Annotated in this window: 106 protein-coding genes and 2 tRNA genes (1 of these 108 only partly in view); 61 read left to right on the top strand and 47 right to left on the bottom strand. The window is 64.8% G+C overall.

What is annotated here, in order from left to right:
* Together ileS and RR42_RS17065 are read right to left on the bottom strand one after the other, a co-directional pair.
* A protein-coding gene (ileS, locus tag RR42_RS17070; RefSeq protein WP_043349308.1) for an isoleucine--tRNA ligase crosses the window boundary here: on the bottom strand, positions 1–179 show its beginning. It extends 2713 nt beyond the left edge of the window; only the first 179 of its 2892 coding nucleotides appear in the window; its start codon is at positions 177–179; its stop codon lies beyond the left edge, outside the window.
* 148 nt (positions 180–327) lie between these two features.
* Positions 328–1335: a bifunctional riboflavin kinase/FAD synthetase gene (locus RR42_RS17065; RefSeq protein ID WP_043352294.1), complete on the bottom strand. Its 1008-nt coding sequence runs from the start codon at positions 1333–1335 to the stop codon at positions 328–330.
* A 188-nt stretch (positions 1336–1523) separates the two neighbouring features.
* Here RR42_RS17065 and RR42_RS17060 point away from each other — a divergent pair, with 188 nt between their 5' ends.
* Positions 1524–3314 carry a hybrid sensor histidine kinase/response regulator gene (locus RR42_RS17060; protein WP_043349305.1) on the top strand — a complete coding sequence of 597 codons (1791 nt, stop codon included), beginning with the start codon at positions 1524–1526 and terminating at the stop codon, positions 3312–3314.
* 97 nt (positions 3315–3411) lie between these two features.
* Here the strand turns inward: RR42_RS17060 and RR42_RS17055 are convergent, their stop codons facing one another.
* Positions 3412–4071: a response regulator gene (locus tag RR42_RS17055; RefSeq protein ID WP_043349302.1), complete on the bottom strand. Its 660-nt coding sequence runs from the start codon at positions 4069–4071 to the stop codon at positions 3412–3414.
* A 241-nt stretch (positions 4072–4312) separates the two neighbouring features.
* Between RR42_RS17055 and purN the strand changes: the two genes are divergently transcribed.
* From purN to nadC, 8 genes are all read left to right on the top strand, one after another.
* On the top strand, positions 4313–4969 hold the full coding sequence (gene purN / locus RR42_RS17050; protein WP_043349299.1) for a phosphoribosylglycinamide formyltransferase: 657 nt from the start codon (positions 4313–4315) through the stop codon (positions 4967–4969).
* The gene (locus RR42_RS17045; protein WP_043349297.1) at positions 4966–6372 is read left to right on the top strand and encodes an RsmB/NOP family class I SAM-dependent RNA methyltransferase; all 1407 of its coding nucleotides are present in this window, start codon (positions 4966–4968) and stop codon (positions 6370–6372) included. Before purN ends, RR42_RS17045 begins: the two co-directional genes overlap by 4 nt.
* A gap of 610 nt (positions 6373–6982) precedes the next feature.
* Entirely contained in the window at positions 6983–8638 is a 1656-nt protein-coding gene (locus tag RR42_RS17040; protein ID WP_043349294.1) for an amino acid adenylation domain-containing protein, read from the top strand.
* Entirely contained in the window at positions 8635–10380 is a 1746-nt protein-coding gene (locus tag RR42_RS17035) for a serine aminopeptidase domain-containing protein (RefSeq protein ID WP_052494681.1), read from the top strand. Before RR42_RS17040 ends, RR42_RS17035 begins: the two co-directional genes overlap by 4 nt.
* Positions 10381–10567: 187 nt before the next feature.
* Positions 10568–11971, top strand: coding sequence for a mechanosensitive ion channel family protein (locus RR42_RS17030; RefSeq protein ID WP_043349291.1), 1404 nt, complete (start codon positions 10568–10570; stop codon positions 11969–11971).
* Positions 11972–12370: 399 nt separating this feature from the next.
* Positions 12371–13561, top strand: a complete 1191-nt coding sequence (locus RR42_RS17025; protein WP_043349288.1) for an acyl-CoA desaturase — start codon at positions 12371–12373, stop codon at positions 13559–13561.
* A 168-nt stretch (positions 13562–13729) separates the two neighbouring features.
* Positions 13730–14881, top strand: a complete 1152-nt coding sequence (gene nadA / locus RR42_RS17020) for a quinolinate synthase NadA (RefSeq protein WP_043349284.1) — start codon at positions 13730–13732, stop codon at positions 14879–14881.
* The gene (nadC, locus tag RR42_RS17015; protein ID WP_052494680.1) at positions 14878–15783 is read left to right on the top strand and encodes a carboxylating nicotinate-nucleotide diphosphorylase; all 906 of its coding nucleotides are present in this window, start codon (positions 14878–14880) and stop codon (positions 15781–15783) included. The genes nadA and nadC overlap by 4 nt, the downstream gene beginning before the upstream one ends.
* 71 nt (positions 15784–15854) lie before the next feature.
* On the opposite strand, the gene nadB is transcribed toward nadC, so the two are convergent.
* From nadB to radC, 4 genes are all read right to left on the bottom strand, one after another.
* A complete protein-coding gene (nadB, locus tag RR42_RS17010) occupies positions 15855–17453 on the bottom strand; it encodes an L-aspartate oxidase (protein WP_043349281.1) in 1599 nt (532 codons plus the stop codon).
* Between the two features lie 218 nt (positions 17454–17671).
* On the bottom strand, positions 17672–17842 hold the full coding sequence (gene rpmG / locus RR42_RS17005) for a 50S ribosomal protein L33 (protein WP_006157508.1): 171 nt from the start codon (positions 17840–17842) through the stop codon (positions 17672–17674).
* Between the two features lie 13 nt (positions 17843–17855).
* Positions 17856–18089 (bottom strand): 50S ribosomal protein L28, encoded by a 234-nt coding sequence (rpmB, locus tag RR42_RS17000; RefSeq protein ID WP_006157507.1) that lies wholly within the window; start codon positions 18087–18089, stop codon positions 17856–17858.
* A gap of 200 nt (positions 18090–18289) precedes the next feature.
* Complete coding sequence (gene radC, locus RR42_RS16995; RefSeq protein ID WP_043349278.1) at positions 18290–18964, bottom strand: RadC family protein; 675 nt, start codon at positions 18962–18964, stop codon at positions 18290–18292.
* Between the two features lie 90 nt (positions 18965–19054).
* Between radC and RR42_RS16990 the strand changes: the two genes are divergently transcribed.
* The 7 genes from RR42_RS16990 (at position 19055) to RR42_RS16960 (ending at position 26250) form a co-directional block, all read left to right on the top strand.
* The gene (locus RR42_RS16990) at positions 19055–19552 is read left to right on the top strand and encodes an FKBP-type peptidyl-prolyl cis-trans isomerase (RefSeq protein WP_043349275.1); all 498 of its coding nucleotides are present in this window, start codon (positions 19055–19057) and stop codon (positions 19550–19552) included.
* Positions 19553–19602: 50 nt separating this feature from the next.
* Positions 19603–20565, top strand: a complete 963-nt coding sequence (gene ispH / locus RR42_RS16985; protein WP_043349272.1) for a 4-hydroxy-3-methylbut-2-enyl diphosphate reductase — start codon at positions 19603–19605, stop codon at positions 20563–20565.
* Between the two features lie 639 nt (positions 20566–21204).
* Entirely contained in the window at positions 21205–22410 is a 1206-nt protein-coding gene (locus tag RR42_RS16980; RefSeq protein WP_043349269.1) for a branched-chain amino acid ABC transporter substrate-binding protein, read from the top strand.
* Positions 22411–22618: 208 nt separating this feature from the next.
* Complete coding sequence (locus RR42_RS16975) at positions 22619–23554, top strand: branched-chain amino acid ABC transporter permease (RefSeq protein WP_043349266.1); 936 nt, start codon at positions 22619–22621, stop codon at positions 23552–23554.
* A 13-nt stretch (positions 23555–23567) separates the two neighbouring features.
* Complete coding sequence (locus RR42_RS16970) at positions 23568–24728, top strand: ABC transporter permease subunit (protein ID WP_043349262.1); 1161 nt, start codon at positions 23568–23570, stop codon at positions 24726–24728.
* Between the two features lie 13 nt (positions 24729–24741).
* On the top strand, positions 24742–25518 hold the full coding sequence (locus RR42_RS16965) for an ABC transporter ATP-binding protein (protein ID WP_043349258.1): 777 nt from the start codon (positions 24742–24744) through the stop codon (positions 25516–25518).
* A gap of 15 nt (positions 25519–25533) precedes the next feature.
* Positions 25534–26250, top strand: a complete 717-nt coding sequence (locus tag RR42_RS16960; protein ID WP_043349255.1) for an ABC transporter ATP-binding protein — start codon at positions 25534–25536, stop codon at positions 26248–26250.
* 108 nt (positions 26251–26358) lie between these two features.
* On the opposite strand, the gene RR42_RS16955 is transcribed toward RR42_RS16960, so the two are convergent.
* Together RR42_RS16955 and RR42_RS16950 are read right to left on the bottom strand one after the other, a co-directional pair.
* Complete coding sequence (locus tag RR42_RS16955) at positions 26359–27546, bottom strand: acetylornithine transaminase (protein WP_043349251.1); 1188 nt, start codon at positions 27544–27546, stop codon at positions 26359–26361.
* Between the two features lie 266 nt (positions 27547–27812).
* Positions 27813–28877 carry a CDP-6-deoxy-delta-3,4-glucoseen reductase gene (locus RR42_RS16950; protein WP_043349249.1) on the bottom strand — a complete coding sequence of 355 codons (1065 nt, stop codon included), beginning with the start codon at positions 28875–28877 and terminating at the stop codon, positions 27813–27815.
* A 9-nt stretch (positions 28878–28886) separates the two neighbouring features.
* Between RR42_RS16950 and RR42_RS16945 the strand changes: the two genes are divergently transcribed.
* The 12 genes from RR42_RS16945 (at position 28887) to RR42_RS40455 (ending at position 41869) form a co-directional block, all read left to right on the top strand.
* On the top strand, positions 28887–29867 hold the full coding sequence (locus RR42_RS16945) for an NAD-dependent epimerase/dehydratase family protein (protein ID WP_043349246.1): 981 nt from the start codon (positions 28887–28889) through the stop codon (positions 29865–29867).
* Positions 29868–30333: 466 nt separating this feature from the next.
* Positions 30334–31305, top strand: a complete 972-nt coding sequence (locus RR42_RS16940) for an ABC transporter substrate-binding protein (protein WP_043349244.1) — start codon at positions 30334–30336, stop codon at positions 31303–31305.
* Between the two features lie 13 nt (positions 31306–31318).
* Complete coding sequence (locus tag RR42_RS16935; RefSeq protein WP_043349242.1) at positions 31319–32191, top strand: ABC transporter permease; 873 nt, start codon at positions 31319–31321, stop codon at positions 32189–32191.
* Positions 32188–32967 (top strand): ABC transporter ATP-binding protein, encoded by a 780-nt coding sequence (locus RR42_RS16930; RefSeq protein ID WP_043349239.1) that lies wholly within the window; start codon positions 32188–32190, stop codon positions 32965–32967. The genes RR42_RS16935 and RR42_RS16930 overlap by 4 nt, the downstream gene beginning before the upstream one ends.
* 15 nt (positions 32968–32982) lie before the next feature.
* Positions 32983–33756, top strand: a complete 774-nt coding sequence (gene hutC, locus RR42_RS16925) for a histidine utilization repressor (RefSeq protein ID WP_043349236.1) — start codon at positions 32983–32985, stop codon at positions 33754–33756.
* A gap of 76 nt (positions 33757–33832) precedes the next feature.
* Positions 33833–35413, top strand: a complete 1581-nt coding sequence (gene hutH, locus RR42_RS16920) for a histidine ammonia-lyase (protein WP_043349232.1) — start codon at positions 33833–33835, stop codon at positions 35411–35413.
* 61 nt (positions 35414–35474) lie between these two features.
* Entirely contained in the window at positions 35475–37196 is a 1722-nt protein-coding gene (gene hutU / locus RR42_RS16915; protein WP_052494679.1) for a urocanate hydratase, read from the top strand.
* The gene (locus tag RR42_RS16910) at positions 37193–37804 is read left to right on the top strand and encodes a HutD family protein (protein WP_043349229.1); all 612 of its coding nucleotides are present in this window, start codon (positions 37193–37195) and stop codon (positions 37802–37804) included. The genes hutU and RR42_RS16910 overlap by 4 nt, the downstream gene beginning before the upstream one ends.
* On the top strand, positions 37801–39093 hold the full coding sequence (hutI, locus tag RR42_RS16905; RefSeq protein WP_052494678.1) for an imidazolonepropionase: 1293 nt from the start codon (positions 37801–37803) through the stop codon (positions 39091–39093). Before RR42_RS16910 ends, hutI begins: the two co-directional genes overlap by 4 nt.
* On the top strand, positions 39090–40490 hold the full coding sequence (locus RR42_RS16900) for a formimidoylglutamate deiminase (RefSeq protein WP_043349227.1): 1401 nt from the start codon (positions 39090–39092) through the stop codon (positions 40488–40490). Before hutI ends, RR42_RS16900 begins: the two co-directional genes overlap by 4 nt.
* A 114-nt stretch (positions 40491–40604) precedes the next feature.
* Positions 40605–41420, top strand: coding sequence for an N-formylglutamate deformylase (gene hutG / locus RR42_RS16895; RefSeq protein ID WP_043349223.1), 816 nt, complete (start codon positions 40605–40607; stop codon positions 41418–41420).
* Between the two features lie 296 nt (positions 41421–41716).
* The gene (locus RR42_RS40455; protein WP_158408290.1) at positions 41717–41869 is read left to right on the top strand and encodes a hypothetical protein; all 153 of its coding nucleotides are present in this window, start codon (positions 41717–41719) and stop codon (positions 41867–41869) included.
* Between the two features lie 216 nt (positions 41870–42085).
* On the opposite strand, the gene RR42_RS16890 is transcribed toward RR42_RS40455, so the two are convergent.
* The 7 genes from RR42_RS16890 to RR42_RS16860 all read right to left on the bottom strand — a co-directional run bounded on the left by RR42_RS16890 (position 42086) and on the right by RR42_RS16860 (position 49883).
* Positions 42086–43261, bottom strand: a complete 1176-nt coding sequence (locus RR42_RS16890) for a DUF4382 domain-containing protein (protein ID WP_052494677.1) — start codon at positions 43259–43261, stop codon at positions 42086–42088.
* A 183-nt stretch (positions 43262–43444) separates the two neighbouring features.
* A complete protein-coding gene (locus RR42_RS16885; protein ID WP_043349221.1) occupies positions 43445–46660 on the bottom strand; it encodes a pilus assembly protein in 3216 nt (1071 codons plus the stop codon).
* A 60-nt stretch (positions 46661–46720) separates the two neighbouring features.
* Complete coding sequence (locus tag RR42_RS16880) at positions 46721–47263, bottom strand: pilus assembly PilX N-terminal domain-containing protein (RefSeq protein WP_043349217.1); 543 nt, start codon at positions 47261–47263, stop codon at positions 46721–46723.
* Between the two features lie 3 nt (positions 47264–47266).
* Complete coding sequence (locus RR42_RS16875; RefSeq protein WP_043352281.1) at positions 47267–48280, bottom strand: PilW family protein; 1014 nt, start codon at positions 48278–48280, stop codon at positions 47267–47269.
* Between the two features lie 17 nt (positions 48281–48297).
* Positions 48298–48888, bottom strand: coding sequence for a type IV pilus modification PilV family protein (locus RR42_RS16870; protein ID WP_043349214.1), 591 nt, complete (start codon positions 48886–48888; stop codon positions 48298–48300).
* Positions 48885–49373, bottom strand: coding sequence for a GspH/FimT family pseudopilin (locus RR42_RS16865; RefSeq protein ID WP_043349213.1), 489 nt, complete (start codon positions 49371–49373; stop codon positions 48885–48887). Before RR42_RS16865 ends, RR42_RS16870 begins: the two co-directional genes overlap by 4 nt.
* A gap of 3 nt (positions 49374–49376) precedes the next feature.
* A complete protein-coding gene (locus RR42_RS16860; protein ID WP_082054927.1) occupies positions 49377–49883 on the bottom strand; it encodes a type IV pilin protein in 507 nt (168 codons plus the stop codon).
* 811 nt (positions 49884–50694) lie between these two features.
* On the opposite strand from RR42_RS16860, the gene RR42_RS16855 reads away from it, so the two are divergent.
* The gene (locus RR42_RS16855; protein ID WP_043349211.1) at positions 50695–51729 is read left to right on the top strand and encodes a patatin-like phospholipase family protein; all 1035 of its coding nucleotides are present in this window, start codon (positions 50695–50697) and stop codon (positions 51727–51729) included.
* A gap of 86 nt (positions 51730–51815) precedes the next feature.
* Positions 51816–52721, top strand: a complete 906-nt coding sequence (locus RR42_RS16850; RefSeq protein WP_043349207.1) for an adenylate/guanylate cyclase domain-containing protein — start codon at positions 51816–51818, stop codon at positions 52719–52721.
* Positions 52722–52830: 109 nt separating this feature from the next.
* Here RR42_RS16850 and RR42_RS16845 read toward each other — a convergent pair.
* Positions 52831–52915 (bottom strand) — tRNA-Leu (locus RR42_RS16845).
* Between the two features lie 332 nt (positions 52916–53247).
* On the opposite strand from RR42_RS16845, the gene RR42_RS16840 reads away from it, so the two are divergent.
* Positions 53248–54177 carry an alpha/beta hydrolase gene (locus RR42_RS16840; protein ID WP_043349205.1) on the top strand — a complete coding sequence of 310 codons (930 nt, stop codon included), beginning with the start codon at positions 53248–53250 and terminating at the stop codon, positions 54175–54177.
* Between the two features lie 73 nt (positions 54178–54250).
* On the opposite strand, the gene RR42_RS16835 is transcribed toward RR42_RS16840, so the two are convergent.
* The 3 genes from RR42_RS16835 to RR42_RS16825 form a co-directional block, all read right to left on the bottom strand.
* A complete protein-coding gene (locus RR42_RS16835; protein ID WP_043349203.1) occupies positions 54251–55120 on the bottom strand; it encodes an NAD(P)-dependent oxidoreductase in 870 nt (289 codons plus the stop codon).
* A 21-nt stretch (positions 55121–55141) separates the two neighbouring features.
* Entirely contained in the window at positions 55142–56317 is a 1176-nt protein-coding gene (locus RR42_RS16830) for an ABC transporter substrate-binding protein (protein ID WP_052494675.1), read from the bottom strand.
* Between the two features lie 122 nt (positions 56318–56439).
* Positions 56440–57453, bottom strand: a complete 1014-nt coding sequence (locus RR42_RS16825; RefSeq protein ID WP_043349200.1) for an AraC family transcriptional regulator — start codon at positions 57451–57453, stop codon at positions 56440–56442.
* A gap of 144 nt (positions 57454–57597) precedes the next feature.
* Between RR42_RS16825 and RR42_RS16820 the strand changes: the two genes are divergently transcribed.
* The 7 genes from RR42_RS16820 to RR42_RS16790 are packed head-to-tail and all read left to right on the top strand — an operon-like array spanning position 57598 to position 64157.
* Entirely contained in the window at positions 57598–59157 is a 1560-nt protein-coding gene (locus RR42_RS16820) for a long-chain-fatty-acid--CoA ligase (RefSeq protein WP_043349197.1), read from the top strand.
* Between the two features lie 32 nt (positions 59158–59189).
* Positions 59190–60371: a lipid-transfer protein gene (locus RR42_RS16815; RefSeq protein ID WP_043349194.1), complete on the top strand. Its 1182-nt coding sequence runs from the start codon at positions 59190–59192 to the stop codon at positions 60369–60371.
* Positions 60372–60373: 2 nt separating this feature from the next.
* On the top strand, positions 60374–60814 hold the full coding sequence (locus RR42_RS16810; protein WP_043349193.1) for a MaoC family dehydratase N-terminal domain-containing protein: 441 nt from the start codon (positions 60374–60376) through the stop codon (positions 60812–60814).
* A gap of 28 nt (positions 60815–60842) precedes the next feature.
* Complete coding sequence (locus tag RR42_RS16805; protein WP_043352275.1) at positions 60843–61262, top strand: MaoC family dehydratase; 420 nt, start codon at positions 60843–60845, stop codon at positions 61260–61262.
* A gap of 53 nt (positions 61263–61315) precedes the next feature.
* Positions 61316–62146 carry an SDR family NAD(P)-dependent oxidoreductase gene (locus RR42_RS16800; RefSeq protein ID WP_043349190.1) on the top strand — a complete coding sequence of 277 codons (831 nt, stop codon included), beginning with the start codon at positions 61316–61318 and terminating at the stop codon, positions 62144–62146.
* 3 nt (positions 62147–62149) lie between these two features.
* The gene (locus RR42_RS16795; protein WP_043349187.1) at positions 62150–63301 is read left to right on the top strand and encodes an acyl-CoA dehydrogenase family protein; all 1152 of its coding nucleotides are present in this window, start codon (positions 62150–62152) and stop codon (positions 63299–63301) included.
* Positions 63302–63356: 55 nt separating this feature from the next.
* Positions 63357–64157 carry an enoyl-CoA hydratase/isomerase family protein gene (locus RR42_RS16790; protein WP_043352272.1) on the top strand — a complete coding sequence of 267 codons (801 nt, stop codon included), beginning with the start codon at positions 63357–63359 and terminating at the stop codon, positions 64155–64157.
* 42 nt (positions 64158–64199) lie between these two features.
* Here RR42_RS16790 and RR42_RS16785 read toward each other — a convergent pair whose 3' ends face one another.
* A complete protein-coding gene (locus RR42_RS16785) occupies positions 64200–65516 on the bottom strand; it encodes an Nramp family divalent metal transporter (protein WP_043349184.1) in 1317 nt (438 codons plus the stop codon).
* Positions 65517–65605: 89 nt separating this feature from the next.
* Between RR42_RS16785 and RR42_RS39725 the strand changes: the two genes are divergently transcribed.
* Together RR42_RS39725 and RR42_RS16780 are read left to right on the top strand one after the other, a co-directional pair.
* Positions 65606–65800 (top strand): hypothetical protein, encoded by a 195-nt coding sequence (locus RR42_RS39725; RefSeq protein ID WP_144409842.1) that lies wholly within the window; start codon positions 65606–65608, stop codon positions 65798–65800.
* Positions 65801–65824: 24 nt separating this feature from the next.
* Positions 65825–66214, top strand: coding sequence for a DUF302 domain-containing protein (locus RR42_RS16780; protein ID WP_043349181.1), 390 nt, complete (start codon positions 65825–65827; stop codon positions 66212–66214).
* Between the two features lies 1 nt (position 66215).
* On the opposite strand, the gene RR42_RS16775 is transcribed toward RR42_RS16780, so the two are convergent.
* Entirely contained in the window at positions 66216–67352 is a 1137-nt protein-coding gene (locus RR42_RS16775) for a zinc-binding dehydrogenase (RefSeq protein WP_043349179.1), read from the bottom strand.
* Between the two features lie 325 nt (positions 67353–67677).
* On the opposite strand from RR42_RS16775, the gene RR42_RS16770 reads away from it, so the two are divergent.
* Genes RR42_RS16770 through RR42_RS16750 form a run of 5 tightly spaced genes read left to right on the top strand, consistent with a single transcriptional unit; the run spans position 67678 to position 74500 of the window.
* Complete coding sequence (locus RR42_RS16770; RefSeq protein ID WP_043349176.1) at positions 67678–69138, top strand: MFS transporter; 1461 nt, start codon at positions 67678–67680, stop codon at positions 69136–69138.
* Positions 69135–70658, top strand: coding sequence for an FGGY family carbohydrate kinase (locus RR42_RS16765; protein ID WP_043349173.1), 1524 nt, complete (start codon positions 69135–69137; stop codon positions 70656–70658). Before RR42_RS16770 ends, RR42_RS16765 begins: the two co-directional genes overlap by 4 nt.
* A 22-nt stretch (positions 70659–70680) precedes the next feature.
* On the top strand, positions 70681–72360 hold the full coding sequence (locus RR42_RS16760; RefSeq protein ID WP_043349170.1) for a glycerol-3-phosphate dehydrogenase/oxidase: 1680 nt from the start codon (positions 70681–70683) through the stop codon (positions 72358–72360).
* Complete coding sequence (locus tag RR42_RS16755; RefSeq protein WP_043349167.1) at positions 72357–73910, top strand: FAD-binding oxidoreductase; 1554 nt, start codon at positions 72357–72359, stop codon at positions 73908–73910. Before RR42_RS16760 ends, RR42_RS16755 begins: the two co-directional genes overlap by 4 nt.
* 5 nt (positions 73911–73915) lie before the next feature.
* Positions 73916–74500 carry a glycerol-3-phosphate responsive antiterminator gene (locus RR42_RS16750; RefSeq protein ID WP_043349163.1) on the top strand — a complete coding sequence of 195 codons (585 nt, stop codon included), beginning with the start codon at positions 73916–73918 and terminating at the stop codon, positions 74498–74500.
* Between the two features lie 53 nt (positions 74501–74553).
* On the opposite strand, the gene RR42_RS16745 is transcribed toward RR42_RS16750, so the two are convergent.
* The 6 genes from RR42_RS16745 to RR42_RS16720 form a co-directional block, all read right to left on the bottom strand.
* Positions 74554–74793, bottom strand: coding sequence for a hypothetical protein (locus RR42_RS16745; protein ID WP_043352270.1), 240 nt, complete (start codon positions 74791–74793; stop codon positions 74554–74556).
* 79 nt (positions 74794–74872) lie between these two features.
* Positions 74873–75139, bottom strand: a complete 267-nt coding sequence (locus tag RR42_RS16740) for a hypothetical protein (protein ID WP_043349159.1) — start codon at positions 75137–75139, stop codon at positions 74873–74875.
* A gap of 219 nt (positions 75140–75358) precedes the next feature.
* Positions 75359–76177 (bottom strand): LytR/AlgR family response regulator transcription factor, encoded by an 819-nt coding sequence (locus RR42_RS16735; RefSeq protein ID WP_043349157.1) that lies wholly within the window; start codon positions 76175–76177, stop codon positions 75359–75361.
* A gap of 34 nt (positions 76178–76211) precedes the next feature.
* Positions 76212–77327, bottom strand: a complete 1116-nt coding sequence (locus RR42_RS16730; protein ID WP_236701927.1) for a sensor histidine kinase — start codon at positions 77325–77327, stop codon at positions 76212–76214.
* Positions 77320–78219: a sterol desaturase family protein gene (locus RR42_RS16725; protein ID WP_043349153.1), complete on the bottom strand. Its 900-nt coding sequence runs from the start codon at positions 78217–78219 to the stop codon at positions 77320–77322. The genes RR42_RS16730 and RR42_RS16725 overlap by 8 nt, the downstream gene beginning before the upstream one ends.
* 74 nt (positions 78220–78293) lie before the next feature.
* Positions 78294–78815, bottom strand: a complete 522-nt coding sequence (locus RR42_RS16720; RefSeq protein WP_043349149.1) for a DUF6622 family protein — start codon at positions 78813–78815, stop codon at positions 78294–78296.
* Positions 78816–79326: 511 nt separating this feature from the next.
* Here RR42_RS16720 and RR42_RS16715 point away from each other — a divergent pair.
* Positions 79327–79695 (top strand): DUF1484 family protein, encoded by a 369-nt coding sequence (locus RR42_RS16715; protein ID WP_052494674.1) that lies wholly within the window; start codon positions 79327–79329, stop codon positions 79693–79695.
* Positions 79696–79803: 108 nt separating this feature from the next.
* On the opposite strand, the gene RR42_RS16710 is transcribed toward RR42_RS16715, so the two are convergent.
* The 3 genes from RR42_RS16710 to RR42_RS16700 all read right to left on the bottom strand — a co-directional run bounded on the left by RR42_RS16710 (position 79804) and on the right by RR42_RS16700 (position 82179).
* Positions 79804–80184: a RidA family protein gene (locus RR42_RS16710; protein ID WP_043349146.1), complete on the bottom strand. Its 381-nt coding sequence runs from the start codon at positions 80182–80184 to the stop codon at positions 79804–79806.
* Positions 80185–80379: 195 nt separating this feature from the next.
* Positions 80380–81336: a prolyl aminopeptidase gene (gene pip / locus RR42_RS16705; protein ID WP_043349143.1), complete on the bottom strand. Its 957-nt coding sequence runs from the start codon at positions 81334–81336 to the stop codon at positions 80380–80382.
* Positions 81337–81480: 144 nt separating this feature from the next.
* A complete protein-coding gene (locus tag RR42_RS16700; RefSeq protein ID WP_043349141.1) occupies positions 81481–82179 on the bottom strand; it encodes a DUF2076 domain-containing protein in 699 nt (232 codons plus the stop codon).
* Positions 82180–82470: 291 nt separating this feature from the next.
* Here RR42_RS16700 and RR42_RS16695 point away from each other — a divergent pair, with 291 nt between their 5' ends.
* Positions 82471–82908, top strand: a complete 438-nt coding sequence (locus RR42_RS16695; RefSeq protein ID WP_043349138.1) for a YciI family protein — start codon at positions 82471–82473, stop codon at positions 82906–82908.
* Positions 82909–82995: 87 nt separating this feature from the next.
* Here RR42_RS16695 and RR42_RS16690 read toward each other — a convergent pair whose 3' ends face one another.
* A complete protein-coding gene (locus RR42_RS16690; protein WP_043349134.1) occupies positions 82996–83346 on the bottom strand; it encodes a DUF1428 domain-containing protein in 351 nt (116 codons plus the stop codon).
* Between the two features lie 335 nt (positions 83347–83681).
* Between RR42_RS16690 and RR42_RS16685 the strand changes: the two genes are divergently transcribed.
* Both RR42_RS16685 and RR42_RS16680 read left to right on the top strand, forming a co-directional pair.
* Positions 83682–83768 (top strand) — tRNA-Leu (locus RR42_RS16685).
* 154 nt (positions 83769–83922) lie between these two features.
* Positions 83923–84330, top strand: a complete 408-nt coding sequence (locus tag RR42_RS16680) for a hypothetical protein (RefSeq protein WP_052494673.1) — start codon at positions 83923–83925, stop codon at positions 84328–84330.
* Between the two features lie 86 nt (positions 84331–84416).
* Here RR42_RS16680 and RR42_RS16675 read toward each other — a convergent pair whose 3' ends face one another.
* The 3 genes from RR42_RS16675 to RR42_RS16665 form a co-directional block, all read right to left on the bottom strand.
* Positions 84417–84791: a hypothetical protein gene (locus RR42_RS16675; protein WP_043349131.1), complete on the bottom strand. Its 375-nt coding sequence runs from the start codon at positions 84789–84791 to the stop codon at positions 84417–84419.
* Between the two features lie 164 nt (positions 84792–84955).
* A complete protein-coding gene (locus RR42_RS16670; protein ID WP_043349128.1) occupies positions 84956–85324 on the bottom strand; it encodes a c-type cytochrome in 369 nt (122 codons plus the stop codon).
* Positions 85325–85482: 158 nt separating this feature from the next.
* The gene (locus tag RR42_RS16665) at positions 85483–86247 is read right to left on the bottom strand and encodes a DUF899 domain-containing protein (RefSeq protein WP_419188887.1); all 765 of its coding nucleotides are present in this window, start codon (positions 86245–86247) and stop codon (positions 85483–85485) included.
* Between the two features lie 133 nt (positions 86248–86380).
* Between RR42_RS16665 and RR42_RS16660 the strand changes: the two genes are divergently transcribed.
* From RR42_RS16660 to RR42_RS16650, 3 genes are all read left to right on the top strand, one after another.
* The gene (locus RR42_RS16660; RefSeq protein ID WP_043349124.1) at positions 86381–87601 is read left to right on the top strand and encodes a hypothetical protein; all 1221 of its coding nucleotides are present in this window, start codon (positions 86381–86383) and stop codon (positions 87599–87601) included.
* Between the two features lie 63 nt (positions 87602–87664).
* The gene (locus RR42_RS16655) at positions 87665–88351 is read left to right on the top strand and encodes a DUF5074 domain-containing protein (RefSeq protein WP_043349122.1); all 687 of its coding nucleotides are present in this window, start codon (positions 87665–87667) and stop codon (positions 88349–88351) included.
* Positions 88352–88585: 234 nt separating this feature from the next.
* A complete protein-coding gene (locus RR42_RS16650; protein ID WP_330218486.1) occupies positions 88586–88960 on the top strand; it encodes a hypothetical protein in 375 nt (124 codons plus the stop codon).
* Positions 88961–89014: 54 nt separating this feature from the next.
* On the opposite strand, the gene argC is transcribed toward RR42_RS16650, so the two are convergent.
* Complete coding sequence (gene argC / locus RR42_RS16645; protein ID WP_043349116.1) at positions 89015–89944, bottom strand: N-acetyl-gamma-glutamyl-phosphate reductase; 930 nt, start codon at positions 89942–89944, stop codon at positions 89015–89017.
* Positions 89945–90073: 129 nt separating this feature from the next.
* On the opposite strand from argC, the gene RR42_RS16640 reads away from it, so the two are divergent.
* The 3 genes from RR42_RS16640 to RR42_RS16630 all read left to right on the top strand — a co-directional run bounded on the left by RR42_RS16640 (position 90074) and on the right by RR42_RS16630 (position 93308).
* The gene (locus RR42_RS16640; protein ID WP_043349113.1) at positions 90074–90958 is read left to right on the top strand and encodes a LysR family transcriptional regulator; all 885 of its coding nucleotides are present in this window, start codon (positions 90074–90076) and stop codon (positions 90956–90958) included.
* Positions 90959–91819: 861 nt separating this feature from the next.
* Positions 91820–92335 carry a hypothetical protein gene (locus RR42_RS39720; RefSeq protein WP_144409840.1) on the top strand — a complete coding sequence of 172 codons (516 nt, stop codon included), beginning with the start codon at positions 91820–91822 and terminating at the stop codon, positions 92333–92335.
* A gap of 70 nt (positions 92336–92405) precedes the next feature.
* Positions 92406–93308: a hypothetical protein gene (locus RR42_RS16630; RefSeq protein ID WP_043349107.1), complete on the top strand. Its 903-nt coding sequence runs from the start codon at positions 92406–92408 to the stop codon at positions 93306–93308.
* 276 nt (positions 93309–93584) lie between these two features.
* Here the strand turns inward: RR42_RS16630 and RR42_RS40450 are convergent, their stop codons facing one another.
* The gene (locus tag RR42_RS40450) at positions 93585–93728 is read right to left on the bottom strand and encodes a hypothetical protein (RefSeq protein ID WP_158408289.1); all 144 of its coding nucleotides are present in this window, start codon (positions 93726–93728) and stop codon (positions 93585–93587) included.
* 62 nt (positions 93729–93790) lie between these two features.
* On the opposite strand from RR42_RS40450, the gene RR42_RS16625 reads away from it, so the two are divergent.
* Positions 93791–94699 (top strand): hypothetical protein, encoded by a 909-nt coding sequence (locus RR42_RS16625; RefSeq protein ID WP_043349104.1) that lies wholly within the window; start codon positions 93791–93793, stop codon positions 94697–94699.
* Positions 94700–95298: 599 nt separating this feature from the next.
* On the opposite strand, the gene RR42_RS16615 is transcribed toward RR42_RS16625, so the two are convergent.
* From RR42_RS16615 to RR42_RS16580, 8 genes are all read right to left on the bottom strand, one after another.
* Positions 95299–96294: a fumarylacetoacetate hydrolase family protein gene (locus RR42_RS16615; RefSeq protein WP_043349096.1), complete on the bottom strand. Its 996-nt coding sequence runs from the start codon at positions 96292–96294 to the stop codon at positions 95299–95301.
* A 54-nt stretch (positions 96295–96348) separates the two neighbouring features.
* Entirely contained in the window at positions 96349–97311 is a 963-nt protein-coding gene (locus tag RR42_RS38130) for a Bug family tripartite tricarboxylate transporter substrate binding protein (protein ID WP_082054926.1), read from the bottom strand.
* A 34-nt stretch (positions 97312–97345) separates the two neighbouring features.
* Positions 97346–98374, bottom strand: a complete 1029-nt coding sequence (locus RR42_RS16605; RefSeq protein WP_052494671.1) for a porin — start codon at positions 98372–98374, stop codon at positions 97346–97348.
* A gap of 78 nt (positions 98375–98452) precedes the next feature.
* The gene (locus RR42_RS16600; protein WP_043349092.1) at positions 98453–100057 is read right to left on the bottom strand and encodes an AMP-binding protein; all 1605 of its coding nucleotides are present in this window, start codon (positions 100055–100057) and stop codon (positions 98453–98455) included.
* Positions 100054–101292, bottom strand: coding sequence for a thiolase family protein (locus RR42_RS16595; RefSeq protein ID WP_043349089.1), 1239 nt, complete (start codon positions 101290–101292; stop codon positions 100054–100056). Before RR42_RS16595 ends, RR42_RS16600 begins: the two co-directional genes overlap by 4 nt.
* 74 nt (positions 101293–101366) lie before the next feature.
* Positions 101367–102047, bottom strand: a complete 681-nt coding sequence (locus RR42_RS16590; RefSeq protein WP_043349086.1) for a TetR/AcrR family transcriptional regulator — start codon at positions 102045–102047, stop codon at positions 101367–101369.
* Positions 102048–102117: 70 nt separating this feature from the next.
* Complete coding sequence (locus RR42_RS16585) at positions 102118–102921, bottom strand: cyclase family protein (RefSeq protein ID WP_052494670.1); 804 nt, start codon at positions 102919–102921, stop codon at positions 102118–102120.
* Positions 102922–103309: 388 nt separating this feature from the next.
* Positions 103310–104284, bottom strand: a complete 975-nt coding sequence (locus RR42_RS16580) for a LysR family transcriptional regulator (RefSeq protein ID WP_043349083.1) — start codon at positions 104282–104284, stop codon at positions 103310–103312.
* Between the two features lie 120 nt (positions 104285–104404).
* Between RR42_RS16580 and RR42_RS16575 the strand changes: the two genes are divergently transcribed.
* Genes RR42_RS16575 through RR42_RS16560 form a run of 4 tightly spaced genes read left to right on the top strand, consistent with a single transcriptional unit; the run spans position 104405 to position 109045 of the window.
* Positions 104405–105634, top strand: coding sequence for an acyl-CoA dehydrogenase family protein (locus tag RR42_RS16575; protein WP_043349080.1), 1230 nt, complete (start codon positions 104405–104407; stop codon positions 105632–105634).
* Complete coding sequence (locus RR42_RS16570) at positions 105631–106785, top strand: NAD(P)H-dependent flavin oxidoreductase (RefSeq protein ID WP_236701925.1); 1155 nt, start codon at positions 105631–105633, stop codon at positions 106783–106785. The genes RR42_RS16575 and RR42_RS16570 overlap by 4 nt, the downstream gene beginning before the upstream one ends.
* Positions 106786–106832: 47 nt before the next feature.
* Entirely contained in the window at positions 106833–107837 is a 1005-nt protein-coding gene (locus RR42_RS16565; RefSeq protein WP_043349078.1) for a Bug family tripartite tricarboxylate transporter substrate binding protein, read from the top strand.
* The gene (locus tag RR42_RS16560; RefSeq protein WP_043349075.1) at positions 107834–109045 is read left to right on the top strand and encodes a CaiB/BaiF CoA transferase family protein; all 1212 of its coding nucleotides are present in this window, start codon (positions 107834–107836) and stop codon (positions 109043–109045) included. Before RR42_RS16565 ends, RR42_RS16560 begins: the two co-directional genes overlap by 4 nt.
* A 211-nt stretch (positions 109046–109256) precedes the next feature.
* On the opposite strand, the gene RR42_RS16555 is transcribed toward RR42_RS16560, so the two are convergent.
* Positions 109257–109871, bottom strand: a complete 615-nt coding sequence (locus RR42_RS16555) for an isochorismatase family cysteine hydrolase (RefSeq protein WP_043349072.1) — start codon at positions 109869–109871, stop codon at positions 109257–109259.
* A 166-nt stretch (positions 109872–110037) separates the two neighbouring features.
* Positions 110038–112239 carry a catalase/peroxidase HPI gene (gene katG, locus RR42_RS16550; RefSeq protein WP_043349068.1) on the bottom strand — a complete coding sequence of 734 codons (2202 nt, stop codon included), beginning with the start codon at positions 112237–112239 and terminating at the stop codon, positions 110038–110040.
* A gap of 283 nt (positions 112240–112522) precedes the next feature.
* Here katG and RR42_RS16545 point away from each other — a divergent pair, with 283 nt between their 5' ends.
* Entirely contained in the window at positions 112523–112987 is a 465-nt protein-coding gene (locus tag RR42_RS16545) for an aminoacyl-tRNA deacylase (RefSeq protein WP_043349065.1), read from the top strand.
* Positions 112988–113005: the final 18 nt, after the last annotated feature.

Below are 113005 nucleotides of genomic sequence, written 5' to 3'. Positions count from 1 at the left end.
ATGAACTTCTTGGCGCCCTTGCGAGCGGCCCGGATCTTCTTGTAGAGCTGCTTGTCCTGCCATTGCTTGACCCACAACGGCTCGCGCTTGGGCAGGTCGCCGCGCATCGGGAAGGGGGTCTCGAGCAGGTTGACCGGGTACTTGCTTTTTTCGGGCTTGGCGCGTTTGTCGTTGGACATGTCGATTCTCGGGGCAATTCGGTTGGCGCGCGGCACCAGCTCTGCTGGGTGCGGGCGCGCGGTACGGCGTGGACCGGCTGCGGAGGGTGCCGCGGGCTGGCTTCGGGTTGGGGTAGCGACCCGGGTCCCGCCGCGCGGGAACGGGGCGCTAGCTAATTCGGTCGGTGGCGGAGGTGGCGAAGTCGCGGCTGCCCGCGGCCGGGAGCGTGCCCTCGGCCGAGACCGGCACAGTCAGGCCGAAGAAGGCGCGCGCGTCCGCGCTGTCCTTGGCAATGGCGGCGGTCAGCGCCTCCAGGCCATCGAACCGGGCTTCGTCGCGCAGTTTCTTCATGAACTCGACCCGCACCAGCTTGCCGTAGACGTTCTGCTTGAAGTCGAACAGGTGCACTTCCAGCAGCACCCGGCCGGCATCTTCGATGGTCGGGCGCACGCCGATGCTGGCCACGCCCGGTATGGCGTGCTCTGCCAGTCCATGCACCTGCACGACGAAGATGCCGCTGACTGCCGGCCGCTTGTGGGAAATACGCAGGTTGATGGTGGGAAAGCCCAGGTCGCGACCGAGCTTGCGGCCGTGGACCACATGCCCGCTGATGGCATAGCCATGGCCAAGCAGGCGGCGCGCGTGTTCGAGATCACCATCGCCCAGCGCCTGCCGCACGGCGGAACTGGAGATGCGCACGCCGCCTTCGGAGACCGAGCCCATCTGCTCCACGTCGAAGCCGAACTGTGCGCCGGCCTGTTGCAGATAGGCAAAATCGCCGGCGCGCCTGGCACCGAAGCGGAAGTCGTCGCCGACCAGCAGCCAGCGCGTGTGCAGGCCGTGCCAGAGCACGTTCTCGACGAATGCTTGCGGGGACTGCGCGGCAAAGTGTGCGTTGAAGTGCTCAACGACAACACGATCGACACCGTTGCGGCGCAGGCTTTCCAGCTTGTCGCGCAGCAGCGCAATGCGCGTTGGCGCCTTGTCCGGCGTGAAGAATTCGCGCGGATGCGGCTCGAATGTCATCACGCATAGCGGTAGCCCGCGTGCATCCGCCGCAGCGCGCGCGCGCGCGAGCAGCGACTGGTGGCCGCGGTGCACACCGTCAAAATTGCCGATGGTGAGGGCGCAAGGCGCCCGGCTTTCGGCGTTGGGCAGGCCACGGAAGACTTTCACGAGGACGGCAACAAGCGTTTGGATAAAGCGAGCATTATAAGGCGAATGGTGGACAAGTTTGGCCCGGCGGCGGTGGCCGTCATGCCCGGACTGGCGTTTTTGTGCACGGATCGACTCATCGCCGTGGCGTTGCGCCCCAAAAGGCGGCATGATATGGCGGATTGCACTCGCTGCCCCCCAGCCCTCCTTTGAACGCGCTGCTAAACCGAATCCTGCCGCCGCCAGGGCCTCCGCTCGATACCGAAACGCGGGCCAAGCTGCTGGCGACCATCCATCGCGTCTCCCCCACCGCCATCGTCGCCTCGGTGGTGCTTCCGGCTTTGACCGCGATCGCCTTCTGGTCGGCCGCAGACCATAGTGCCCTGGTGGGCTGGTGCGGCGTCATGCTGGTGCTGACCGCGGCCACCTGCTGGTTCTACTTCGGCTACCTGCGTGATTGCGCCACCATGAGCCGCTCGGCGCACACGCGCAAGTGGTGGGCCAATATGCGGGCGATGGCCTTCCTGACCGGGCTGACCTGGGGCAGCTCCGCGCTGCTGCATCTCTATACCGGCTCCACCGTCTTTTCCAGCGTGCTGTACCTGCTGGCGCTTGGCGTGCTGGCGGGCGGCGTTACCGCGCAGTCGCCGGTGCCCTCCAATCTGGTCTACGCCGGTATCCCGATCCTGGTACCCAACATCCTGCTGGCCGAGTACGCCTTCCCGGGCCATGGCACCTATGTGCAATTGCTGCTGGTGGTCTACGCCATCATGCTCACGCGCCATGCCCTGAACCTGCAGCGCACGCTGGTGCGGGCCATCCAGCTGGAAAGCGACAGCCGCAGGCTGGCCAAGCAATTCCAGGAGGAGAAGGAGAGGGCACTGCATGCCAGCGAGGAAAAGTCGCGCTTCCTGGCCGCCGCGAGCCATGACCTTCGCCAGCCGGTGCACGCGCTGGTGATGCTGGTGGAGGCGCTGCGTGCCCGCAACAAGTCATCCTCGCTCCATCCGCTGGTGGAGCAGGTAGCCGCCGGCACCCAGACCATCGACCTGTTGTTCCGCTCGCTGCTGGACCTGTCCAAGCTCGAGGGCCGCAAGGTGCTGCCCACGCTGGAGCCGTGCGAGCTCAGCCACCTGATCAGCGAGGTCATGAGCCAGTTTGCCGCCGACGCGCGGGAAAGCGGCCTGACCCTGACCCCGCGCGTGCCCGAAGAGCTGTACGCCATGGCCGAGCCGGTGCTGCTGCGCCGCGCGCTGTTCAATCTTGTGCAGAACGCCCTGCGCTATACCCGGCGCGGCGGCGTGCTGGTGACCGCGCGCGAGCGCCGCAAGCATATCCGCGTGGAGGTGTGGGACACCGGAGCCGGGATTACGCCCGAGCATCTGCCGGACATCTTCTCGCCGTATTACCAGGTGCACAACCCGCAGCGCGACCCGTCCCAGGGCCTGGGACTCGGGCTGGCGATCTTCAAGGAATGCGTGCGGCTGATGCGCGGCACCTACGGCGTGCGCTCCGTGCCGGGCCGGGGGTCGGTGTTCTGGTTCTCGCTGGCGCCGGTGGCGGCCGAGACCGTGGCAACCATCCGTGCCGTGCGGGCCAACGCGCTGGCCGAGGACGCCAAGCCCGACCACCTGCGCGGCACCGTGCTGGTGGTCGACGACGATACTCAGATCCGCAAGGCATGGATTGCGCTGATGGAGGCATGGGGCATCCAGGTTGCCTGCGCCGCGCACGGCGCCGATGCCGACCGCCTGTTCCTCCAGGGGCTCAAGCCGGACATCATCTTCTGCGACCTGCGCCTACCCGGCAGCGAAAACGGACTGGACCTGCTGGAACGCTGGCAGAACACGCAGCCGCAGGCGCGCAGCGCGCTCTTGTCGGGCGACCTGAAGTCCGACGCGCTGGCGGCGGCCGAGGAGGCAGGCTACTTCGTGCTGCCCAAGCCGGTCGACCCCGCTGCACTGAGGCTGTTGCTGCGGCGCTGGCTGCGGCCCGCCTGAGCGGCGAAGGCATAAAAAATGGGCCGGCGCATGACACGCTGGCCCATCTTTTTTGTTCGCCGTCTGCCCAGGGAGCAGCTGGCGTTGCCGGTGCGCGTTACTGGCGCAGGCGGAATCGCTCCATGCGCGACATGACCTGCATGCGGGTGCGCACGCCTAGCCGCTGGAGGATGGCCGAGACATGTTCCTTGACGGTGTTTTCCGTCAGGCCGAGCCGCCGCGCGATGACCTTGTTGGGCAGGCCTTCGAGCACCAGCGCCAGCACCGAGCCCTGGCGCGGGGTCAGGCCGAGTTCCGCCGGCGTGACCGGAATGCCGTGCGCCGGCCCGAAGGATTGAGCACGGCCATTGAGCGCTTCGTCCGACGGGAAGGAGGTGTCGCCTGCCAGCACCTTGCGCACGGCGGCGGTGAATGCGTTGGCGTCCAGGTGCTTGCCGACGAAGCCACAGGCGGCAAGCGCGCGCGCGCGGCCCACGATTTCCGGCGTGGCCTCGGCCGACATGAAAATAAAGCGAGCGGAAGGTACCAGTGTCTTGAGCGCCTGCATGGCGTCGAAGCCGGTACCATCGGTCAGCCAGATATCCAGCAGCACGATGTCAGGCCTGAGTCCTTGCTGCAAGGTATTCAACGCTTCTTTGGCGCTTCCGGCAGCATGGACGGCAACGTCGGGCATCACTTCCGCCAAAAACGCGGTAGTGCCGGACAAGGCCATAGGATGATCATCGACCACCAACAAGGTCGGTGCAGCGTTCGACATGCGATTTCCCGTCTAATTTCCCAGTTCGTCCTTGTTGTCACTTGAAGCCGAGTTAACGGACTGCGCGTGGACGATAGCAGCCACTCTAGCAGAGCGGGCGAGGCGTCACAATCCACCGGACGCGGGTTCACGTTGCGTATAGGCCATGCGAAATGGCGCCGCGGCGAGGGTTTCGCGTGTTTTAAGTGCCTAATGCGCTCGCTTTGGTCGTGTACTGGCCCCGGCTTGGTAGAATTGCGCGATGAAAAATATCGTTATCCTGATTTCCGGGCGAGGCTCCAACATGGAAGCCATCGTCAGCGCCTGCGCCGCCGAAGGCTGGCCGGCGCGCGTAGCGGCGGTCTTGTCCAACCGGCCAGACGCCGAAGGTCTGAAGTTCGCCGCCGGCCACGGCGTGGCTACCGGCGTGGTGGACCACACGCTATATGATGATCGCGCCACTTTTGACGCTGCGCTCGCCGCTGCCATCGACGCTTTCGCGCCGGACCTGGTGGTGCTGGCCGGGTTCATGCGCATCCTGACGCCGGGCTTCGTCGACAAGTACGCCGGGCGCATGCTGAATATCCATCCGTCGCTGCTGCCGTGCTTTCCGGGGCTGCATACGCACCGGCAAGCCATCGAGGCCGGCGTCAAGGTCCACGGCGCCAGCGTGCATTTCGTCACGCCCGAGCTCGATCACGGCCCCGTTATCGTCCAGGCCGCGCTTGACGTGCTGCCCGACGACACGCCCGAGAGCCTGGCCACACGCCTGTTGCCGTGCGAACACGTTATCTACCCGCGCGCTGTGCGCTGGTTTATCGAGGACCGGCTGCAAGTGCATGCCGGCGTAGTCCGGGTCGAACCACCCGAATCCCAGCTGTTTACGGCCTTTGCTGCCGCTACGGAGGTGCAGTCATGAGCCGCAATACCGCAGGGGCCCGCCAGCCCGTCCGCAACAAGAACAAAGACCACAAGGGCACGCCCATCCGCCTGTCGCGCTCGCGCGATGCGAACGACGGCCAGGCCCCGCAGCAAGGCCGCGGGCCGCATGGCGGGCTGCATGCCGTCCATATCCAGCATATTGACCGCCTGCTGGGCAAGGTGCTGATGTTCACGCGCCCGTCCGATGTGGTGGTGAGCTACTACTTCCGCGAAAACCCCAAGCTGGGGCATCGCGAACGCGGCATCATCGCCGAGGCCGTGTTTGCCGTGCTGCGCCGGCGCGTGGAGTTTGCACAGTTCGCCGCCAGCGGCACGGGTGCTTCGCAGCGCCGCCTGGCCTTGCTGGGCCTGGCCGCCACACTGGGCCGCGACGTACTGACGCCGTTCTTGCTGCCGGAAGAGGGCGAGTGGCTCGATCGCCTGACCACGATCGAGCGTTCCAGCCTGGCGCCGCGCGTGCGCGCCAACCTGCCCGAATGGCTGTTCGACCAGCTGGCCGCGCGCCACGACGAAGCCTTTGTCGAAGCGCTGGGCGATGCCTGGCTGCGCCCGGCGCCGCTGGACCTGCGCGCCAACCTGGTCAAGACCACGCAGGAGGCCGCGCTGGCCGAACTGACCGCTGCGGGGCTGAAGGCCGAGTTGACGCCGATGGCGCCGTCCGGCATCCGCCTGGCCGGCAAGCCGGCGCTTAACCAGTTGCCGCTGTTCGTCAACGGCCTGGTCGAAGTGCAGGACGAAGGCAGCCAGCTGCTGTGCAACCTGGTCGCGCCCAAGCGCGGCGAGATGGTGGTCGATTTCTGCGCAGGCGCGGGCGGCAAGACGCTCGCCCTGGGTGCGCTGATGCGCTCCACCGGCCGCCTCTATGCGTTCGACGTGTCCGAGAAGCGCCTGTCCAACCTCAAGCCGCGCCTGGCGCGCAGTGGGTTGTCCAACGTGCACCCCGTGCTGATCGACTCCGAGCACGACGCCAAGATCAAGCGCCTGGCCGGCAAGATCGACCGCGTACTGGTGGATGCGCCCTGCAGCGGCCTGGGCACGCTGCGGCGCAATCCGGACCTGAAATGGCGCCAGTCGCCACAATCGGTGCTGGAGCTGACCGTCAAGCAGGCGGCCATTCTCGAATCCGCCGCGCGCCTGGTGAAGGTGGGCGGGCGCGTGGTCTACGCGACCTGCAGCGTGCTGGAGGCCGAGAACGAAGGCATCGTGCGCGGTTTCCTGGCCTCGCACCCGGCCTTCCGCCTGGTGCCCGCCGCACAGGTGCTGGCCGAGCAAAAGATCACGGTGCCCGGCTTGCCGGAGGATGCCGAGATGCTGGCGCTTTACCCGCACCTGCACCAGACCGACGGCTTCTTCGCCGCCGTACTGGAGCGCGTCAGCTAAAGCCGTATCCGCCAGGCGGCCGCGCCGGGGAAGCATCCCCGTGGTGCCCGGCCGGCTGGCGCCTGTTTCGCGCCGGGGCCATTCGGCCCCGGCCGCCTCTCCCGTTCTCTCTTTCTTTTTCCATCCACGATTCCCTGCCGGCACGCAATGCGCCTGCGTCGCTCTGCCCGCGCGCACGCCGCCGGTGTGTCTGGTGTGTGTCCGGTGTGTGTCGATACGCAGATCCTGATGGACTAAGCCTTCTGGGCGGCTCCTCATCCTTTGTGGCGCGCGTTGGCGCGGGGAAGCCGGCCATGCATGTTGCCAGCGCGAGGCTGGCCGGCGCATACCCGCTCCGGGCTACGTGAAGGTCGCCATCGTCGTGCGCGGTCCGCGTCCATTTGCCCCCCCATTCGCACGAATGCAAAAGATCTTAAGTTCAATACATTTAAGGTGGCGCAACTTGTCTTCTCGGGCAATGCAGCCTAAGTTGGCAAGACAACGCGCGTCAGGCAAGTACAACGGCGCGCGACCGTGCAGGGCGGATCGGCGCCGGCACAATTTTCGGACGGGGTTTCAGAACGCGCCGGTCCCGCAACGGGGGTGGCGCGCTCGGTTCGTGGGGGGCGGGATGTTGCATTCATTCTTCTTCGATACGGCTGCGCGGCGGCCCGGCGACCACGCCTTGTGGGTCGACGGACGTTTTTACGCTTACGAGGAACTGCGCGCACGCGCAGGCCGCGTGAGTGCCGCGCTGGCGGCGTATGCAGGGGGCGGGAGCCGCAATTGCGTCCTGTTCGCGCACCGCAGCGTCTCGGCGTACGCCGGCCTGCTCGGCGTGCTCGCGGCGGGCATGGCCTATGTGCCGTTGCATCCGAGGTTCCCATCGGCACGCAACGCCGCCATCGTCGCGCGCTCGGGCGCACGGGTGATGCTGGTCGATCGTGCATGCGCACCGCAGCTTGATGCGTTGTTGCCCTTGCTACCCCCGGATTTGCACATCGTCCTGCTGGATCCGGAGGCGCTGCCGGCAACCGGATGTCCGGGCGGCAGCGCGCGCTTCGCCCCGCTGCCGCCGGCGCCTTTCGTGCATGACCCGCCCGGCCAGCTTGCCGTTGTCTCGGGAGACGACCTTGCCTACCTGATCTTCACCTCCGGCACCAGCGGGCCGCCCAAGGGCGTGATGATTCCGCATGCCAGTGCCGTGGCTTATGTCAGCGCGCAGATGCGGCGCTTTCCAAGCGAGCCTGGCGCCCGCTTCAGCCAGTTCGCCGATCTCACCTTCGATTTCTCGGTGCATGACATGCACGTCTGCTGGGCGAACGGGAGTTGCCTCTACGTGCCCGCGCTCCAAGACCCGCTTTACCTGGCCGGTTTTATCCAGGAGCACAGGATTACCCATTGGGCCAGTGTGCCCTCCGTGCTGGCGCTGATGCAGCAGTTTCGCAAGCTCACGCCCTGCGCGTTTCCCAGCGTGCGGATGACCTTGATGGGGGGCGAGGCCTTGCCCAAGACGCTGGCGCGGGCGTGGTCGCGGGCGGCGCCGAACACGCGCATCGTCAATGGCTACGGACCCACCGAAGCGACGGTGATCATGCTCACCTTCGAGCTGACCGAGGCGTTTCTTGCCGATGCGTCGCGCCCTGCGGTGCCGCTCGGCAAGCCATATCCCGGCGTCGAGCTGATGGTTGTCGACGATGCGCTTGCGCCGGTGCCGCCCGGCGCGCAGGGTGAACTGCTGATTGGCGGCGCGCAGCTTGCCAAGGGCTATCTCGGTGCCAACCCGCTGGACGCGCAGCGCTTCTTTACCCGCGGCTATCCCGAACGGGCGTGCAGACGCTGGTACCGCACCGGCGATGCCGTGGCCGAATCCCCCGACGGCCTGCTTTATCACGGCCGCATTGACATGCAGGTGAAGATTCGCGGCAACCGCGTGGAACTGCAGGAGATTGAGCAGGTGGTGCAGGCTGCCAGCGGTAGCGCGCAGTGTGCCGTGCTGGCGTGGCCACTGGATAGCGCCGGCAAGCCGACGGGGCTGGTCGCCTTTGTGCAGGCATCGGGCGATGCCTCGCCGGGCGAACTCGGTGCGCGCATGGTGCGGATCCGGCAAGCGTGTCGGCAGAGCCTGCCGCTCTACGCGCAGCCGGATCGCATCGTCTGCCTCGACGGCCTTCCCGTGAACGTGAACGGCAAGATCGACCGCGGCCAGTTGCAGGCGCGCTGCGAGCGTCTGGCCGTTGGCGCGGGGGACGCACGGCAGGCGAGCCGCAAGGCGTTTGCGCCATGACGCCACTGCATTTCGACGGATGCTTTGGCTGGTACCACCCGGCCCAGGGTCAGCGCGCGGTGCTGCTGTGCAATGCGATCGGGCATGAAGCCCTGTGGACGCATGCCGGCCTGGCGCGGCTGGCGGAGCGGCTCGCGGCCCAGGGCGTGCCCGTGCTCAGGTTCGACTATCCCGGCACCGGTGACTCCGCCGACCTCGAACATGCCGGCGCGCCGGGTGCGTCCTGTGTCGATGCGTGGCTTGCCGGGATCGATGCCGCCGGCAAGTTGCTCAGGCGCTTGTCCGGTGCCCGGGAACTCGTGTTGTTGGGCGTGCGCGGGGGCGCCTCGCTGGCGGCACTGGCCGCCGGGTGCGGCGTGGCCGGGCGGCGCGTCGATGCGCTGGCGTTGCTTGCGCCCGTGGCCAGCGGCAGGATGCTGGTGCGGGAGATGAAGATGATTGCGCAGACCTGGCGCTCGCTTGCTTGCCGCGCTGTGGAGCCGGGTCCGGCGCCTGGCGCTGGCCGGCAATCCGGCATGGACATCCTGGGCATCCATTTCACCGATGCCGCGATCGACGGCCTTGGCGGCATCGACCTGCTCAATGCGTCTTGTGCCCCCGCCCCGCAAATCCTGATCGCGGGCGGCGAGCCTCAGATGGCCCCGCTGGCGCGCCACTACGGCACGCTGGGCGCGCAGGTGCGGATGGTGCCTTTCCCTGACCTGATCGACTGGCTGCAGGACCCGTTGCATGGCACGCCACCGGATGCGACGTTCGCGGAGGTGGCCGGCTGGATTGCCGATCTGGGGCCGGCGGCGCCAGTTGGCGAGCCAGCCCCGGATGGCCGCGCGATGGCGGCAGGGACGGCTTCGTGCCTGCGCGCTGGCGAGTGGGTGGAAACGCCGGTGCGCTTCGGCCAGGGCCTGTTCGGCATGTTGTGCGAGCCGCTCGGGCCGCGCATCGAGCGGCCGGCAGTGCTGATCAACAATTCCGGCGGCACGCATCACGTCGGTGCTGGGCGTTGCGGGGTCATGCTGGCGAGGCGGCTGGCGGCACGCGGTGTCGCCTCGTTTCGCATCGATGTGCGGGGTATCGGGGACGCATCCGTTGGCGCGCAGGCCATCGCGGGGGTGCCGGCCGATCCGGAGGGGTACCGCGATGCCGTCGCCGCCTGCGACTGGCTGCTTGCCCACGGTCATCGCGAGGTGGTGGCCTTCGGCGTGAGCTACGGCGCCAATGTCAGCCTGCACGCCGCGGGCGCGCACCCCGGCCTGGTGGGCGCCGTGCTGGTCAACCTGCAGCGCTTGTTGCGCCGGGAGGCCTTCACCCGGCCCCGGTGGCTGATCCATGGCCGCAGCGCACCCACGGCGCAAGAGGGCGCGCCCGGCATCAATGCGGCATCGGTCCTGCCCAAGCCTGCCGCGCACGAGCAGCGCGAGATCGAAGGCTTGCTCCAGTCGCTCGACGCACGCGGCACGGCGCTGCGCATGCTGTTCGGCCCGGACGATCCCGGACCCTTCGAACTGGCGCGGTTCTTCGGGCCGACGCTGGCCGGCCTCGCCGGCTTCTCGCAGTTGCAGATCGAGATCGTCGATGGCCTGGACCACGGCATGCTGAACCCGCCAGGGCGGGCGCGGGTGATCGACTACTGCATCGACCTGCTATGTGGCCCCTTGCATCCTGGGGCAGACTTGCGGGATCGGCTGCAGCGCATCGCCGAGCCGTGGCGTCGCCCGCCGGATTGCCGGCGAAGGTGCAACTGACAGTGCTCGGCATATTGACCTGTTTGCCCGGCGGGCCCGGCGCCAATCCTGCGTCGCGCGGGGGCAGGGCGGCTAGAATGGCTGACTTTTTGGCCGCGGGGCATGCAGTCACGTCATGCAGTGTCCCGCTTACCTTGCCAGGGACCACCGATCCTGACCGGATGGACCCTGCCAGCCACGGCAGAGCATGAACCCCATTTCCCTGAACGAACTCCATGTCGAGCATCCGGCCTTTGGCAAGATGCTCGATGACCTGATCCGCGACGCGGGTGGCCCTGGCTTCATCTGGCAGTTGGCGGTGCTCGCCGCTTGCCTGGCGGTGGCCTGGCCATTGGCCAGATTGATCGTCAAGCGCCTCGAAGCCCGCTACGCCGGATCCAGCTTCTCCCTGCGTTTCGCCGCTGCCAGCCTGGAACGCGCCATGTTCCCGTTGTTCGGCTGGCTGCTGGTGATGGGTGCGCGCTTCGGGCTGGAGCCGATGATGTCCATCAGCGTGCTACGGCTCGCATTGGTACCCCTTTCCGGCATTACCTTCCTTTATTTTGCCTTTTACATCCTGCGTCGCGTGATGTCGGGCAATGACCAGTTGCGCGGCATGCTGCTACTGGTCGAAAAAGTGCTGACGACCCTGGTTTGGGCGGCGATGGCGCTTTATGTGCTGGGTTTGCTGTGGGATGTGGTGAATTGGATGGACGATATCCGCTTTTCGCTGGGCGGCAAGCAGAAGATCAGCTTGGCGGACACGCTGGTGGCCGTCGTCTGGATCCTGGTCACCGTGCTGGTGGCCATGTGGTTCGGCTCGTGGCTGGAAGAGCGCTTGATGCGCTCGACCGGGCTGGACAGCAACCTGAAAGTGGTCTTGACCCGGATCTCAAAGGCGCTGCTGCTGCTCGTTTCCCTGTTGCTGAGCCTGTCGCTGGTCGGCATCGACCTCACCGTGCTGTCCGTGTTCGGCGGCGCGCTCGGCGTTGGCCTGGGGCTGGGCTTGCAAAAGATCGCCAGCAACTACATCTCCGGATTCATCATCTTGCTGGACCGCTCGGTCAAGCTGGGTGACCAGATCACCGTCGACAAGTACACGGGGATCGTTTCGCAGATCCGGACGCGGTACACCGTGGTGCGCAACGGCGATGGCGAAACCCTGGTGCCGAACGAGCAATTGGTGGCGCAGGCGGTGCAGAACCATTCGTTCTCCAATACCCATGTGCGCGTGGCGACACGTGTGCAGGCAGATTACGCGGCGGATCCCGAAATGGTGCTCGCTCTGCTCGTGGAGGCAGCGCAGGATATCCCGCGCTTGATGCCACAGCCGGGGCCGTCAGCATTTCTGGTGTTGTTCGGCGACAATGGCATCGAATACGAGCTTGCTGGCTATATCGCCGATCCCCAGAATGGAAAGCTGGGCGTGCAATCGGCGATGAACAGGGCGATATGGCGGAAGTTCAGGGAGCATGGCATCTCGATCCCGTATCCGCAGCGCGAGGTGCGGGTGTTGGGGAAAGTGGAAGCCGATGGCAATGGTGGTCCGATAAAAGATGCGCAAGAGGCACGTATCGATCTGCCGGGTGCCCTCGGTGGATCGGCATCCTGAGCGTTCACGGGGCGTTTAGGCCACCTTATGGAACAATCCGTGTTGCTTAGCGTCAAACTGAGGGAAAAAGCGGATGTCCGCGCGATGCGCTTCCGGTAGAATCCAAGGTAGTTGCGGGTTCATTCGAAAAGCACGTTTCGTTCGGGTGAGTTTGTTCGACCTCCCGCCCCACACCAGACAGCCGCCAGATTGCAGCGGCTCGTGTCCAGTCCGCCGGCAGGCAGCAGTTTTGCCCATGGCGCCAGGCGCGCGTGCCTTGGGGGCTCCGGCGTCTGCCGGGGTTTCCGGCAGGCGCCGTATGACGCAATCATTGAATTTGCAGTCCTTTTTCTGCACCTTGTTTGCGGCTCGCCCTGTCGCGCCGCACTGAATGCCCCTGTTTAATCGACGGAGAACAGTTTGTTCGACACTATTCTTGACTGGGCCGCTAACGGCCTCGCCAACTGGTCCTGGTGGGAGATTGTGATCTACACCCTCGTGGTGACGCACATCACCATCGCGGGCGTAACCATCTACCTGCACCGCTGCATGGCGCACCGGTCGCTGGACCTGCATCCTATCGTTTCGCATTTCTTCCGTGGCTGGCTATGGCTGACCACCGGCATGGTCACCAAAGAGTGGACCGCCATCCACCGCAAGCACCACGCCAAGTGCGAGACCGAAGACGATCCTCACAGCCCGCAGACCCGTGGCATCCGCAAGGTGCTGCTGGAAGGCGCGGAACTGTATCGCGCCGAGTCCAAGAACAAGGAAACCATTACCAAGTTCGGTCATGGCACGCCTGACGACTGGGTCGAGCGCAATGTCTACTCGCGCTTTGGCTGGCAAGGCGTTGGCCTGATGCTGATCATCGACGTCGCCCTGTTCGGCGTGATCGGCCTGAGCGTGTGGGCCGTGCAGATGCTGTGGATCCCGATCCACGCCGCCGGCATCATCAATGGCCTGGGCCACTGGTGGGGCTATCGCAATTACGATTGCGAGGACGCTTCGACCAATGTCTCGCCGTGGGGCATCATCATCGGTGGCGAAGAACTGCACAACAACCACCACACCTACCCGACGTCGGCCAAGTTCTCGATCAAGTGGTACGAGTTCGATATCGGCTGGGGCTACATCCGCGCCATGCAGGCGGTTGGCCTGGCCAAGGTCAAGAAGACCCCGCCGAAGGCGCGCCTGGTGGATGCCCGCCCGGTTGACCACAACACGCTGGAAGCCATCATTGCCAATCGCTATGACGTGATGGCGCGCTATGCCAAGGCGGTCAAGAGCGCCTACAAGCAGGAACTGGAGAAGCTGAAGGAAGCCCGCGTGGCCGAGTACAGCAGCTTCAAGCCGGCTCGCAAGTGGTTCCACCGCGAAGAAGCCAAGCTGGCCGATCCGCAGCGCCAGCAACTGGCCAGCATCGTGGAGCAGAACAAGTCGCTGCATACCTTCGTGGAAATGCGCCGCGAGCTGGCCGCGATCTGGGGCCGCTCCAACCTGACGCGCGAACAGTTGCTGGCGCAGCTGCAGGCCTGGTGCCACCGCGCCGAGGCCAGCGGCATCCAGGCACTGCACGATTTCTCGCTGCGCCTGCGTCGTTACGCCTGATGCGGGCTGATGCCCGAGCTGGCGTGGCCTGATACAATTTAGATCGCCCAAAAGCCCCGCCTCTGGCGGGGCTTTTGTTTTCGCTAGACTCCCCCAATATCAGGGCCAGCAGCGATAGCGGATTCCAGGCGGAATTCCGAGGCACGCTGTCCAAGAGGAGTATCGGAGATGACCCCCCAAACGATCAAAGCCGTCGAGTTCGAAAAGCCGAACCTCTCGACGGAGTCCCCCGAGGGCGGCAGCTGTGTCGCCCACGCCTGGGCCAAAGTGCCTCCTGTGCTGTCGGCGCAGGAGCGCACGGCGCTCAAAGCGCGTATCAAGACCCTGCTGAAGCAACGCAATGCGGTGCTTGTCGCGCACTATTACGTCGATGCCGACCTGCAGGACCTGGCCGAGGAAACCGGCGGCTGCGTGTCGGACTCGCTGGAGATGGCGCGCTTTGGCCGCGATCATCCGGCCAAGACGTTGGTGGTGGCGGGGGTTCGCTTCATGGGCGAGACCGCAAAGATCCTCAGCCCGGAAAAGACCGTGCTGATGCCCGACCTGGACGCGACCTGCTCGCTTGACCTGGGTTGCCCGTCCGACGAATTCGCCGCGTTCTGCGACGCGCATCCCGATCGCACGGTGGTGGTCTATGCCAACACCAGCGCCGCCGTGAAGGCGCGTGCCGACTGGATGGTGACCTCGAGCATTGGCCTGAAGATTGTCGAGCACCTGCACGCGCGCGGCGAAAAGATCCTGTGGGCCCCGGACAAGCACCTGGGCGGCTATATCCAGAAGCAGACCGGCGCCGACATGCTCTTGTGGCAAGGTTCCTGCCTGGTGCATGACGAGTTCAAGGGCATCGAACTTGACCTGCTGCGCCGGGAGTTTCCCAATGCCAAGATCCTGGTGCATCCGGAGTCGCCGGCCAATGTGGTCGAGCAGGCCGATGTGGTGGGCTCGACTTCGCAACTGATCGCGGCGGTAAAGGAGCTGGACGCGCGCGAGTTCATCGTCGCGACCGACAATGGCATCCTGCACAAGATGCGCCTGGCCGCGCCCGACAAGCATTTCATCGAAGCCCCCACTGCCGGCAACAGCGCGACCTGCAAGAGTTGCGCGCACTGCCCCTGGATGGCGATGAACGCACTGACCAATCTGGCCGAAGTGCTGGAGAACGGTCATAACGAAATCCATGTCGACGCGGACATCGGCCGCCAGGCCGTGACCTGCATCGATCGCATGCTCGACTTCGCCGCGCAGCAAAAGGCCAATGTGCGGCCCAAGGCCGACCTGGCGAGCGAACAGGCCTTGTTCAAGGGAATCGGCCCGGCATGAGCAGCAATCCAAATGTGAATACCGTGAATACCGTGAATTCGAGCCGCAACGCTCTCTTCGACAGCTACGGCCCGGCGCTTGCCGCGGCGCTCCAGGCCAATGTCAGCGCAGCGATTGCCGAAGATGTCGGCAGCGGCGACCTGACCGGCATGCTGGTGCCCGCCGGCAAGCCGGCTCGCGCACGCGTGATCGTGCGCGAGCAAGCCGTGCTGTGCGGCCAGCCGTGGTTCGACGCATCCATGCGCGCGGTCGATCCCGCGCTGCAGGTCGTCTGGAAGCAGGCCGAGGGTGCCCGCATGGCGCCGGACTCGGTGGTCTGCGAGATCACCGGCCCGGCCCGTTCGCTGCTGACCGCGGAGCGGCCGTCGCTGAATTTCCTGCAGTTGCTGTCCGGCGTGGCGACCGCCACGCGCCGCTATGCTGACCTTGTCGAAGGCACCCGGGCGCGCGTGCTCGATACCCGCAAGACGTTGCCGGGCCTGCGCCTGGCGCAGAAGTACGCGGTCAGGGTCGGTGGTGGCGACAACCAGCGCCTGGCGTTGTACGACGGCATCCTGATCAAGGAAAACCACATTGCCGCGGCCGGCAGCATCACCGCCGCCATGCAGGCCGCGACCGCGCTGGAAGCCGGTGTGTCGGTCCAGGTCGAGGTGGAAAGCCTGGCCGAGTTGGAAGAGGCATTGGCAGCCGGCGCGAAGTCGATCCTGATCGATAATTTTACCGAGGCGATGATGCGCGATGCGGTGCGTATCAATGCCGGGCGTGCCTTGCTGGAGGTCTCGGGCGGGGTCAGCGCGGATACGATCCGTGCTTTTGCGGAAACCGGGGTGGACCGGATCTCCGTGGGGGCACTGACCAAGGATGTGCGCGCGACCGATTATTCGTTGCGGATCATCGAGTAAGCGGGATTGCTCGGGCCATGAAAATAGCGCGCCTTGGCGCGCTTTTTTCATGGCGAGACCCAGGCGCGGGCTTACTTCGCCCGTTCCCGCTTGAATGCCGGCTGCATCACCGTGGGCAGCGCTTTCGGCAACGTCTCGGGATAGTCGCGGCTGAAGTGCAAGCCACGGCTTTCATGGCGTGAATACGCGCTATCCACGATCAACGAGGCGACTTCCACCAGGTTACGCAGCTCCAGCAGGTCGCGGGTGACGCGGAAGTTGGCGTAGTACTCCGCGATCTCCTCGCGCAGCAGGGTGATGCGGTGCTGGGCGCGCTCGAGCCGCTTGCTGGTGCGCACGATGCCCACGTAATTCCACATCATGCGGCGCAGTTCGTCCCAATTGTGCGACACCACGACTTCCTCGTCGGCATCCGCAACCCGGCTCTCATCCCATTGGGGCAGGGCAATGTCCGGTTGGCCGGCCTTGTCCTGTCCCGCAATGTCGAGGGCTGCCGCGCGCCCGATCACCATGCATTCGAGCAGCGAATTGGAGGCCAGGCGGTTGGCGCCATGCAGGCCCGTGCAGCCGGTCTCGCCCACGGCGTAGAGGTTGGCCAGATCGGTGCGGCCCGCGGTATCGGTGACCACGCCGCCGCAGGTATAGTGCGCCGCCGGTACCACCGGGATGGGCTCGCGGGCGATGTCGATGCCTAGTTCCAGGCACCGCGCGTGAATGGTCGGGAAGTGCTCGCGCAGGAAGGATTCGGGTTGGTGGCTGATGTCCAGGTGCACGCAATCCAGGCCGCGCTTCTTCATCTCGAAGTCGATCGCGCGCGCCACCACGTCGCGCGGAGCCAGTTCGGCGCGTTCGTCGTGCTCCGGCATGAAGCGAGTGCCATCGGGCAGCTTCAGCAGGCCGCCTTCGCCGCGTACCGCTTCCGAAATCAGGAAAGACTTGGCGTAGGGGTGATACAGGCAGGTCGGGTGGAACTGGATGAACTCCATGTTCGACACCCGGCAGCCCGCGCGCCAGGCCATGGCGATGCCGTCGCCGGTAGCTGTGTCGGGGTTGGTGGTGTAGAGATAGACCTTGCCCGCGCCGCCTGTCGCCAGCACGGTGTGGGTGGCGGTAATGGTCTGCACTTCGCCACTGGCGTCTTCCAGCACGTAGAGGCCGTAACAGCGGTTGCCCGGCAGGCCAAGTTTGCGCGAAGTGATCAGGTCCACCGCGAAGTGGTCCTCGATGATCGTGATATTGGGGTGCTGGCGCGCCTGCTCGCTCAACGTGGACACGACGGCATGGCCGGTAGCGTCCGCCGCGTGGATGATGCGCCGACGGCTATGGCCGCCTTCACGCGTGAGGTGGAAGCCGAGTTCTGCCTGGTCATCGCGGGTGAACGGCACGCCGCGGTCGATCAGCCACTGGATCGCTTCGCGCCCTTGCTCGACGATATAGCGCGTGGCGCTGTCATCGCAAAGGCCGGCGCCTGCCACCAGGGTGTCCTGCGTATGCTCATCGTGGCTGTCGCCTGAGTCCAGGACCGCGGCAATACCGCCCTGGGCCCAGTCGCTGGCACCTTGCGTCATGGCACGTTTGCAAATGATGACAACCCGATGGGTGTCGGCCAGTTGCAGCGCGACCGTCAGACCGGCCAGTCCGCTGCCGACAATGGCGACATCGAAGTTCATGGTGCGAGAGACACGCGCGGCGCGCGGTCGGGAGGCAGGAAAGCTGGAAAGTGTACACCGCCAGCGGGCTTGCGTGGGCAGGCAAGCCATGCGTGAGCCGGGGGGTGAGAGGCGTTGGCTGCGCAATGCGGCGTATGCTGCCCGAAAAAGCAAAAACCCCGCGTGAGCGGGGTTTCTGCAGACATGCCGCGCGATCGGCATGCGGAAGACAGGATCAATTACTTGATCTTGGTTTCCTTGTACGACACGTGCTTGCGGGCGACGGGATCGAACTTCATGATCTCCATCTTTTCCGGCATCGTGCGCTTGTTCTTGGTGGTCGTGTAGAAGTGACCCGTACCTGCAGTCGACTCCAACTTGATTTTATCGCGTCCGCCCTTGCTGGCCATGATGTGCTCCTAATTAGACTTCGCCACGTGCGCGCAGATCCACGAGCACGGTGTCGATGCCTTTCTTGTCGATCAGGCGCAGGCCGGCGTTCGAGACGCGCAGGCTCACCCAGCGGTTTTCCGATTCAACAAAGAAACGACGATTCTGCAGATTGGGCAGAAAACGACGCTTGGTCTTGTTGTTTGCGTGGGAAACGTTGTTGCCGACCATCGGCGCTTTCCCGGTCACTTGACAGACGCGTGCCATGAAGCACTCCTAACTCTTCTACGTGGACAATGTTCGCAACAGATCAACAAAAGGCGCGCTGGCCCGGACTGCAGCGGTTGAGACTTCAGCAAACGAGCATTATAGCCTGGAAGGCACTGGTGAATCAATGCTTTCCCTCGTTTACCGTTCAGGGGTGTGCATCCGTGCGGTGCGCATCACAACGCGCATCGCATCTTGCATCACAGCTGGCCGTGTTCGGCGAAGGAGTGGATGTTACTACCTGCGACGATGAAATGGTCAAGAACTTGCACGTCGATCAGGGCCAGGGAGCGCGACAGCGAGCGGGTCATGGTGAGATCGGAGGCGCTGGGCGTGGTGTTTCCCGACGGGTGGTTGTGCGCGACGATGACTGCCGCAGCGTTATAGGCAAGTGCCTTGCGGGCAACTTCGCGCGGATAGACGCTGGTCTGGGTCAGCGTGCCGCGAAACAGCTCCTCGCTGGCGAGCAGGCGGTTGCGCGCGTCCAGGAACAGGCACAGGAACGCCTCGTAAGTCAGTCCCGCCAGTGACAGGCGCAGGTAGTCGCGCACCGCCGTTGGGGAATCCAGCGCCCCGGGCAATTGCAGTTGCTCGCCCAGCGCGCGCCGGGTCAGCTCGCGGGCCGCCTGCAACTGTGTGTACTTGGCGCTGCCAACGCCTTTGACGCGTGCCAGTTGCCCGGCGTCCGCCGCAAACAGGCTGCTGAGCGTGCCGAAATCGTTCAGCAGCTCACGGGCGACGTCAACGGCACTTTTTCCGGCTACGCCCACGCGCAGGAACACGGCGAGCAGTTCGGCGTCCGAGAGCGAAGCGGCCCCGCTGCTCAGCAGTTTTTCGCGTGGCCGCTCGCTGCTGGGCCAATCCGTAATGCGCATGGCACGATCCCCTCGGAACAATGGCACCGAGGACAAGGCGGCGCTCGGTCGAGTCGCTTACAATACGGGTTATTGACTGGTTGAGCACCTATGACTTTGCAAACTTTTGCTTCCGGCCCGAAGGATGGGGACGGCGCCGCGGATCGCCGCAAGACCGTGCAGGCGGACTCCTTCCTGACCCTTCACTACAGCATCTCCATGGAGAATGGCACTGAGATCGTCAGTACCTTCGCGGAGAAGCCGGCCACGCTGCTGCTGGGGCAAGGCCAGTTCGCGCCTACCCTGGAGCAGGCGCTGCTGGGCATGCCGGAGGGCGAGCGCATGACTTACCGGCTGGCGCCGGAGCACGCTTTTGGCCCGCGCAACCCCGATCTGCTGCAACGGGTATCGCTGGCGACGCTGCGCGAGAACTCTTCATTTGAAGAGGACTACGCGCCGGGCGATCTGGTTGAGTTCAATGCGCCCGGCGGCGGTAAGTACGCCGGTGTGCTCAAGGAGATCGGCACGACGTCGGCGCTGTTCGATTTCAACCACCCGCTGGCAGGACAGACCATCCTGTTCGATGTCCAGCTGATCGGCATTCTCTAAGCAGACCACCGGCCGGGCCTCGTGCCGGCACCCTTGAGTCGAATCCTTGCATGTCTGAACCCACCACAGCCCCCGATGCCGAGATCCTGATGGCGCAGCCGCGCGGCTTTTGCGCTGGCGTGGATCGCGCCATCGAGATCGTCGAGCGCGCCCTTGCACGCTACGGCGCGCCGATTTACGTGCGCCACGAAATCGTCCACAACGCCTATGTGGTGGAAGACCTGCGCCGCAAGGGCGCAGTCTTCGTGCAGGAGCTCGAGGAAGTGCCGCCAGGCTCGACCGTGATCTTCAGCGCCCACGGCGTATCCAAGGAAGTGCGCGCGGACGCCACCGTGCGCGGCCTGAACGTTTTCGACGCTACCTGCCCGCTGGTGACCAAGGTGCACGTGGAAGTCGGCAAGATGCGCACCGAGGGTTGCGAGATCATCATGATCGGCCACAAGGGTCACCCTGAAGTCGAGGGCACCATGGGGCAGGCCGAGGGCGGCATGCTGCTGGTCGAGTCTTCCGAGGATGTCGCCAAGCTGTGCGTAGCGGATCCCGAGCGCCTGGCATTCGTGACCCAGACCACGTTGTCGGTGGACGAAACGCTGGAGATCGTCGCCGCGCTCAAGGCGCGCTTCCCGCGGATCCGCGAGCCCAAGAAGCAGGACATCTGCTACGCCACCCAGAACCGCCAGGATGCCGTGAAGTTCATGGCGCCCCAGGTGGAGGTGGTGATCGTGGTGGGCAGCCCCAACAGCTCCAATTCCAACCGCTTGCGCGAGCTCGCGGAGCGCCTGGGCGTGCCGGCCTACATGATCGATTCACCCGATCAGCTCCAGCCGGAATGGATCGCGGGCAAGCGCCGCATCGGCCTGACCGCCGGCGCCTCCGCCCCTGAGGCGCTGGCACAGGCCATCGTCGCGCGCCTGCACCTTCTGGGGGCGCGCAACGTGCGCGCGCTGGAAGGGATCGAGGAGAAGATGTCGTTCCCCTTGCCGCGGGGGCTGCAACAGGCCACATCCGCCTGATCCGCCCGCGTTACCCGACCGTCTGGCAAAACGGCCCGCTCTAGCGGGCCGTTGCTTTTTGCGCCGCCGTGTCTGTGCGGCGGCGCACCTTCCTCGCGCAGGTTGCACGCCGTTGCGCACCATTCTCTCGCCGGGGTTGCACCAATATATGGCGCTCCATATTGCCTGTTATCCCTTGGATAATGCACAAATCCGGCGCGAACCGCCTCGTGCTTGTCTGATTTAAAAGACAAATAAGGGAAATCCCTGTAATTGGGGATTTCCCTATTATGGTGCCGGCGCACTCGCGCGTTGTATTTGAATGAGACTGTCGATATTAAATGAAACACCTATTTAATACGCGACCCCGCAAGTGACTTAAGGGCTGCAAAGCCAACCTGTGGCAAGCGGCAGGCACGAATCTTGTTAGTATCAACGGCTAGCCTTCATGTGGGAGGGAATTGCCCCAATATGTGCATTGGGGAAATTCCCTAGCTCATTTGGTGGGTTAATCCTTCAGGTTGTTGCGTCGCATATTGCATCCGTATAAAAAGGGAATACAATTCGCGCGTTTCAAATTGAAACTAAACTAAGGCGGTTCAGGGAAGCGTCCGGGGGGCGTTGGTTTACCCTGATCATGTGAATCCTAGGAGATCACTCATGCAAATCACGTTTGCCAAGATTCTGCCGATCGCAGCCGCAGTGGCGCTGGTTACTGCTTGTGGCAAGAAAGAAGAAAAGCCCGCTGATGCGGCAGCATCGGCTCCTGCCGCGGCCACCGCGCCGGCAGCAGGCAGTGGCGATGTCGTAGTAAAGATCGGCCATGCGGCACCGCTCACCGGCGGCATCGCTCACCTTGGCAAGGACAACGAGAACGGCGCCCGTCTGGCCGTGGAAGAAGTCAACAAGACCGGCCTGGAGATCAACGGCAAGAAGATCAAGCTCGAGCTGGTTGGCGAAGACGACGCAGGCGACCCGAAGACGGGCACCGCCGTGGCGCAGAAGCTGGTGGACGCCAAGGTCGTGGCCGTGGTTGGCCACCTGAACTCGGGCGTATCGATTCCGGCCTCCAAGATCTATAGCGATGCCGGCATCGTGCAGATCTCGCCGTCGTCGACCAACCCCGACTACACCAAGCAAGGCTTCAAGACCACGTTCCGCGTGGTGGCCACCGACGCCCAGCAGGGCCCGGCACTGGCTAACTACGCCACCAAGAGCCTGCACGCCAAGAGCGTGGCCATCGTCGACGATGCCACTGCCTACGGCAAGGGCCTGGCCGACGAGTTCGAGAAGACCGCCAAGGCTTCGGGCGTGAACGTGGTGGCACGTGAAGCCACCAACGACAAGGCTACCGACTTCAAGGCCATTCTGACCAAGATCAAGGGCAAGAAGCCCGACGTGATCATGTATGGCGGCATGGACGCCACCGGCGGCCCGTTCGCCAAGCAGGCCAAGGAACTCGGCATCAGCTCCAAGATCGTCGGCGGCGATGGTGTCTGTACCGACAAGGTGGCTGAGCTGGCCGGCGATGCCGTGTCCAACATCATCTGCTCGGAAGCCGGTCTGGCGCTGTCCAAGATGGAACAAGGCGCGGATTTCGACAAGCGCTACCAGGCTCGCTTCAATGCGCCGGTGCAGATCTACGCACCGTTCACCTATGACGCCGTCATGGTCATCGTTGACGCCATGAAACGCGCCAACTCGACCGAGCCGGCGGCCATCCTGGCCGAGATGCCCAAGACCAACTACAAGGGCCTGATCGGCAACATCGCCTTCGATGAAAAGGGCGACATGAAGGAAGGCACCATCACGTTGTATGAGTACAAGGACAAGAAAAAGACCGTCCTTGATGTCGTGAAGATGTAAACCGGGCTTACCGGCCCATCCGAACGGCACCGCGAGTATGTTGCGGTGCCGTTTTTTTAGCCTTGCCATACGTGCAGCATCCTTACCATGGGTGGAGTAGGCAGGCCGCTTACCAGCAAATATCGACACTACCAAACCACCCACATATCAACGTCCCCCCGACATCCACACCATGCCGAGGGAATTTGGACGGAAGCAAGGAGTTTTCATGGATATCTTTATCCAGCAGATCGTGAACGGTCTCGTGCTCGGCAGCATCTATGCGCTGATCGCACTCGGCTACACCATGGTCTACGGCATTCTCGGGATCATCAACTTCGCCCACGGCGATGTGCTGATGATCGGCGCGCTGACCGCCCTGTCAGCCATACTTGGCTTGCAGAAATTCTTCCCCGGCTTGCCGGAGTGGCTCACGCTGGTGATTGCCACGCTGATCGCCATGCCGGTTTGCGCCGCGCTGGCCTACACCATCGAGCGGGTCGCCTACCGGCCGTTGCGCAACGCGCCCCGGCTAGCCCCGCTGATTACCGCCATCGGCGTGTCCATCATCCTGCAGACCCTGGCGATGATGATCTGGTCGCGTAACCCGCTGACCTTCCCGCAGCTGCTGCCCTCGTCGCCGATCGATATCGGTTCGACCGGCGCCACCATCACGGGCAAGGAAATCGTCATCATCGGCATGGCGCTGATGGTCATGGCGGGCCTGCTGACCCTCGTCAACCGCACCAAGCTGGGCCGCGCGATGCGCGCCACCGCCGAGAACCAGAAGGTGGCAGGCCTGATGGGCGTGAACCCGAACTTCGTCATCTCGGCCACCTTCATGATCGGTGCCGCGCTGGCCGCGCTGGCCGGCGTGATGATGGCGACCAACTACGGCAATGCGCACTTCTACATGGGCTTCATCCCTGGCCTGAAGGCGTTCACCGCCGCGGTGCTGGGCGGCATCGGCAACCTTGCCGGCGCCATGGTCGGCGGCATGCTGCTGGGCCTGATCGAGGCGTTGGGCGCCGGCTATATCGGCGATCTCACCAACGGGGTGTTTGGCTCCAACTACCAGGATGTGTTCGCCTTCATCGTGCTGATCATCGTCCTTGTATTCCGTCCGTCCGGCATCATGGGCGAGCGGGTTTCCGAACGCGCCTAAGGAGAGAGAATCCATGAATACCCCGATTCCATCCCCGGCGGCGCAGGCTGCGCCGCTGACCAAGACGCCGGCCAAGACCATGGCCGCGCTGCTTGGCTTCCTGATCATCGCACTGTGCGCCCCGTTCCTGGTGCAGACGCTGGGCGGCAACTACTGGGTGCGCGTGCTCGACTTCGCGCTGATCTACATCATGCTGGCGCTAGGCCTGAACATCGTGGTGGGCTTTGCCGGCCTGCTCGACCTCGGGTACATCGCCTTCTATGCGGTTGGCGCCTACATGATGGCCTTGCTGGGCTCGCCCCACCTGGCCAACCAGTTCGAGTGGATCCACCAGCTTTTCCCCAATGGCCTGCACCTCTCCATGTGGTTCGTGCTGCCGCTGGCGGTGCTGGTGGCGGCAACGTTCGGTGTGCTGCTCGGTGCACCAACGCTCAAGCTGCGCGGCGACTACCTGGCCATCGTGACCCTGGGCTTCGGTGAGATCATCCGCATTTTCCTCAACAACCTCGACCGGCCGCTCAACATCACCAATGGCCCGAAGGGGATCACCGCGGTGGACCCGGTCCACATCTTCGGCTTCGATTTCTCCAAGTCACACGAGATCTTCGGGCTGAAGTTCACGCCGGTGTTCATGTACTACTACCTGCTGGTCGTGCTGGTGATCGCCATCGTGTTCATCTGCCTGCGCTTGCAGAACTCGCGCATCGGCCGCGCCTTCGTGGCCATCCGCGAAGACGAGATCGCCGCCAAGGCGATGGGCATCAACACCCGCAACATCAAGCTGCTGGCCTTTGCCATGGGCGCATCGTTCGGCGGCGCGTCGGGCGCGGTGTTCGGTGCCTTCCAGGGCTTCGTGTCGCCTGAGTCGTTTGTGCTGTGGGAGTCCATCTACATCCTGGCCATCGTGGTGCTGGGTGGCATGGGCCACATTCCCGGCGTGATCCTGGGCGGTATCTTGCTGGTGGGTTTCCAGGAACTGCTGCGCGCCGTGGCGGAGCCGGCGCAGAACATGATCTTCGGCCACACCATCGTCGACGCCGAGGTGCTGCGCCAGCTGTTGTTCGGGCTGGCCCTGGTTGGTGTGATGCTGTATCGCCCGGCGGGCCTGTGGCCGTCGCCGCGCAAGGAAGACCGGCCGGTGATCCGCCGCCCGGGCAGCGTTGGCCGTTTCTGACCAGGAGGACATCATGAGTAACGAGAATCTCCTCCTGTCGGTACAGGGGGTCAACAAGCGATTCGGCGGCCTGCAGGCACTGTCCGATGTGGGCCTGCAGATCAAGCCGGGCGAAATCTACGGCCTGATCGGTCCCAACGGGGCCGGCAAGACCACCTTCTTCAACGTGATCACCGGCCTGTACACACCGGACTCCGGCGAGTTCGTGCTGGGCGGCAAGGCCTACCAGCCGACCGCCGTGCACGAAGTCGCCAAGGCCGGCATTGCCCGCACCTTCCAGAACATCCGCCTGTTCGGCGAGATGACCGCGCTGGAAAACGTGATGGTGGGCCGCCACGTGCGTACCAAGGCTGGCCTCTTTGGCGCGGTGTTCCGCCCGCCTTCGGTCCGGCGCGAGGAGCACTCGGTGGAAGACTGGGCGCATGACCTGCTGGAGTACGTCGGCATCGGCAAGTACGCGCACTTCACCTCGCGCAACCTGTCCTACGGCCACCAGCGCCGCCTGGAGATCGCGCGGGCGCTGGCCACCGAGCCCAAGCTGCTGGCGCTCGATGAGCCCGCCGCTGGCATGAACGCCACCGAGAAGGTGGAACTGCGCGGCCTGCTCGACAAGATCCGCAGCGATGGCAAGACCATCCTGCTGATCGAGCACGACGTGAAGCTGGTGATGGGCCTGTGCAACCGCCTGACCGTGCTCGACTACGGCAAGGTCATCGCACAGGGCCTGCCGCACGAAGTCCAGAGCAATCCAGCGGTGATCGAGGCTTACCTCGGTACCCCGGCGCACTGACGGGGGAAAGACACAATGAAAGAAACACTACTGAAGATATCCGGCCTGAAGGTCGCGTACGGCGGCATCCAGGCGGTCAAGGGCATCGACCTCGAGATCAAAGAAGGCGAACTGGTCACGCTGATCGGTGCCAACGGCGCCGGCAAGACCACCACCATGAAGGCCATCACCGGCCTGCAGGGATGGGCCGGCGGCGATGTGGAGTACATGGGCAAGTCCATCAAGGGGGTGCCAAGCTACACGCTGCTCAAGCAAGGGCTGGCGATGGTGCCGGAAGGGCGCGGCGTATTTGCGCGCATGACCATTACCGAGAACCTGCAGATGGGCGCCTACACGCGCACCGACGAGGCCGGCATCAAGGCCGACATCGACCGCATGTTCGGCATCTTCCCGCGCCTGAAGGAGCGCGCCAACCAGCTGGCCGGCACCATGTCCGGCGGCGAACAGCAGATGCTGGCGATGGCGCGCGCGCTGATGAGCCAGCCCAAGCTGCTGCTGCTGGACGAGCCCTCGATGGGCCTGTCGCCGATCATGGTCGCGAAGATCTTCGAGGTGGTGCGCGACGTCTCCGCGCTGGGCGTGACCGTGCTGCTGGTGGAGCAGAACGCGCGGCTGGCGCTGCAGGCCGCCCACCGCGGCTATGTGATGGAGTCGGGCCTGGTCACCATGAGCGGCGACGCCAAGCAGATGCTGGACGATCCGAAGGTCCGCGCGGCGTATCTGGGCGAGTGATGCCGCCTGTGTGACGCCGTGGTTTGCTGCAAGGAAAAAGCCCCGCAAGCGATTTGCGGGGCTTTTTCTTTTTGCCTGGCCGGCGGCGCGCCGGCTTCAGGACGAGGCTCAGGCCAGCTTTTTCAGTAGCGTGCGCAGCATGCTGATCATCTGGTCGATTTCCTCGATGGTCACGTTCAGCGCGGGCATGAAGCGCAGCAGGTTGGGGCGCGGCGAATTCAGCAGCAGGCCTTGCGGCTGCATGTCGCGCGCTTCTTCCACCAGTTGCGGGCCGATGTCCTTGTTCAGCACCAGCGCGCGCAGCAGGCCTTCGCCGCGCTCGCCACCCAGGCCGAACTCGGACGTCAGCGCCAGCAGCTGCTCGCGCAGGTAGGCGCCTTTGTCCTGCACGCTTTGCAGGAAGCCGGGCGCGGTCAGCTGCGAGATCACGGCGCTGCCAACGGCCGTCATCACCGGGTTGCCGTTGTAGGTGCCGCCCTGGTCGCCGGCTTCGAAGCTGGCGACTTCGGCCTTGCACAGCAGGGCTGCCAGCGGCACGCCGCCGCCAATGCCCTTGCCCAGCGTCATGATGTCCGGCTCCACGCCCGACAGTTCATAGGCGAACATGGTGCCGCAACGGCCGCAACCGGTCTGCACTTCGTCGACGATGAACAGCAGCTTGTGCTGGTCGGCCAGCTTGCGCAGGCCTTGCATGAATTCGCGCGAGGCGGGGATCACGCCGCCTTCGCCCTGCACCGGCTCCAGCATGATGGCCACGGTCTTGTCGTTGATCAGCTTTTCGACCGAGGCCAGGTCGTTCAGGTCGGCCTTGGGGAAGCCCGGCACCTGTGGCGCGAAGATGGTGTCCCAGCCGGCCTTGCCCGACGCGCTCATGGTGGCGAGCGTGCGGCCGTGGAAGCTGTGGTCCATGGTGATGATCTCGAACGCGCCGTTCTTGTGCTTGCGGCCCCATTTGCGCGCCAGCTTGATCGCGCCTTCGTTGGCTTCCGCGCCGCTGTTGGCGAAGAACACCTTGTCAAAGCAGCTGGCATCGGTGAGCTGCCTGGCCAGCCTGAGCATGGGTTCGTTGTAGAACGCCGGGCTGGGGTTGAACAGCTTCTTCGACTGGTCGACCAGCGCGTCGATCATGGCCTGGTTGGAGTGTCCCAGGCAGTTGACCGCCCAGCCCTGCACGAAGTCCAGGTATCGCTTGCCGTTATGGTCCGTGAGCCACGAGCCCTTGCCTTCGGTAAAGACGAGCTCGGGCCGGTTGGTGATGTACATCAGGGATTGGACGGGGTACTCAGCAAATGCCATGGCGGACTCCAGGGGTCGGCGTGAAACAGGGGAGAGGAGAGCAGAAAAACAAAAAGCCACGGGGATTGCCCGTGGCTTGTTGACCTGAACAGAAGCTATGGACGGTCAGCCGCGAGGCACCCCGGTAGGGAGCGACGTACGGTAGCTGCGTCGGTTGTCGATAGCGTAGTTCATGGCGGCCAATATAAGGCCCATGCGCCCGGCTGTCAAAACGAATTTTGGCGGAGCCGGGCATTGTTGTCGCTTGGAAACGGGCAGCGGGGCGCTCAGGCCGCCGGTGCCGAACCCGCCGGATGCATGTCCGCTTCCGACGTGAACGAGTCGGCGAAGAAGGCATCCTCGTGCAGGTCGCAGCGCAGGGAAAAGTCCTTGCGCGCGGCATTGATCATCACCGGCGCGCCGCAGGCGTAGACCTCGAAGCCGGACAGGTCGGGATGGTCTTCCATCACGGCCTCGTGGACAAAGCCGGTGCGGCCGTCCCAGTCGTCGCTGTCCTGGGCGTTGGAGATCACCGGCACGTAGCGGAAGTTGGGCAGCTCGCGCGCCCATTGCTCGCACAGCGCATGCATGTAGAGATCGCGCGGGCGGCGGCCGCCCCAATACAGCGTCATCGGGCGGGTGATGCCGGTGTAGACCGCGTGCTCGACGATGGCCTTGATCGGCGCGAAGCCGGTGCCGGAGGCCAGCAGGATGATGGGCTTGTCGGAGTCTTCACGCAGGAAGAAGCTGCCGAGCGGGCCTTCGAAGCGCAGGATGTCGCGCTCCTTCATGGCCGGCTGGCCTTCCCTGGCGCCGAACACGTAGTCGGTGAAGGTGCCGCCGGGCATATGGCGGATGTGCAGCTCGATCGGGCCTTCCTGGTGCGGCGGCGTGGCGATGGAGTAGCTGCGGCGCTTGCCGTCGCGCAGCAGGAACTCGACATACTGGCCGGCCAGGAACTGCATGCGCTCGGTGGCGGGCAGTTGCAGGCGGGTCACGATGACGTCGTCGGCCACGCGCTCCAGCGTGGCGACGCGGCACGGCACCTTCTTGATGGGGATGTCGCCGGCGCCTTGCACCTCGCGGCACTCGATGGTGATGTCCGAGGTGGGCTTGGCGCAGCAGAACAGCGCGCGGCCCTCGGTCTTTTCCTGCGCGGACAGCGCGGAAAGCGCATGGTCGCCCTGCTCGATGCCGCCAGCGGTGACACGGCCCTTGCAGGATCCGCATGCGCCGTTCTTGCAGCCGTAGGGCAGGCCAATGCTGTGGCGCAGGGCCGCAGTAAGGATGGTTTCATCCGCGGCCGCTTCAAATGTGCGGCCGCTGGGCATGACGGTAACTTGATAAGCCATAATAACTCTATGAGCAAAAATCTGTCGCGACGCCGCCTGGGTCGCCCGCGCCTACTCATCGTTGGCTGTGGGGATGTGGGCACACGTTGCCTGCGTATTCTATCGACGCGCTGGCGCGTCTTTTCCATCACTTCGCAGCCGTCCCGCCGCACTGAGCTGCGGGACAACGGCGCCGTGCCGCTGGTAGCCGACCTGGACCGGCCCGCCACGCTGGCGCGCCTGGCCGGGCTGGCCGACAGGGTGCTGCACCTGGCGCCGCCGCCGTCGCGCGGCGAGGGCGATCCCCGCACGCTGGCGCTGCTGCGCGCCTTGCGGCGCGGCGCCTGGCGGCGGTCCGCCGCACGGCCGGGCGGATGGTCTGCCAAGCCCGCCATTCTACCCGACCGACGCTACGGCAGGTCCGGCCGACGCGCTGCGCCGCCAGCGTTTGTCTACGCCAGCACCTCGGGCGTGTATGGCGACCGGGGGGGCGCCAGGCTGGCGGAATCGCAGGCGGTGCGCCCGCAAACCGCGCGCGCCCGGCGCCGCGTGGCGGCAGAGCAGTCCGTGCGGGACTTTGGCCGCCATGCCGGCTGGCGCGCTTCCATCGTGCGCATCCCCGGCATTTATGCCGAAGACCGGCTGCCGCTGGCCCGCCTGGCCAAGGGCACGCCGGCGCTGGTGCCGCAGGACGATGTCTATACCAACCACATCCATGCCCTGGACCTTGCCCGCACCATGGTGGCGTCGCTGTTCCGCGGCCGCGCGCAGCGGGTGGTGCATGCCAGCGACGATTCGGAAATGCGCATGGCCGATTACTTCGACCTGGTGGCCGACCGCCGCGGCCTGCCCCGCCCGCCGCGCCTGGCTCGCGCGCAATTGCGCGAAGCCGTGGAGCCAACCTTGCTCAGCTTCATGAGCGAATCGCGCCGGCTGGAAAACGCCCGTCTCAAACGCGAGCTGCGCCTGCGGCTGCGCTATCCCACCGTGGCCTCCTTTTTCGACGCCTGAATACAGGTGCTCTCGGCGTCGCCCGGGAGCGCCTTCCTTTCGCATCCTGGTGGCGCCCCGGTGGCGCCTGGTGGCACACCGTTTGCGTTGGTGTTGCCGCTCGATCCTGTATAGACAGCAAGTGATGCTTTCAGCGTAACCGTGCGCGGATCTGGTGCGCGCAGGCGAAGGCGGCAAGCGCCGGATGCCCCGTCAGCGGGCATCGGCGGGCACCCGGCCTGATCCCGTAACGCCGCCGTTTTGTGCGCGTTTCGTGCCGTTCCAGGCTCGGCCGCACCTAAGTGCCGGCCACGCCAGTTCTGCCCTTCGCCTCGGGTTAACTACTGCATTGACTTGTATATACAGGGTTGCTAAATTGCCTGGCAAATGACCGGCGCTGCAAGTACGGCGCCGCCCGAGCCGGGCGATCCGGCCGCCGCCAGCGCTGGCGCGGCCCCGTTCGCATCACACCAAAGGAGCCAGGAAGATGGGATTTCGTATCCGTAGCGGTAAGTCGCTAGCCGTCGCCGTAGCAGCAGTCGTCGCCACGCTGGGTGCCGCAGGCACCGCGCAAGCGCAAGCCACACAGGTCACGCTGGGCATGAGCGGCTGGACCGGCTTCGCGCCGCTGACGCTGGCTGACAAGGCCGGCATCTTCAAGAAGCATGGTGTCGACGTCGACATCAAGATGATTCCGCAGAAGGACCGTCACCTGGCACTTGCCGCGGGTGCCATCCAGTGCGCTGCCACCACGGTCGAGACCCATGTGGCCTGGAATGCCAACGGCGTGCCCATCACCCAGATCGTGCAGCTCGATAAGTCCTACGGCGCCGACGGCCTGGCCGTGCGCGGCGACGTGAAAGGCTTTGCCGACCTCAAGGGCAAGACCATCGGCGTGGACGCGCCGGGCACCGCGCCTTACTTCGGCCTGGCCTGGATGCTCAAGAAGAACGGCATGAGCCTGAAGGATGTGAAGACCACCACGCTGTCGCCGCAAGCCGCCGCGCAGGCTTTCGTCGCGGGCCAGAACGATGCTGCCATGACGTATGAACCGTACCTGTCGTCGGTGCGCCAGAACCCGGACAAGGGCAAGATCCTCGCCACCACGCTGGACTACCCGATGGTGATGGACACGCTGGGCTGCGCGCCCAAGTGGCTCAAGGACAATCCCAAGGCCGCGCAAGCGCTGGTGGACAGCTACTTCGAAGCGCTCGACATGATCAGGCAGGACCCGGCCAAGGCGAACGACGTCATGGGCGCGGCGGTCAAGCAAAGCGGCGAGCAGTTCGCCAAGTCGTCCGCCTACCTGCGCTGGCAGGATCGTGACGCCAACCGTAAATTCTTCGGCGGCGAGCTGGCCAGCTTCAGCAAGGAAGCGGCGCAAGTGCTGCTGGAGATCGGCGTGATTCGCCAGGTGCCGGACGTCACCGCCCTGTACGACGCGCGCTTCATCAAGTAACGAGGTCGGTGCCATGACGCAGGTTCACATTGGTTCGCCCGCCGCGGGTGCGGCGACAACGCCCGCTCCCGCCGCGGTGACGCCGGTGGCCGCGCGCCGGCATCCCTGGCTGGCGCCGCTGGCGCCGGTCACCCAGCGCGCGCGCTGGGTGCTGGGCTTGTCGTTCTTCGTGGTGTTCTTTGCCGCGTGGGCGGCGGTGACCCTGGGCGGCATGGTGCCGCGCAACTTCCTGGCCGATCCGGCGACCATGGCCCATGAAGGCTTGCTGCTATTCACCGAGTACAACTTCATCGGTGACATCGGCATGACGGTATGGCGCGTGCTGGGCGGCTTCGTGCTGGCCGCCGCGCTGGCCGTGCCGCTGGGCATCTTCATGGGCGCGTACAAGGCGGCGGAGGCGTTCTTCGAGCCCTTCGTCTCGTTTTGCCGCTACCTGCCGGCATCGGCCTTCATCCCGCTGCTGATCCTGTGGGCCGGCATCGGCGAGGCGCAGAAGGTGCTGGTGATCTTTATCGGCTCGTTCTTCCAGATCGTGCTGATGGTGGCGGTGGCGGTGGGTGGCGCGCGGCGCGACCTGGTGGAGGCGGCCTACACGCTGGGCGCCAACAGCAGCGGCATCGTGCGGCGCGTGCTGATCCCGGGCGCCGCGCCTGAGATCGCCGAGATCCTGCGCCTGGTGCTGGGCTGGGCCTGGACCTATGTCATCGTGGCCGAGCTGATCGGCTCGTCCTCCGGCATCGGCCATATGATCACCGACAGCCAGGCGCTGCTCAACACCGGGCAGATCATCTTCGGCATCATCGTGATCGGTTGCATCGGCCTGGTCTCCGACCTGGCTTTCAAGCTGGCCAACCAGCGCCTGTTCCCGTGGAGTTCGATCAAATGAGCGCGCTGTCCATCCAGCAGGTCTCGCGAACCTTCGTCAATCCGCGCGGCGGCCAGACCCTGGCCCTGCAGCCGACCGATTTCGAAGTGGCGGACAACGACTTCGTCACCATCCTCGGCCCCTCGGGCTGCGGCAAGTCCACGCTGCTGCGCATCGTCGCCGGGCTGGATACGCCCACCACCGGGCGCGTGCTGCTCGACGGGCAGGAAGTCACCGGCCCGGGTGCGGAGCGCGGCATGGTGTTCCAGTCGTACACGCTGTTCCCGTGGCTGACCATCGAGCAGAACGTGCGCTTTGGCCTGCGCGAGCGCGGCATGAGCGCGGCCGGCCAGCGCGAGCGCAGCGACTTCTTTATCCAGCGCGTGGGCCTGCGCGGCTTCGAGCATCATTTCCCCAAGCAGCTCTCGGGCGGCATGCAGCAGCGCACGGCCATTGCCCGGGCGCTGGCCAACGACCCCAAGATCCTGCTGCTGGACGAGCCCTTCGGTGCGCTGGACAACCAGACCCGCGTGCTGATGCAGGAACTGCTGCTGGGCATCTGGGAAGCCTCGCGCAAGACGGTGCTGTTCGTCACGCACGATATCGACGAGGCCATTTTCATGGCCAACCGCGTTGCCGTGTTCTCGGCGCGCCCGGGCCGCATCAAGCGCACCATCGACGTGGACTTTCCTCATCCGCGCCACTACACCATCAAGACGTCGCCGGCGTTCTCGGAACTCAAGGCGGTACTGACCGAGGAAATCCGCGCCGAGGCCATGGCCTGCGCCGAACACTGAGTTGCCAACCAAGCCATGAAAGCTGCCACCGCCAACCGCCGGGGTGTTCCCGATGCCACGCCCGCCGCGCTCTACCAGCAGGTGAAGGACTACATCGCGCGCCATATCCAGAGCCGCGCGTGGCAGCCGGGGGACCGTGTGCCCTCCGAGCAGGAGCTTGTCACCCGCTTTGGCGTGTCGCGCATGACGGTGAACCGCGCGCTGCGCGAGCTGGCCGAGCAGGGCCGGGTGGTGCGCGTGGCCGGCGTGGGCACCTTCGTGGCGCAGCACAAGCCGCAGTCGACGCTGCTCAACGTGGTCAACCTGCAGGACGAGATCCGCATGCGCGGACATGACTACGCTTGCGACGTCATGGTGGTGGAACGCGTGGCTGCCTCCATCGAGGTAGCGGCCGCGCTGGATCTGCGCACCGGCGAATCGGTGTTCCACTCCGTGTGCGTGCACCGCGAGGACGGCGTGCCGGTGCAGCTCGAAGACCGCTATGTGAACCCGCGCGTCGCGCCGGACTTCATCAACCAGGATTTTGCCGCCGCCGACGCGGTGAAGCCTGGCGAGTACCTGCTGCGCCACGTGCCCTACGACCAGATCGAACACGTGGTCGATGCCATTTCCGCCACGGCGGAACAGGCCGCCCAACTGGAAATGCCGGCTACCCAGCCGTGCCTGCTGCTGACCCGCCGCACTTGGACGGGCGGCACTCCCGTGACCTTTGTACGTTGCCTGCACCCAGGCAACCGCTACCGCCTAGGCAGCCGATTCCGCGCCGATGGCAACCCGGCCTTCGGCTGAACCAGCCAAGGGCCGTTAGTTTTTTCAGATCCACCAGCCAACGCACGAACCAGGCTGTATAGACAGGGACATACAAATGAGCGCCACCCAAGCCAACCAAACTTCCCGCCCGCTGCTGACCTTGCAGCCCGGCTCCGTCACGCTGGCCGACCTGCGCCGCATCCATCGCGGCGAAGTGAGCCTGGCGATGGATGCATCCGCGTGGGCTGGCGTACGCGCGTCCCAGGCCACCGTGCAGGACATCATCGACGCAGATGCGGTGGTCTACGGCATCAACACCGGCTTTGGCAAGCTGGCGCAAACACGCATCCCGCATGACAAGCTGGCGGAGTTGCAGCGCAACCTGGTGCTGTCGCACAGCGTGGGCACCGGCGCGGACCTGCACAGCGACACCGTGCGCCTGATCCTGGCGATCAAGGCGGTGAGCCTGGCGCGCGGCCATTCCGGCATCCGTCCCGAAATCATCGAGGCGCTGCTGGCGCTGACCAACGCGGGCGTCACGCCGTGCATTCCGGCCAAGGGCTCGGTGGGCGCGTCGGGCGATCTCGCGCCGCTGGCGCATATGTCGTGCACGCTGATTGGCGTGGGCGAGGTGATGATCGACGGCGTGCGCCGCCCGGCCGCCGAAGGGCTTGCCCACGCGGGCCTGGCGCCCTTCACGCTGGGCCCCAAGGAAGGGTTGGCGCTGCTCAACGGCACGCAGGTTTCCACCGCGCTGGCGCTGGCGGGCCTGTTTGCCGCCGAAGACATCTTCGCTGCCGGGCTGGTGGCGGGCGCGCTGTCGCTCGAAGCCATCAAGGGCTCGGTCAAGCCGTTCGACGCGCGCATCCACGCCGCGCGCGGCCAGGCCGGCCAGATCGCCGTGGCCGGCGCCGTGCGCGCGCTGCTCGATGGCAGCAAGATCGTGGACTCGCACGTGAGCTGCGGCCGCGTGCAGGACCCGTACTCCATCCGCTGCCAGCCGCAGGTGATGGGCGCCTGCCTGGATAACCTGCAACACGCCGCGCGCGTACTGCAGATCGAAGCCAACGCCGCGTCCGACAATCCGCTGGTGTTCCCGGAGCAGGGCGACGTGATCTCGGGCGGCAACTTCCACGCCGAGCCGGTGGCGTTTGCCGCCGACATCATCGCGCTGGCCATCGCGGAGATCGGCGCGATCTCCGAGCGCCGCCTCGCGCTGCTGCTCGATTCCGGCCTGTCCGGCCTGCCGCCGTTCCTGGTGCGCGACGGCGGCCTGCATTCGGGCTTCATGATCGCGCAGGTCACTGCCGCCGCGTTGGCTTCCGAGAACAAGTCGCTGGCGCATCCTGCCAGCGTGGACAGCTTGCCGACGTCGGCCAACCAGGAGGACCATGTGTCGATGGCCACCTACGGCGCGCGCCGCCTGGGCGATATGGCGGAGAACACCGCCGTGGTGGTCGGCATCGAAGCCATGGCCGCCGCGCAGGGCATCGAGTTCCACCGCCCGCTGGAGTCCTCGCCGCTGATCGAGAGCGAGATCGCACGCATTCGCGAGCGCGTGGCCTTTGTGGAAGGCGACCGCTACTTCGCGCCGGATATCGAGGCGATGAAGCAGTGGGTGCAGCAGGGTGACGCGGGTGCGGGCTGGCCCGAGGCGGTGCGGCAGGTGCTGCCGTCGCAGGTGGGCGTGGCTTGATGCGCGCGCCACTCTCGAACGCAGGCTGAACCGCAGAACTGAACAGGCAGGAGAACCCCACATGAACGCCAACGAACACCAATTCACCAAAGCGGCGCCCCTGCGTGGCCAGCGCGAGATCCGCGCGCCGCGCGGCACCGAGCTGCACTGCAAGAACTGGCTGATCGAAGCCGCCTACCGCATGCTCCAGAACAACCTGGACCCCGATGTGGCCGAGCGCCCGCAGGACCTGGTGGTGTACGGCGGCATCGGCAAGGCGGCGCGCAACTGGGAGTGTTTCGACGCCATTCTCGACAGCCTGCGCAACCTGGGCGAGGAAGAGTCGCTGCTGGTGCAATCCGGCAAGCCGGTGGGCGTGTTTCGCACCCATGCCGATGCACCGCGCGTGCTGATTGCCAACTCCAACCTGGTGCCGCACTGGGCCACCTGGGACAAGTTCAACGAGCTGGACCGCGCTGGCCTGATGATGTACGGCCAGATGACAGCCGGCTCGTGGATCTATATCGGCACGCAGGGCATCGTGCAGGGCACTTTCGAGACCTTTGTCGAAGCCGGTCGCCAGCACTACAACAACGATCTCACCGGCAAGTGGATCCTCACGGCAGGTCTGGGCGGCATGGGCGGCGCGCAGACGCTGGCCGGCGTGCTGGCCGGCGCGTGCGTGCTGGCGATCGAGTGCCAGGAGTCGCGCATCGACTTCCGCCTGCGCACGCGCTATGTCGACAAGAAGGCCACCAGCATCGACGAAGCGCTGGCCATGATCGAAGAAGCCACGCGCAACAAGCAGGCCATCTCAGTCGGCCTGCTCGGCAACGCTGCCGAGATCATGCCGGAGCTGGTCAAGCGGGCGCAGGCCGGCGGCATGCGCCCGGACATCGTCACCGACCAGACCTCGGCGCACGACCTGGTCAACGGGTACCTGCCGGCGGGCTGGACCGTCGGGCAATGGGAAGCCGCGCGCACGGCCGATCCCAAATCAGTCGAGGCCGCTGCCAAGACCTCCATCGTCAAGCACGTGCAGGCCATGCTGGCCTTCCAGCAGATGGGCGTGCCCACGTTGGACTACGGCAACAACATCCGTCAGGTCGCCTTTGACGAAGGCGTGGCCAATGCCTTTGATTTCCCGGGGTTCGTGCCGGCGTATATCCGCCCGCTGTTTTGCCGCGGCAAGGGCCCGTTCCGCTGGGTTGCGCTATCGGGCGACCCCGAGGACATCTACAAGACCGATGCCAAGATGAAGGAACTGTTCCCCGAAGACGCGCACCTGCACCGCTGGCTGGACATGGCGCGCGATCGCATCGCCTTCCAGGGCCTGCCCGCGCGCATCTGCTGGGTGGGGCTGGACGAGCGCCACCGCGCGGGCCTGGCGTTCAACGAGATGGTGAAGAACGGCGAGTTGAAAGCGCCGATCGTGATCGGCCGCGACCACCTGGATTGCGGCTCGGTTGCCAGCCCCAACCGCGAGACCGAAGCCATGCGCGACGGCTCCGATGCGGTGTCCGACTGGCCGCTGCTCAACGCGCTGCTCAACACCGCGGGCGGTGCCACGTGGGTCAGCCTGCATCACGGCGGCGGTGTGGGCATGGGCTTCTCGCAGCATTCTGGCGTGGTGATCGTTTGCGATGGCACCGATGCTGCCGCCAAGCGCATCGAACGGGTGCTGTGGAACGACCCGGCCACCGGCGTGATGCGCCACGCCGACGCGGGCTACGAAAGCGCGATCGACTGCGCCCATGAGAAGGGCCTGAACCTGCCGATGGTGCCAAAGGCGGCAGGCGTATGAACGGCGTCGAACGTTTCTCGCTCGGCGCGCTGGCCGCGCACCCCTGGAAGAACGGCGGCGGCGTTACCCGCGAGATCGCCGCGTGGCCGCCGGGCGCTGGCATGGACGCATTCCTGTGGCGCGTGAGCGTGGCCGACATCGCCGCCGATGGGCCGTTCTCCGCCTTTCCCGGCATCGACCGCCAGATCGTGCTGCTGGACGGCGAGGGCGTGCGCCTGCTGGCTGACGATGGCAGCTTCGATCATCGCCTCGATACCGTTGGCGAGCCCTTTGCCTTTGCCGGCGAGCGCGGCGTGCAGGCCACGCTGCTGGATGGCGCCACGCGCGACTTCAATGTGATGACGCGGCGCGGCCAGTGCCGCGCGAGCGTGGTCGCGGCGCACGACGAATTCACGATCGCGCCCGGCGCGCATGCGGTGTTGTTGTTTGTGGTTGAGGGGGCATGGCGCCACGGCATTGCCGGCCAGGGCGGCCAAGCCGTGCTGGCCAGCGACGATGGCATGCTGTTTGCCCAAGGCGTAGCGGTGCCATATCGCCTGCAGGCGATGTCGGAGCCCGCGCTTTGCCTGTGCGTCACCCTGGAGTTGGAGTTGGAGAACCCGCAATGAACCTGAACCCGGCGCATGCCGCCGCTATCTCTTCGTCCACTGAATCCGCCAAGTCCGCCGATGGCGTCTGGCATCGCTGCCACCTGCTGCCCGACGGGGATCCCGCCAAGGCCATCCGTGACGCCGCGCTGGTCGTGCAGCAAGGCCGCATCGTGTGGCTCGGCATGCAGGCCGAGCTGCCGCAGGCGTACGCAGCGCTGCCGCGCCATGACGCGGGCAGCGCCTGGATCACGCCGGGCCTGGTCGACTGCCACACCCACCTGGTGTACGGCGGGCAGCGTGCCGATGAATTCGCCATGCGCCTGGCCGGCGCAGGCTATGAGGAAATCGCGCGCGCCGGCGGCGGCATCGTCTCCACCGTGCGCGCCACCCGCGCCGCCGATGAAGACACGCTGTTCGCGCTGGCCGCCGCGCGTCTTGCGCCGCTGCTGGCCGAAGGTGTGACCACCCTGGAGATCAAGTCTGGCTACGGCCTGGATCTCGCCAGCGAACGCAAGCAGCTGCGCGTGGCGCGCCGCCTGGGCGATGCCTTCGGCGTAACGGTGCATACCACCTTTCTTGGCGCGCACGCGCTGCCGCCGGAATACGCGGGCCGCGCCGACGACTACATCACGCTGGTGTGCGAAACCATGATGCCCGTGCTGGCCGACGAGGGCCTCATCGATGCGGTGGACGCCTTTTGCGAATCCGTGGGCTTCAGCCTGGCGCAGACCGAGCGCGTCTTCCAGGCCGCCGAGCGCCACGGCTTGCGCGTCAAGCTGCACGCCGAGCAACTCAGCAACCTGGGTGGCACCGCGCTGGCGGCGCGTTACCGCGCGCTGTCGGCCGATCACCTGGAACATCTCGATGAGGCCGGCGTCGTTGCCATGGCCGGGTCGGGCACGGTGGCGGTCCTGCTGCCGGGTGCCTACTATTTCCTGCGTGACACCAACCTGCCGCCGATCGACCTGCTGCGCCGGCATGGTGTGCCGATGGCGATCTCCACCGATCACAATCCCGGTACGTCACCCGTCACTTCGCTGCTGCTGATGATGAATATGGCGTGCACCCTGTTCAGGCTGACCGTGCCCGAAGTGCTGGCAGGCGTCACCACGCACGCCGCGCGCGCGCTGGGCGCAGCCGACCGGCACGGTTTGCTGGCCGCCGGGCGCGCCGCCGATTTCGTGCTGTGGAATGTCGATTCGCCGGCCGAGCTGGCCTACTGGTTCGGGCGCAATCCCGCCGCCGCCGTGGTGCGCCAGGGCAAGGTCTATCCTGCGGCCACGTCAGTGCAAGGAGTGCGGCCATGAACGCCGGAAGCCTGTTTGCCACGCAGGCCTTGCTGCCCACGGGCTGGGCCAGCGATGTACTGCTGGCCTGGGACGACGCTGGCGCATTCACGACGGTGCAGGCCGGCGCGCAACCCGCCGTGGACGTGCCGCGCGCCGCCGGGCCGCTGTTGCCGGGCATGCCCAATCTGCATTCGCACGCGTTCCAGCGCGGTTTTGCCGGGTTGACTGAGTTCCGCAGCGAGACGCTGGCTGACGGCCAGCAGAGCGATTCCTTCTGGAGCTGGCGCAAGCTGATGTACCGCTTCGCGCTGCGGCTTTCGCCCGATACGCTGGAAGCCATCGCCACGCAGCTCTATATCGAGATGCTGCGCGCGGGCTACACCAGCGTTTGCGAGTTCCACTACGTGCATCACGACACACACGGCAAGCCTTATGCCGACCCTGCCGAGATGTCGCTGCGCCTGCTGCGCGCCGCCCAGACCGCCGGCATCGGCATCACGCTGCTGCCGGTGCTGTACCAGACGGCCGGCTTTGGCGACAAGCCCGCGGTGCCGGATCAGCGCCGCTTCCTGCATGAGACGCACGCCATGCTCGCCTTGCTTGGCCGGCTGGCCCCGCAATGCCATGGCCAGGCTCGCCTGGGGCTTGCCCCGCACTCGCTGCGCGCGGTGCCGCCGCAGAGCCTTGCCGACGCCGTGGCGGGCCTGCACGCGCTGGATGCAACAGCGCCGGTGCACATCCATATCGCCGAGCAGCAGCGCGAGGTCGACGAGTGCATCACGCTCACGGGCACACGCCCGGTGGCATGGCTGCTCGACCATGCCGAGGTGGATGCGCGCTGGTGCCTGGTGCACGCCACGCACCTGGACTGGGATGAACGCAGGCGGCTGGCGCACAGCGGCGCGGTGGCCGGCATCTGCCCGACCACCGAGGCCAACCTGGGTGATGGGGTATTCGATGCCGCGCCCTACCTGGGGCAAGGCGGTGTCTGGGGCATCGGCTCGGACAGCCACGCCAGCGTCAGCGTCGTGGAAGAGCTGCGGCTGTTCGAGTACGGCCAGCGGCTGGCGCTGCAAAAGCGCAATGTGCTGGCGTCGGACGCGCACAGGCAGGTGGCGGACCGCCTTTACCTCGATGCCGCCTTTGGCGGCGCGCGCGCGTCGGGCCGGGATATCGGCGCGATTGCCGTCGGGCAGCAGGCGGATTTCGTCGTGCTGGACGGGGCGCATCCCGCGCTCTCCGGTTTGTCGGGCAGCCAGGCGCTGGCAGTCCATGTGTTTGCCAACCATGGGCATGAGACACTAGCGGAAGTCCGCACGGCGGGCCGCATGCGCGTGCAGCATGGTCTGCACGCCTTGCAGGCCGATGCTGGCAAGCGCTTTGCCGCTGCGCGCGCAAGCCTGCTGACTGACTAAAACCCGGCGCACCACGCGGCCTGACGCTTGAAGCTTGTCGCTTGACGCGACAAGCTTCAGGCCCGCGTTGATGAGCACTGCGCCTTTACGTTGCAAAGCAGCAAACAAGAAAACATGGCCTTCTCGACCGATACCCCCGCTTTCACCCTGCATCGCGGCACGCGCCCGATGCTGGTGTCGATGCCGCACGTCGGCACCCACCTGCCGGCCTGCGTGTCCGACCGGCTGACCGCCGAGGCACGCACCGTGCCCGATACCGACTGGCACCTGGAGCGCCTGTACGATTTCGCGCGCGAGCTCGGTGCCTCCATCCTGGTGGCCACCCACTCGCGCTACGTGGTGGACCTGAACCGCCCGCCCGACAACGCCAATCTCTACCCCGGCCAGGACACCACCGGCCTGTGCCCGGTCGATACCTTCGACAAGACGCCGATCTACGCCGACGCCAGCGGCCTGCCCGCCGACGATGAAATCGCCGCGCGCCGCGACGCCATCTGGCGCCCGTACCACGGCGCGCTCGCCGAAGAACTGGCCCGCTTGCGCGCCGAGCACGGTACCGTGGCGCTGTGGGACGCGCATTCGATCCGCTCGGTGCTGCCGCGCTTTTTCGAAGGCAAGCTGACCGACTTCAACCTGGGCACCGCCAATGGCGCCAGCTGCGACGCCGCGCTGGCCAACCAGTTGCTGGATATCGCGGGCGCGTTGCCGGGCTATACCTCTGTGCTTAACGGGCGCTTCAAGGGCGGCTATATCACGCGGCAGTACGGGGCGCCGGCGCAGGGCGTGCAGGCAGTGCAGCTCGAGTTGACGCAGTCGGCCTATATGAGCGAGACCTATCCCTTCGCCTATGACGAGGCACGGGCAACGCGCATTCAGCCCACGCTGAAGACGATGCTGGAGACGGTGTTGGGGTACGTGGAAGCGCGTTAAGCCTGCTGGCGCCTGCCGATTCTCGGTGTCCTCGTGCTTTTGCATGACTACCGGCGCGACCCCTAGCCACGGGTCGCGTTGTCACATCTACAGCAACAAATCCGCCAATCGGCAAATATCTTGGCAGGTCCGCGTAGGCAGCGGCCGCCGCTGGCCCGGTCACGCGCGCCACCAGTTCTTCATTGGGCAGTCCAGGCATCGACTCGGCATCGATCACGTTTTGCGAGCCGATGTAGCCAATGCTGCCGTCCACCGCCATGATCTTGCGGTGATTGCGCTGGTCGAGGCGCGCGCTCTTGCTTTTGAGCACCGCCATCAGCGAGCGCATGGGCAGGGCCTGCACCACCTCCACGCCGCCGTCGCGCAGCGTATCGGCAAACATGCGCCAGCCAGCGCGCGCCCAGCGCATCCACCAGCAGGCGGCAGCGCACGCCCCGCGCGCTTGCTAGCAGCGCCCTTTCTTCGCCTGGCCAGGCGGACAGAAACCTGGACCGGGGCCCGGATCCACCACCACGGCAGCGGGCGCCACCACGGCACCGTTTGGCGTATAGACTGCGCAACCCGACAGGGTAGCGGCTGTCGCGCACACTAGCAGAATGATTTTCATACTTTCTCCTTGCATATCGAACGGTCACATTCAAGCGGCTTTCTGCCGCAGTTTTCGGTCAGAACGCGAAATTCTGCGTCACGCTGCCGGCGCCGACGTTTACGGGCTGCGACTGGATGGTGCCACTCGCGCTGGTTGCTTCGATGGTGTACTTTCCGGCCGCGCTGACATCCGGGAAGAGCGCGATCGGCAAGGTTGCCTGGTAAGTGCCAACCGATGGCGATGCCGTGGGCAAATTCAGGCTGTAAGCGCCCGTTGTGCTGTTTGCCGTCGCACTTGCGATTGTGTAGTTGTTGCCCCCCGTCAGTTGCAGCGCGCGCAAGCTGCCAGCCGCGCTGGCCGGCGACATGGAACCCGAGACCGTGTTGACCGTGGAAGCCGGCAAGTCGATGGGGGCGCCTGACGTCGACACCACGGTGCTTGCACCGGCAACAACTGGAACACTACGCACAATGCCAACTGCGCGGCTGGCCGGTACGATGACCACATCGACATTGCCATTGGTGCTGCTCTGCTCGATGGGCGAAAGCGTGAATGCGCCCAGGCTGTCCGCAACGGTTGCCTTCACGACCACGCCATTGCGTTCGGCGTAGACCTGGGCGCCGGCCTCGGCCGCGGTCAACATGCCGGTGACCTTGCCGCTGACGACGACGGGCAGCGCGGTGACCACCGGCTTCAGGTTGTAGCCGCCATTGCCGCGCGTCACCACCGATTTGCACGCATCGAAATCGAGCACGAGATCGGTGAGCGTATCTGGCGCAACGGTAAAAGGCCGGATGATCTTGATCCCGCTCTGGATGGCGCTCGGCGTATCCAGCGCGGTCTCCGTGCCACCGGTAGGAACGACGGAATTGGCAAGCGAATTGCCCGCATTTGGTGTCAGCAGCAATCGGATCTGCTGGTACGTGCCAGCAGGCAGCGCTGTCTTGCCAAGGGTGGCGAGCACGCCGTTGGTGAGTGACAGCAGGTCGATGCGTTGTGCCGGTGACACGGGAATGTCCACCCAGCCCGAGCCGTTCTCGTCAACGTTGGCGTTGCCGTTCACACGCACCTTGTTGACGGTCACAAACACGTGATCGAAGCCGCAGGCGGGTGCGTCAGTCATGGAAACCTGCAAGGTTCCCTGCGACGCCTGGGGCGTGCCGCCATCGCCCCCGCCACCACACGCAGCCAGGCCGAATGTGCCGGCGCAGCCAAGTGCCAGCGCGCTATAAACGGACTTATGGTCTCTCATCACGATCTCCTCTTTAGGACGACATTGGGGATGCCCAGAGATTAAGATTCGTGCGGCCCGTACAGTGTTAGTCCACTGTAACAATGTAAATTTTTCGATACAAATGTGAACCGGCGAGGCGTCGTGCACTGCATCATTGGCGACGCGACCCCGCCCTTGGTGGCAGGACGGGGCCGATTCTGCCTAGTGCTTGTCGCTTTCCGGGTACCAGTAGATGCGCTTGCGTTTGCCGACGCCAGCGATATTGACCTTTTGCGCACCTAGCGCGGAGGTGGCATCGCCGCCGCCAGGACCGGTCTGGTTCCCCCCGCCGAGCAAGACCGGCACCACGGTCGCGCTCGTGCCGCTGCCGATCGATACCATGCCGAACACGGACGATGGCGGGAAGCCGCCGCCGTCCAGGATGATCGAGCGGGCCGGGTTTTGCCCGGCCGACGTCAGGAAGCTGAAGGAGTAGCTACGGGCGATCCCGAGATTCGGATAGCACGTGTTGGCATCCGGCACTCTTGGCGTGTTGGTACCGATCGTGGTGTAGCCACTGACCGTCAGCGGTGCGTTGACCGCCTTCTCGCCGGGATTGGTCAGCGTGATGTAGAAGCCCGAACCCGATCCGTCATAGGTGCCCGTCAGCGTCGTGGCATCGACAAGGCCGGCTTCGGTGATCGGCTTCCAGGTCGACGGCATGCCGAGGATGTTGGTGTCCTTCACCATGTAAAGCCGATTGACCACGTTGTAGGCCGTGCCCGGCGTCGTCGAGGCAGAGTAAAGCGGATGCTCGCGGTCTCCCGTGCCGGCAGTGACGGCATCGTAGCCAGCGGTGGAGACGACATCGGGGGGGTAGAAAAACTTGCGTGCGGCGTTTGTGCCGGACGCGCCACCTAGGGCGGCAAGCTTGTTCAGGGTCCAGTTCGCCGGCGCATTCCCCGCGGTAGTCTCCAGATCCGCGCGCCAAATGTTGCCACCGACGTCGCCGACATAGAAGCGTTCGATGTACCCGTCGCCGTTGCGGTCGAGCACGGTCACATCCGAGGGGATGGCACGAGTCAGGTCCGGCACTGGCAGGCAGGTGCCGCCCATGCCCGCGCAGCTAGGCAGGGCACTCCATACGGGGGAGCCGGTCAAGGCATCGAGCACCAGAACGCCCCGCCCCATGATGTCGGTGCCTGGTGCGGGATCACTGTCCTCCGTCGTGTCGTAGCCAGCACCCATGACGATGAGCGCGGACGCGCTGCCTCGCGCGCGTATCACGCGTGGCTGGGACCAGCTCTGGCCGAGTTCAGGGAAGTCGGCGTTGGTGCGCTTCCACAGGTAGCGAGGATTGGCGGGGTCGGTCACATCCAGGGCATAGATCAGCCGGCCGCCGCGGCGTGCGGTCAGGTAGAGGACGATGCGCGGATGTGCCGGGTCCCGCAGGTCTTGCATGACCGTCGTGCTGCCGTCGAAGAAATAGTCGCGGGGTGTCGGTGCCGGGGTAATGCCACCCGGCGTGGTCGAGAGCTTTACCTCCGGCGAATTGGTATAGATGCGGCTGAGCTTGCCGAGAAACTCCGGAGCAATAAAGCCCCAGAGCTCACCCCCGGGCCTTACGCTGCCGATCCCCTGTGCCTGGTTGCCGTTGATCGCGTGGAACACGCCGTCGTTGGTGCCATAGAACACCACGACCCCCGTGCTTCCACCATAGTTGACGACCGCCGGCCGCGAGTGCAGCACATCGGCATGAATCGAACCGCGCACGGTGACCGGTGAGCCCGGACCCTGCTGCGCCTCCTGGCCGGCGATGCTGCTGGCATCCGCCGCTTTCACATCCGCACCGCGCATCCAGGCGATCAGCTTGGGCAATTCCGTACTGCTGATGGTTGCCGCACCACTGGTTCCGGCGTTGACGGCCGCAAGGCCATTGGCGCCGTTCAGCCATGTATTGGCGGTATCGAACGTTGGCATGGCGGCGTTGGTCGGGCAGTTGCCCGCGCCGTTGCACGTGAACAGTACCCGGCTATCCTGGCTGGTCAGCAATTGGGCGCGCAGCATCTCGCCCGCGCCGCCTTTCTCCACCACCTCTCCATCGGGCGAGTCCAGGTTCCATCCGGTGCTCGATGGGCTGTTCGTCCAGAAGCCCTTGGCGGGCCAGTTTGCCACCCCGCCGGTGCCATAGCCACTTGTGCTGAACGTGAGCGGGGGCTCAGCGGTCCAGTAGCTGACGGCACCCGGGGAAATGAACCCGGTCGCTGCGTTGCTGATCGCGCTGTTGCCGCTGGCATCCTGCAGTACGATATTGCCCTTGCTGTTGTAGCCAATCTGATACTGCTTGAGATTGCCCATCCAGCGTGGCGCGGCCGTGGCGTCCGGGCGGAACATGCCGACATAGACCTGGTTGAGGAACTGGCCTTGCGCGTTCACCGATGCCGGCAAGCTCACCGAGGCAAAGACGCTGTTGACGGCCTGCACTTCGTTGAAGATCTGCAGCAAAGCGGAAGTCAGTCCGTTGACATCCCCGAGCTGGACCACATAGGTCTTGCCGCCGCCATTGGTCCCCATGCTATCTGTGAACTGGACGTAATCCGGGTTCTTGCCATCAGTCACCGCGATCGTGTAGGTCACGATGTTCTGCTGGTTGGCCATGTTGCCCTGTACGTCGGTCTGGTACATGAAGCGAGCCCATTCGTCGCCCCAGTTGCTCTGGTATCCGTTGTAAGGGGCGGGAATCGTGATTTGCTGTTGCTGGGCGGTAGTCGCGCCCGCGGCTACCAGCGCGTTGATGACGTTCTGGCCAGTGTCCTGCGGCTTGCCGTTGTTGACGGCGTTGGCGATATAGATAACGAAATTGCGCTGGCAGGGATTGTCGATGGGCGATGTGTACTTGGTGCCCGACAAGCCGGTCCGCCCGGCGTAGAAGGCCCATGACTCCTGCATGCCTCCGCCAACCTGCGAGTTGTTCGAGTTGTCGGCCTGGCGATCGATGGACTTCACATACGTCAGGAAATTGTCCACGCCGGTGCTGTCCATCAGCGGCAGCTTGTAAGGCGCCACCGACGGAAACCGCATCGAGCCGCCGACATTATTCCCGGTGCCGAACATCATCACCCCGAGATTCAGGTTGCCCAGCAGGGCGGGGCTGTTCTTGATGGACGCCACCGCGTTATAGAGTGCGCACTGCTCGGCGCCGACATCCTTGCCAGCGTTATTGCTGGATACCACGTTCGCCGTGGAGCAGGTGAAGCTGGCCGAAGCATCCCAGGTTGACGCGTTGTCGAACAGGATCAGCACATTGGGCTTGCCAGCCTGTGGCTGCAAACCCGTGTACAAGTCGATGTCCTCCGCCATTGCCGGGCGCACGACGCAGAGTGAGAACAACGCGGCAATGGCAATGCGCGAGGCGATGCATCCGGCGGATTGGCGCATGGTGAGTCCTGGTGTACGAGGTGAAATGATCAGATCAGCCGCCCATGGGCGGGGACAAGCTCACGGACAAGCCGTGCCGGTCGGAACGCGTACTGCAACTCCCTGGTGCAAGGTGGTGCTGGTGCCGGTGGCGCTATCGTTGACGCTGGCGTTCACGTCCCATTGCGTGGCGTTGCATAAAGAATTGCCGCCACCGGCTCCGGAGGCGGTCAGCATGCCGGTGTTCTGGTTGCCGTTGCCGATGAAGCAGGAAACATCGTCGGCGTTGGTGGTATCCAGATCGGTATTCTTGATCGGTTTGCTGGTCTGGCACGCAGGCACGGCAACCTGTGCCGTGTAGTCCGCGTTGCCATCGCCATTGACGTCGACCGGCACACTGGCGGCCGCCGCCGCCGGGCTGGCGGTGAAGTCCTTGCTGATGACCTGTTCGATGGCTTGTTGTGCTGCATTCTGCGCTTCGACGCCATGCTGCTGGTTGGCGGCGACCTTCACATTGACGACACTGGATCCAACCAGCGATATCGTCATCAGCATGAAGATGACGAGGAAGATCAACGTAACGATCAGGGTGGCGCCGGACTCCCCGCGTTTTGCGTGTTGCATGGCTTACTCCCGGCGGCCTGCCACATTGGCCAGCCTTGCCACCCGGGCATAGACATGGCGCTTGAAGCCGTCGTTGAATGGGCCGCTCGCGGTGGGCCGCCCGAGATCATAGGTGCGGCTGTCGGTCCAGCCGAGCGAGGTCCGTTGTGCACGGGCCAGGATGTTGATGCGTACCGATGTCACGTTCTGCCAGTTGGTGAGCGCGGCGACCGTCCAGTCATAGGCCGGCGCTGAGGCGCAGATCGCCTGGTTGTTTGCGCCGGGGTCGCTGACATAGCAGTCGGCGGAGCCGTTGTTGTCGAGGTCCACCCCGTAGGACAAGTGCATATCCTGGATGCCTTGCGCCATCGAGCTGACCTGAAAGGCACCGCCGATCAGTTCGGCCATTTTCAGCGTCGGCACGCCGTCGCCATTGCCGGAGCACACATCGCAGGCGGCAAGATAAAAGATGCGCACGACTGCCTGGCGCAACACCGTGGGCGTGGCCGCGTCACATGCCTTGGTGCGCATCGTGAAGGCCGGCGCGCTGGCGCCGAACACGAACGATGTGGCGTCGTTGGCGCAGAATGAAACCTGCATATAGGCCTGTCCGGTGATGGGTGTCGTGGTTGGCGTCGTCGAGACGCGCCTGATCACCAGCACCTCCGAGGTTGGCGCGAGGCCAGGCAGGCAAGGGAGTGCCGTGCCTGGCGCGTAGCCCTGCACGGCAAGCGGTACTGTGGCGGGCGAGCTGGCAAAGCCGAGTGCATCGGGTGTCGTGGCACATGCGGCGGGGCCTGCCACCGTTGCACCGCTAGTTACGCTGGCAGCGCCAAAAAAGCCCGCAAGCTCGATTTCGCGCCCGAGTGTGTCCAGCACGTAGCGCCCGTTCTCCACCTGCTCTGCGCTATTGGAAAACTCGGAGCGTGACCGCGTGGTGGAGAAGTACAGGCTCCCGAGCGCTGTCAGGAGCAGCAGCCCCAAGGTCAGCCCGACCATCAGCTCGATCAAGGAAAGGCCGCGCTGACGGTGCCGCATTGCAATGTGCAGCCTGGTCACGAGAGCACTCCAATGCGTACCTGGATACTTACCGCGCGGCGGTTCGCATCATTGCCAAACTGCCCACTGCCACAAGGCAGCGCGGGGGCTGCGGTCTTGGCGAGGCCCTGCCACGCTACCGTGATGCGATAGATCTGGTTCGCGGCATCGACGGCTTCGATACAGCCAAGCGCGCCGATCATCGCACCGACCGCCTTGCCGCCACTGATCTCCGCGCTCCCGAGTAACTCGGTACCCCAGGCTGCCAGGTCGGCATTGGCGATGGCCACCTGGGCTGCGGATCCGACCGTGCAAGCCGGCGGGGCAACGGTCGCGCTGCCCGCCGTCGTGATGATTGTGCCGCTGGCATAGCAGGGCGCGGCCTGGCGATTCCCATTCAGCCGTGCCGCCATGTCCTGTAGCAGTGTCAGCGCCTGCACGCGTTGATAGGATTCCATCTCCGACTGGCTGGAGCGCGCGATCAGGCCCGCAGTTCCAAGCAGCGCCACTAGCAAGATCACGACCGATATCAAGACCTCGATCAGTGTGGCGCCGCACTGCGAGGACCGGGCCGCGCACTTGCCATGGCGTGACGAGCGCGAAGTCATGTGCAAGCTCCGGATACCACAGCGATGCGCCCGGTGCCGCTCACTTGCACGCAGATCGTAGAAGCCGGCTGGGGGGAAACGGAAGGCGCGACCTGGAACGTCAGGCTCCCGGTCGCGGGCCTGCCGTCGTTGCCGATCGCAAGGGAGTTGCCCGCGCTGGCAGTGATTGCAATGCCGTCATAGGGGCCGAAGCTGCGCACCTTCTCGGTGCCTGCCGTTACGGACCAGCCACTGGCCCAGGCGCTCGATGCGGCCATGGTGATGGTGCTGTTACGCTTCACCGCTTCGCTGCGGGTCAACGACACGGCGGCAGAGAGGTCGAGCGCAGCATTACGCGCGCGTTGCGTCGCAACCATGCTTGAGAACGAAGGGGCCGCGGCAAACGCAATGATTGCCAATATCGTCAGCGTGGCCAGCAGCTCGATCAATGTGAATCCGCGCTTGGGGAGAAGGCCGGCCGCGCGCCATGCAGTGAAATTTCGCATGGGCTATTTCCAGCAGTTCAAGCTGCCGCCCGACGCGCTCTTGTCCCCGTTGCCTGACAGGGTAAGCGTTCCGCACGCGGTGTCGTTGGTGGCCTGCCCGCCTTGCGGCGTTGCCGACAGCACATAGCCGGGCGGTGGGCCCGCGACCACGGCGACGGTGATCTGGTAATTCGGGGAGACGGTGGCGGGAAGGCTGGCGTAGCCGAGCGTGGCAAGGCTGGACGCATAAGCCCGGTTGTCTACCAGATAGCGCTCCTGCATGCTGGAAACCTCAAGCAGGAAAGATTCCGCTGCCACGCGATTGGATCGCACGACGTACTGGAGATAGGACGGGTAGGCGACTGACGCGAGAATCGCAATGATTGCCACGGTCACCATCAGCTCGATCAGCGTAAAGCCTGCCTCGAGTCGAGCGCGCCGGTCGCAACCGATACACGCCGTGACCGCCCCAAAATCCCGAAATAACCGATGCTTTCGGCTAAATCGCACCGCCGGGCTTCTTTGGCCCATGCTCGCGCTCCTGTTTTTCATTATTCTCCAGACGACCCGGTTCCGGAGGTACTTCGCGGGGAGTGTAGTCGCGATTCACGTGATGGTCAAAGCCTCTGCTGCATGGCTCGGCTAGCGTTGTAACGCGCCCACTATCGGTCAGGCAATGGACTTGCCGCAGCAGGAATTCGCCTGCGGCATGGACGATCTGCAAACAGAAATCGGTAATGTGCCTTGAGGTTATCTTTTTAAAAAATTGACACTTCCGGGCTTGCCGATGAGGGGGGGCGAGGTGCCCGACAACGGGTGCGGTCGCCGCCGGTCAGCTTGTCATCGGCGTATTCGTACGATCTGATGGTGTCGGCGCGGCTCAAGGCCTCGCAGGCGGTGCGGGTGGTGCATGAGTGGATCAAGGCGCTGATAGGGGGAGCAACCGTATCAAGCGGGGCAGGGGTAGCACCCCGGCAACATCTGTTCCCATCGCCATGCAGGTCTGCAGAAGGCAAAAGAAATCTGGGCGCTTTCCATCTCTCCATTTGCGTCCAGGCGCCGCTTCATACCTGATCCGTCTCTTTTGTCCCAAGCGGCCGGATGGATGGCGAAGCCAGGCAATGCGCGGGATTGAGCCGGTTGTCCGCCCGCATGCACTACGCTGCAACCAAAGGGGAGGCGGAAAGGCCAGCGCGGGCCGAGCTGCCAGGGCTGGACGATGCCGGCTACGACACCAGCGCCCGGTGCAACCTGGCGTGGCCGCTCGCCCGGCCGGCGCCGCTCCCACTCCCAGGCACGCAGAGGCAGAAGCATCACTAAGGCACGCAAACAGGAGGCCACCATGCAAGCCAAGCAACCCCCCGCGATCCGCCGCATCAACATCGCGTTGCAAGGGGGCGGCACCCACGGGGCATTCAGCTGGGGCGTGCTGGACCGGCTGCTGGAAGACAAGCGCATCGGCATCGACGGCATCAGTGGCACCAGCGCCGGCGCCGTCAATGCCACCGTACTTGCCTACGGCCTGGCAAGCGGTGGGCCCGAGGGCGCGCGGCAGGCCCTGGAGACGTGCTGGCGCAAGGTGTCCGACTGCGCGAAGCTGAGTCCCCTGCAGCCTACCTGGCTGGACTGGTTGATGGGCGCCGGCGGCAATATGGAGATGTCGCCGGCGTGGATGATGTTCGATCATCTCACGCGCTTTTACTCGCCTTACCAGCTCAATCCTTGCAACCTCAATCCGCTGCATAACATCCTCGACGAGACCATCGATTTCGAGGTGCTGCGCCGCAGCAAGAGCGTCAAGCTGTTCCTGTGCGCAACCAATGTGCTGCGCGGACGCATCCGCGTGTTCAGCACCGGCGAGGTCTGCGCCAAGGCCGTGATGGCTTCGGCCTGCCTGCCGACGCTGTTCCAGGCCGTGGAGATCGACGGCGAGTATTACTGGGATGGCGGCTACATGGGCAACCCGCCGATCTATCCGCTGATCTATGAAACCGACAGCCGCGATGTGCTGATCATCCGCCTCAACCCGATCCACATTCCCCAGGTGCCTGTCACGGCACGCGAAATCCTGGACCGCATCAACACACTCAGCTTCAACTCCTCGCTGATGCGCGAGATGCGCGCCATCGAGTTCATCACCCGGCTGATCGACGAAGGCGCACTCGACCCGGCACGCTACCGCCGCATGCTGATCCACAGCATCGATGCCGAAACCGAGATGGCCCGGCTGGGCGCGCCCAGCAAGTTCAACGCGGACTGGGCCTTCCTGCGCGGCCTGTTCACGCTCGGGCGCGAGCGGGCCGACGCCTGGCTCGCGGCAAACTTCGAGGCACTCGGCCAGCGCTCATCGATCGATATCGCTGAAACATTCCTTTGAGCGTTCGGCCGCGTACTACCATCAGTGCAGGGCGCCGCGCGAGGCGCGCGGCGAGCGAACGGGTTGAGGCGCAGTTTGAGGTGCATATGGACCGGGAATCGATGCCTGCGAAGTCCGACGGTGACGGGTCCGTACTGTTCGCGGATATCAGCAGCAGCACCAAGCTGTATGAAAAGGCCGGCAACGCGGCCGCCTTCGGTGCGATCGGGCAGTGCATCGCCCTGATGAAGTCCTGTTCGTCGGCGCAGCAAGGCCGCGTGGTGAAGACCATCGGCGATGAAGTCATGGCAGTGTTCCCCTCCGCCGAAAATGCCATGCAGGCTGCACTCGACATGCAAATGGCGATTGCCGCGCTGCCGCCCGTATCCGGCATCCCCATGTCCATCCATATCGGCTTTCACCACGGCCCGCTCCTGCATGATGCATCGGGCGACGTGTTCGGCGACACGGTCAACCTTGCCGCGCGCCTCACCAAGCTCGCATCGCAGGGGCAGATCATCACCAGCAAGGACGCCGTGGCGCATCTGCCGGCAAGCCTGCGCCAGGCGATGCGCTACCTCTACCCGATACAGGTGCGCGGCAAGGACGTGCCCGTGGAGTTGTTCGAAGCGATATGGCAGCAGAACGCCGACATGACCATCCTCGCCGACGTAAGCCAGCGCGCGATCCGCCCCGCGCTGCTAACGCTGCGGTATCGGGAGATGGAGGTCCGCATGAACGGCGCATCGCCGCCGGTCACGATAGGGCGCGACGCCGCGATGACGATCGTCGTTGCGGATCCGCAGACATCGCGGTTCCACGCCATGATCGAGTTCCGCGCCGGCAAGTACATGCTGATCGACAGAAGCGCGAACGGTACGCATGTCGCCATCGACGGTGATGACGAAATCATCCTGCGCCGCGATGAGGTCGCGCTGAGAGGGCACGGCTGGATTACGTTCGGGCAGTCGATGGCTGGCGCCGGGGAGCGGGTTGAGTTTTTCCCGGCTTAGCGTCCCGGCGTCGGGCCAGCACGCTGTACGGACTATCGACGTGTGGCGAAGCTGCGCTCGCCCTTGGGCGCACGCATCTATGTATCTGCTTGTTTCTTGGGAAATATTGTGGTGCCCGGGGTCGGACTCGAACCGACACGCCTTGCGGCGGGGGATTTTGAGTCCCCTGCGTCTACCTGTTTCACCACCCGGGCTGAGTGGGTGCTGGCGGATTTGCCGGGAGTCCGGCGTGCCAGCACGGTGCTGAGCCGGGAATTATGCCGCAAATCCTGCCAGGCCACAACTAGCCCCGGTAGATGGCCCCCAGCGCGTCCCATCCGCAGCCCCAGCGCCTGCGCTTGTCTCGCGTCGCCCGGCTGCGATCGCAGGATTCAGGCGGCTTGCGGGCGGTACAGCGGATGAAACTGGCCAAGGGGGGGCGGCGGCCCGATATCCGGGAAGTTGTCGATATCTGGCGCTGTGCGAACTCGCTAGCATGCTGGCAGCCGCGGCGCCGCCCGGTTTCGCTCATCCACCCCGGAGCCATATGTCAGCCCAGCCCTCCCTCGCCAGCCTTGCACGGCTGCCGTCGCAGGATCCCGCCTTCTATGCGCGCGAATACAACAACCGGGCCAACGTGCCCGACAACGCCACCCACATGGCCCACTGGGCGGAGTTGTCGCGGCAGGTGCGCAAGCGCGCCGGCTGGCTGGAGGACCTGAGCTATGCCGGTGCCGAGCCTGGCCCGCACGCAGCGGACGAGCGGCTCGACTACTTCCCGGCCGAGCCAGGCGCCACCGATGGGCCGCCGCCGCTGCTGGTGTTCGTTCACGGCGGCTACTGGCGCGCGCTGGACAAGCGCGACCACAGCCTGGTGGCCAATGCGCTGCCGCGCTGCGGCGTGTCGGTGGCGGTGATCAATTACTCGCTGTGCCCGGCGGTGACGGTGGAGACCATCGTGCTGCAGGCTGTGCGCAGCGTGGCCTGGCTGTACCGGGAGTCCGGCCGGCTTGGCCACGACAAAGCGCGCATCTTCGTGGGCGGGCATTCCGTCGGCGGCCACATGGCCGCGATGATGCTCACCACGCTGTGGCCGCGTGTAGGCCGCGATCTGCCGGCCGACCTGGTCAAGGGCGTGGTCTCGGTCAGCGGCCTGCATGACCTGGAGCCGCTGCGCCGGGCCGACTTCCTGCAGGTCGACCTGAAGCTGTCGGCGCGCGATGTTGACCGGCTCTCGCCGGCCTTCCTGCCGCCGGCCACGGACGCGCCGCTGGTCACCGCGGTAGGCGGGCTGGAGCCGGGCGAATACCATCGGCAGACCGACCTGCTGCGCGCCGCCTGGCTCGCCAACGCGCAGGCACCGGGCGCGGCGCATGTGCCGATGCCAGACAGGCACCATTTCAACGTGATGCATGATTTTGCCGACGGCGACAGCCCGTTGCTGCTGGCTGTGCGGCGGATGATGGGGGTGGCTTAGCGCCTCCTCTTTGGCCAGTCTTCGCCCACTCCTCGCCCACTCCTCGGCCACTCCTCGGCCACTAATCGGCCATTCAGCCCTCCAGCACCCGCAGCAGCGACGACGTATCGTCCTTGCCCCAGCCCTTTTCCATCAGCGTGCCGAGCTGGCGCGAGGTGGCTTGCATGGCCGGCAGCTCCAGCCCGAGCTGGCGCGCGATTTCCGCGGCCAGGCCGAAGTCCTTGTCGTGCAGCCGCGCTTCGATACCGGGGGCAAAGTCGTGAGCGACCATCTTCGGTCCCATCATGTCGAGCATGCGGCTGCCGGCCATGCCGGTGGCCATGGCTTGCAGCACGCGCGCGCTGTCTACCTGCTGCGCCTGCGCGAAGCGCATGGCTTCGGCAATGCCTTCGATATTGACCACCTGCGCGATCTGGTTGCACAGCTTGGCGACTTGTCCCGCGCCGTGATCGCCGATGTGGGTGATGGTCTTGCCGAGCAGCGCGAGCAGCGGCCGCACGCGCTCCAGCATCTCGGCCTTGCCACCCACCATGATGGTGAGGCTGGCGGCCTCGGCGCCGACGGTGCCGCCGGAGACCGGACAATCCAGTGCTTCGATGCCGCGCTCGGCCAGCCTGGCGGCGATCTCGCGGGTGGTGATGGGCGAGATGGTGCTGTGGTCGATGCAGATGGTGCCCGGCGCCGCGCCTTCGATCACGCCGTGCTCGCCCAGCAGCACGGCATGCACGTCTTGCGATGACGTGACGTTGGTAAACACCACCGAGGCGCCGCGCGCGGCTTGCGCAGGCGTGGTGCAGGGCACGGCGCCAAGCGCGCGGGCCGCGTCGGCGGCTTCGGGGCGGCGCACGTACGCGCGCACGGCGTGCCCGCCGGCGAGCAGGTGGCGCACCATCGGCGTGCCCATGGCGCCAAGGCCGATAAAGCCAATCGTCGTCTTGCTCATCTCAAATATCCTTCCCTATCCTTACTTGTCCGACGCGTAGGCAAACTTGCCGTCGCGGATCACACCCATCACGCGCGAGCGCTGGTCAAAGCCCTGATGGTCCTTCGCGCTCAGGTTCATCACGCCGTTGGGAATGGTCAGGTTGGTGGTCGTCTCCAACGCATCGCGCATGGCGTGGCGGAACTCGCGCGTGCCCGGCTGCGCGCCGCTCTTGCCCGCACGGCGCGCGGCATCGTCCAGCAGCATCCATGCGCCCCAGGCATCGCCGGCGAATTGCGTGATGCTGTCCACGCCGTACTTCGCCTCATAGCGCGTCACAAATTCCAGCGCTACCTTCTTTACCGGATGGCCATCCGGCAACTGCCGCGCCACCACCACCGGCCCGGTCGGGAACAGGGTGCCCTCCACATCCTTGCCGCCTACCCGCAGGAAATCCCAGGTGGCGATGCCGTGCGTCTGATACACCTTGCCCTTGTAGCCGCGCTCGGCCAGGGTCTTCTGCGGCAAAACCGACGGCGTGCCCGCGCCGGCAATCAGGATGGCATCCGGGGTGGCCGCCATCAGCTTGAGCACCTGCCCGGTCACCGAAGTATCGGTGCGCGAGAAACGCTCGTTGGCCACCACCTTGAGCTTGCGCACGTCCGCCAGCTTGGAGAACTCGCGCCACCAGCTCTCGCCATAGGCATCGCTGAAGCCGATGAAGCCGACCGTCTTGATGCCATGGTTGCTCATGTACTCGGTCAGGACCGTCGCCATATGCGAATCGTTTTGCGGCATCTTGAATGCCCAGCGCCGCTTGGGGTCCGACTGCGGCTCGATGATGGCGGCCGACGCCGCCAGCGCCACCATCGGCGTTTCGCCCTCCGCCACGGCATCCAGCGCGGCAATGGCGGTGGGCGTGATGTTGGGGCCCACCACCACATCCACCTTTTCCTCGGAGATCAGCTTGCGCACATTGCGCACGGCCGCGGCCGGGTCGGAGCCATCGTCCAGGATCACGTACTGCGCGCGCTGGCCGCCCAGGGTCTGCGGCCACATCATGACGGTGTTCTTGGACGGGATGCCGATGGAGGCGGCGGGGCCGGTGGTGGAGACGTCGATGCCCACGCGGATGTCGGCGCGGGCGGGCAGGGCGGCGAACGATGCGAGCAGAAGGGCAGCGGACAGCAGGGTGGCGCGGTTGAGCGGGTGGGGCACGGGCAGTCTCCTCGGTGTCTTTGCGTTTCTTGTGTTTTTTGTATTTTTTGCATGGTTGGTTTGGCGCATCCCCTCCCGGAATTCGCCGCCACCATGTATCGGCAATTGTAAATCGGCGGCGGCTAGCTACCGCTCTCGCCGCGCCGATACGTCCCCGGCGCACTGCCGGTCCACGCCTTGAACGCGCGCTGGAATGACGCGCTGTCGGTAAATCCCAGTTCTTGTGCCAGCGCGGCCAGGGCCACCGTGGAGGTGTTCAGCCGGACGATCGCGATATCGCGGCGCAGCTCGTCCTTCAGCGCCTGGAACGAGGTGCCTTCCGTGGCCAGGCGGCGTTGCAGCGTGGAGGTCGACATATGCAGCGCATCGGCGGTAGCGGCAAGATCGGGCCAGGCGGGCTGCGTGCGCTGCAGGTGGCCGCGCACGCGCGCGCTGGTCATCTCTTCACGGCGGCGCGGCATGATGACATTGGCCTGCGCCTGGGCCAGGAAGTCCCACAACGCGGCCTCATCCCGGCGTACCGGGCTCTCGAGCCGCACGGCGTCGAACCAGATGGCCGTGCGCGGTTGCCCGAAATTCAGCTGCGCGGGAAAGACCTTGCCATAGCTGCCCACATGCGGCGGGCATTCGAAGGCAAAGTCAAAGCGCGCGGCCGGCAGTTGCCCGCCGGCCAGCCAGGCCAGCAGGCGCCAGAACACGCGTAACAGCATCTCGTCCAGGAAGCCAGGCCGTGCCTGCGCGGCGTGGGTGAAGTGCAGGGCGAGGCCGGCCAGGCCGGCCTCGCGCACCGGCACCAGCTCAATGTCGTCCTGCACCAGCCGGAAGGTGCGCGCAATGCGCCGGATGGCCGTCTCCAGGTCGGGCGCGCCCAGCGCCGAGCGCGCCGTCAGGGCGAAGCTGCCAGGCTTGAGCGGGCGCGACAGCAAGCCCAAGCCCTCGTCGCCGAGGCGGTCGATCAGCGAGCGGAACAGCGCGATGTACTGGGCCCCGGTGACGCGCGCGCCGGCTTCCCGGAGCAGATCCGGCGCGATGCCGGCGTCGGCCAGGTACACGTCGCAGGACTGGCCGCGGGCCCGCACCCCGGCCAGCATGCCGTGCACTAAGGCGATCGAGATGGTGACCGGGGGAGGTGGCATGGAGCGGGCGGGCGTGGTGGGTTGAGGTCTTCTGCCATGCATTCGGGGCGATGCGCAATTGCACGCTCAGCCGCGCGTTTCTACCATGGGCAGCACAAACAATACAAGACGCCAACGCTTTCACGCAACGCGACGGAGACAACCATGTACCTCACCCAGGCCCTGCATCGTGCAGTGCAGCAACACCCCGAACGCATCGCGGTGCGCTACGGCGAGCGCCAGCGCAGCTTCCGCCAGCTGGCCGAGCGCGTGGCACGCCTGGCTGGCGCCTTGCGCAAGCTGGGCATGCAAAGCGGCGACCGCGTTGCCATGCTATCGCTGAATTCCGACCGCTTCCTCGAGTACCAGATGGCGGTGCCCTGGGCCGGCGGCGTGCTCAACCCCTGCAATACCCGCTGGTCGGCGGCGGAGATCCTGTACTCGCTGGACGACTCGGGCTCGACCATCCTGCTGGTCGACGAGACGTTCCGTGCGCTCGCCGTGCAGCTTCGCCGCGACGCCGCGACGCTGCGCGAGCTGATCTACTGCGGCGACGGCGAAGTGCCTGCCGGCATGCATGGCTACGAGGCGCTGCTGGCCAATGCCGCGCCGGTACCCGATGCCGTGCGGCGCGACGAGGACCTCGCCGGCATCTTCTATACGGGTGGCACCACGGGGTTTCCCAAGGGGGTCATGCTGAGCCACGCCAACCTGTGCGCCTCCGGCCTGGCACTGCGCGCGGAAGGACTGGCCACGCCGGGCGGCACCTACCTGCACGCCGCGCCGATGTTCCACCTGGCCGACATGGGGCTGGCGATGCCGCAATGGATGGAGGGCAACACGCACGCGATCATCCCGGCGTTCAACCCGGAGCTGGTGCTCGATACGCTGGAGCGCGACCGTGTGACCCATATGCTGCTGGTGCCGACCATGATCCAGATGATGGTCGATCACCCGGCGATGAAAAAGCCGCGCGACCTGAGCGCACTGCAGGCCATCTTCTATGGTGCCTCGCCGATCTCCGAAGCGGTGCTGGAGCGCGCCATGGCCGCGCTGCCGGGCGTTGGCTTCGTGCAGGCCTACGGCATGACGGAGCTGTCGCCGCTGGCGACCATCAACCCCGCCTGGTATCACACCGCCGAAGGGCGCGCACAAGGCAAGCTGCGCGCCGCCGGCCGCGCCAGCTACACCTCCGAAGTCCGCATTGTCGACGGCGAAGGCCGCGAAGTACCGCGCGGCACCGTGGGCGAGGTGGCGGTGCGCGGGCCCACCGTGATGCAAGGCTACTGGAACAAGCCGGAGCAGACCGCCGCCGCCGTGCGCGACGGGTGGATGCACACCGGCGATGGCGGCTACATGGACGAGGATGGCTTCATCTTTATTGTCGACCGCCTGAAGGACATGATCGTCAGCGGCGGCGAGAACGTGTATTCCGCCGAGGTGGAGAACGCGCTTGCCCTGCATCCCGCCGTGGTCGCCAGTGCCGTGATCGGCGTGCCGAGCGCCGAGTGGGGCGAGGCCGTGCACGCCGTGGTGGTGGGCCGGCCGGGCACGTCCGCCACGGCTGGCGAACTCATCGACCACTGCAAGACGCTGATCGCCGGCTACAAATGCCCGCGCAGCGTGGAGTTCCGCGACGCCCTGCCTTTGTCCGGCGCCGGCAAGATCCTCAAGATCGAACTGCGCAAGCCCTTCTGGGAAGGGCAGCAGCGGCAGGTGGGCTGATTCATCCATACGCAATACAACAAGGAGTCACCATGACCTCATCCGTGATCGTTGCCGGCGCCGGCATGATTCCATTTACCAAGCCAGGAGCGAGCGAGCCGTATCCGCAGATGGTGGCCAAGGCCGTGCGTGCGGCGCTGGCCGATGCCGGCGTCGAGTACGCCAGCGTGCAGCAGGCCTACGCCGGCTACGTCTACGGCGACTCCACCGCAGGCCAGCGTGGGCTGTACGAAGTCGGCATGACCGGCATCCCGGTGGTCAACGTCAACAACAATTGCTCGACCGGCTCTACCGCCCTGTACCTGGCCCGCCAGGCGGTGGCCAGCGGCATGGCCGATTGCGTGCTGGCTTTCGGCTTCGAGCAGATGATGCCGGGCGCGCTGGGCTCGGTGTTCAACGACCGCCCCAGCCCCTTCGAGCGCTTTGACGCGCTGGCGGCCGAGCTGACCGATGTCGAGCTGCCGCTCGCGTTGCGCTACTTTGGCGGCGCGGGCCTCGCGCATATGCAGGAGTTTGGCACCAAGGTCGAGACCTTTGCCAAGATACGCGCCAAGGCCAGCCGCCACGCCGCCAACAATCCGCTGGCGCTGTTTCGCAACGTGGTGACCGAGGCGGAAGTGATGGCCGCGCCGATGCTCTGGCCCGGCGTGATGACCCGGCTGATGGCCTGCCCGCCGACCTGCGGCGCGGCGGCGGCGATCCTGGTTTCCGAGGCGTTCGCGAAGAAGCACGGCCTTGACGCGACGGTACGCATCCGCGCCCAGGCCATGACCACCGATACACCCGACAGCTTCGCCACGCGCGATATGCGAGACGTGGTCGGTTTCGGCATGACGCGCAGCGCCGCCCGGCAGGTGTACGAGGCCGCGGGTGTCGGGCCGGAGGATATCGGCGTCGTGGAACTGCACGACTGCTTTGCCCATAACGAGCTGATCAGCTACGAGGCGCTTGGCCTGTGCCCCATCGGCGGCGCGGAGAAGTTCGTGGTCGATGGCGACAACACCTATGGCGGCAAGGTGGTCACCAATCCCTCCGGCGGCCTGTTGTCGAAGGGCCATCCGCTCGGCGCCACGGGCCTGGCGCAATGCACGGAACTGGTCGGGCAACTGCGCGGGCGCGCCGGTGCGCGGCAGGTGGACGGCGCCCGGCTGGCGCTGCAGCACAACCTGGGCCTGGGCGGCGCCTGCGTCGTCACCCTGTACGAGCGAGTCTGATCGTGGTCGACAAGAAATGGATTGGCTTTGAGATCGGCAGCTCGGTGCTGCCGGTCGAACGCGGCCGGCTGAAGTTCTTCGCCAAGGCCATCGGCGAGACCAGCCCGGTCTACCTCGACGAGTCCGCCGCGCGCGACGCGGGCTATGCCGACCTGCCGGCGCCGCCCACCTTTCTCTTTACCGCCGAGCTCGATTCGGGCGCGATGTTTGGCCTGCTCGACCGGCTTGGCGTGCCGATCCAGAACGTGCTGCATGGCGAGCAGAGCTTCGAGTATCTCGGCCCCATCGTGGCCGGCGATACGGTGACGGTCACCTCCCGGATCAAGGACATCTACGACAAGAAGGGCGGCGTGCTCGAATTCATCGAGACCGAATCGCAGGTGACGAACCAGCGCGGCGAGCCCGTGGCCAGGCTGCGGTCGCTGACCGTGGTGCGCAACTGAAGGAGCGGACATGACCGACATGATGGCGTTGACATCCCCTGGTTTCGATTCGGTGCAGGTCGGCGACACACTGCCCGAACTGACGCTGCCCCCGGTGGACCGCCGCACGCTCGCGCTGTTTGCCGGTGCCTCCGGCGATCACCACCCGATCCACATTGACCTCGACTTCGCGCGCCGCGCCGGCATGCCGGACGTGTTCGCGCACGGCATGCTGGGCATGGCCTGGCTGGGCCGACTGCTGACCGGCTGGGCGCCGCAAGCCCGGCTGCGCCGCTTCGATGTGCGCTTCCAGGGCATCACGCACCTGGGCAACGTGATCCACTGCGGCGGCCGCGTGCTCGAGAAGCTCGACGTCAACGGCGAGCGCTGCGTGCGCATCGAGGTGCACAGCGCCAACCAGTTCGGACAAACCAAGATCGTGGGCGAGGCGCTGGTCGCGCTGCCCTGAACCTGAGCCTGAACCCGAACCCGAACCCGAACCTGACTGCAGGAGACACACCCATGACGCGCAAACTCGAAGGCAAGATTGCCCTCATCACCGGCTCGGGCCGTGGCATTGGCCGCGCGATCGCGCTCAAGCTGGCTAGCGAAGGCGCCCGCATCGTCGTCAACGATCTCGATGCCGAACCGGCCGAGGAAGTGGTACAGGCCATCCGCGCTGCCGGTGGCGAGGCGCTGGCCTGCGTTGGCAGCGTGACCGCGCCGGACTTTGCCGAGCGCTTTATCGGCACCGCCGTCAATGCGTACCAGGGCCTGGACATCATCGTCAACAATGCGGGCTACACCTGGGACAACGTGATCCAGAAGATGACCGACGAGCAGTGGTACGCCATGCTCGACTGCCACCTCACGGCGCCGTTCCGCATCTTGCGCGCCGCGCAGCCGGTGCTGCGCGGGCTGGTCAAGGCCGAAACCGAGGCCGGTCAGCGCGTGGTGCGCAAGGTGATCAACACGTCCTCGGTGGCTGGGCTGTTCGGCAATGCCGGCCAGGCCAACTATGCCACCGCCAAGGCCGGCATCGTTGGCATGACGCAGACGCTGGCCAAGGAATGGGGCCGCATGAATGTCACCGTCAACTGCGTGGCCTATGGCCTGATCAAGACCCGGCTGACAGGCAGCACCGCGGACCAGGCCACCGCCAGTATCGAAGGCCGGGAGATCAAGGTCGGCGTCAACCCGGACCTGATGGCCGCGATGGAGCGAGGCATTCCGCTGGGACGCGGCGGCACCCCGGACGAGGCGGCGGGCGCCGTGTACATGTTCTGCATCCCGGAGTCGGACTATGTAAGCGGCCAGACGCTGATGTGCAGCGGCGGCCTGACGGGGATCTGAGCCATGCTGCCGCAACCGTACCGCCATCAATGGATGGATGCAGACATCGAAGCCTTTCGCGAGCAGGTGCGCCGCTATGTCGCCGGCGAGCTGGCGCCGCACCTGGACGGCTGGCGCCGCCAGGGCTACATCCCGCGCGAGGTCTGGGGCCCCTTCGGGCAGATGGGCTTCCTGCTGCCCGAAATGGATGAGGCCTATGGCGGCGCGGGCGCCAGCCTGGCCTACCAGTGCGTGGTGCAGGACGAGCTGGCCAAGGCCGAGGTGCCCGCCAACACCGCCGTGCACACCATCGCCGCGCACTACATCCTGGACTACGGCACCGAGGCGCAGAAGCAGCGCTGGCTGCCCAGGCTCGCCAGCGGCGACATGCTGGCCGGTATCGCGTTGACCGAACCCGGCTGCGGCTCCGACCTCCAGGCGCTAAACAGCCGTGCCCGGCGCGAGGGTGGCGACTACGTGATCGATGGCGCCAAGACCTTCATCACCAACGGCTTTACCGCCAACCTGCTGGTGGTGGCGGTGCGCACCGGCGAAGCCGGCAGCCGGGGCGTGTCGCTGGTGGTGCTGGAGACGGAGAACCTGGCAGGCTTCCGGGTAGGGCGGCGGCTGGAGAAGCTGGGCCAGCATGCATCGGACACCGCCGAGCTGTCCTTCGACAGCGTGCGGGTGCCGGCGGATTGCCTGCTGGGCGGGGTGGAGGGCAGGGGCTTTGCCCAACTGATGAGCCAGCTCCCGTACGAACGGATGCTGCTTGCCGTGCCCGCCGCCGCCGTGATCGAGCGCGCGGTGGCGCTGACGCTCGACTACACGCAGCAGCGCAAGGCCTTCGGCCAATCGCTGTACGATTTCCAGAACACGCGCTTCAAGCTCGCCGAGTGCGCCACGCTGGCGCACGTGGTGCGCAGCTTCGTCAACGACTGCATCCAACGCCTGCTTGACGGCACGCTGGACGACACGGCGGCCTACATGGCCAAGTGGTGGTGCACCGAGCAGCAGGGCAAGGTCACCGACGAATGCCTGCAACTGTTCGGTGGCTACGGCTACATGATGGAATACCCGATCGCGCGCCTGTATGCCGACGCGCGCGTACAGCGCATCTACGGCGGCGCCAATGAGATCATGAAGGAACTCATCGCGCGCAAGCTCGCGGCATGATGGCGCGGATCGATCTCAGGCATCGCAAGCGTCTCAAGCAAGTATGGAGGAACCCATGCAGCAATCGGAAGGGGTGAGCTGGGGCGTGGCCGGCCATATCGGCCGCATCACGTTGTGCCGGCCTGAGCACGCGAATTCGCTTACGCTCGCGGCAAGCCGGGCGCTGGTGCGCGCCATCGGCGAAGTCCTGGAAAGCCAGCCGCGCGTGGTGCTGCTGGCGGCGCAAGGCCGCATCTTCTGCGCCGGCGGTAATATCGACGAGTTCGCCGCCGCGGGGACGGCGCTGGACACGCTGGTGGACGACATCCTCACCCCGCTGCACCCTGCGTTGTACCGGCTGGCCACGGCGCCGATGCCGGTAGTGGCGGCGCTCGGCGGGCCAGTGGCCGGCGCGGGCATCGGCCTGGCGCTGTGCGCCGATTTCGTGCTCGGCGCAGCGTCGACGGCGCTGCGCACCGGCTACGCCGCGATCGGCCTGTCGCCCGATGCCGGTGCTTCGTATTTCCTGGCCCGGCGCGTCGGCGCGTTGCGGGCGCAGCAGTGGCTGATGCTCGGTGAGACGATCGACGCGCAGCGCTGCCTGCAGCATGGCGTGATCGATGCCTTGCACCCGGACGCCGAACTGGCCGATGCCGCCGAGGCACTGGTGGCGCGGCTGGCTGGCGCGGCCGGCGGGTCGCTGGACGCGATCAAGCGTCTGTGCAGCGGGCTGCCGGCGCGCGGGTTGCAGGAGCACCTGGCGCTGGAGCACCAGTTGCTCGCGGCCTGTGCGAGCAGTGGCGATGCGCGGGAAGGCGTGCGCGCGTTCGTGGAGAAGAGGCCGCCGCGGTTCACGCGGGGCGAGGCGCCCCACTAGCCCACTAGCTCACTAGCTTCTTTGCGGTCCACCCTGGCGGCCTCATGCCGCGATGCTTTGCCACAGCAGCGCGCCGTTCAGGAAGAGGATGGCGCCCGCGCTCAGCCACGCCAGCGCCAGAGGCAGGCCGCGCAAGCGCCACGCGCCCATGAGGTCGGCGCGGGAGGCGAACCCGATCAGCGGCAGCACGGCAAGGGGCAGGCTCACGCTGAGCACTACCTGGCTGGCCACCAGCAGTTCCGCCGAGCCATGCTGGCCGAAGATGCCGACCGCAACCAGGGCCGGCGCGATCACCAGGCCGCGCGTCAGCAGCGCGCGGCGCACGCGCGACATGCGCAGGTTGAGAAAGCCCTCCATCACCGCCTGCCCGGCGAGCGTGCCGGTGAGGGTGGAGTTGAGGCCGCACGCGAGCAGCGCGGCGGCGAACAGCAGGCTGGCCCATTGGGAATGCAGCAGCGGGTCGAGCAAGCGGTGCGCGTCGGCCAGGTCCGATACGTCGGTCATGCCGCCGGCGTGGAACACGGCCGCTGCCACGATCAGCAGCGCGGCATTGATCAGGAAGGCGAAGGTGAGCGAGCCGAAGGTGTCCATGCTGACGCCGCGCAGCGCCTGCACCAGCGCCGGCGCGGCGGCGGGCGAAGGCGGCTGTCCATGCACGGCGCCAGGGCTGTACTTGCGCACCAGTGAAGCGTGCAGGTAAAGGTTGTGCGGCATGACGGTAGCGCCCACGATGCCGGCTGCCAGCCACAGCATGCCCGCATCGCGCACCAGTTCCGGCGTGGGGGCGAAGCCGCCAGCCACCGCCGCCCAGTCGGGCTGCGCCATCGCCAGTTGCGCGACGAAGCACAGCGCCACCAGCAGGATCAGCGTGCCCACCAGCGCTTCCAGCGTGCGCCGTCCTTCGCGGTGCACGGCCAGCATGGCCACGGTGGCTGCCGCCGAGATCAGCACGCCGGCCCACAGGTTCACGTGCAGCAGCAGTTGCAGCGCCACGGCGCAGCCGACCACCTCGGCCACGTCGCAGGCGATGATGGCGATCTCGCTGCCCACCCACAGGGTGAGCACGATGGGCCGGGAGAAACGTTCCCGGCTGAGCTGCGCCAGGTCACGCCCGGTGACCACGCCGACGCGCGCGGCAATCCACTGCAGCAGCATGGCGACGAGACTGGACGCGGCGATGACCGCCAGCAGGTTGTAGCCGTACTTGGCGCCGCCGGAGATGGCAGTGGCCCAGTTGCCGGGATCCATGTAACCGACCGCGACCAGGGTGCCGGCGCCCAGATAGGCCAGGCGCGGCACCGGCGGCGGGGCGAGCCGCAGGCTGGCGGGCAGGGTGAGTGGATCGCGGGTCGGCGGCATGGCTGGCGTGTGCGTGATGTAGACGGGGTTCGGCGTTGGGTGTTCGGTGCTTGATTGTTGTCGCTGCGGTGCGATAGATCAAATTGTAAATGCAAATCACTCGTATTTATAAGGGCTATATGGCTACATGGAAACCCGACGCCGATGGATTATTTGTGGCGAAAAATGCGCGCCGGCTTAATGCGAGATTTAGGCGAGATTTAGGCGAGATGCTGCTCGCGCACTTCATCGAAGGCGTTGCGCCAAGTTGCGCATGGCAGGCGAGCGGCAGGGATATAGAGTGATCCAGGCAAGCAACGAGATCCGTCATGGAAACCTATCCCAGCCGCTACGATTTTCCGAGGACCGTGGAGCGCCTGCTCGCGGCATTCAAAGACAAGGGCATGACGATCTTCGCGCGGATCGACCATGCCGAGGCGGCACGCAACGCCGGGCTGGCGATGCCGCCGACGCAGGTGCTGATCTATGGCAACCCCAAGGGGGGAACGCCGCTGATGCTCGCGGCACCCAGCGTTGCGCTGGATTTGCCCCTGCGCGTACTGGTGCGCGATGACGGCCAGGGCGGCACCTGGGTGAGCTTCCACGCCGCCGCGGAACTGGAAAGCGCTCACCCGTTGCCGGCCGGCAGCGCCGCGCCGCTGGCCGCGGCGCAGCGGCTGATTCTTGACACGGTGGGCGCGCAAGGCGCCCCGGGATGATTTACCCGGCCAGGCCCTTGTTCGGGTTGATCAGGTACTTCTCACCCGTCGCGCGCTTGTTGTAGACGGCGATCACGTCCAGGTCCAGCACCTCGGCCAGCGAGATCTCCTTCGAGTAATGGCTGGCAAAGGTGGTCTTCAGCTCCGCCACCACGCGTTGCTTGAGTTCGCTGGCCCGCTCGCGCCCGATCTTTTGCAGGAACGGGAACAGCAGCCAGCCGCCCATGCCCCACGCCATGCCGAAGTTGCGGTTGAATTCGGTCGGGCTGGTGTCCAGGCCGCCGTAGAGGTAGACCTGCTTGTGGGTGGTCGAGCCATAGCGGCTGTATTCGCGCGCCGTCTTGTTCAAGGCCGCTTCCATGCAGGTGAGGATCTGGCCGCCGAGCTTGCCGCCGCCCGTGGCATCGAACGCGATCGTTGCGCCAGTGGCGACGAGCGCCTCGGTGAGGTCCTGCATGAACGTGGGCGACGCGGCGTTGCAGACGTAGACCGCGCCCTGTGCCTTGAGCAGGTCAGCCTGCTCTTGCTTGCGCACGATGTTCACCAGCTTGATGCCATCCTTGAGGCAGATCTGGTTGAGCATCTGGCCCAGGTTGGAAGCCGCGGCGGTGTGCACCAGGGCGCTATGCCCTTCGCGCCGCATGGTCTCGACCATGCCCAGCGCGGTGAGCGGGTTGACGAACGACGACGCGCCATCGGCGGGCGTGGCGCCTTCGGGCAGGACCAGGCACTGGTCCGCCGGAATGCAGCGGTACTGCGAGTACATCGCGCCGCCGATGGCAGCCACGGTCTTGCCCAGCAACGCTTGCGCCGCCGGGGACGAGCCTGCATCGACAACCACGCCCGCGCCCTCATTGCCAACCGGCATGGACGCATCCATGCGGCCTGCCATGCTGCGCATCGCGCCTTCCGGGACGCGCGCGGTGACCACGGGGCGCTCCGCCGTGCCGCTGGCCTTGGCCGTGCTCATGTCGGCCGCACCGAACAGCAGGCCGAGATCGGACGGGTTGAGGGGAGAGGCTTCAATGCGGATGAGCACTTCATCCGGGCCGGGGTTCGGGGTGTCGATGCTGTCTAGCGACAGTTCGAGTTCACCGCTGCTCTTGATTAGCGAACGAAGTTGAAGTGCGGCGTGCATTCGATGTCTCCTTGGTAAGTCGGTTTGCGGTGAGCGGGGCGGCCGCGTGAGGCCGTTTTCGCCAGCAGTCAGCAATGTAGCAAAGTCCTGTGAAAGACGTACCGGACCGGAAATCCAGGTCATGCGCCTGCCGAGTTGCCGTCATGCATCGCGCTGATAGAGGCGGATCAATGTGCACGCGTCCCCGCGCTTGTCCTCCTTGACACCCTGAACCTTTCAACCTAGAGTTTGCCTGCAGATCTAGATAAGAGACCATCTGTAGGATGGTCTCTTCCTGCGTGCAGCTTGCTGCGGCCTCTTACAGAAATAAAACAAGGAGACCGCTGTGCAATCCACGATCAAGATCCGTGGCATCGATGATGTCATCGCATTTATTGATTCCTGCCCAGGCATAAAAGGTAGAGCCGGCCTCATCTGGTGGCTCGCGCTGGGGGGACTGTTCCTTGACGCATTTTCCAATTCCGCATTGAGCGCCGGGCTCGGGCCCATGACGCGCAACCTGCAGCTTGCCGCTTCGCAGGTTGCGCTGCTGACGTCCTTTGCTTCGTGGGTGGCTATCGCCTTCAATCCCATCGGCGGATGGATGGCGGACCGCTGGGGCCGCATTCGCCCGCTGATCATCGCGAAATTCCTGGCGGTGATTGGCGCGCTGCTGGTGGTGTTCGCGCCTGGCTTCGAAGTGATCCTCGTCGGGCGCTTCTTTGTCGGCGCCGCCTACGGCATCGACTTCGCCATCGCCATGGCAGTGCTGGCCGAGTTCACGCCCGTCAGGCTGAAGAGCCGGCTCAATACGTGGCAGGGCATGTGGTACACCGCGGTCTGCAGCAATTTGCTGCTGGCGTTGTTGTTCCATTCGTGGAATGTGGGCGACGCCATCTGGCGCTACTCGGTTGCGGCCACCGCCATCTTCGGGATTGGCATCCTGGTACTGCAGCTTGCGTTCCTGGTGGAGAGCCCGATCTGGCTGGCGCGCAAGGAGCGGCTGGCCGACGCCGCCAAGGCAATGACGCGGATCTATGGCCGGCCCTTTGTCGCTGCGCCGGTGGAGGAGCGCCTGCCGGTGCTGAACCAGGCAAAGCGCGGGCTGGCCAATGTGCTGCTGATCTTTCGCGGTGTGTACCTGCCGCGCACCGTGCTTGCGGCGACGGTGCAGATCGGGCAATCCATCCAGTATTTCGCGGTGGGCTGGTATCTGCCGCTGATCAGCGCGGCGCTGTTCGGCAAGGACTTTGTCTACGCCACGGTGGGTGCGCTGGTCTTCAACGTCTTTGGCATCCTGGGTGGCTTCATGTCGCCGCTGATCGGGCGCAAGCTGGGTCTGCGCCGTGCTTCGGCCTTTGGTTTCGCCGCCGTCTTCGTCATGCTGCTGATCCTCGGCCTGTTCAACGGCAAGATGCCGATCTGGGTGGCGGTGATCGTGCCGTCGCTGTTCATCCTTTTCCATTCAGGCGGCCCCGGCGCCAACGGCAAGAGCCTTTCGTCGCTGTCGTTTCGCAGCGAACTGCGCGCGGGGGCCAACGGCATCATCGGCGCACTAGGCGCGACCGGCGCCGCACTGGGCCTGTTGATCTTCCCGCTCTTCCGGGAAAAATACGGCCTGGAGACGACCTTTCTCATCCTCTCGGTCGTGCCGCTGGCGGCCAGCATCATCTGCTTTGCCATCAAGTGGGACCCGACGCGCACCACCATCCATCCTGACAACGAAGCCGACGCCCCGCAATTTGGCGGCGACGAGGCGCCGGCCCCGGCGTTCCTCAACCCGGCGATAGAGAAATCCCAACGATGAAGACCAACAGGAACGTCATACTCGCCATCGACGAAGGCACGTCCGGCACGCGCGCGGCCGTGGTTGCCGCCGACGGCCATGTCTCGTGCCTCGAGTACACGACGCTGCAGGTGAACACGCCACGGCCCGGCGTGGTCGAGCAAGATGCCAACGCGGTACTGGAAAAGACGATCGCCGTTTGCCGCGCCACCATCGCACGCGCGCGGCAAGCGCAGTTGCGCATCGTCGCGCTGGGCATTGCCACGCAGCGTGCCACCGCCGTGCTGTGGGATACCCGCAGCGGGCGGGCGATCGTGCCCGCCATGGTCTGGCAAGACACGCGCTATGCCGGCGAGCTCGGCGCGCTGGCGCCGGCCTGGGACAAGACGCTGCTCGAGCAGGTCGGGCGCCCGGTCGGCGTGCGTTCTCCCTACCTCTGGGCCGCACGCCATCTGCGGGACACGCCCGAGGTGGCCGAGGCGTTGCGCGCGGGCAGCCTGGCGTTCGGCACCATCGACACCTGGCTGCTCTGGCACCTGTCCACCGAGCGCGCCTGCGTGACCACGCCGACCAACGCCACCTCCGCCAGCGCCTACGTGCTGGCCGGGCACCGCTATCACCTTGGCTGGCTCGATGCGCTGGGTTTCCCGCACGCGCTGCTGCCCGCGCTGCGCCAGGACGCCGACGATTTCGGGCGCACGCGCGCCGCGCTGCTGGGCATCGACGTGCCGATCCTCGCTTGCGCGGGCGACCAGCTTGCCGGCGCCGCGGGGCTCGGATGCCTGGAGCGCGGGCAGTCGATGTGCGTGCACGGCACCGGCAGCTTCGTGGACCTGGTGATCGGGCCGCAGCCACCGGCCAAGGCCGGCCTGTACGACGGCACCCTGACCATGACCGCGCGCCGGCAGCACGATGTCTCGCATCTTTCCGTGGAGACCTTCGTCGCCACCACGGGCTCCGCGCTGAACTGGGTCTGCGAGAAGCTGCGCTGGTTCGAGAGCGCAAAGCAGATCAGCGCGCTGGCCGCCACCGTCGACGCCGCGCGCGGCGTGACCTTCCTGCCCGCGCTCACCGGGCTGCGCGTGCCGCAGATGCAGCCCGAAGCCCGCGCGTCGCTAACGGGCATCTCCATCGCAAGCACGCAGGCCGAGGTGGCCTACGCCATCCTGGAAGGCATCGCGCATGCGGTCTCGTCCTGCATGGAGGCCAACGAGGAAGTCGCCGGCGTGCCCGTGGCCGAACTCATCGTGGGTGGCGGTCTGTCCGGCAGCGACGCGCTGCTGCAGATCCAGGCGGACCTGACCGGCATGCCGATCCGGCGCATGCGCGAGACCGATCGCGCCAGCTTGCGCGGCATCGCCTTCTTCGCGGGCTCGTCAGGGCTGCTGTGGGACTCGCTGCAGGACGCCCGCGCGACCAATGAAACCGATGCCGTGTTCGAGCCACGCCTTGGCGCCGACCAACGCGGCGAGCGCCGCGCGCTCTGGCACGCACGGGTCGCGTCCGAGTTGCGCCACGCGCAATCCTTCCATCACCACTGACCAGCCAGGAGATCGCCGAAACATGATGGTTTTTCCATCCAGAAGTCCCAGCCGGGACCGCGCCGGGATGACATCCACCGAACCGCTGCGTCTGGCGCGCCAGGCGCAGCTTGATCGACTTGGCAGCGAGACCTTCGACATCCTCATCGTCGGCGGCGGCGTGACCGGCGCCTACGCCGCGCTGGATGCCAGCCTGCGCGGCTATCGCGTCGCCCTGGTGGAGAAGAACGACTTTGCCTCCGGCACGTCGTCCAAGTCCTCCAAGATGGTGCATGGCGGGTTGCGCTACATCGAGCAGGGCAACCTCGGGCTGGTCCGTCATTCCTTGCTGGAGCGCCAACGCCTGCGCAGGAACGCGCGGCACCTGGTGCAGCGCCTGCCGTTCCTGTTTCCCGTGATGGAGAAGGATGGCGTGTTCGACAAGCGTCTGTCCAAGGCATTCGAGAGCCTGCTCTGGACCTACGACCTGGCGGGCGGCTGGCGCGAAGGCATCCTGCATCAAAAGCTCACCAAGGCCGAGGTGCTGTCGCATTGCCCGACCTTCAACGAGGAGAACCTGCTCGGCGGCTTCATGTACTTCGATGCGCGCGTGGACGATGCCAGGCTCACGCTGAACATCGCCCGCACCGCGGCCTTTCACGGCGCGGCAGTGGTCAACCACGCCAAGGTGGTGGAGATCACGCGCAACGGCCACGGCAAGGTCGACGGCGCCATCATTCATGCCGGGGATCGAGAGATCCGCGCCAGGGCCGGCGTCGTCGTCATGGCCACCGGCGTGTGGCTGCGTGACTGGACCGGGCGCAAGAAGGGCGAGGAAAAGACGCTGCATATCCGCCCGGCCAAGGGCGTGCACGTGGCCATTCCCTGGCTCAAGGTCCGCAACGACTGCACCGTGACCATCCCCGTGCCGGGGCGCAACCGCCGCGCCACCATCACGCGCTGGGGCAACGTCTCCTACCTGGGCACCACGGACGAAGACTACGAGGGCGATCTCGACAACGTCTGCTGCACCCGCGAGGAACTCGACTTCCTGCTGGACGGCGCGCGCTGGGCGTTGAAGACCGACCTGCAGGCCGAAGACGTGCTCGGCAGCATCGCGGGCTGCCGGCCGCTGGTGGCGCCGCCGGGGGGCAAGACGCTGGAGATCAAGCGCAACCATGAGATCCATACCGCCGCCGATGGCCTTGTCACCATTGTCGGGGGCAAGCTGACCACCTCCCGGCACATGGCTGAGCAAACCATCGACGCGGCCCAGAAAGTGCTTGGCCAGCGCAACAGATGCCAGACTAAGTCCGCTTACCTGCTGGGTGCCGCGGGATACGACGCGCAGGCCATCGTGGCATCGGGCGGCTTGTCCGCCCACCTGGGCGAGCGTTATGGCACGGAAGCCCGCTTTGTCAGCGACATCCTGCAGGCCGATGCGCGCCTGCAGGCACCGATCGTCGAAGGGCTTCCCTATACCGAAGCCGAGATTGTCTACGCCGCGCGCCACGAGCTGGCGGGGAGCGTGGACGATGTGCTCTCGCGCCGCATCCGCGCCCGCCTGATGGCGCGCGATGCCTCGGCGCGCGCCGCGTCCCGCGTGGGCGCAATCCTGCAGGCCGAGCTTGGCCTGTCCGAATCCGTGGTGGCGCAGCAGGTCAATGACTACCTCGCTGCCGTCGCACATGAAAAATCCGTTCTACTGGGAGATGCACAATGATCAGCAAGGAAGCCATCAAGCGCGGCTACAACCGTGGCAACTATGTCGTCGGCGCGCACACGCCGCCGGCCTATGCGGCCACCATCAAGGAAACCTCCGGCATGCCCGGCCTGCAGCGCAACGCTGTTGGCGTGGACGCCGCGCACATCGATACGCTGCGCGGCGTGGCCGATGAGGTGCTGACCGATTCCACCAGCGTGGTGGCCTGGACGCGCGACTGGTGGGCCGGTTCCATGATGACCGAGACCGCGGGCCGGCCGGCCACGCCGCAGGCCGTCATCGTGCGCGTGTCCACGATCGCGCAGATCCAGGCCGTCATGCGGATCGCGCACGCGGCGGCGATCCCGTTGACGGTGTCGGCGGGCCGCAGCAATGTCACCGGCGCCGCGCTGCCGGTGCGCGGCGGCATCGTGCTGGACGTGTGCGGGCTGAACAAGGTGCTGGGCTTCGACGGGGAAAGCCAGATCGTCGAGGTGGAAGCCGGCCTGTTCGGCGACGTGTTCGAGCAGACCATCCAGAAGGACTACGGCATGACGATGGGCCACTGGCCGTCGTCCTTCGCCATCAGCACCGTGGGCGGCTGGGTGGCGTGCCGGGGTGCCGGGCAGCTCTCCACGCGCTACGGCAAGATCGAGGACATGGTCTTCGGCATGGACGTGGTGCTGGCCGATGGCAGCCTGATCAGCGTGGGCGGCTACTCGCGCGCGGCGCTCGGCTCGGACCTGCAGCAACTGTTCATCGGCTCGGAAGGCACGCTCGGCGTGATCGTGCGCGTGCGCCTCAAGCTGCATCGGCTGCCGGACTACGGCCGCGCCATCGCCTATGGCTTCAAGACCTTCGCCATCGGCCTCGAAGCCTGCCGCGAGATCATGCAGCGTGGCGCCAATCCCGCCGCCCTGCGCCTGTACGACGAGCTTGAGAGCCGCGTGCAGTTCAACCTGCCGGACACCAACGTGCTGCTGATCGCCGACGAAGGCGCGCGCGAGATGGTCGATGCCGTGATGGCCATCAGCGAAGGCGTGTGCAAGGGGCTCGGCGACGCGCTGGACAGCGACGCGATCTTCGAGCGCTGGCTGGATACGCGCTACCTGACCGGCAAGAGCGCCGAAGGCTTCAAGCGCAGCCCCGGCTTTGTCGCCGACACGCTGGAGATGTCCGGCCCCTGGCGCGACCTGCCCGCCATCTACACGGACGTGGTCAAGGCCATCAACGCCGTGCCCGGCACGCTGGCCGGCTCCGCGCACCAGTCGCATGCCTATGTGGACGGCGCCTGCCTGTACTTCTCGCTGCGCGGCGAGGTCGAGGTGGAGAACCGGGCCAAATGGTATCGCCAGGCCTGGGATGCCGCCAACGCGGTGTTGATCAAATACAATGCCGCGTTGAGCCACCATCACGGCATCGGGCTGCTGCGCGCGCCGTATATGCGCGAATCGCTCGGCGGCGCGTTCGCGGTGCTGATGGCGGTCAAGCAGGCGCTGGATCCCAAGAACATCCTCAACCCCGGCAAGCTCGGCCTGACGGACGCGCTGCCCCACGACCCGGATCGGTAAGCACCATGGACAAGTCCCTCGGGGCACGCCTGACACGGCACCCGGTCATCGCGACGCTCTTCGGTGTCGAGCAGGCCGATATCCTGATCGAGAGCCACGCCGAGGTCTGCATCGTTGCCAACGTGGAGCTGCGCAAGCTGCAGCCCGTGGTGGCCACGCTGACCAAGGCCGGCAAGTACGTTATCGTCAATATCGACAGTTGCGAAGGGCTGTCGCAAGACAAGGGCGGCGTCGAGTATCTCGCCGATATCGGGGTGACCAGTCTCGTCTCGACCCGGGTGGCCACCATCCAGCGCGCCAACCGGGCTGGCCTGATCACCATGCAGAAGGTGTTCGTGACCGACCGTTCGACCTGGCCGCGCAGCGTCAAGGCGCTGGAGCAAAGCGATCCCAACCTGGTGCAGCTGATGCCGGCGCCCATGCTCGCGCATCTTTCCACCCAGGACCGCAAGGCACTGCCGCCCATCGTGACCTCGGGGTTCGTCTGCAACAAGGACGACATCCGCAGCGCGATCCGGGAAGGCGCCGTGGCGGTGTCCACCAGCGACAGCAAGCTGTGGAACCTGGCGCCTTCCGAGCTGAAGTCTTGAGGTCTGGCCGAGCGAAAGCACGCCAGCGCGTGCTTTCGCTCGCCGGGCGCCACTCAGCCCCTGGCGCCGTCGGTGTACGGGTCAACCTGGCGAGCGCCTTCGCCGAACGCGTCGAACTTGCCGGTGCGGCCGCCGTCGGTGCATGGGTCCACTTTGCCGGCCCGGAAGCTGTAGCCGCCTTGGCCACCGTAGAGAGCGCGGTCCTGTGGGGCGGCGGCCTGGGCGGCGCCGGCGAGCAAGGCCGCTGCAAGCGCGGCGGTGGTGAGGGTGGCAATGGCAAATTTGTTGTGCATGGCGTGCTCCTTGAAAGCGGGGTTCGGCCTCTTGCGTGCCGTTGGATCTCGTGACGTTCGTGACGTAAAAGGGGCGGGGTCAGAGAGGAACGATCTTCGGCTCGCCGGAGTCGGGCCTCATCAGCGGCCCGTGATAGATCGGCGAGCCGCACGGGAACGCGTTCGGGATCGCAGGCATGTCCGGCATTTCCGGCATGCCGGGCAGCTTCGGAAACTCGCCATAGCCGGGCTCCCTGCGGATGATCATGGGCATGGGGTAGACACCGGTGCCGCCGGTCACGGCAATCCGGGCGGCCTGCTCAAGCGCGCTGAGGCGAGGCAGGTTTCCGATGGATAGGGTGGACATGGTCTTCTCCTGAGTGGGTTGTGATGGCGGAGCGCCGGACTCGACGCTCCCCCTTCACCATGCACACGGCATGCCATGGCCCGGCGCCGCGCCGTGTGCGCGGGCGGGCATAACTCAGGTGGAAAACGATGGTGCCGCGCCAACACGCCGGGCAAGCGTTGGCGGTGCGCAGACACCTGCGCAGGTTTTTTGTCCGTGACTTGCGCGACACCGTGGCGCCTACATCCCCTTGAACGCGTCCGCATAGAGCCGGCTGACCCCCAGCTTTTCCGGCCGGTCGCGCAAGGTCAGGGTGAGCTTGCCGCTGTCATCGCGCAGCGCGCTGGCAATGGCCGTGCAGCGTACGATGGTGCTGCGGTGGACCTGCCAGAAGCACGCCGGATCGATCCGCATCTGCAGCTCCCGCAGCGACATGCGAATCAGGTGCTCGCGCTGCGCGGTGACCACCCGCACATATTTGTCCGCGGCCTCGAAATACAGCACCTCGTCGATCGGCACCATCGTGATGGTATTGCCGGCGCTGGCCTGGATCACCTGTAACGGGCTGGCCGCCGGTGTGGCTGGCGGCGCGGGCATGCCAACGCCAAGCAGCGCGCGCAACTGATCCATGGCAGCGTCCAGCGATGGTGGGGCGCCCTGCGGGGCCGCACGCTGTTGCAGCGTGGCTTGCAGGCGCGCGCAGGTCTTTGCCAGGCGGTTGGCCTGCACGGGCTTTAGCACGTAATCGACGGCCGCATGCTCGAATGCGTGCAAGGCGTATTTGTCGTAAGCCGTCACGAACACGATCAGTGGAAACGGCTTGGCCGAGTCGGGCCAATCCTCGGCCAGGGTCTGCGCTGCCTCCAGTCCGCTCATGCCCGGCATGCGGATGTCCAGGAACAGCAGGTCAGGCTGCAGCGCGAGCGCCTGCGTCACGGCAGCCTCGCCATCGCCTACGGTCGCGACGATGTTCAGCGCCGGCCACAAGCGAGCCAGCTCCGCGCGGAGGTCAGCGGCCAGCAGCGCTTCATCTTCGGCGATCAGGGCAGTGGTTTGCATGGAGGCGATATCGGGCAGAGTGGGCGGCAATCCATCAGAAGAGCGGAAGGCGCACGATGGCCAGCGTGCCGCCGCCGCCATCGCTGCTGCCATCGCCGGCATCCAGCAACTGGAAGCTCGCCGCTTTGCCATAGAGCTGGGCGAGCCGTTCGCGCACCTGCGATGTGCCAAAGCAATCCGGGCCGGGCAGCAGCTCGCTCAAGCCCGCGCCGGTGTCGCGCACGGTGAGCATCAGCGTGCCGCCTTCGCGGCGGGCCGTCACCTTGATCCAGCCGCCCGCGACGATGGGCTCCAGCCCGTGCTTGATGGCGTTCTCAACCAGTGGTTGCAGCAGCAGCGGCGGCACAGGCAGGTTGGCCAGGCCGGCGGGCAGGTCGAGTTCGACCTGCAGCCGCGCGCCCATGCGCACCTGCATCAGCGCCAGGTAGTCCGCAATGCGATCGAACTCGCATGACAGCGGATGCGAGCCGGAGCGCGATGCCTGCAGCGTGGCGCGCAAGAACGAGATCACCTGGTTCAGCATCTCTTGCGCGCGCTGCGGATCCTGCCCGATCATCACGCGCAGGTTGCCCAGCGTATTGAACAGCATGTGCGGCTCCAGCTGCGACTCCAGCAAGCGCAGCTGATTCTCCGCTGCGCTGCGCATGGCCGCCTGCGCCCGCGCGTCCGCAGCCGCCATGCGCCCGCGCGCATAGTGGAAGTAAGAGATGCAGAGCGCCAGCACCAGTGCCACCGTCATGCTCAGCAGCAGGGTGCGCGGATTGCGCAACAGATCCGACGGCGTGCCGTGGCTACCGGTGAGCACGTTGGCAATCGCGTGCCCGCCAAAATAGCCCGCTACGCCAGATATGACGATCCACGGAAACATCCACTTCCAGTCCGGCCAGCGCCGCTGCGTGGCGGGAGTGCCCGGCGAGGCATCTGGCAGCCAGCGCGTGAGACCATAGTGCCCCAGCTTCACCAGCGCCTGTATCATCAGCGCGATGCACAGGGCGTAGACCAGGTTCATGCCAAACGGCTCGCGGAACATGACGGCGAAGAAGGCGGCGGAACCGAACGCCACGGGCACGCTAATCCGCAGTTGGCGAAACAGCCAGGCCAGTTCCTTGGCGGGATAGCGCATGATGCGCTGCGGCCGGACGTCAGCCATCACCAACGCCCCCGGACATCCCAGCCTGCGCGCGCAGCTCCATGGTGGTACTGCCCTCGCCATGCGGCGTCCAGCCCGGCGGCATGAGCAAGTACCCAAGGAACGCGCGCAAGCTGCGCGCCCCGGCCAGGTCGCGCAACAGATGCACCCACTGCGTGAACTCGATCCGCAACGGATTTGCGCTCTCGATCGGATGCACAAGGCCATACCGGCAGGGCAGGTCCTCGCGCTCCCTCACGTAGGTGCCAAACAAGCGATCGAACACCACCAGCACACCGCCATAGTTCGCATCCAGGTACTCAAGGTTGGACGCGTGATGCACCCGGTGCGCCGAAGGCGTATTGAAGATCCCCTCCAGCCAGCCCAGGCGCGGAATCCACGTCGCATGAATCCAGAACTGATAGAGCAGGTTCAGCGACAACACGGCAAACACGACGCGCGGCTCAAAGCCAATCCAGGCCAGCGGCACGAAGAACAGTGCCGTGCCGGTCAGCTTGCCGAGAACCCCGATGCGAAACGCCGCCGACAGGTTCAGCTGGTTCGGCGAGTGGTGCACCGCATGGTTGCTCCAGAACCACCGCACCCTGTGCGCCGCGCGGTGATACCAGTAGTAGCAGAACTCCTGCCCGACAAACAGCAGCGGCAACGCGATCCAGCCGGTGGGGTGGATCGTCATCCAGCGGTGCTCGAACGCCAGCCGCACCAGCGGCGCCGCGATCGACAGCGGCAAGGCAATGCCCACCGCGATGCGCGCCACCAGATCCAGCGCCGACACCCCGAACGCCCGCCAGTCGTAGCGCTGGCGGCGCGACAAGACGATGGCCTCGATCAAGGCGAATGCCAGTACCGACGGGGCCGCGATAAACAGCTGAAACTTCTCGAATGCGTTCATGACGGCAGGCCTGGACGTGGTTCGGGACAGCGGTTGCTGGCTTGAGTTGCTGGCATCAGTGGCGGCCTGAGTGATCAGCCCGGCACGCTGTCGAGCATTGCCTGCCGGGTCAGCCGCCAGGTCACCAGGCTACGTGAGAGGAAGATACCGCTAACGGCACCATAGATAAAGCCGATCGGCATCGCCACGCCGGCATGCCACAGCAAGCCGGGGTTTACCGCCATGGCCACGCTCACGCCGTAGCGGGTGATGAACAGGCAGAGGATCAACGACAGCGGCACCCAGCTTGCGGGCACCAGCAGGCGGCGATCGGCCTCCAGCCAGCGAATGCCGTTCCAGGCGCCGACGGTGTGGGCCAGCGCCAGCGCGGCAGCCGCGCCGACGCCCCATCCAAGCAGCGCGAGCGGTTGCGCCGAGAAGGCCGAGAAGGTTGACATGACGCCGCCCAGCGAGACCACCGCCATGGCCACGGGCACAGCCGTGGCGCGGGCCGGCGTCATCCGTCTGGGGACGGCTTGCGCGAAGCCGAGCGCGATCAGGCTCGCGAGCAGGATCCAGACCCATCGCGGCGTGTGGAGGAGGATTCCAGTGAGCATGTGAGCATCCAGTCTTGTCAGGGGGAAACGCGATGATGCTCATGTTCGGCTGACACTGGCGCGTTGGGCAGGTCGCTGCGATGAAACGCCGGATGGTGTCGCGAAGTGCGGGCGATGGCGGGCGAGTAACCAATCAGCGGGGCTGCAGGCGAACTGGTCTCGAGGGGGAGATCGACCGTGGCGCGAACGCGAAAGCTGCGACACGTCGGCGATTCCTGGCTCCGCCGGGTCGATTGACTTCGACCGTTGGCTGGCCGAAAATCTGCCACGTCACCCCAAACAAGGGTGACCGGGTGTGGAAACCCGATTCGTCACTAGCGGACTGCCGCTTTCTGCGGCTTTTTTGTGTCCGTTGCGTTCGCGCACGCCTATAACTTTTCTATGGCGGGCCGGGCGGGGCAGCCTTCGGGCTGACCGGATGTAGTGACGCCGGTTTCCACCCCCGCTGCGGGTCCGCCACCCTCATGTGGAAATGAGCGGCGGGCCTTCCATTCTGTCACTGGAGGCCGCAATGCCTAATACCGTCGCTCGCTCAGAGCAAACCACTCACCTTGATCCACCAGAGCGCTCGCTCGCCATCTCCCGGCAATCCTCCCTGCTAGCCGAACTAATCCGCCTGACCTTCCCGGCCGACACGCCCACCAAGCTCAGCGTCCAGGAACTGGCCTACCAACTCGAGGAACTTCGTAGCCGTGCGCAAAGCACCGCGCAAGAAAGCTGCGCCGACCTGCTGCGCGTCAGTGCAGGGCTTGGCGCTGTGCTCAGGCTGCTGGATTTTGATAGCGACGATGTGGAGGACAGCCACGGGCTGCACTGCCTGCTGACCCCGTTGAAGCAGCAGCTGGATGAGGCTTTGAACCGGGTGCAGGGCATGCTCTGAGCCAGGGCGGCAGGGCGAGCTGTGCCACCGTCCCGCAAGCGGGGGCGTGGCCGCTCGTAGCCGCCGTATCAGGCACTCGGCCACTCAGCCACTCAGCCACTCAGCCGCTCAGCCGCTAAACACCGCAATGCACTCCACCTCCACCCTGGCCCCAAGCGCCAATCCATTCGCCCCAAGCGCACTGCGCGCCGGATAGGGTGCCTGGAAGAACTCCTTGTAGACCTCGTTGAACACTTGCCATTCGCTGATGTCGGCCAGGAAGATGGTGCATTTGGCGACGTGCTTGAGCGACAGGCCGTGTGCTTCCAGCGTGATGCGGATGTTCATCAGCGCCTGCTTGGCTTCTTCGCGGATGCCGCCGGGCACCAGGCGGGTGCTGCCTTGGACGATGCCCATCTGTCCAGAGAGGTAGAACATATCGCCAACGCGCACGGCTTCGGAGAATGGCAGCCCTGCGGGGAGGACTTTGCCGGAGTTCAGGAATTCCATAGTGCACCCTGTCGGTGAGAGCCTTGAACGGCGCTTTGCTATCCGCCGGCCAATGCGCAGCCGGGTGGTGGCAATGCGGTCTTCCAGTCTAGGACACGGGTGTTCAAGACCCCAACCGCCGGCCATCAAAAGTCCGCTTCGGTGCTGTCGGTGCTTTCGGCGCTGTGCCGCCCAGGGCTGGCAGCACCAGGACGATCATTGCGCCGCGGCAAACCGGTCGGTAGCGGCAATCAGCTGATCCATGATGCCGGGCTCGGTCCAGGCATGCCCCGCCCCTTCAATCAGGTGCAGATCCGAGTCCGGCCATGCCTGGTGCAGCGCGTAGGCGTAGCGGGCCGGGCAGGGCATGTCGTAGCGCCCGTGCACGATTACGCCGGGGATGCCGGCAAGGCGATGCGCGTTGCGCAGCAACTGGCCGTCTTCCAGCCAGGCGAGATGCGTGAAGTAGTGGTTCTCCAGCCGCGCAAACGCCAGCGCGAAATGGCCGTCGTCATGCTTGGCGGTGTTGGCAGGGTCGGGCAGCAGGGTGATGGTTTCTCCTTCCCACACGCTCCATGCACGGGCGGCCTCCAGCTGCTTTGCCGTGTCGCTGCCGGTCAGCACCTTGCGGTAGGCGGCCATCATGTCGCCGCGTTCGGCTTGCGGGATGGGCGCCTGGAAGCGGGCCCATTTCTCGGGGAATATCTCGGATACGCCGTGCTGGTAATACCAATCCAGTTCCGCCTGGGTGGCGGTATAGATCCCGCGCAGCACCAGTTCGCTGGTCCGCTCGGGGTGTTTTTGCGCATAGGCCAGCGCCAGCGTGGAGCCCCAGGAGCCGCCAAAGACCAGCCAGCGCTCTACGTTGGCGAGCTTGCGCAGGCGCTCGATGTCGTCCACCAGGTGCCACGTGGTATTGGCCTCCAGCCCGGCGTGGGGCGTGGAGCGGCCGCAGCCGCGCTGGTCGAACAGCATGACGTCGTAGCGCGCCGGATCGAACAGGCGGCGGTGGTCGGCCGATATGCCGCCACCAGGGCCGCCATGCAGGAAGACGGCCGGCTTGGCGCCGGGTGTGCCGACGCGTTCGTAGTAGACCACGTGGCCGTCGCCGACATCGAGCATGCCGGTTTCGTAGGGTTCGATGGCGGGATAGAGCAAGCGAGGTTGCGGCATGGATCGGGTTCCCAGGGTGAGAAGCGTAGTGCAAGAGTGTATCGCCGTTGCCGGTGTCATCTCCACCCGGGGTGCCGCAGTGCAATCAGAGCGGTGGGGCAAGTCAGGCCGCTGCCATGCACGCCTGGCAAGCCCCCGAACGCGCTAGGCGTTCCAGGTGTCGTCGCTCAGGAAGTCGTCGTTGCCCGATGCGTCATCCAGAAGGCCGCTGTCCAGTGCCGCATCCGGTGAGCCCAGCGGCGAGCGGTCGTCATTGCCGTAGTAGTTGTTGACGACGGTCTCCGTTGGCTGCGCCCCTGCGCCCGGCTGTCCCAGAAAGCCGCTTGCGCTGTTGCCATTGCCGTTGCGATGGAACATGTTCTCGATGCCCTGGAACAGGAGCGCGCCGCCGGCCACGCCGGCTGCCGTCGTGGCAATGCCGCCCAGCGCGCCGCCCAGGCCACCACTCAGGAATCCGGGCCGGGATGGCTGCACGGGCGCAGGCTGGGCCGCCTGGAAGGCCTGCGGCGGCGCCACGGGCGCGGCCATCGGCGGCGGCATGACGGGGCTGGGTGCCACGCGGTTGGCACTGTTGCCCCAGGCGTTTTCCGGGTCGAGGAAGCGATTGGCGCCATTGGCCTGCGCCATCTGCAACTGGCTCTGCAGCGTGGAGATCTGCGCCTTTGCCGTCGCCAGGGCATGGTCAAGCATCATGGCGCGCTGGACCAGCAGGTAGGCGGCATCCGGCTGCCTGGCGACCGCGTCGGCGATGAGGGCGTCCGCCTGGGGGTCCTTGGCGCCAGCCCTGGCCTGCGTGAGTTGGGTCAGGAAGCCTTCCAGCGCTTGCATCTCTTGGGGGGTCATGGCAGCTCCTATCCGGGGGTCCGGGTTATCTTGTGTGATCGCAGTCTACGGGCCGAGTCTTAAGCGAGGCTTAAAAAAACCGATCGGATGTGATTGTCGCGCCTCGCAGCCAAAGCAGGCCAAGTCGGGCGGAATCGGCCCAGGTCGGGCCGGGCAGGCTCTCCCCACCAGATACTTTGAAGGCGCTGTCGATTTCCGGTATCCCGATTCGTCGTAGTATCAGAGCCGCCCGTCAAACCTGTTCCGGGCTCAGGACGTGCGGCACCCTAAATCCACTCAAGGAGAGCGACGATGCGTGTCATGGTGATGATCAAGGCAACGAAAGAGTCAGAGGCCGGCGAAATGCCCAGCACGGCGCTGCTTACCGCCATGGGCAACTTCAATGAAGAACTCGTCAAGGCCGGCGTGATGCTCGCGGGCGAGGGCTTGCACCCGAGCGCCAAAGGCAAGCGGGTGCAATTTTCTGGCAGCCAGCGGTCCGTGGTCGACGGACCGTTCGCAGAGACCAAGGAGGTGGTCGCCGGGTTCTGGCTGTGGCAAGTCAAGTCCATGGAAGAGGCCGTCGAATGGGTCAAGCGCTGCCCCAACCCCATGCAGAGCGACTCCGAGATCGAGATTCGCCCGCTGTTCGAGCTCGACGATTTTGGTGCCGAGCTCACGCCTGAGCTGCGGGCTCAGGAGGAGCGCTTGTGGGCGCAGGCGCAAGACGCTGCGAAGAAGCCGCGTTGAGGGGTGCACACGAAAGTGCCCCTCTGGCCAAAACGGTCCCAGCCCGGGAACCCCGGGCAAGGTCAATCACGCACTGCCGTCAAGCCACTAAGCGTCGACGATCACCTCGAAGCCGCCAAAGATCATCCGCTTGCCGTCGAACGGCATCGGCCCCTGGCTGCGCAGCCTGGGGTCTTCCATCGAGGCCTTCATGCCTTCGTCCCGGGCCTTGCGCGATGGCCAGGTGATCCAGGAGAAGACCACGGTCTCATCCTTCTCCAGCTTGACGGCCATCGGGAACGAGGTGAGCTTGCCCTCGGGCACATCGTCGCCCCAGCACTCGACCAGCCCCAGCGCGCCATGATCCTTGAACACCACGGCGGCAGCCTCGGCGTGCGCGCGGTAGATGTCGCGCTTGGCCGTGGGCACGGCGACAACAAATCCATCGATGTAATGCATGTCCGGTCTCCTTTGGGATTGCCTGCGAAGCGGCGAGCCTTGCGCGCGCCGTCATTGGGACGACGAACGGGAGCCGTCGAAATCGACAGGGCACGGGAGGAATGCTAGAAGAAAATACGCTGGGCTGGGAGGGCGGCCAACCGGTGTGGGCCGTGTACTGTGCGCCAAGTGATGAATGGAAATTTCTCCGGCGGCTTGTCCATCGCCCTGGGCCGGACGGACGCAAGCGGGGCCGTCAGCGGGCGTGCTCGGGGAAAGTTGTACTTTTCTGCTGATTCAGCGCGGCCAGCACTTGCAAATTTCGTTACGTTGGGTAGAATTCGCAACCTCACCTAGCCCAGGTGGCGAAATTGGTAGACGCACTAGGTTCAGGTCCTAGCGGTGGCAACACTGTGGAGGTTCGAGTCCTCTCCTGGGCACCAAGATTGAAAGCAAAAGGCCTGCATCCGTGCGGGCCTTTTGCTTTTTTGCTTCTACCGCGTCGTGTCTCGCGCGCGGCGAGCGCATCAGCATCAGCATCAGCATCCGAATTCACTTGCTGTAACATCACCCGACTCATCTAGCCAAGGAGCGGGAATGTCAAAAGGTCGGGTACGGGTACGGGCATTGCTGGTTGTCGCGATGGCGGCGCAATGGCTGTCGGCCTGTTCGGGCGGCGTGACCGCCAATTCCATCCAAGCCATGGAGCCGAAGCGCGTGCACGCCAAGGCCAGCGTAGGCGACGTGGTGCTGTGCCTGAAGCAGCGGCTGGGCGACGACGCCACCGTGATCGCGTATCCGGAACCGGGCAAGGTTGATATCCGGGTCGGGCGTGCGGACGCGGATGAATACAAGTTCTTCCACCTGATCAGCTTGCGGCGCGCTACCGAGGGCGCCGATGGCACTGACGTCGAGATCCGCAGTTCCGGGGAGTGGCACCCCATGATGAGCGCCAGCCGCATCTCCGGCATGGTGGAAGACTGCACGCCGGGAAGAGCGCACTAAGCGGAACGCCAAATCCTTGCTGATACGCCGCACTGCGGCATTGCCGCGATGGCGTTATGGCGTTATGGCGTCAAGGCGTTCTGCCGTTACGGCTCCATCGTGCGCAGAACGTGCTCCTGCAGTTGCGATAATTCAAGCGCGATGCCGCCGGGGAACCCCTGGCGGCCGCCGCGCTTGTCGATCAGCAGGTCGGCCAGGAAATTCGATAGCGCGGCTGGGTCGGCCCAAAGCGCTGCCAGCTGGTTGCCGATGCGCGGATAGCTGCGGCACAGTTCCAGGGGCCGCGCCTGTGGTGGCAGCACAGCCAGCCATTTGAGCGCGGTGGCCGAGAGGGTTTTCGCTTCCGCGGTTTCGGGTTGCCGCTGGCCAGCCCAGTCGGGCTCGCCTTGCGTGGGCACGGCGCCATCCAGGATCAGCCTCGCTTCCTCGACGGTGACAAACTCGAATGAGAGGGGTTCCATGCCAACTCCGGATCAGATCTGTGGGGGCGCCATGCCATGTGGCGCCGGCACCTATTCTATCGGTTACGGAGCGTTTGATGCTTTCTGTAGTGCTGGTGTCCTGAGCCTGAAATTCGTTGAAGAAATAAGTTGTCCGAGAAGGCGTGGGGGCCTAGGAGCGAAGGTTACTGGTACGCATGCAGGTAGGCCAGCAGGTCTGCGATCTGCCGCTCGTTGCTGATTCCCCAGAAGCGCATCCTGGTGCCGGGCACAACCTTGCTCGGCGACGCGATAAACGCGCTCAAGGTTTTCTCGGACCACACAATGCCCGATTTCTTCATCTCCGGGGAGTACTTGTAGTCGGTCGTGCCGCCGGCGACCCTGCCGAAGATCCCATTGAGCTGGGGGCCAAAGGCGGCGCGCGCCGAGGGCCCGACGCTGTGGCAGGAGGCACACTTCGAGGTGAATACCGCCTTGCCGGCCTGCGCGTCGCCGGCGGCCTGCGCGGTTGCGTGCAAGGCCAGCGCCAGGGTCAACAATGCGGCGTTCTTCATGGGCGGATGCGGGGCAGGGGAGGAGCCTGGCATTATATTCGCCCAGGCCGCCGCGGACATCGCGTGCAACGCAAGCCAACCCGCAGGCAGCTTTGCGCAAGACGCTGGCGCAGTGAGCGGACCCGGGCGCGGCCCGCCTGTCGTGCCCATGGCCTGGCTCAGCGCTCGCCGTACTCGTCGTGGCGGCGCCACCAGATGCCCGTCTCGTTGCGTCCCTTGGGGGCGCGGTCGAGCCATTGGTACATGCCCCAGAGGCCGTCCACCCCGCGCGCATAGGTGGAGTAGGTGTGATAGACCACGCCATCCTCAAGCACGAACGTGCTCAGGCCCGGCCGATCGCGCGAGTACGTAGCCGCGTCGGTGCCGCATGTGGCCGCGAACCGGGCGACGGGTTCCGGAGCCGGTGTGGCGTCCATCGCGTGGCCGCCGCGCTGGTAGTTGTAGTCGACGAACCCGTCGCGCTGTTGCGCCTCGGTAAAGGAGACGTTGGCGTCAAAGTTGAAGTCGCTGCCGAGCGAGGACGCCCAGGGAAACGTCCAACCCATTCGCCGCTTGTATGCCTGCAGTTTCGCCAGCGGTGCGCGTGACACCGCCGCAAGCGTGACGTCGTGGTTCGCCAGGTGAACCACGACGCCGTCGAACCCGTCCGCGATCGACGAGCAGGACGGGCACCCCGCCGTGTAGTCGGGCCCGAACATGAAATGGTAGACAAGGAGCTGCGAGCGTCCCCGGAAGAGGTCCGCCAGCGAGGCGCTGGCTTCGTCGGTCTCGAACCGGTACGCCTTGTCGACCCGGACCCACGGCAGCGCCTGGCGTTGCCGCGCGAGCGCGTCGCTGCGCCGCGTCAGGTCCTTTTCCGCTTCGAGCAGTGCGAGCCGCGCTGCCAGCCACTCTTCGCGTGTCGCGGTCATGTGTTGCGTCATCATGCTTTCCTCCGTTGGGTGTCCATCGTCGTTCGCTCCGTGCTGGGTACGATGTGCGGGTTGGTGGTCGTGATAGATTAGTGCCGGGCATCCGAACGGTGGGAGTGACAAGGGTGGCGCGATTGGGATTCCGATGGATGCGCTGATCACGGCCGCGGCGCGCGCGCTCGCGGCGGGTGACCCGCTTGGCGCGCTGAACCGGGTTGCCTTGCGCGACGACGCGCCAGCGCTTGCGCTGCGCGGCATCGCGATGGCGCAGCTTGGCGATCTCGTGCGCGCGAAGGCGCTGGTGCGAAGCGCGGCGCGCGCCTTCGGCCCGAAAGAGGCCGTAGCCCGCGCGCGGTGCGTCGTCGCCGAGGCGGAGATCGCGCTGGTCTCGCGCGACCTGAGCTGGCCAGCGAAGGCGCTCGACGCGGCGCGCGCAACCCTGGAGGCGCACGGCGACCGGGTGAACGCCGCGCACGCGCGGTTTCTCGAAGCCCGGCGCTTCCTCCTGATCGGGCGCCTCGACGAGGCCGAGCTTGCGCTGGCCCAGCTCGACCCGGCGCCCTTTCCGCCCGCGTCCAGAGCCGCCCATGCGCTGGTCGTCGCGGGGATTGCGATACGGCGCCTGCGCACGAAGGCGGCACGCGCCGCGCTTGCCCGGGCCGAGCACGCGGCGCGCCACGCCGGCATCCCCGCGCTGACGGCGGAGGTCCAGAGCGCATGGCTCGTCCTGAAAACGCCCGCGGCGCGCCTGATTGCGCGTGGGGAGGAGCGGCTCCTCCTGCTCGATGAGGTGGAAGCGTTGCTGGCGTCCAAGGCGCTCGTCGTGGACGCGTGCCGTCATGCCGTGCGTGACGCGGGCACGGTGGTCTCGCTGGCGAGGCGTCCGGTGCTGTTCGCGCTCGCACGCGCGCTGGCCGAAGCGTGGCCCGCGGACGTGCCGAGAGACGCGCTCGTTGCGCGGGCATTCCGTGCCAGGCACGCCGATGCGTCGCATCGCGCGCGGCTACGCGTTGAAATCGGGCGGCTTCGCACGGTGCTCGGGCCGCTGGCTGGCGTGAGCGCGACCCGGCGCGGGTTTGCGCTGGTGCCGCAAGTCGCCCACGAGGTTGTCGTGCTGGCGAGACCCGTGGACGAGGCGCACGCGGCGGTGCTCGCCTTCGTTGCAGACGGTGAGTCATGGTCGAGTTCGGCCCTGGCGGTGGCCCTTGGCGCTAGCCAGCGCACCGTGCAGCGGGCACTCGACGCGCTCGCGGCAGCGGGCAAGGTGCAGTCGTTTGGCCGCGGGCGCGCGCGCCGCTGGCTGACGCCGCCCGTGGCGGGATTCGCGACGACCTTGTTACTCCCCGCGCCACTGCCGGGTGACTAGAATTCACTTCATCGATTGCAGCTCATCGATTGCACTTCACTACGGTGTCACGAGGATGGAAACATGAAACGATCGGCGGCAGAAATCACCCGTGAATATGGCCCTTTCCCGGGTGTCGACAGCGTGCACGGGGTCACGTATGACGGTCGGCAAGTCTGGTTCGCCACCGGCGACAAGCTGATCGCGCTGGATCCGGCAAGCGGCAAGACGCTGCGCTCCATGGATGTCGCCGCACACGCAGGAACGGCCTTCGACGGCCAGCACCTGTTCCAGATCGCCGAGGATCGCATCCAGAAGATCGATCCGCAGACCGGCCGCGTGGTCGCCACGATTCCGGCGCCCGGCGGTGGCAACGACTCGGGACTCGCATGGGCCGAAGGGACGCTCTGGGTGGGGCAGTACCGGGAGCGCAAGATCCATCAGGTCGATCCCCAAACCGGGGAGATTCTTCGCACCATCGAGTCCAATCGCTTCGTTACCGGGGTCACCTGGATCGAAGGAGAACTCTGGCACGGCACCTGGGAGGGTGAGCAGAGCGAGTTGCGGCAAGTCGATCCCCGCACGGGAAAGGTCCTGGAGAGCATCGAGATGCCAGCCGGCGTTGGCGTGTCGGGACTCGAGTCCGATGGCGGCGACCAGTTCTTCTGCGGAGGCGGCAGCAGCGGGAAGGTGAGAGCCGTGCGGCGGCCCGGACGAGGCGGCGCGGCCGGCAGCGACGCCGGCATCCCCGTCGACGCCACCGGCAAATAACCGAGGCGCCCCGCACGGGCGAAGGGGGCGGCTTGAGGAGCCGCCCGATGCCCGTCGCTAAACGGTATATACTGTTTAGCCTGTTTTTTTGATTTGAGAATCACCGTGAATTCACCCATCATCAAGCCGCCGACGAACGAGGTCTTTCATTTTCCGACGAGCGCGCCAGCAGCCGACAGCAACGCAGCCGCCTCCAAGGAGAAGACGCCAAAGGGCTCGGGCAGCAAGAAGGCAGTGACCAAGGCAGTGCCCAAGGCGGCAACGAAGGCGGCAACGAAGGCGGCAACGAAGGCCGAAACCAAGGCCGGGACGAAACCCCGGAAGAGCAAACCATCGAAGGTGGAAGCGCGCGCCGATGTGACCGCGCCGAAAAAGGCGCAGGGCGCCAAGAAGGAGAAGGTGCTGCGCGACAGCTTCACGATGCCGAAGTCCGATTACGAGAAAATCGCCGAACTCAAGCAGCGATGCCTGGACGCGGGCGTGCACATCAAGAAGAGCGAGATCCTGCGCGCCGGCTTGCTGCTGCTTGCCGCGAGATCGCCGGAGCAACTGCTGGCCGCGGTGTCAAAAGTCGAAGCCATCAAGACCGGGCGTCCCGCGAAGGCCTGAGCGTCTCGGGCCGCGCCAGGCGCTTCGTTAGCGCAAGCCGTCGGCCACTATTCACTATTGCCGCGTGAGCATCAGGTCCAGGTTCTGAACCGCAGCGCCGGACGCGCCTTTGCCAAGATTATCGAAGACCGCGGACAGCAGGACGTGCCCGTGTTCCGCGTTGGGAAACACGCTCAAGTGCATGTCGTTCGTTGCGTTCAGCGCTTGCGGATCCAGGTGCTGCAAGGCGCATGACTCGTCCAGCGGCACGACACGTACGTGGGCCGCATCGGCATAGTGGCGTGCGAGGCATGCGTGTAGCGCGGCGCCATCCACGCCGGGTGGCAGCAGCCGCAACGCCAGGGGCACCGTCAGCACGATGCCCTGGCGGAACGCGCCATACGCCGGGACAAAAATGGGACGCTGCGCCAACCCGGCGTGCAGCTGGATCTCCGGCGGGTGCTTGTGCGCGAGTGCCAGGCCATATACCTGGTATGCCGGCGCATTGACGGCACCCTGTCCCTCATGTTCCTCCACGCCAGCGCGCCCGCGTCCGGAGTAGCCCGACACCGCATGAATGCTGACAGGGTAGTCGCCCGGTATGAGCCCGGCCTGCAACAGGGGACGCAGCAAGCCAATGGCCCCGGTCGGATAGCAACCGGGATTGGTGACCCGACGCGCGTTCGCAATGCGCTCAGCCTGTCCCTGCGTCATTTCCGGAAAGCCGTAGGTCCAGTCCGGTTGCGTGCGGTGGGCGGAACTGGCGTCGATGACCCTGACGGCGGGATTCACGATGGCATCCACTGCCTCGCGCGCGGCGGCATCCGGCAGGCAGAGGATGGCGATGTCGCAGGCGTTGATGGCTTGCGCGCGACACCGCGGATCCTTGCGCTCCGCAGCGGCAAGCGTGAATAGCCTGAGGTCGGTCCGATCGCGCAGCCGTTCGTGGATTTGCAACCCGGTGGTGCCTTGGTCGCCGTCGATGAAAACAACGGGAGAGCTCATATGCGGAATACTCCGGTGACTGTGGGGTTTAACAAGGAGAACGAGCCCCTATGTTCCATTGGCCGCTAGAATAGAGAAAGTTGTATTTCATAACGTGAAGATTCAGATTTTCTGAATCTGGAGGCCAGCATGCGAGAGATCAGCCTGGACCGTTTGCGCACTCTGGTCGCCATTGCCGACCGTGGCTCATTTGCCGAGGCGGCGCGCGCATTGCACCTGGCGCCGCCAACGGTCAGCCTCCACATCGCTGAACTCGAAGACCGCATCGGGGCTCCACTCCTGTCACGCAAGCGCGGACATGTCAGGCCGTCGGCGATAGGCGAGGTGCTGGTGGAGCGCGCGCGTCGACTGCTGGCCGACGCGGAGCAGGCGTTGGACGATATTCAACGCCAGGTACAGGGGCTCGAAGGGCGCGCGCGGCTCGGTGCGTCGACTGGCGTGATCGCGCACCTGTTGCCGCAAGCACTTGAGGTGCTGCGCAAGCACCATCCCGCTATCGACATTCAGGTTGCCGTACTCACTTCGCATGAAACGCTGTCCCGGCTGGCGGATGGAACGCTGGATGTCGGGCTGATCGCACTGCCTCAGCCCCCGGTGGCCGGACTCGTGATAAAGCCCTGGCGCCGCGACCCCGTGATGGCCTTTTTGCCGGCGCATTGGCGCTGTCCGGCCCGCGTTACGCCTGCATGGCTCGCCGCCCAACCTCTCATTCTCAATGACGCGACCACGCGTCTCTCGCGCCTGACCACGGAGTGGTTCGCGGCCGGGGGGCACCATCCTGCGCCGCGCATTCAACTCAACTACAACGATGCGATCAAGAGTCTGGTAGCGGCAGGTTACGGCGCGGCGCTGTTGCCCCATGAGGCCACCACGCCGTTACCCGACAAGCGCATTGTCATGCGTCCACTGCGCCCGGCGTTGTGGCGTCGGCTCGGCATCGCACATCGCGCGGGGCACGTCGAGCGTTCCACGCAACACGTACTCGATGTGTTGTGGGATCTGCGATTGGCGTAGGCGTTGCCATTTGCCATGCGCCATTCGCCGCTTCGGTTCGTTCTCGCTGGGACGGTAGCCTTGTTGCATGCCACGACGAGCCAATGGCGGGTTTGTAGAAATCTGACCGGCTGAATTGGGTCGACCACGAACGTTGGTAGCTCAGTCCGGGCGATCGAGCGCTGGCCGGAGACGAACTTCCGGTTTCGGCCAGGAAGCGACACTCACCCGCACCGTGGTTCCGACATTTAGGCGTCGGTTGCGCCTCGAAATCGGACGGTCGCTGGTCTAGGTGCGAACGTCGGCTCGTCGATCTCAGGGACGCAATGACGCACTTGATTCCAAACCGTCTGCACATTGGGCCGGCCATTGCCATGCATGCTGCGTGCGTGGACCTGTGACCGACGGGCGAACGCAGACACACCACCACGGCCTTGGGCGTGTCGCTCCGCCGTCCCATTCAGTGGCACCGTTTCAGCGGTGAAACAGATTTGGCTCGAAATCACCCCTCTGCGACGAACGCAATCCCGATAACCCTTGTCGTACTGGCATCGGCGCGAATTTTGCTTGCGAAAAGCATGAAATACCCCTTCTGAATAAGAGGAGCAACAGATGCCTATTCTTCCTCCGCAGCATGAGTTTGCTGATCCCTGCAGCAGCCCCGACCTACCAGCGCCACTCACGGGTGGTTCTCGATCAACTGGAACCGACGGAGTCTTCGGCGCCAACTGCGCAGGTGGAAACGGTGTTTTCGGGCATAGTCCGAGCGGGGTAGGGGTGCGCGGAGAGAGCGATTCCTCTCTCGGGGTATTCGGCAGAAGTCAGTCAGCTGACGGTATTCAGGGGCGAAGCTCTGCGCCGAATCACGCAGGTGTTTCAGCAGTGAATGAGAGCAACGGGTTTGGAATATGGGCATCAAGCCAAGGCGGAGAAGCCGGCCATTTTGAAGGTAATGTTGTCGTCACCGGTGATGTGATCTTGAAGGGCGGGCAAGATGTTGCTGAAAGGTTCAGGGTAGATCCGGGTATAGCGTTCGAACCCGGGTATGTCATGGTGATGACAGACCAAGGCCGACTGGAGCCCTGCGACCGAGAGTACGATAAGCGAGCTGTTGGAGTGATCTCCGGCGGCGGCGCTTTGCGTCCGGCAATTACGCTCGGGACTGAAGAGCAGGCGGGTGACACTGTGCCAATAGCATTGATCGGCACAGCGTATTGCTTTGTGGACGCCACCGATAATCCGGTTGATGTGGGTGACATGTTGACGACCTCTGCGGTGCAGGGTCATGCGATGAAGGCAAAAGATCCATATCGCAGCTTTGGATCCACCGTTGGCAAGGCGCTTGCGCCACTGGCCGGCGGTCGCGACCTCATACCGATCCTGCTTGTTCGGCTGTGACGCTGCGGGGCCATGTCTGCCCATCTTCCCGGCGCGAACCAGCCACTGTGTGCTCAGGAGATACTGCGCAATGGACACAAGCCTCCGCTCAATATTCACCAAACCTGACGTCGGCCTCAACGCAGCCGCGACAGATTTCGGGCTAGTTCGACCGATCAGCGTGCGCGCATTGGCCGCCCATCAGGCAATTGACCATGCGTATCAGTCCGCTGGCGGATTCAAAGGTCAGCTCGGCGTTGCGACGAGCGCGTTGCTACCGTCCGACGCTGGGAGCTTTCTACAAAGCTTCCGGGGCGGCGACCTGCGATTCTCAGGTGCCCCGATACCGGATCTCGAGCATGGTTTTCAATTGCTGGTCGAGTTCTCAGGTATTCACTGCTTTGGAAACCCTGGTACCTTCAAGAACGATGACGCCTACCTTATCGTCACGATCTTCAGACCTGAGCAAGCGGTGGTGAAGACGAAGAAGATGCCCAATGACGGTACGGATGATGTGTGGAATAACCTTGAGGCGGGCCAGGACAGCACCAAAGGTCAAGTCACAATCGATCCGGCAGATCTCTATCCACCGCAGCCAATAGCCATCAGCGGAAAAGTTATGCGCTGTGGCGCCTTGGGCTGCAATACCGGCAGCACAAGACAAGCCGTCGACGCCGCTGCGGCAGCAGCAGCAGGTGCGGCAGGCGCCGCACTGACGGGAATAGCGGCCATCGCGACTGCGGCGGCGGCATTCGGAGCGGCGGTAGCGAACGCACTCTCGAATCTGGTCGGACTAGACGACACCGAGATTAACACCTGGACAAAAACATTCGTTGACCTAAACGAAATCATCCAGCTTCCCCCTGTGAATTCCAAAAAAATAGGGGCGATAAGTTACAATTTTGAGTCCGACCTTATCTCCGATGGAGATTCATCCTACAAGTTGTACTTTAATCTCATGCTTCGACAGATAACAAATCTAACTGGAACTTGAGGCCGCGTGCCACTGTAGGAGGAGCGAGCTCGAGCAGCCACCGCAGACGAGCACGGCAGTTTACTGGACATAACGCTTGATCTACACGGGCCGCCGATTCGGACCGGGGCAGGCCAGCAGGCGACGTTGGCCTGCGCGCTGAGCTTGCCACTCTAAAGTCGGCTGTCTCCAGATAGCGGACCCTGGTGAGCACCCGATCTGAAGCCTTGAATAATGTCGGTAGAATCGCGAGCAAAATGGTCTACCCTGTAACGATTCGCCGCAATGAATGCCCGGTTACGTTGGTACTTCGAAGTCCTTCTGCATCGATGCAACCTTGCCGTGAACCGCGCTGGCAAGATCATGCAGCATCTCCGCCTGCCGGCTAAAGATTCCATCGACAATTTCCGGCGCAGCAAGGCATAGGTTCAATGGCGACATTGAGGCCGGTGCTATCAATCTGTCGTCGCGGCAATTGATCGTCAAACGGGAGGCTAGCCATCATGAGCCGTGAACGTTGGGGAACATTTTCCGTTGCTGACCATCAACGGCCGCGTGCGTTCGTCGCCGAGGCCTTGCTTTATGACCGGCTGGTCGTCCCCTATCCGCCCAGTGCGGAAGAGCGAGCGAGATGGTCCAAACAGGAATGGCGGCCAGATCTGCTCGATGCCAAGCTCGATGTCCTGCCGGAAGAAATGGTCATCAGGGTGCCGTGGAACGAATTTGCACAGGAGCGCTACAACTCGCGCATCACCGCCGCCAAAGACGTCGCATTCGATGGCGGCCATATCGTCGAGGAACAGGCCACGGTTGATGCGCTTCACATGACACGCATGATCCTGGCTCAAGACTGCCGGCCCCAATTGCCCAAAGGTGTCACCAAAGTATGGGCTTTTGCGGCCTTCCCGTCACTGCTCGCGTATCGGGAAGATCAGGCACTTGCGTCGAGCCCAGGCCGCCAGGAAATTCTGGCAATGGTCTTGAGGCACAAGTTTTTCATTCCCGGAACCAAAGGCAAGTCGGGCGATGAGTTGCTCTCCCAGGCGGTCGAATTGGCCGGTCGTGATGATTTCAGGGAAAAGCGTGCAAGGTTTCATCGCTGGCAGGAAGACATCATCGAGCAGCAAATCGAGCCCGAGCAGGCCGTCGAAGAAATGGAAGGCCACCTGAAGCAGTTCGAGGTTATCGCCCGGAAAGCTAAGGTCGACGTCTACTGGAGGTTCGCCTTCATCGCAATCCCGGCCGCGATCGGCATGGTGACCGCCGGGGCTGGCATGCCGCTGGTCTTCGCCGGTGCATCCGGCTTGGTTTCCATAGCCGCCCTCGTCCGTTTTGATCGCAAACCTAGAATCGACGCTGGCGACTGCGACGCTGCCGCGATGATCCACGACATTCAGCAGCACTTCGGCTGAGGATGATGGTTCGCCGGTGTCGTTAACATCGTACTAACATGCACTAGGATTGCTTCGTGTCAGATTGTCGCCTAAGACCCATAGAGCTGCCTCGCAGTGGCCGACATTCCACCGTCCGCAAGGGCCGAAGACGAGTTCAAAAATGAAGGCGCGGCATGGCCGTTCCGCTCTGATACCTGACGTTGGAACCGCGACGACCCGACCGTCAGCAATGGGTCGTGAACGGTCATAAGCAACCCGCACACCGCTCCCCCGTTAAGGGCCAACGGTCACGCAGGCGGCCGACACGCAGTGACCGACGTTGCCTGCTTCCCGTCAGTGAGCGCGTGCAGGCGAAAGCGAGATGGAATTCAGGTCTAGTCGCATGCGATGCATCTGGCACATTTCCCCATCGCACGACTGGTAACAGGAGCTTCGATGCGTCGTATTCCTGTGCATGCGTTACAGGGCCTTTCTACTGCCGACGAAGCGGTGAGCTTCGCCATCCAAGAAAGGCTCCGGAACGCGAAGCCCGTGTGCCCCTTCTTTGATGCACACTTGACGAGATCCGCCGCCCGCATGGGCGGCATGCGCAAGCCCATCCTCAGCGCATGGTTGCCTTAGCGCCCCCATGGCGTGACACGATAAACCTGATCGATCGCGCCGAAGACAGTCGACCCATCCGGCATTCTGACTTCGATCCGGACCCGATCGTCGGGCTTTAACCACGACGTTCTTTCTTCGCCGAACTCCAGAATGTCCAGTGCACGGCGCTCGAGAATGCAACATTGGCCGAACGTGTCGCGGTCATAAGTTGCGACGGTGCCCCCACCGATAATTGTGCCCGCGGTGAGCTTTCTATGGCGCGAGGCCTCCGAAACCAGCGTCGCGAAATCGAACATCATGTGCTCCGCCCCGTCTGGGCAACCAAATACCTCGCCGTTCCACCTGACTTCCACCGGAAGTGAAACTTTGAAATTGATCCAGTGCTCACCAAGCTCATCCGGCGTAACCAAGAACGGCGCGAGCGTCTTTTTAGGCTTGCAGTGGTAAAAACCGAAACCTCTCGCGTGCTCCACCCTTTGAGTAAGGCGAAGACTAATGTCATTCATAAGCCCGACCAGCAGAATTCCGTTTGCGCCTTCGACCTTTGTTGCCATTTGCTTGACGTCGTTGGTCACGACCACCAGTTCGGCCTCGAAGTCCGTACCCAGATCGTCAGTGCCGAGAATGAAGTCTTCCGTTGGACCCAGGATCGAGTCGGAAACGCTCTGATAGAAGCTGGGCTTCTCCGCCATTTCCTCAGGGAAACTTTGTTTCCGCATGCTAAAGCCGAGTTCTAAATGCGGCCTGTATCCGCCGCCGTCGAGCAACTGATACGCACGAGGTAACGGCGCGCGCCACCGCAACTCGCTGATTGGTACCGTTGCGCACAGTGTGCCTTCCTGCAGGCGTCGATACTCTTCATGCAGCGGTGCCGAATATTTCGACCACGAATCGATGGCTTCCTGCATCGTGCCAACGATGTGCGACACAACGATCGCCTGGCCTGAGCGCGTGTCTGCCAAAGCGAGAGCACCATCCCGCGTCCAATTGTCAATAGTCCCAAGTTTCACGCTTGCATCTCCTTCAAAAACAGGTTGTTTGCCGGGCGGCCCCTGCGGTCTCGATCAATCAAGTTGAATATGGTGGTCCCTGATCAATTTTCCCCAGATTTCAGATTCTTTGTTGATTTTTGAAGCCATTTCCTGGGAGTTGGTTGAGGCGGGAAAATAACCGAGATCGCGCGCGCGGTCCTTGATAACTGGAGTTTGATTGATTTTATCGAGCTCCTGCTGATATCGCTGAATAACGCTATTCCCCGTGTTTCCAGGCGCCCAGAACGCGTTCCAACCCGACAAATCATAGTTTGGCAACGTCTCGGATACTGCCGGCACATCTGGAAGAGCGGCGAGCCGCTTCAGCCCGGTCACCGCAATCGCCTTGACTTTCCCTGCTTTGATTTGAGGGATGGCGGTGGCCGCGGGCTCCATCAACAATTGGATATGCCCCGCCGCCAGATCGTTAATCGCCGCTTGCTTGTATGGCACGTGAGTCAGTTGAATTTTTGTTGCCTGCTCAATCAACATTGTGCCCAGATGCATCATGCTCCCGTTTCCGCTGCTGCCGTAGTTGAGCGCTCCCGGCTTGCTTTTCGCGAGTTTGATTACATCATCCAGATTTCGGACAGGTAAATCATTGTTCGCAATGAGAACATATGAGCCTGCCAAAACTATCGAGATAGGCTTCAAGTCGCGCTTTACGTTAAATGGCAATTTTGGATAAAGATATGGATTTATCGTGACAAGTTGATTGTAGCCAAAAAGAATCGTGCTCCCATCCGGATCAGATTTCGCAACATTTTCCGTTCCGATGATGCCAGAGGCGCCGGGCTTGTTGTCGACCACAACAGATCGCCCCAACGCTTTCTGTAACTCACTTGCATAGATTCTCGCGAAAATGTCCGGCGCAGACCCGGCAGAAGCAGGAACCACGATTCGGACGGGTTTTGACGGCAACCACGACGATGGTTGAGCCATAGCGGCGGACGAAACTAGTGCAAATGCGAGAAAAAGGTATCCATGCATATTCATGTGGGACTCCTCAAATAAACGGTGCCTGAGTAAATCAAAATTTATGTCGCATACCGATGCCCGCCGTAATTCCGCTACCGAAATTGCCTAGCTTGTCATAAAGCACGTTTCCGTAGATGTCGGTTCGCTTTGACAGCGGATAAATGTAACCAACTGCCGCGTCGCGCCGGCGAACGTCCGCTTGGGTGGAGGAGCGAACATTGGTTTGCGTCACAGCGAGCGCAATTTTTCCGGTCGAAAATGGAATATTCGCGCCAACCATGAACGTATCCGTCCTGAAGGTCGTGCCGCTCGCGCGCGTCGCGTCGTATTGCAAGATTGGCTTGATCCAGCCAAAGTCATAAGCGGCGCCTGCCACCAAGACGCTTTGTGCCCAACTTCCCGTCGGCAGGCCTGGACCTACGCGAGTTCGTTGAAACAAGATGGTTGCGGTAAGCGGTCCGCGGTCCAGATACAACATAGCGACGCCATTGTTCGAGGAGTTCGTGCCACTGACCTCGCCAAGGCTATAGACGAAGCGACCAGACACCCCAGCATATTCGGGTGTGTAGTAGCCGACGGCATTGCTCCAGGCCGTGTCGCTTGCGATGTATCGGCCAAACGATGGAACCCAAAGTGGGTTCATCACCGGGGAAAAGACCGTCGAGCCTCCAAATGGATCAAACTGGGCGGTCGCCAGGTAGGTAGGGCTGGATAGTCGCCCGATGCGCACCTCTCCACCCCTTCCCTCAATGCCAACGTAGGCGTTCCTTGACAGAAGACTGTCGGCTGCCGATCTCCCGGATGCTCCCGTATCGATTTGGTAGAAGCCTTCCACGCGGAAGTTTGCCTTCAGGCCATTCCCAAGATCCTCACTGCCTGCCACGCCCCAAAATGACAACGACATTCCGCCGCTGCCGATGCCAACTACACTGCCGCTGGCCCCACTTGGCTTCACCGTGCCAAAGTATGCGTCCGCAATGCCATACACCTGGCTGCCCGCGTTGACGGGCGTCGCTACAGCCAGAAGAATCGCCAGGGCGAACGTTTCCCGGCCGCGACGGCGGCCATATTTATCAATCATGTCTCCTCCAATTGTTTATTTTTTAGTTACGAACGTTAAAGTCGTTTATTTTTTTGTTTTTATTGTGTCTGATCCGGATCAGATGACATATTTTCCAGTATGAAAAACGTTACCTGGATTCTTCTCGAAATCCGAAATCAAGAACCTGTCCTGCGGTTTCTCCGACGCAGTTTTTGGTATGTTTTCCACCATGTGAATGTAAGTTGGAACGAAGTTGGCCTCCAACATATCGCGGCAGATATTGATAAGCTTTTGCAGATCGAAGCGAATGATGCGGGACGGTACGATTGCGGCAACGATATCCTTCTCTCCGGGAGCTTTGGACGCTGCATCGATGCCGTAGACATAGACGTCGTCCACAAGTCCTGAATCTGCAATGACGCGCTCGATGAATGCGGTATTGACAAAATCTCCATTTTTTCGAATTCCTCCGCCCTTTCGATGTGAAAAGAAGATCCAGCCGTCCGAATCTGTGCGAACAATGTCCCCCATGTGCAGCCATCCGCCCGCACATTTGCGCTTTGACGCTTCTGGAGCGCCGATATATTCGACTGTGACAGGCGAGCCATCGGCCCGCCCAATGAGCAGTTCGCCCAAGGCTCCCGGTATCACCGGCTCTCCAGCCTCGTCCACGATCCTTGCAATAAAGTCATTTCCGAGGCGCCCGCAACTCCCCACGGGGCCAACCCCTGGAGGATTCACTGCGAGCCCACCTTCTGCCGCACCATAGAATTCAAGAACCTGGACGCCAAAGCGCGACTCGAATCTGCGCCAGATCGACTCAGGCATACCGGCAGAGACCACCAGGCGCACTGGATTCGCCGCATCGTCACCGCGCGGAGGCTCCGCATATACCGCCGTAGTCATCCCGCCGAGCAAAGTAAATGAAGTACATGCGAAGCGGCGCGTAATATCCCAGAGACGGGTCTTCGTGAACCTGCGCGAGATCACGATGGAAAGCCCACCGACTATCCCGGCGCCGAGGGTTGCAATCTGCGCATTGGCGTGCGTTAGCGACAAGCCGGTGTAAAGGCGATCCGACGCTACGTATCCAAACTGATTAAAAGCTGCCCTCGACGTGCTGAAGTAGCGTCGATGGGTCATGACGATACCCTTTGGATCGCCGGTGGTCCCCGATGTGAAGAGAATCTCCATGGGATCGTCCGGGTCGATCTGATGCACGATCTCGTCACCATCACGATAGAAATCGGCAAAGTCTCTTATCGAATCGTTGCAGGGCCTGGCGGCTGCTTTTTCGCCGGTGGCAACGACCGCAATGCAGGTGCGCGAGGGCGATTCATCCAATACTTCCAGAACGTGCGCAAGCGAGTAGTCGGCCGACACCAATGCAGACGCGTTGACCTGCGCCAGCATGAATGCGAGTTTTTCCCCACGCGTTCGTGGATCGATTGGCACGAGCGTCACGCCGATCAGACTGCACGCGAATAGCAACTCGATGAACTCGAGATGATTTGCCATTAGCGTGGCGCACCTGTCACCGGATGCCAATCCGCTATGCTTCAGGCCGCGGCCCACTGCCTGAATCCGATCCCACAATGCGGCATACGTGACTTCGACGTCGGCGACCGTCTCCGCCCCTTCAAATATCAATGCGACGGAATCGGGCGTTTCGAATGCCCTGCGGCGTATCACATCGAGGATGCTCACCTCAAGATGTTTCATTGGTCTTCTCTCTGCAAGACAGAAACCACGACGGTCGCTGCGTCGTCCCCAATCCAGCCTCCACCATTCTCTGCGACGGCAGTGCGCGCGCCGTCAACTTGGCGAGCGTCAGCGCGTCCCAACAGTTGATCGAATAGCTCAACGAGTTGAGCACATCCAGAAGCACCAATAGGATGCCCTTTGCGAAGCAATCCGCCGGACGTGTTGACGGGAATGCGGCCGCCGAGTTCCGTCGCGCCACTTTCAATCAGTTCGATCCCCGCACCGGGCTTCGCAAGGCCCAGATACTCGTAGTACATGAGTTCCGCTGGCGCCCCCGCATCGTGTAGCTCGACTACGTCAATGTCACTGGGTTCGATGGCGGCCTTTTCATAAGCCTTCCTCGCCGCATACGGCACGAGCCTCTCCTCGCCGCCCTGATAATCCCATCCAGTAGCGGCAACGGACGACAGTACCCGCACACGCTTTTGCAGTCCGAGCCCCTTCGCCTTCTTTTCTGAGACGAGTACCAGGGCCGCCGCTCCATCCCCGATAGGCGAACACATGGGTCGCGTCAACGGAGCGACTACCATTGGAGCCGCTAGCACTTCATCCACGGTCAACACTTCCCGGAACTGGGCTTTAGGATTCAAGCTGCCGTGCCTTGAATTTTTTGCCGATACCATGGCGAAGTGCCGAGCGGTAGCCCCAGTCTCTTTCGAATACTCACGTGCCATGGCCGCGTAGATATCCATAAAGAGAGAACGAGTGGTACCGGCCCCGGCAAGGTCGGCTTCCGAGCCGGTATCTCTGATACTCTTCGCGAGCGATGCCAGAACGTCGTCCATTGCTTCCACGTCGACCGCGCCCTGGAAGACCGAGAACGTCTTGCGCTTATCTTCGCTATACAATTTTTCGAAGCCAGCCACCAGCACAACGTCGTAGGCGCCCAGTTCGATCATCGTGACGGCTTGCTGGAATGCAGAGGCAGACGTGGCACATGCATTCTCAATATTGACAACTGGAATGCGCCCGATGCCCATGCCTCGAAGTACAACCTGTCCGGGGACCAGCACTTGTCCCGTCATTACACCCGCGGCCGCGTTTCCCATGTACGCCGCCTGAATCGCATCCTTGGACATTCCCGCATCACGCAGCGCAGCCGAAATCGCTTCGGAAGCCAATGATTTCAGACCTCGGTCAAGATGTTTTCCGAAGGCGGTCATTCCCGCCCCGGCTATATATACTCGATTCATAAGGAAGGCTTTCCGTCGACATTTAGTAACGTTGTTACTGCGTGGTTATAAAAAGATGGATTGAGCGTCACAAATTACGTCGAAACAACGGTCTGGCTAGAGCTGATGCCCCCCCATATAATCGAAAAAATCTCTTCTGTCTTTCCAACCAGTGAGTATTTCCTGCGACGATACTCCCACATCACGAACGTTCTGTTCAACATGCCAGCGAATGCGTCGAGGATCGACAGCGCTGAAATATCCGAACGGACTTCGCCGCGTGCCTGGCCATCACTGATAGACTTCAGGAAGATCTGCATGACGTCATGCTGATGGTAGGTTGCATCTCTCATCCAACGCTCAAGAGGAACGGTCAAGAACACGATTCTGCCGACTTTTGGATGTCGTTCGTAGAACTCGAAATGCCGCCTTAGACAATCTTGCATTCCTTCCCTCATCGATTGGCATCCCACCAGCGGAGCAACGGCATGAGGATAAAGCTCTCTAAACCAATCATTAATAAACCAAAAGAGCAAAGACTCCTTATCGCCGAAATAGCGGTAGATGGTGTTAAAACTCATTCCCGCTTCCTTCGCGATGGACCGCATGTCAGCGCGGTGGAAATCGCCCTCCGAATAGATGTTCAGAACCACCGGGGACAACCGTTCGCTAACATCCAAGGGGATTGCGCGGACGTCTGAAGGCGCACAAGCGGGCTCACGAACGCCGCTGGCGGTATGTTTGGCGTCACGTTGCAACTTCGTTACCTTACTCATGATGTTTGCCGGTTGCTATCAACACAGTGTCTTTCGATGGAATGGGCTTCGGCGCCCACGGTGCATCACTTCAATCCGGGACGAAGCCGATCACCCGCGCGGGAGCAGCGCTGCATCGTGCGAGCTTTAGTGGGAACAGGCCAACTTGAAAGCCGCTAGCTGGCAAGGAGGCGAGATTGAGCAGTTTCTGAATGATAAACGCCTCCTTGACGGTAATGGCCTTGTGCGCATCCCATAGAAGTCGTTTGTTTCCGGTCCGCTTGAAATCGGCGCTCATGACTGGAAAGGGGCGGTCCCACCCAATGGCATCGGTCCCAATAGCTCGAGCACCACGCTCGGTGAGATGGAGGGTGCTTTCCCAGGTCATGCCAGGGTAGTTGAAGTACTCCGGATCGGAGATTTTGAACCGTTCCTGACCTGTGCGGATGAGTACGGCATAACCATGTACATCATCTACCGCGGCTTTCCGTTGCGCCTTGTCGAGCATTTCGCTGGTGATGGCTTGCCCTGGAACGACATACTCGCGCACGTCAAATACGACGCCCGGCAGGAAAAGTTCGTTCAGATCGATTTCGTCGATTGTTCTGGAGGTTCGTCCTTCGCAAAGCGATCCGCTGTGTAGAGGTGCATCAACATGAGTGCCGCAATGCGATGACATCTCCAGCAACACTTCTGATCCCCATCCCTCCCCATCCGGCAAGTCGGCATGCGTGCACCCAAGTGCTGCACAAAAAATATCCTTCCCGGCGGCGTCAGGCGCGTGATATTCAATTCGGGGCGCGAAGACGTTCGCAATTGGCGTACCACGCATAGGCTCGGGCAAGCGATCCCGATCAGTCGGATCGATAGTACCGGTCAGGTCAACAAGCTTCATCTGAGATTCTCCGAAATTGCTCAGCCACGCGCCAAGCGACAGATACGGTAACATTGTTACTCTCGGCAATGATACGGAGCGGACCAGCAGAGGTCAACCGCCGCTCCTTGCGCGTTTTCCCTAGTGACCGGGGTTGGGAAGACATTGCGTCCTGCGCGCCGCTTGGCTTCGAGGCCTTGGACATCTGGCGGAACAGCCCGTCAGGTGCAGAAGGAGCCGTTCGCCTCCCACGCCCGCCGTGGCCGTTCGTTCGAATCAGGGATACGTTTCCGGCGCGCTACCGACCGAAGCGCGCCTGGCAGGTGGCTGGGTCATGGCGTTCTACAAGGAGGAACGCCTTGACCTCAGTACGCGTGAACGTCGGCGCGTGCCAGCATCGCCGACCCCGCTAGACACGACGCCACCGACCTTCCTGGATGAGTGCCTCGGCCAGTTTCGGGATGATCTGTGCCACCTGCCGCGCCGCCGCCGTGAACGGGCGCTGGCTGCTGGTCGCCAGCACCACCGATTGGCGCAGCGCGCGGTCGGTCAGTGCGACTGCCTCGAGTTCGCCGCTGTCCAACTCGGTAGAGACCGCGTGGTAAGGCAGCACCGAATACGCCGTGTGGTCGGTCAAGATGCGCTTGATGACCACCGATGAACTGGCCTCCATGCACACATTGAGCGCAATGCGCTGCGCACTGCTCAGTTCGTCGAGCAGGTTGCGGATTGCATTGGGCGGCACCGGCAGCACGAGCGGCAGGCCGGCCATCTGCCGCATCGGCATCGACGGTGGCACCCCGCCCGCCGTGCGCCAGTGCGCGCGCATCGACGCGCGGCTGCCGACCAGCATCAGCGGTGTGTCGAACAGGCGCCGGTAGCTGTTGCGGCCCTCGGCGCGGTAGCGGTTCAGCACGGCGAGGTCGACACTGCCCTGCGTCAGTCGCGTCTCGATGTCGCCGCTGTAGCCCTCGACGAAGCGCAGCCGCAAAGCGGGCAGCCGTTCGCAGACAGCCGCATACAGCCGGCTCGCCAGCAGCGGCGCCACCGCCGGCACCAGTCCGACCGTCAGTACGCCGCTGACGTTGCCCGCTTGCCCGCGCGCAGCCTCCACCAGTTGCCTCGCGCCGGCGAGCAGCGGCTCGGCGTCTGCGAGCACCTGTTCGGCCAGCGCGGTCGGGCGCACGCCGCGTCCGGTCCGGTAGAACAGCGCGCCGCCGAACATGCGTTCGAGCTCGGCCACCTGCCGGCTGATCGCGGACTGCGCGAGCCCGAGGTGCGCTGCCGCCCCCGACACGCTGCCCGCGCGCGCCACCGTGACGAAGGTCGCCAGCGCCTTCAGCGTCAGTTCCTGGCCGGCGTCCGCCAGCAAGCCTGCCTCCATCTGTCTGTCCCCTGTTATCTGATTTTCAGAAATCTGGTTTCCGCCCACGGCATTGATCGCAGCATAGCGGCAATCTATCGTTACGGGCAAGCAACGCTGACAATCAGGAGACACCGGCCCATGCCCCTCATCGCACAGAACCACCCGCTCGCCCCACTCGACGGCGCCGAAGCCGAGATGCTTGCCCGCGTCCAGGTGCTCGCGCAGGACCACATCGGCCCGAAAGCGAACGCGGTCAGCCGCGACGACGCATTCGCCTGGGACACCTTCCGCCTGCTGGCCAGCCACGGTGTGATCGCCACCGCATTCCCTCGTGAACTGGGCGGCACCGAGGCGTCGATGCTGCTGCGGGTCAGGATGATCGAGGAGGTCGCACGGGTGTGCAGTACGGCGGCGTCGCTGATCACCGGCACCGACCTGTCGTCGCGGCCCATCGTCGCCGGCGCATCGCCGGAACTGGCTGCGCAGACCGTGCCGCTGCTCGCGAGCGGGGAGAAGCAGTCCGCCTTCGCGCTGACGGAGCCCGGCGCCGGCTCCGACCTCGGCCGGCTGTGCACGGTCGCCAGGCGCGATGCGGGCGGCTACCGCCTGCACGGGGTCAAGAAGTTCATCACGCGCGCGTCGGTGGCCGACATGTTCGTCGTGGTCGCCTCGCTCGCCGACGGCCCCGGGGGAAGCAAAGGCCTGACCGCGTTCCTCGTGCCGCGTGACGCCGCCGGCCTGAGTGTCTCCCCGATCATCCCCAAGATGGGCTGGCATGGCGTGCCAATTGCGGAGGTGTATCTTGACGACGTCCATGTGCCCGCCTCGCACCGGCTGGGCGAGGAAGGGCAGGGCATGGCAATCGCGCAGGACACGCTAGTGCGCGCCCGCGTCGGCCACGCCGCCATCGCGCTGGGCCGCATGACCGGCGCATTGCAGATCGCCGCGCAGTACGCCGGGCACCGGCAGGTGTCGGGCAAGGCGATCGGCGAGCACCAGGGTATCCAGTGGATGCTGGCCGACATGGCCGCGCGGATCGAGGCGGCGCGATGCCTGGTCTACAGCGCCGCGCAGCGCTACGACCGCAAGGACCCCGAGACGTCGATTCACGCGTCCATCGCCAAGATGCACAGCACGGACCTCTGCATGCGCGTGGTGGTCGACTGCGCGCAACTGCTTGGCGGCAACAGCTACCTGAATGCTTATCCGATCGAGCGCTTCCTGCGCGACGCCAAGATGAACCAGATTGGCGAAGGCACCAGCGAAGTCCACAAGAACCTGATCGGTCGCCACGTCATGAAGACCGCCTCGGCCATGCCGCAACATCCGTGCCTCGACTTCGAGCCGGACCTGTTCGGAGGTGCATGATGGCCAGCACCGACAGCCTCACCGACAGCCTCACCGACAGCCTCACCGACAGCCTCACCGACAGCCTCACCAACGACCTGTGCCGCCGGCTCGGCATCCGGTATCCGATCTTCGGACTGGCGCACAGCATCGAGGTAGCCGCCGCCATCTCCAACGCCGGCGGGCTCGGCGTCTACGCCGCCGCGCGCGACGGCCCCAACGAACTGGCGCGCAAGCTGCGCGACCTGCGCGCGCTGTGCCCGGGTGTGCCGGTCGGCGTGGACCTGCTGCTTCCGACGTCGCTGCCCGGCGTGTCGACGCCGGAGGACATTGCTGCCGCCATTCCGGAAGGCCACCGGCGTTTCGTCGACAGCCTGTTTGCGCGCTTCAACGTACCGGAGGCCACACGCGGCAACTTCTTCTCGCAATACGTGCGCTCGCAGGCGCTGTTCGAGGAACAGGTGACGGCGGTCGCGCAGAGTGACATGGACGTGTTCGCGGCCGGCGTCGGCACGCCGGCCGATACCCTCGCACGCGTGCGCCGCGCCGGCAAGACCACGATGGCGCTGGTCGGCGCGGTCAAGCATGCGCAGAAGGCCATCGCGGCAGGTGTCGATGTGCTGGTTGCGCAGGGCTACGACGCCGGGGGCCACACCGGCAATGTCGGCACCTTCACGCTGGTGCCCCAGATCATCGCGGCAGCAGGCGGGCGGCCCGTTCTTGCAGCCGGCGGCGTCGGCGAGGGCAGCCAGATCGCCGCCGCGCTCGCGATGGGCGCGCAGGGTGCATGGCTTGGCACGGTCTGGCTCGGCAGCACCGAGCACGGCCTGCCAGCCGCACTGACCGACCGGCTGCTGTCAGCCGGCAGCGAGGACACCGTGATCACCCGCGCCCACAGCGGCAAGCCGTGCCGCGTGGTGCGCAGCGCGTTCTCCGATGCGTGGGAAGCCCCTGGCGCGCCGGCCCCGCTCGGCATGCCATACCAGCAGGCGCTGACCGGCCGGCTACTTGCGGCGGTGGAAGAACACGAGGTCGCGCCGCTGATGTACGAGGCAGCCGGGCAGAGTGTGGCGTGGGTGCGCGAGGTCGAACCGGTCGCGCACATCGTGGAGCGGCTCGTGCGCGAGACGCGCCAGTCGCTGGAGAACCTTCGCAGTTACCTGCCGCTATGACCGGCCACGCCCGACGCAGACCGGGCAAGAACACATCAGGAGACAACATGAATCGTCGCGCTTTCGGCAGGACCGCCTTTCATACCGCGCTGATGCTGTCGGCACCCGGCTGGTTTCCCGCGCTCGCCCGCGCTGCCAGGCCGCCGGGCCCGAGCGGCTTCCCCGACAAGCCGCTGCACGCCGTGGTGCCTTACCCGGCCGGCGGCGTGGTAGACGTAACGCTGCGCCCGGCGATCGACCGGATGTCGCTCGACCTGCCGCAGCGCGTGGTGGTGGAGAACCGCCCGGGTGCCGACGGCCGCATCGCCATCGAGTACGCCATCCGGGCCCCTGCCGATGGCTACACGATCCTCGGTGTGACGCCAGTGCTGGCGGTGGCGCAGACGCTCTATCCCAACGCCGGCATTCGCGTGCAAAACTTCCGCGCGATCGGCGCGGTGGCGGCGGTGCCGTCGGTGTTCGTGGTCCACGAGAGCGTACCGGTGAAGACGCTAAAGGAGTTCGCTGCGTGGGCCAAGGCACGCCCAGGCGAGGTCAACGTGCCGGTGCCCGGCAGCGGCAGCTCGCTGCACCTGGCGCAAGAGCTGTTCTTCGAAACCGCCGGCATCCGCGTGACCAACATCGGCTACAAGGGCCAGCCACCGTCGGTGCCGGATCTTGCCGGCGGGCAGTTGCAGTTTGCGCTGCTGTCGCAGAACCTCGCACTGCCGATGATCCAGGCGAAGAAGCTGCGGCCGCTTGCCGTCAATGCGGTCAAGCGCACGCGCTCGCTGCCCGATGTGCCAACCATCGCCGAGGCCGGCTTTCCCGATTCGCTGGTGCAGTCATGGTATGGGCTTGCCGTACATTCCGGCACGCCGCGGCCCATCGTCGACTACCTTGGCGCGACGCTGCAGTCGGCAATGGCGACGGCCGACGTGCGCAACAAGCTCGCCGCACTCGACGCCGAGATCCTGGCGCTCGACGGCAAGCAGTTCGACACACTGATGCAGTCCGAATCCGCACGCTGGGCCGCCCTGATCAAGGCGCGCAACATCAAGGCAGAAGCATGACCACGACCACGACCACGAACGGGCCGCTCGCCGGCCTGCGCATTCTCGACATGGCGACCGTCGTGGCCGCGCCACTCGCCTCCACGCTTTGCGCCGACATGGGTGCCGATGTCGTCAAACTCGAACTGCCTGACGGGAGCGACCCGCTGCGCGGGCTGGCCCCGGTCAAGGACGGCATCCCGCTGTACTGGAAAGTCGCCAACCGCGGCAAGCGTGGCATTTCGCTCGACGTGCGCAAGCCCGCAGGCCGCGACCTGTTCTTGCGGCTGCTGCCCGAGTTCGACGTGCTGGTCGAGAACTTCCGCGCCGGCACGCTCGAGCGCTGGGGTCTTGACACCGCCACGCTGCGCCAGGCCAATCCGCGGCTGATTGTGCTGCGCCTGACGGGATTCGGCCAGACCGGGCCCTATGCCGCGCGCGCCGGCTTCGCGCGGGTGTTCGAGGCGATGAGCGGCTTCACCAACCTTGCCGGTGAGATCGACGGTCCGCCGCTGCACATGAACTACCCGACCGGCGACGTGGTGGCGGGACTGTTCGGCGCCTTTGCCATCGCCACCGCTGCGGCGGAGCGGCGGTTGTCGCCTGACGCACCGGGCCGTGATATCGACTTGTCCGCCACGGAGGCGCTCTTCCGCCTGCTGGAACCGCTTGCGGTCGAATACGAGCAGCTTGGGCAGGTGCGCAAGCGCGCCGGCAATCGGGCGACATACACCGCGCCATCGAATATGTACGCCACGCGCGACGGCGAATGGGTGTCGATGGTCGCGTCGTCCAACCCGATCTTCCGACGCCTGTGCGCGGCGATCGGCCGGCCGGAACTGGCCGACGATCCGCGCTTCGGGACCAACCCGGCGCGCGTGGCGAATCTGGACGCGCTCGACGCTGTCATCGTCGCCTGGTTCGGCGAGCACAGCTACGACGCGGTGGCAGCGGCGCTGGAGGCGCAGGAGATTCCATTCAGCAAGATATTTACGATCGAAGACATCGTGCGCGATCCGCATTTCCAGGCGCGCGCGGCCATCGTGCGCCTGCCCGACCCGGAACTCGGCTCCGTGCCTGCGCCGTGCGCCGTGCCGCGCTTCTCGGGACACACCCCCGCCGTCCCGCGCACCGGGCCGGCGGTGGGCGAGCATAACGAGGAGGTCTACGGCGGACTGGGGCTGACGCCGCGCGATCTCGCTGCGCTGCGCGGGATGGGCGCAATCTGACCGGCGATGGCGGCTGGTCCTTGATAGCGGACGCCGTCATCGCAGAGATCCGCATGACGGCAACGGGTAGGTCCGAGACCACCACGCTTTGGCGGCGGGCATCCGACGGAGACCGGTTGAATCCGCAGCCACAACCGGCCATTGAGCAAGCCGTACGACGTGCGGTGAAGCGACTGCTGTGCTCCCCAAACCGTTGAAATCCCGGCAAATGCTAGGCAAGCAACCGCAAGGCATCAGCGAGCGAGAGCACTGTTGTGCGCGAGTCGAACGCCGTTGAGAAAAGATGATCGTGCACGACCTGATCCGGGTCGTAGCAGCAATCCTTGACCGTGAATAAACGGAAGTCCGCATCGCTCGCATACGCGACCGACGACAGCACTACACCGGTCGAGGCAATGCCCACCATGAGCAGGGTATCGATGCCCTGCGCGGAAAGCCGCACCTGCAGGTCGGTACCAAAGAACACGCTGGCGCGATGCGCGATGATGAGCGGTTCAGTGGCCTGTTGGCCGAGTTCCGGCGAGATCTGGTCGTCGACGAAAAGACCAAGTTGCTTGATTCCCTGCCCGTTCCTGTTCAACGGACTGACTTCCGGATAGCCTGGACCAAAGTGGATCTTGGCGAAATAGACGCTGACGCCCTTGGTCCGCGCGGCGTCACACAGCTTGCGCGTATTGGAGAGCAAAGTGGGCGCGGCCGATGGAAACAACGCCAGGATGTCGGTCTGATAATGCATGACCACCAGAGCGGTATGCGCTGGAGCAATCGCTGGAACAATCGCCGGAGTCCGCATGGTCGCATCGTGCGCATCGGCGGCGCTTTCCATGCTCTGTTGATGGTCTGATGAATCGGCGGGCCCACGTTCAACGGGTGGCTGCATAAGGCTGCGCGATAGAGAATGATGATCGACTCTACCACGATCAATCGGCCCGGAAGGGCGCCGAACGTGGTCCGGCGCCCTTGCTTTCCCCTTGCTTTACGCTGATGTATGCCTATGTGCGCAGATCGAAGCGGTCGAGGTTCATCACCTTGACCCAGGCAGCGACGAAGTCCGTGACGAACTTATCCGCGCCGTCCTCGCTTGCGTAGACCTCGCTCAGGGCCCGGAGCTGAGAGTGTGAGCCGAACACCAGATCCACGCGCGATCCGGTCCATTTGACCTGCCCCGTCTTGCGGTCACGTCCCTCGAACACATCCTGGCTGAGCGCTTTCCATTCCACGCCCATGTCGAGCAGGTTGCGGAAGAAGTCGTTGGTTAGCGTTTCCGGGCGGTCGGTGAAGACGCCGTGCGCATCTTTCCCTGTGTGGACGTTCAGCACGCGCAGGCCACCGATCAACACAGTCATTTCGGGCGCGGTCAGCGTCAGCAACTGCGCCTTGTCCAGCATCATCGCTTCCGCCGGAACGCGAACCCTCGGGTCGAGGTAGTTGCGAAAGGCATCGGCCGCCGGTTCGAGGGCGCCAACCGATTGCACGTCGGTTTTTTCCTGCGAAGCGTCCATGCGGCCCGGCGAGAAGGGTACGGTCAGCTTCCGCCCGGCCTTCTCCGCTGCCTTCTCGATGCCGGCGCCGCCCGCCAGCACGATCAGATCGGCCATCGAGATCTTCTTGCCACCCGACTGGGCACCGTTGAACTCGCCCTGGATACTTTCCAGGGTCGTCAGCAGCTTGCCCAGCTGATCCGGCTCATTGGCCGCCCAGTCCTTCTGCGGCGCCAGGCGAATGCGTGCGCCGTTGGCGCCGCCGCGCTTGTCCGAGCCGCGGAACGTCGATGCCGATGCCCAGGCCGTCTTCACCAGCTCCGAGACCGACAGCCCCGACGCCAGGATCTTCTGCTTGAGCGCCGCCACGTCCTGGTCATTGACCAGCGGATGGTCCAGCGCCGGAATGGGGTCTTGCCAGAGCAACTCTTCGGCCGGGACTTCCGGGCCGAGGTAGCGGGCGCGCGGTCCCATGTCCCGGTGGGTCAGCTTGAACCAGGCACGGGCGAATGCATCGGCGAATTCCTCGGGGTTCGCCATGAAGCGCCGCGAGATCTTCTCGTAGATGGGGTCGAAGCGCAGCGACAGGTCCGTGGTCAGCATGGTCGGCTTGACCTTCTTCGACGGATCGTAAGCGTGCGGAACCGTTTCGCCGGCATTCTTGGCCACCCACTGGTTGGCGCCTGCAGGGCTCTTGGTCAGCTCGTACTCATAGCCGAACAGGTTTTCGAAGAAGCCACTGTCCCACTTCGTCGGCGCGGTCGTCCAGGTGACTTCCAGGCCGCTGGAGATCGAATCCGTGCCCTTGCCTGTGCCGAAGCTGCTCTTCCATCCCAGACCCTGGTTTTCAAGGGCGGCGGCTTCGGGCGCGGGGCCTACGTGATCGGCGGGACCGGCACCGTGCGTCTTGCCGAAGGTGTGGCCGCCGGCAATCAGCGCGACGGTCTCCTCATCGTCCATGGCCATGCGGCCGAACGTATCCCGGATGTCGTACGCCGCGGCGAGTGGGTCCGGATTGCCATCGGGGCCTTCCGGGTTCACGTAGATCAGGCCCATCTGCACGGCACCCAGGGGATTCTCGAGGTTGCGGCCGGGGTCGGTGATCCCCCCCTCGCTGCCGCCCTTGCCGTAGCGGACGTCGCCGCCCAGCCAGGTCTTTTCATTCCCCCAATAGACGTCCTGGTCCGGTTCCCAGGTGTCTTCACGGCCGCCGCCAAAGCCGAATGTCTTGAAGCCCATGGTTTCGAGGGCAACGTTACCGGCGAGGATCATCAGGTCGCCCCAGGAAATCTTCTGGCCATATTTCTGCTTGATGGGCCAGAGCAGCCGGCGAGCCTTGTCCAGGTTGACATTGTCCGGCCAGCTGTTGAGCGGTGCGAAACGCTGCTGGCCCCGGCCGCCACCGCCACGGCCGTCGCCGATACGGTACGTGCCGGCGCTGTGCCAGGCCATGCGGACAAACAGACCACCGTAATGGCCGAAGTCCGCCGGCCACCAGTCCTGCGAGTCAGTCATCAGCGCCGCGAGGTCCTTCTTGACTGCAGCGAGGTCGAGGCTCTTGAACGCCTCGGCATAGTTAAAGCTTTTGTCCAATGGATTGGACTTGTCGGAGTGCTGGCTGAGCAACTCTAGCCGCAACTGATTCGGCCACCAGTCCCGGTTGGTGGTGCCGTCACCGGCGGCGTGGTTGAAGGGGCACTTTTCGTTAGACATGCTCTCTCCTTCGGAGGCGTACCAAACGTGAGTTCTAATGTGAGTTCTAGTAGTTCCGCGTCAATGCTGCCACTCGGGACCTGCATCGGCAGGCCTGCCGCACACAAAATATAGTTGAAAGCGCTCGCCAACCAAATGAGAGGTTTGCAATTGCCTCAATAGCGCATCGCTATTGCTTACCCGCAACCGTGCCGGGGTTAGCTCCACCGATTGTTGCCCGGTGCTTGACCTATAGTTCCGATACGTAAGCAACTGCAGCGATCAGCGCTCGGAGGTTGCAATCATGACCATGGCTACCACGCTGGCTAGATGCCTGTGCAAGAAGCAGAGCCGGTTTGAAACCGTTCGCCGCCCAGGCGGCCCCGCAACTGCGCAGGCTGCGTATGTTCCCGCAGACCGGCGCGCCCGAACTGTCTTGCTGGAGGACAACCGAGGCTACCTGGCAGCGGTGATCCCTTCCAGCCACCAGCTGAAACTGCTGGATATCTGCGAGCAAACCGGCCGCAAGCTGTCGCTGGCGCATGGGGATGGTGTGCGAGAAGTGTTCAGGGATTGCGACATCGGCGCGCTCCCGCCAGTCGGCATGGCGTACGGCACGCTGACCTGGCTCGACGACAGCCTGCTGGCGCATCCCGATGTCTACTTCGAAGCGGGCGACCATGAGGAACTGGTGCACATGAGCACCGAGCAGTTCACCGCGCTCATGGCGCAAGCCCGGCGCGGGCATTTCGCGCACCGGATGATGTAGGGCGCCGCGCGTGCGCCA

This window comes from Cupriavidus basilensis, assembly GCF_000832305.1.
GTDB lineage: Bacteria > Pseudomonadota > Gammaproteobacteria > Burkholderiales > Burkholderiaceae > Cupriavidus > Cupriavidus basilensis_F.
This window is presented reverse-complemented; position numbering and strand designations above follow the sequence as displayed.

What these genes read in the sequence shown, in the direction of transcription:
- RR42_RS16880 (WP_043349217.1), bottom strand. Translation starts at nt 47,263, where the DNA reads ATGCAACACGCAAAACGCGGGGAGTCCGGCGCCACCCTGATCGTTACG.
- RR42_RS16740 (WP_043349159.1), bottom strand. Translation starts at nt 75,139, where the DNA reads ATGTCCACCCTATCCATCGGAAACCTGCCTCGCCTCAGCGCGCTTGAG.
- RR42_RS16970 (WP_043349262.1), top strand. Translation starts at nt 23,568, where the DNA reads ATGAATACCCCGATTCCATCCCCGGCGGCGCAGGCTGCGCCGCTGACC.
- RR42_RS16780 (WP_043349181.1), top strand. Translation starts at nt 65,825, where the DNA reads ATGGAAACCTATCCCAGCCGCTACGATTTTCCGAGGACCGTGGAGCGC.
- RR42_RS16670 (WP_043349128.1), bottom strand. Translation starts at nt 85,324, where the DNA reads ATGAAGAACGCCGCATTGTTGACCCTGGCGCTGGCCTTGCACGCAACC.
- RR42_RS16975 (WP_043349266.1), top strand. Translation starts at nt 22,619, where the DNA reads ATGGATATCTTTATCCAGCAGATCGTGAACGGTCTCGTGCTCGGCAGC.
- RR42_RS16690 (WP_043349134.1), bottom strand. Translation starts at nt 83,346, where the DNA reads ATGCATTACATCGATGGATTTGTTGTCGCCGTGCCCACGGCCAAGCGC.
- RR42_RS16840 (WP_043349205.1), top strand. Translation starts at nt 53,248, where the DNA reads ATGTCAGCCCAGCCCTCCCTCGCCAGCCTTGCACGGCTGCCGTCGCAG.
- RR42_RS16560 (WP_043349075.1), top strand. Translation starts at nt 107,834, where the DNA reads ATGACCACGACCACGACCACGAACGGGCCGCTCGCCGGCCTGCGCATT.
- hutU (WP_052494679.1), top strand. Translation starts at nt 35,475, where the DNA reads ATGAACGCCAACGAACACCAATTCACCAAAGCGGCGCCCCTGCGTGGC.
- RR42_RS16930 (WP_043349239.1), top strand. Translation starts at nt 32,188, where the DNA reads ATGAGCGCGCTGTCCATCCAGCAGGTCTCGCGAACCTTCGTCAATCCG.
- argC (WP_043349116.1), bottom strand. Translation starts at nt 89,944, where the DNA reads ATGAGCTCTCCCGTTGTTTTCATCGACGGCGACCAAGGCACCACCGGG.
- RR42_RS16675 (WP_043349131.1), bottom strand. Translation starts at nt 84,791, where the DNA reads ATGGAACCCCTCTCATTCGAGTTTGTCACCGTCGAGGAAGCGAGGCTG.
- RR42_RS16585 (WP_052494670.1), bottom strand. Translation starts at nt 102,921, where the DNA reads ATGAAGCTTGTTGACCTGACCGGTACTATCGATCCGACTGATCGGGAT.
- RR42_RS16575 (WP_043349080.1), top strand. Translation starts at nt 104,405, where the DNA reads ATGCCCCTCATCGCACAGAACCACCCGCTCGCCCCACTCGACGGCGCC.
- RR42_RS16860 (WP_082054927.1), bottom strand. Translation starts at nt 49,883, where the DNA reads ATGGGCCAAAGAAGCCCGGCGGTGCGATTTAGCCGAAAGCATCGGTTA.
- RR42_RS16790 (WP_043352272.1), top strand. Translation starts at nt 63,357, where the DNA reads ATGCAGCAATCGGAAGGGGTGAGCTGGGGCGTGGCCGGCCATATCGGC.
- RR42_RS16960 (WP_043349255.1), top strand. Translation starts at nt 25,534, where the DNA reads ATGAAAGAAACACTACTGAAGATATCCGGCCTGAAGGTCGCGTACGGC.
- RR42_RS16590 (WP_043349086.1), bottom strand. Translation starts at nt 102,047, where the DNA reads ATGAGTAAGGTAACGAAGTTGCAACGTGACGCCAAACATACCGCCAGC.
- RR42_RS16655 (WP_043349122.1), top strand. Translation starts at nt 87,665, where the DNA reads ATGAAACGATCGGCGGCAGAAATCACCCGTGAATATGGCCCTTTCCCG.
- RR42_RS16680 (WP_052494673.1), top strand. Translation starts at nt 83,923, where the DNA reads ATGTCAAAAGGTCGGGTACGGGTACGGGCATTGCTGGTTGTCGCGATG.
- nadC (WP_052494680.1), top strand. Translation starts at nt 14,878, where the DNA reads ATGAGCAGCAATCCAAATGTGAATACCGTGAATACCGTGAATTCGAGC.
- RR42_RS16545 (WP_043349065.1), top strand. Translation starts at nt 112,523, where the DNA reads ATGACCATGGCTACCACGCTGGCTAGATGCCTGTGCAAGAAGCAGAGC.
- katG (WP_043349068.1), bottom strand. Translation starts at nt 112,239, where the DNA reads ATGTCTAACGAAAAGTGCCCCTTCAACCACGCCGCCGGTGACGGCACC.
- RR42_RS16765 (WP_043349173.1), top strand. Translation starts at nt 69,135, where the DNA reads ATGAAGACCAACAGGAACGTCATACTCGCCATCGACGAAGGCACGTCC.
- RR42_RS16980 (WP_043349269.1), top strand. Translation starts at nt 21,205, where the DNA reads ATGCAAATCACGTTTGCCAAGATTCTGCCGATCGCAGCCGCAGTGGCG.
- RR42_RS16965 (WP_043349258.1), top strand. Translation starts at nt 24,742, where the DNA reads ATGAGTAACGAGAATCTCCTCCTGTCGGTACAGGGGGTCAACAAGCGA.
- RR42_RS16890 (WP_052494677.1), bottom strand. Translation starts at nt 43,261, where the DNA reads ATGAGAGACCATAAGTCCGTTTATAGCGCGCTGGCACTTGGCTGCGCC.
- ispH (WP_043349272.1), top strand. Translation starts at nt 19,603, where the DNA reads ATGTCTGAACCCACCACAGCCCCCGATGCCGAGATCCTGATGGCGCAG.
- RR42_RS16935 (WP_043349242.1), top strand. Translation starts at nt 31,319, where the DNA reads ATGACGCAGGTTCACATTGGTTCGCCCGCCGCGGGTGCGGCGACAACG.
- RR42_RS16885 (WP_043349221.1), bottom strand. Translation starts at nt 46,660, where the DNA reads ATGCGCCAATCCGCCGGATGCATCGCCTCGCGCATTGCCATTGCCGCG.
- RR42_RS16990 (WP_043349275.1), top strand. Translation starts at nt 19,055, where the DNA reads ATGACTTTGCAAACTTTTGCTTCCGGCCCGAAGGATGGGGACGGCGCC.
- RR42_RS16555 (WP_043349072.1), bottom strand. Translation starts at nt 109,871, where the DNA reads ATGGAAAGCGCCGCCGATGCGCACGATGCGACCATGCGGACTCCGGCG.
- RR42_RS16730 (WP_236701927.1), bottom strand. Translation starts at nt 77,327, where the DNA reads ATGGCTGACGTCCGGCCGCAGCGCATCATGCGCTATCCCGCCAAGGAA.
- RR42_RS38130 (WP_082054926.1), bottom strand. Translation starts at nt 97,311, where the DNA reads ATGAATATGCATGGATACCTTTTTCTCGCATTTGCACTAGTTTCGTCC.
- RR42_RS17035 (WP_052494681.1), top strand. Translation starts at nt 8,635, where the DNA reads ATGACGCCACTGCATTTCGACGGATGCTTTGGCTGGTACCACCCGGCC.
- RR42_RS16710 (WP_043349146.1), bottom strand. Translation starts at nt 80,184, where the DNA reads ATGGAATTCCTGAACTCCGGCAAAGTCCTCCCCGCAGGGCTGCCATTC.
- RR42_RS16775 (WP_043349179.1), bottom strand. Translation starts at nt 67,352, where the DNA reads ATGCACGCCGCACTTCAACTTCGTTCGCTAATCAAGAGCAGCGGTGAA.
- rpmG (WP_006157508.1), bottom strand. Translation starts at nt 17,842, where the DNA reads ATGGCCAGCAAGGGCGGACGCGATAAAATCAAGTTGGAGTCGACTGCA.
- RR42_RS16745 (WP_043352270.1), bottom strand. Translation starts at nt 74,793, where the DNA reads ATGCACAACAAATTTGCCATTGCCACCCTCACCACCGCCGCGCTTGCA.
- RR42_RS39725 (WP_144409842.1), top strand. Translation starts at nt 65,606, where the DNA reads ATGCAAATCACTCGTATTTATAAGGGCTATATGGCTACATGGAAACCC.
- RR42_RS16720 (WP_043349149.1), bottom strand. Translation starts at nt 78,815, where the DNA reads ATGCTCACTGGAATCCTCCTCCACACGCCGCGATGGGTCTGGATCCTG.
- nadA (WP_043349284.1), top strand. Translation starts at nt 13,730, where the DNA reads ATGACCCCCCAAACGATCAAAGCCGTCGAGTTCGAAAAGCCGAACCTC.
- pip (WP_043349143.1), bottom strand. Translation starts at nt 81,336, where the DNA reads ATGCCGCAACCTCGCTTGCTCTATCCCGCCATCGAACCCTACGAAACC.
- RR42_RS16940 (WP_043349244.1), top strand. Translation starts at nt 30,334, where the DNA reads ATGGGATTTCGTATCCGTAGCGGTAAGTCGCTAGCCGTCGCCGTAGCA.
- RR42_RS16865 (WP_043349213.1), bottom strand. Translation starts at nt 49,373, where the DNA reads ATGCGAAATTTCACTGCATGGCGCGCGGCCGGCCTTCTCCCCAAGCGC.
- RR42_RS16910 (WP_043349229.1), top strand. Translation starts at nt 37,193, where the DNA reads ATGAACGGCGTCGAACGTTTCTCGCTCGGCGCGCTGGCCGCGCACCCC.
- RR42_RS16785 (WP_043349184.1), bottom strand. Translation starts at nt 65,516, where the DNA reads ATGCCGCCGACCCGCGATCCACTCACCCTGCCCGCCAGCCTGCGGCTC.
- RR42_RS16660 (WP_043349124.1), top strand. Translation starts at nt 86,381, where the DNA reads ATGGATGCGCTGATCACGGCCGCGGCGCGCGCGCTCGCGGCGGGTGAC.
- RR42_RS16900 (WP_043349227.1), top strand. Translation starts at nt 39,090, where the DNA reads ATGAACGCCGGAAGCCTGTTTGCCACGCAGGCCTTGCTGCCCACGGGC.
- RR42_RS16640 (WP_043349113.1), top strand. Translation starts at nt 90,074, where the DNA reads ATGCGAGAGATCAGCCTGGACCGTTTGCGCACTCTGGTCGCCATTGCC.
- RR42_RS16625 (WP_043349104.1), top strand. Translation starts at nt 93,791, where the DNA reads ATGAGCCGTGAACGTTGGGGAACATTTTCCGTTGCTGACCATCAACGG.
- RR42_RS16570 (WP_236701925.1), top strand. Translation starts at nt 105,631, where the DNA reads ATGATGGCCAGCACCGACAGCCTCACCGACAGCCTCACCGACAGCCTC.
- RR42_RS16565 (WP_043349078.1), top strand. Translation starts at nt 106,833, where the DNA reads ATGAATCGTCGCGCTTTCGGCAGGACCGCCTTTCATACCGCGCTGATG.
- RR42_RS16595 (WP_043349089.1), bottom strand. Translation starts at nt 101,292, where the DNA reads ATGAATCGAGTATATATAGCCGGGGCGGGAATGACCGCCTTCGGAAAA.
- radC (WP_043349278.1), bottom strand. Translation starts at nt 18,964, where the DNA reads ATGCGCATTACGGATTGGCCCAGCAGCGAGCGGCCACGCGAAAAACTG.
- hutG (WP_043349223.1), top strand. Translation starts at nt 40,605, where the DNA reads ATGGCCTTCTCGACCGATACCCCCGCTTTCACCCTGCATCGCGGCACG.
- RR42_RS16605 (WP_052494671.1), bottom strand. Translation starts at nt 98,374, where the DNA reads ATGATTGATAAATATGGCCGCCGTCGCGGCCGGGAAACGTTCGCCCTG.
- RR42_RS17040 (WP_043349294.1), top strand. Translation starts at nt 6,983, where the DNA reads ATGTTGCATTCATTCTTCTTCGATACGGCTGCGCGGCGGCCCGGCGAC.
- rpmB (WP_006157507.1), bottom strand. Translation starts at nt 18,089, where the DNA reads ATGGCACGCGTCTGTCAAGTGACCGGGAAAGCGCCGATGGTCGGCAAC.
- hutH (WP_043349232.1), top strand. Translation starts at nt 33,833, where the DNA reads ATGAGCGCCACCCAAGCCAACCAAACTTCCCGCCCGCTGCTGACCTTG.
- RR42_RS16815 (WP_043349194.1), top strand. Translation starts at nt 59,190, where the DNA reads ATGACCTCATCCGTGATCGTTGCCGGCGCCGGCATGATTCCATTTACC.
- RR42_RS16945 (WP_043349246.1), top strand. Translation starts at nt 28,887, where the DNA reads ATGAGCAAAAATCTGTCGCGACGCCGCCTGGGTCGCCCGCGCCTACTC.
- RR42_RS40450 (WP_158408289.1), bottom strand. Translation starts at nt 93,728, where the DNA reads ATGTCGCCATTGAACCTATGCCTTGCTGCGCCGGAAATTGTCGATGGA.
- RR42_RS16725 (WP_043349153.1), bottom strand. Translation starts at nt 78,219, where the DNA reads ATGAACGCATTCGAGAAGTTTCAGCTGTTTATCGCGGCCCCGTCGGTA.
- purN (WP_043349299.1), top strand. Translation starts at nt 4,313, where the DNA reads ATGAAAAATATCGTTATCCTGATTTCCGGGCGAGGCTCCAACATGGAA.
- RR42_RS16750 (WP_043349163.1), top strand. Translation starts at nt 73,916, where the DNA reads ATGGACAAGTCCCTCGGGGCACGCCTGACACGGCACCCGGTCATCGCG.
- RR42_RS16875 (WP_043352281.1), bottom strand. Translation starts at nt 48,280, where the DNA reads ATGCGGCACCGTCAGCGCGGCCTTTCCTTGATCGAGCTGATGGTCGGG.
- RR42_RS16795 (WP_043349187.1), top strand. Translation starts at nt 62,150, where the DNA reads ATGCTGCCGCAACCGTACCGCCATCAATGGATGGATGCAGACATCGAA.
- RR42_RS16630 (WP_043349107.1), top strand. Translation starts at nt 92,406, where the DNA reads ATGGACACAAGCCTCCGCTCAATATTCACCAAACCTGACGTCGGCCTC.
- RR42_RS16850 (WP_043349207.1), top strand. Translation starts at nt 51,816, where the DNA reads ATGGACCGGGAATCGATGCCTGCGAAGTCCGACGGTGACGGGTCCGTA.
- RR42_RS16715 (WP_052494674.1), top strand. Translation starts at nt 79,327, where the DNA reads ATGCCTAATACCGTCGCTCGCTCAGAGCAAACCACTCACCTTGATCCA.
- RR42_RS16600 (WP_043349092.1), bottom strand. Translation starts at nt 100,057, where the DNA reads ATGAAACATCTTGAGGTGAGCATCCTCGATGTGATACGCCGCAGGGCA.
- RR42_RS16870 (WP_043349214.1), bottom strand. Translation starts at nt 48,888, where the DNA reads ATGACTTCGCGCTCGTCACGCCATGGCAAGTGCGCGGCCCGGTCCTCG.
- RR42_RS16735 (WP_043349157.1), bottom strand. Translation starts at nt 76,177, where the DNA reads ATGCAAACCACTGCCCTGATCGCCGAAGATGAAGCGCTGCTGGCCGCT.
- RR42_RS16820 (WP_043349197.1), top strand. Translation starts at nt 57,598, where the DNA reads ATGTACCTCACCCAGGCCCTGCATCGTGCAGTGCAGCAACACCCCGAA.
- RR42_RS16950 (WP_043349249.1), bottom strand. Translation starts at nt 28,877, where the DNA reads ATGGCTTATCAAGTTACCGTCATGCCCAGCGGCCGCACATTTGAAGCG.
- RR42_RS16700 (WP_043349141.1), bottom strand. Translation starts at nt 82,179, where the DNA reads ATGACCCCCCAAGAGATGCAAGCGCTGGAAGGCTTCCTGACCCAACTC.
- RR42_RS16665 (WP_419188887.1), bottom strand. Translation starts at nt 86,247, where the DNA reads ATGACGCAACACATGACCGCGACACGCGAAGAGTGGCTGGCAGCGCGG.
- RR42_RS16825 (WP_043349200.1), bottom strand. Translation starts at nt 57,453, where the DNA reads ATGCCACCTCCCCCGGTCACCATCTCGATCGCCTTAGTGCACGGCATG.
- hutC (WP_043349236.1), top strand. Translation starts at nt 32,983, where the DNA reads ATGAAAGCTGCCACCGCCAACCGCCGGGGTGTTCCCGATGCCACGCCC.
- RR42_RS16760 (WP_043349170.1), top strand. Translation starts at nt 70,681, where the DNA reads ATGATGGTTTTTCCATCCAGAAGTCCCAGCCGGGACCGCGCCGGGATG.
- RR42_RS16580 (WP_043349083.1), bottom strand. Translation starts at nt 104,284, where the DNA reads ATGGAGGCAGGCTTGCTGGCGGACGCCGGCCAGGAACTGACGCTGAAG.
- RR42_RS16695 (WP_043349138.1), top strand. Translation starts at nt 82,471, where the DNA reads ATGCGTGTCATGGTGATGATCAAGGCAACGAAAGAGTCAGAGGCCGGC.
- RR42_RS17030 (WP_043349291.1), top strand. Translation starts at nt 10,568, where the DNA reads ATGAACCCCATTTCCCTGAACGAACTCCATGTCGAGCATCCGGCCTTT.
- RR42_RS16755 (WP_043349167.1), top strand. Translation starts at nt 72,357, where the DNA reads ATGATCAGCAAGGAAGCCATCAAGCGCGGCTACAACCGTGGCAACTAT.
- RR42_RS16835 (WP_043349203.1), bottom strand. Translation starts at nt 55,120, where the DNA reads ATGAGCAAGACGACGATTGGCTTTATCGGCCTTGGCGCCATGGGCACG.
- RR42_RS16800 (WP_043349190.1), top strand. Translation starts at nt 61,316, where the DNA reads ATGACGCGCAAACTCGAAGGCAAGATTGCCCTCATCACCGGCTCGGGC.
- RR42_RS17055 (WP_043349302.1), bottom strand. Translation starts at nt 4,071, where the DNA reads ATGTCGAACGCTGCACCGACCTTGTTGGTGGTCGATGATCATCCTATG.
- RR42_RS17045 (WP_043349297.1), top strand. Translation starts at nt 4,966, where the DNA reads ATGAGCCGCAATACCGCAGGGGCCCGCCAGCCCGTCCGCAACAAGAAC.
- RR42_RS16855 (WP_043349211.1), top strand. Translation starts at nt 50,695, where the DNA reads ATGCAAGCCAAGCAACCCCCCGCGATCCGCCGCATCAACATCGCGTTG.
- RR42_RS16955 (WP_043349251.1), bottom strand. Translation starts at nt 27,546, where the DNA reads ATGGCATTTGCTGAGTACCCCGTCCAATCCCTGATGTACATCACCAAC.
- hutI (WP_052494678.1), top strand. Translation starts at nt 37,801, where the DNA reads ATGAACCTGAACCCGGCGCATGCCGCCGCTATCTCTTCGTCCACTGAA.
- nadB (WP_043349281.1), bottom strand. Translation starts at nt 17,453, where the DNA reads ATGAACTTCGATGTCGCCATTGTCGGCAGCGGACTGGCCGGTCTGACG.